The sequence below is a fragment of the Streptomyces sp. NPDC037100 genome, assembly GCF_055606225.1.
Window position 1 is genome coordinate 56,326 of the sequence record NZ_JBVJSX010000014.1, and the last position, 110,850, is coordinate 167,175.

103 protein-coding genes and 6 pseudogenes (2 of these 109 cut by a window edge) are annotated in these 110,850 nt (G+C 71.8%); 46 read left to right on the forward strand and 63 right to left on the reverse strand.

Annotated elements, in window-relative coordinates; genetic code table 11:
• Window positions 1–428: the 5' end (the start) of a serine hydrolase domain-containing protein gene (locus ACZ7EG_RS34640; RefSeq protein WP_471087952.1), read on the reverse strand. Its footprint begins 1,024 nt before the window's first position; 428 of the gene's 1,452 nt are visible here — the first part of the coding sequence; it begins with the start codon at window positions 426–428; its stop codon lies off the left edge, out of view.
• A gap of 72 nt (window positions 429–500) precedes the next feature.
• Here ACZ7EG_RS34640 and ACZ7EG_RS34645 point away from each other — a divergent pair, with 72 nt between their 5' ends.
• Window positions 501–1,472: an LLM class F420-dependent oxidoreductase gene (locus ACZ7EG_RS34645; protein WP_471087954.1), complete on the forward strand. Its 972-nt coding sequence runs from the start codon at window positions 501–503 to the stop codon at window positions 1,470–1,472.
• Here the strand turns inward: ACZ7EG_RS34645 and ACZ7EG_RS34650 are convergent.
• The gene (locus tag ACZ7EG_RS34650; RefSeq protein WP_471087956.1) at window positions 1,369–2,064 is read right to left on the reverse strand and encodes a hypothetical protein; all 696 of its coding nucleotides are present in this window, start codon (window positions 2,062–2,064) and stop codon (window positions 1,369–1,371) included. The two genes, ACZ7EG_RS34645 and ACZ7EG_RS34650, sit on opposite strands and share 104 nt — an antisense overlap.
• 159 nt (window positions 2,065–2,223) lie before the next feature.
• Between ACZ7EG_RS34650 and ACZ7EG_RS34655 the strand changes: the two genes are divergently transcribed.
• From ACZ7EG_RS34655 to ACZ7EG_RS34665, 3 genes and pseudogenes are all read left to right on the forward strand, one after another.
• Complete coding sequence (locus tag ACZ7EG_RS34655; protein ID WP_471088164.1) at window positions 2,224–3,252, forward strand: hypothetical protein; 1,029 nt, start codon at window positions 2,224–2,226, stop codon at window positions 3,250–3,252.
• Between the two features lie 62 nt (window positions 3,253–3,314).
• Complete coding sequence (locus ACZ7EG_RS34660) at window positions 3,315–3,740, forward strand: SsgA family sporulation/cell division regulator (protein ID WP_471087958.1); 426 nt, start codon at window positions 3,315–3,317, stop codon at window positions 3,738–3,740.
• Between the two features lie 82 nt (window positions 3,741–3,822).
• Window positions 3,823–4,377: pseudogene (locus ACZ7EG_RS34665) on the forward strand (DUF2238 domain-containing protein); the annotation flags it as partial.
• A 78-nt stretch (window positions 4,378–4,455) separates the two neighbouring features.
• Here the strand turns inward: ACZ7EG_RS34665 and ACZ7EG_RS34670 are convergent.
• A complete protein-coding gene (locus tag ACZ7EG_RS34670; RefSeq protein WP_471087960.1) occupies window positions 4,456–4,953 on the reverse strand; it encodes a DUF6328 family protein in 498 nt (165 codons plus the stop codon).
• Window positions 4,954–5,101: 148 nt separating this feature from the next.
• Here ACZ7EG_RS34670 and ACZ7EG_RS34675 point away from each other — a divergent pair, with 148 nt between their 5' ends.
• The gene (locus ACZ7EG_RS34675) at window positions 5,102–5,449 is read left to right on the forward strand and encodes a hypothetical protein (RefSeq protein ID WP_471087962.1); all 348 of its coding nucleotides are present in this window, start codon (window positions 5,102–5,104) and stop codon (window positions 5,447–5,449) included.
• A 9-nt stretch (window positions 5,450–5,458) separates the two neighbouring features.
• Here the strand turns inward: ACZ7EG_RS34675 and ACZ7EG_RS34680 are convergent, their stop codons facing one another.
• Complete coding sequence (locus tag ACZ7EG_RS34680) at window positions 5,459–6,442, reverse strand: aldo/keto reductase (protein ID WP_471087964.1); 984 nt, start codon at window positions 6,440–6,442, stop codon at window positions 5,459–5,461.
• A gap of 139 nt (window positions 6,443–6,581) precedes the next feature.
• Between ACZ7EG_RS34680 and ACZ7EG_RS34685 the strand changes: the two genes are divergently transcribed.
• The gene (locus ACZ7EG_RS34685) at window positions 6,582–8,306 is read left to right on the forward strand and encodes a cholesterol oxidase substrate-binding domain-containing protein (protein ID WP_471087966.1); all 1,725 of its coding nucleotides are present in this window, start codon (window positions 6,582–6,584) and stop codon (window positions 8,304–8,306) included.
• Here ACZ7EG_RS34685 and ACZ7EG_RS34690 read toward each other — a convergent pair.
• Both ACZ7EG_RS34690 and ACZ7EG_RS34695 read right to left on the reverse strand, forming a co-directional pair.
• The gene (locus ACZ7EG_RS34690) at window positions 8,303–8,428 is read right to left on the reverse strand and encodes a TetR/AcrR family transcriptional regulator (RefSeq protein WP_471087968.1); all 126 of its coding nucleotides are present in this window, start codon (window positions 8,426–8,428) and stop codon (window positions 8,303–8,305) included. The two genes, ACZ7EG_RS34685 and ACZ7EG_RS34690, sit on opposite strands and share 4 nt — an antisense overlap.
• Before the next feature lie 2 nt (window positions 8,429–8,430).
• Window positions 8,431–8,634: pseudogene (locus tag ACZ7EG_RS34695) on the reverse strand (MFS transporter); the annotation flags it as partial.
• Between the two features lie 478 nt (window positions 8,635–9,112).
• Here ACZ7EG_RS34695 and melC1 point away from each other — a divergent pair.
• On the forward strand, window positions 9,113–9,481 hold the full coding sequence (melC1, locus tag ACZ7EG_RS34700; protein ID WP_471087970.1) for an apotyrosinase chaperone MelC1: 369 nt from the start codon (window positions 9,113–9,115) through the stop codon (window positions 9,479–9,481).
• Between the two features lie 32 nt (window positions 9,482–9,513).
• Complete coding sequence (gene melC2 / locus ACZ7EG_RS34705; RefSeq protein ID WP_471087972.1) at window positions 9,514–10,335, forward strand: tyrosinase MelC2; 822 nt, start codon at window positions 9,514–9,516, stop codon at window positions 10,333–10,335.
• Here melC2 and ACZ7EG_RS34710 read toward each other — a convergent pair whose 3' ends face one another.
• Both ACZ7EG_RS34710 and ACZ7EG_RS34715 read right to left on the reverse strand, forming a co-directional pair.
• On the reverse strand, window positions 10,336–11,049 hold the full coding sequence (locus tag ACZ7EG_RS34710; RefSeq protein ID WP_471087974.1) for a ribonuclease H family protein: 714 nt from the start codon (window positions 11,047–11,049) through the stop codon (window positions 10,336–10,338).
• A 70-nt stretch (window positions 11,050–11,119) separates the two neighbouring features.
• A complete protein-coding gene (locus tag ACZ7EG_RS34715) occupies window positions 11,120–11,917 on the reverse strand; it encodes a VOC family protein (protein ID WP_471087976.1) in 798 nt (265 codons plus the stop codon).
• Window positions 11,918–12,082: 165 nt separating this feature from the next.
• Here ACZ7EG_RS34715 and ACZ7EG_RS34720 point away from each other — a divergent pair, with 165 nt between their 5' ends.
• Both ACZ7EG_RS34720 and ACZ7EG_RS34725 read left to right on the forward strand, forming a co-directional pair.
• Entirely contained in the window at window positions 12,083–12,982 is a 900-nt protein-coding gene (locus ACZ7EG_RS34720; RefSeq protein ID WP_471087978.1) for an SGNH/GDSL hydrolase family protein, read from the forward strand.
• A gap of 17 nt (window positions 12,983–12,999) precedes the next feature.
• Complete coding sequence (locus ACZ7EG_RS34725; protein ID WP_471087980.1) at window positions 13,000–13,890, forward strand: aminoglycoside phosphotransferase family protein; 891 nt, start codon at window positions 13,000–13,002, stop codon at window positions 13,888–13,890.
• A 48-nt stretch (window positions 13,891–13,938) separates the two neighbouring features.
• Here ACZ7EG_RS34725 and ACZ7EG_RS34730 read toward each other — a convergent pair whose 3' ends face one another.
• Window positions 13,939–14,421 (reverse strand): VOC family protein, encoded by a 483-nt coding sequence (locus ACZ7EG_RS34730; protein WP_471087982.1) that lies wholly within the window; start codon window positions 14,419–14,421, stop codon window positions 13,939–13,941.
• Between the two features lie 434 nt (window positions 14,422–14,855).
• Here ACZ7EG_RS34730 and ACZ7EG_RS34735 point away from each other — a divergent pair, with 434 nt between their 5' ends.
• Window positions 14,856–15,497 carry an ATP-dependent Clp protease proteolytic subunit gene (locus ACZ7EG_RS34735; protein WP_471087984.1) on the forward strand — a complete coding sequence of 214 codons (642 nt, stop codon included), beginning with the start codon at window positions 14,856–14,858 and terminating at the stop codon, window positions 15,495–15,497.
• Window positions 15,497–16,099, forward strand: coding sequence for a ClpP family protease (locus ACZ7EG_RS34740; protein WP_471087986.1), 603 nt, complete (start codon window positions 15,497–15,499; stop codon window positions 16,097–16,099). Before ACZ7EG_RS34735 ends, ACZ7EG_RS34740 begins: the two co-directional genes overlap by 1 nt.
• A 22-nt stretch (window positions 16,100–16,121) precedes the next feature.
• Here ACZ7EG_RS34740 and ACZ7EG_RS34745 read toward each other — a convergent pair whose 3' ends face one another.
• Window positions 16,122–16,535 (reverse strand): helix-turn-helix domain-containing protein, encoded by a 414-nt coding sequence (locus ACZ7EG_RS34745; protein ID WP_471087988.1) that lies wholly within the window; start codon window positions 16,533–16,535, stop codon window positions 16,122–16,124.
• A gap of 215 nt (window positions 16,536–16,750) precedes the next feature.
• On the opposite strand from ACZ7EG_RS34745, the gene ACZ7EG_RS34750 reads away from it, so the two are divergent.
• On the forward strand, window positions 16,751–17,638 hold the full coding sequence (locus ACZ7EG_RS34750; protein WP_471088166.1) for an RNA polymerase sigma factor SigF: 888 nt from the start codon (window positions 16,751–16,753) through the stop codon (window positions 17,636–17,638).
• A gap of 156 nt (window positions 17,639–17,794) precedes the next feature.
• Here the strand turns inward: ACZ7EG_RS34750 and ACZ7EG_RS34755 are convergent, their stop codons facing one another.
• The gene (locus ACZ7EG_RS34755; protein ID WP_471087990.1) at window positions 17,795–18,259 is read right to left on the reverse strand and encodes an ATP-binding protein; all 465 of its coding nucleotides are present in this window, start codon (window positions 18,257–18,259) and stop codon (window positions 17,795–17,797) included.
• 187 nt (window positions 18,260–18,446) lie between these two features.
• Here ACZ7EG_RS34755 and ACZ7EG_RS34760 point away from each other — a divergent pair, with 187 nt between their 5' ends.
• From ACZ7EG_RS34760 to ACZ7EG_RS34770, 3 genes are read left to right on the forward strand one after another with little or no spacing between them, the layout of a single operon-like run.
• Entirely contained in the window at window positions 18,447–18,587 is a 141-nt protein-coding gene (locus tag ACZ7EG_RS34760) for a hypothetical protein (RefSeq protein WP_362244019.1), read from the forward strand.
• On the forward strand, window positions 18,584–19,168 hold the full coding sequence (locus ACZ7EG_RS34765) for a PRC-barrel domain-containing protein (RefSeq protein ID WP_471087992.1): 585 nt from the start codon (window positions 18,584–18,586) through the stop codon (window positions 19,166–19,168). The genes ACZ7EG_RS34760 and ACZ7EG_RS34765 overlap by 4 nt, the downstream gene beginning before the upstream one ends.
• Entirely contained in the window at window positions 19,165–19,581 is a 417-nt protein-coding gene (locus tag ACZ7EG_RS34770; RefSeq protein WP_471087994.1) for a PRC-barrel domain-containing protein, read from the forward strand. The genes ACZ7EG_RS34765 and ACZ7EG_RS34770 overlap by 4 nt, the downstream gene beginning before the upstream one ends.
• Window positions 19,582–19,591: 10 nt before the next feature.
• On the opposite strand, the gene ACZ7EG_RS34775 is transcribed toward ACZ7EG_RS34770, so the two are convergent.
• A complete protein-coding gene (locus ACZ7EG_RS34775) occupies window positions 19,592–20,800 on the reverse strand; it encodes a DUF6777 domain-containing protein (RefSeq protein WP_471087996.1) in 1,209 nt (402 codons plus the stop codon).
• A gap of 179 nt (window positions 20,801–20,979) precedes the next feature.
• Between ACZ7EG_RS34775 and ACZ7EG_RS34780 the strand changes: the two genes are divergently transcribed.
• Window positions 20,980–22,278 carry a streptophobe family protein gene (locus ACZ7EG_RS34780; protein WP_471087998.1) on the forward strand — a complete coding sequence of 433 codons (1,299 nt, stop codon included), beginning with the start codon at window positions 20,980–20,982 and terminating at the stop codon, window positions 22,276–22,278.
• A 9-nt stretch (window positions 22,279–22,287) separates the two neighbouring features.
• Here the strand turns inward: ACZ7EG_RS34780 and ACZ7EG_RS34785 are convergent, their stop codons facing one another.
• From ACZ7EG_RS34785 to ACZ7EG_RS34800, 4 genes are read right to left on the reverse strand one after another with little or no spacing between them, the layout of a single operon-like run.
• Window positions 22,288–23,283 carry a serine/threonine-protein kinase gene (locus tag ACZ7EG_RS34785; protein WP_471088000.1) on the reverse strand — a complete coding sequence of 332 codons (996 nt, stop codon included), beginning with the start codon at window positions 23,281–23,283 and terminating at the stop codon, window positions 22,288–22,290.
• Complete coding sequence (locus ACZ7EG_RS34790; protein ID WP_471088002.1) at window positions 23,280–24,320, reverse strand: hypothetical protein; 1,041 nt, start codon at window positions 24,318–24,320, stop codon at window positions 23,280–23,282. Before ACZ7EG_RS34790 ends, ACZ7EG_RS34785 begins: the two co-directional genes overlap by 4 nt.
• 9 nt (window positions 24,321–24,329) lie before the next feature.
• On the reverse strand, window positions 24,330–26,669 hold the full coding sequence (locus ACZ7EG_RS34795) for an FHA domain-containing protein (RefSeq protein ID WP_471088004.1): 2,340 nt from the start codon (window positions 26,667–26,669) through the stop codon (window positions 24,330–24,332).
• A 55-nt stretch (window positions 26,670–26,724) separates the two neighbouring features.
• Complete coding sequence (locus tag ACZ7EG_RS34800) at window positions 26,725–27,135, reverse strand: hypothetical protein (protein ID WP_471088006.1); 411 nt, start codon at window positions 27,133–27,135, stop codon at window positions 26,725–26,727.
• A 335-nt stretch (window positions 27,136–27,470) separates the two neighbouring features.
• Between ACZ7EG_RS34800 and ACZ7EG_RS34805 the strand changes: the two genes are divergently transcribed.
• Both ACZ7EG_RS34805 and ACZ7EG_RS34810 read left to right on the forward strand, forming a co-directional pair.
• Window positions 27,471–27,854: a nuclear transport factor 2 family protein gene (locus ACZ7EG_RS34805; protein WP_471088008.1), complete on the forward strand. Its 384-nt coding sequence runs from the start codon at window positions 27,471–27,473 to the stop codon at window positions 27,852–27,854.
• Between the two features lie 76 nt (window positions 27,855–27,930).
• A complete protein-coding gene (locus ACZ7EG_RS34810; RefSeq protein ID WP_471088010.1) occupies window positions 27,931–28,218 on the forward strand; it encodes a DUF1905 domain-containing protein in 288 nt (95 codons plus the stop codon).
• Window positions 28,219–28,262: 44 nt separating this feature from the next.
• Here the strand turns inward: ACZ7EG_RS34810 and mgrA are convergent, their stop codons facing one another.
• On the reverse strand, window positions 28,263–29,255 hold the full coding sequence (gene mgrA, locus ACZ7EG_RS34815; RefSeq protein ID WP_471088012.1) for an L-glyceraldehyde 3-phosphate reductase: 993 nt from the start codon (window positions 29,253–29,255) through the stop codon (window positions 28,263–28,265).
• Between the two features lie 117 nt (window positions 29,256–29,372).
• On the opposite strand from mgrA, the gene ACZ7EG_RS34820 reads away from it, so the two are divergent.
• Both ACZ7EG_RS34820 and ACZ7EG_RS34825 read left to right on the forward strand, forming a co-directional pair.
• The gene (locus ACZ7EG_RS34820) at window positions 29,373–30,290 is read left to right on the forward strand and encodes a LysR family transcriptional regulator (protein ID WP_471088014.1); all 918 of its coding nucleotides are present in this window, start codon (window positions 29,373–29,375) and stop codon (window positions 30,288–30,290) included.
• Between the two features lie 41 nt (window positions 30,291–30,331).
• Window positions 30,332–30,847, forward strand: a complete 516-nt coding sequence (locus tag ACZ7EG_RS34825; RefSeq protein WP_471088016.1) for a mycothiol transferase — start codon at window positions 30,332–30,334, stop codon at window positions 30,845–30,847.
• Here ACZ7EG_RS34825 and ACZ7EG_RS34830 read toward each other — a convergent pair.
• The gene (locus tag ACZ7EG_RS34830; RefSeq protein WP_471088018.1) at window positions 30,829–31,908 is read right to left on the reverse strand and encodes an adenosine deaminase; all 1,080 of its coding nucleotides are present in this window, start codon (window positions 31,906–31,908) and stop codon (window positions 30,829–30,831) included. The two genes, ACZ7EG_RS34825 and ACZ7EG_RS34830, sit on opposite strands and share 19 nt — an antisense overlap.
• A 43-nt stretch (window positions 31,909–31,951) precedes the next feature.
• Window positions 31,952–32,344, reverse strand: coding sequence for a VOC family protein (locus ACZ7EG_RS34835; protein WP_471088020.1), 393 nt, complete (start codon window positions 32,342–32,344; stop codon window positions 31,952–31,954).
• Between the two features lie 138 nt (window positions 32,345–32,482).
• Between ACZ7EG_RS34835 and ACZ7EG_RS34840 the strand changes: the two genes are divergently transcribed.
• Together ACZ7EG_RS34840 and ACZ7EG_RS34845 are read left to right on the forward strand one after the other, a co-directional pair.
• Window positions 32,483–32,890, forward strand: coding sequence for a tautomerase family protein (locus tag ACZ7EG_RS34840; RefSeq protein WP_471088022.1), 408 nt, complete (start codon window positions 32,483–32,485; stop codon window positions 32,888–32,890).
• A 162-nt stretch (window positions 32,891–33,052) separates the two neighbouring features.
• On the forward strand, window positions 33,053–33,919 hold the full coding sequence (locus tag ACZ7EG_RS34845; RefSeq protein ID WP_471088024.1) for a GNAT family N-acetyltransferase: 867 nt from the start codon (window positions 33,053–33,055) through the stop codon (window positions 33,917–33,919).
• Between the two features lie 103 nt (window positions 33,920–34,022).
• Here the strand turns inward: ACZ7EG_RS34845 and ACZ7EG_RS34850 are convergent, their stop codons facing one another.
• The 4 genes from ACZ7EG_RS34850 to ACZ7EG_RS34865 form a co-directional block, all read right to left on the reverse strand.
• On the reverse strand, window positions 34,023–34,931 hold the full coding sequence (locus tag ACZ7EG_RS34850) for an oxidoreductase (RefSeq protein WP_471088026.1): 909 nt from the start codon (window positions 34,929–34,931) through the stop codon (window positions 34,023–34,025).
• Between the two features lie 41 nt (window positions 34,932–34,972).
• Window positions 34,973–36,337, reverse strand: coding sequence for a phospholipase (locus ACZ7EG_RS34855; protein ID WP_471088028.1), 1,365 nt, complete (start codon window positions 36,335–36,337; stop codon window positions 34,973–34,975).
• A gap of 71 nt (window positions 36,338–36,408) precedes the next feature.
• Window positions 36,409–37,299 carry a glycoside hydrolase family 19 protein gene (locus ACZ7EG_RS34860; RefSeq protein ID WP_471088030.1) on the reverse strand — a complete coding sequence of 297 codons (891 nt, stop codon included), beginning with the start codon at window positions 37,297–37,299 and terminating at the stop codon, window positions 36,409–36,411.
• A 256-nt stretch (window positions 37,300–37,555) separates the two neighbouring features.
• A complete protein-coding gene (locus ACZ7EG_RS34865) occupies window positions 37,556–37,993 on the reverse strand; it encodes a MarR family winged helix-turn-helix transcriptional regulator (protein ID WP_471088032.1) in 438 nt (145 codons plus the stop codon).
• 140 nt (window positions 37,994–38,133) lie between these two features.
• Between ACZ7EG_RS34865 and ACZ7EG_RS34870 the strand changes: the two genes are divergently transcribed.
• On the forward strand, window positions 38,134–39,183 hold the full coding sequence (locus ACZ7EG_RS34870; RefSeq protein WP_471088034.1) for an acyl-CoA dehydrogenase family protein: 1,050 nt from the start codon (window positions 38,134–38,136) through the stop codon (window positions 39,181–39,183).
• Here ACZ7EG_RS34870 and ACZ7EG_RS34875 read toward each other — a convergent pair.
• The 3 genes and pseudogenes from ACZ7EG_RS34875 to ACZ7EG_RS34885 all read right to left on the reverse strand — a co-directional run bounded on the left by ACZ7EG_RS34875 (window position 39,180) and on the right by ACZ7EG_RS34885 (window position 41,325).
• On the reverse strand, window positions 39,180–40,382 hold the full coding sequence (locus ACZ7EG_RS34875; RefSeq protein ID WP_471088036.1) for a serine hydrolase domain-containing protein: 1,203 nt from the start codon (window positions 40,380–40,382) through the stop codon (window positions 39,180–39,182). The genes ACZ7EG_RS34870 and ACZ7EG_RS34875 overlap by 4 nt on opposite strands.
• A gap of 117 nt (window positions 40,383–40,499) precedes the next feature.
• Window positions 40,500–41,147, reverse strand: a pseudogene (locus ACZ7EG_RS34880) (LLM class flavin-dependent oxidoreductase); the annotation flags it as partial.
• Window position 41,148: 1 nt separating this feature from the next.
• Window positions 41,149–41,325 (reverse strand): hypothetical protein, encoded by a 177-nt coding sequence (locus ACZ7EG_RS34885; protein ID WP_179878739.1) that lies wholly within the window; start codon window positions 41,323–41,325, stop codon window positions 41,149–41,151.
• A 228-nt stretch (window positions 41,326–41,553) separates the two neighbouring features.
• Here ACZ7EG_RS34885 and ACZ7EG_RS34890 point away from each other — a divergent pair, with 228 nt between their 5' ends.
• Window positions 41,554–41,994 (forward strand): SPW repeat protein, encoded by a 441-nt coding sequence (locus ACZ7EG_RS34890; RefSeq protein ID WP_344459872.1) that lies wholly within the window; start codon window positions 41,554–41,556, stop codon window positions 41,992–41,994.
• 90 nt (window positions 41,995–42,084) lie between these two features.
• Here the strand turns inward: ACZ7EG_RS34890 and ACZ7EG_RS34895 are convergent, their stop codons facing one another.
• Window positions 42,085–43,011 (reverse strand): NAD-dependent epimerase/dehydratase family protein, encoded by a 927-nt coding sequence (locus ACZ7EG_RS34895; RefSeq protein ID WP_471088038.1) that lies wholly within the window; start codon window positions 43,009–43,011, stop codon window positions 42,085–42,087.
• A 74-nt stretch (window positions 43,012–43,085) separates the two neighbouring features.
• A complete protein-coding gene (locus tag ACZ7EG_RS34900; protein WP_471088040.1) occupies window positions 43,086–43,862 on the reverse strand; it encodes a GNAT family N-acetyltransferase in 777 nt (258 codons plus the stop codon).
• 512 nt (window positions 43,863–44,374) lie between these two features.
• Between ACZ7EG_RS34900 and ACZ7EG_RS34905 the strand changes: the two genes are divergently transcribed.
• On the forward strand, window positions 44,375–44,503 hold the full coding sequence (locus tag ACZ7EG_RS34905) for a hypothetical protein (protein WP_471088042.1): 129 nt from the start codon (window positions 44,375–44,377) through the stop codon (window positions 44,501–44,503).
• Between the two features lie 14 nt (window positions 44,504–44,517).
• Window positions 44,518–45,252 carry a class I SAM-dependent methyltransferase gene (locus tag ACZ7EG_RS34910; protein WP_471088044.1) on the forward strand — a complete coding sequence of 245 codons (735 nt, stop codon included), beginning with the start codon at window positions 44,518–44,520 and terminating at the stop codon, window positions 45,250–45,252.
• Between the two features lie 9 nt (window positions 45,253–45,261).
• On the opposite strand, the gene ACZ7EG_RS34915 is transcribed toward ACZ7EG_RS34910, so the two are convergent.
• Window positions 45,262–45,939: a chaplin gene (locus tag ACZ7EG_RS34915; protein WP_471088046.1), complete on the reverse strand. Its 678-nt coding sequence runs from the start codon at window positions 45,937–45,939 to the stop codon at window positions 45,262–45,264.
• Between the two features lie 296 nt (window positions 45,940–46,235).
• Between ACZ7EG_RS34915 and ACZ7EG_RS34920 the strand changes: the two genes are divergently transcribed.
• From ACZ7EG_RS34920 to ACZ7EG_RS34930, 3 genes are all read left to right on the forward strand, one after another.
• Window positions 46,236–47,807, forward strand: coding sequence for an alpha/beta hydrolase (locus ACZ7EG_RS34920; RefSeq protein WP_471088048.1), 1,572 nt, complete (start codon window positions 46,236–46,238; stop codon window positions 47,805–47,807).
• A gap of 50 nt (window positions 47,808–47,857) precedes the next feature.
• On the forward strand, window positions 47,858–48,952 hold the full coding sequence (locus ACZ7EG_RS34925; protein WP_471088050.1) for a baeRF3 domain-containing protein: 1,095 nt from the start codon (window positions 47,858–47,860) through the stop codon (window positions 48,950–48,952).
• Between the two features lie 287 nt (window positions 48,953–49,239).
• Window positions 49,240–50,649: a PP2C family protein-serine/threonine phosphatase gene (locus ACZ7EG_RS34930; RefSeq protein ID WP_471088052.1), complete on the forward strand. Its 1,410-nt coding sequence runs from the start codon at window positions 49,240–49,242 to the stop codon at window positions 50,647–50,649.
• A 16-nt stretch (window positions 50,650–50,665) separates the two neighbouring features.
• Here ACZ7EG_RS34930 and ACZ7EG_RS34935 read toward each other — a convergent pair whose 3' ends face one another.
• Entirely contained in the window at window positions 50,666–52,159 is a 1,494-nt protein-coding gene (locus ACZ7EG_RS34935) for a DNA-binding protein NsdB (RefSeq protein WP_471088054.1), read from the reverse strand.
• Between the two features lie 232 nt (window positions 52,160–52,391).
• Between ACZ7EG_RS34935 and ACZ7EG_RS34940 the strand changes: the two genes are divergently transcribed.
• Window positions 52,392–53,531: an aminoglycoside phosphotransferase family protein gene (locus tag ACZ7EG_RS34940; RefSeq protein WP_471088056.1), complete on the forward strand. Its 1,140-nt coding sequence runs from the start codon at window positions 52,392–52,394 to the stop codon at window positions 53,529–53,531.
• 68 nt (window positions 53,532–53,599) lie between these two features.
• Here the strand turns inward: ACZ7EG_RS34940 and ACZ7EG_RS34945 are convergent, their stop codons facing one another.
• From ACZ7EG_RS34945 to ACZ7EG_RS34980, 8 genes and pseudogenes are all read right to left on the reverse strand, one after another.
• Window positions 53,600–54,097: a glycosyltransferase family protein gene (locus ACZ7EG_RS34945; protein WP_062931252.1), complete on the reverse strand. Its 498-nt coding sequence runs from the start codon at window positions 54,095–54,097 to the stop codon at window positions 53,600–53,602.
• 117 nt (window positions 54,098–54,214) lie between these two features.
• Window positions 54,215–54,877, reverse strand: a complete 663-nt coding sequence (locus ACZ7EG_RS34950; protein WP_471088058.1) for a CGNR zinc finger domain-containing protein — start codon at window positions 54,875–54,877, stop codon at window positions 54,215–54,217.
• Between the two features lie 40 nt (window positions 54,878–54,917).
• Window positions 54,918–55,229: pseudogene (locus ACZ7EG_RS34955) on the reverse strand (universal stress protein); the annotation flags it as partial.
• A gap of 208 nt (window positions 55,230–55,437) precedes the next feature.
• On the reverse strand, window positions 55,438–55,680 hold the full coding sequence (locus ACZ7EG_RS34960; RefSeq protein ID WP_104786506.1) for a DUF397 domain-containing protein: 243 nt from the start codon (window positions 55,678–55,680) through the stop codon (window positions 55,438–55,440).
• An 82-nt stretch (window positions 55,681–55,762) separates the two neighbouring features.
• On the reverse strand, window positions 55,763–56,929 hold the full coding sequence (locus tag ACZ7EG_RS34965; protein WP_471088060.1) for a thiolase domain-containing protein: 1,167 nt from the start codon (window positions 56,927–56,929) through the stop codon (window positions 55,763–55,765).
• Window positions 56,926–57,990 carry a thiolase domain-containing protein gene (locus tag ACZ7EG_RS34970; protein WP_471088062.1) on the reverse strand — a complete coding sequence of 355 codons (1,065 nt, stop codon included), beginning with the start codon at window positions 57,988–57,990 and terminating at the stop codon, window positions 56,926–56,928. Before ACZ7EG_RS34970 ends, ACZ7EG_RS34965 begins: the two co-directional genes overlap by 4 nt.
• Window positions 57,987–58,928 (reverse strand): Zn-ribbon domain-containing OB-fold protein, encoded by a 942-nt coding sequence (locus tag ACZ7EG_RS34975; protein ID WP_471088064.1) that lies wholly within the window; start codon window positions 58,926–58,928, stop codon window positions 57,987–57,989. The genes ACZ7EG_RS34970 and ACZ7EG_RS34975 overlap by 4 nt, the downstream gene beginning before the upstream one ends.
• Before the next feature lie 118 nt (window positions 58,929–59,046).
• Window positions 59,047–59,847 carry a crotonase/enoyl-CoA hydratase family protein gene (locus ACZ7EG_RS34980; RefSeq protein WP_471088066.1) on the reverse strand — a complete coding sequence of 267 codons (801 nt, stop codon included), beginning with the start codon at window positions 59,845–59,847 and terminating at the stop codon, window positions 59,047–59,049.
• Window positions 59,848–60,021: 174 nt separating this feature from the next.
• Here ACZ7EG_RS34980 and ACZ7EG_RS34985 point away from each other — a divergent pair, with 174 nt between their 5' ends.
• A complete protein-coding gene (locus ACZ7EG_RS34985; protein ID WP_471088068.1) occupies window positions 60,022–61,641 on the forward strand; it encodes an acyl-CoA synthetase in 1,620 nt (539 codons plus the stop codon).
• 116 nt (window positions 61,642–61,757) lie between these two features.
• Entirely contained in the window at window positions 61,758–63,797 is a 2,040-nt protein-coding gene (locus ACZ7EG_RS34990) for an alkaline phosphatase family protein (protein WP_471088070.1), read from the forward strand.
• Window positions 63,798–63,917: 120 nt separating this feature from the next.
• Here the strand turns inward: ACZ7EG_RS34990 and ACZ7EG_RS34995 are convergent, their stop codons facing one another.
• Entirely contained in the window at window positions 63,918–65,420 is a 1,503-nt protein-coding gene (locus ACZ7EG_RS34995) for an acyl-CoA synthetase (protein WP_471088072.1), read from the reverse strand.
• 188 nt (window positions 65,421–65,608) lie between these two features.
• Here ACZ7EG_RS34995 and ACZ7EG_RS35000 point away from each other — a divergent pair, with 188 nt between their 5' ends.
• The gene (locus tag ACZ7EG_RS35000) at window positions 65,609–68,047 is read left to right on the forward strand and encodes a penicillin acylase family protein (RefSeq protein ID WP_471088074.1); all 2,439 of its coding nucleotides are present in this window, start codon (window positions 65,609–65,611) and stop codon (window positions 68,045–68,047) included.
• 177 nt (window positions 68,048–68,224) lie between these two features.
• Here the strand turns inward: ACZ7EG_RS35000 and ACZ7EG_RS35005 are convergent, their stop codons facing one another.
• Both ACZ7EG_RS35005 and ACZ7EG_RS35010 read right to left on the reverse strand, forming a co-directional pair.
• Window positions 68,225–69,775, reverse strand: a complete 1,551-nt coding sequence (locus tag ACZ7EG_RS35005) for an acyl-CoA synthetase (protein WP_471088076.1) — start codon at window positions 69,773–69,775, stop codon at window positions 68,225–68,227.
• The gene (locus tag ACZ7EG_RS35010) at window positions 69,772–70,884 is read right to left on the reverse strand and encodes an NAD(P)H-dependent flavin oxidoreductase (protein ID WP_471088078.1); all 1,113 of its coding nucleotides are present in this window, start codon (window positions 70,882–70,884) and stop codon (window positions 69,772–69,774) included. The genes ACZ7EG_RS35005 and ACZ7EG_RS35010 overlap by 4 nt, the downstream gene beginning before the upstream one ends.
• 147 nt (window positions 70,885–71,031) lie before the next feature.
• On the opposite strand from ACZ7EG_RS35010, the gene ACZ7EG_RS35015 reads away from it, so the two are divergent.
• Window positions 71,032–72,813 (forward strand): serine hydrolase domain-containing protein, encoded by a 1,782-nt coding sequence (locus tag ACZ7EG_RS35015; protein WP_471088080.1) that lies wholly within the window; start codon window positions 71,032–71,034, stop codon window positions 72,811–72,813.
• Window positions 72,814–72,817: 4 nt separating this feature from the next.
• On the opposite strand, the gene ACZ7EG_RS35020 is transcribed toward ACZ7EG_RS35015, so the two are convergent.
• From ACZ7EG_RS35020 to ACZ7EG_RS35030, 3 genes are all read right to left on the reverse strand, one after another.
• Window positions 72,818–74,395: a phytoene desaturase family protein gene (locus ACZ7EG_RS35020; protein WP_471088082.1), complete on the reverse strand. Its 1,578-nt coding sequence runs from the start codon at window positions 74,393–74,395 to the stop codon at window positions 72,818–72,820.
• A gap of 61 nt (window positions 74,396–74,456) precedes the next feature.
• Entirely contained in the window at window positions 74,457–76,688 is a 2,232-nt protein-coding gene (locus tag ACZ7EG_RS35025; RefSeq protein WP_471088084.1) for a serine/threonine-protein kinase, read from the reverse strand.
• A 62-nt stretch (window positions 76,689–76,750) separates the two neighbouring features.
• Complete coding sequence (locus ACZ7EG_RS35030) at window positions 76,751–77,599, reverse strand: oxygenase MpaB family protein (RefSeq protein ID WP_471088086.1); 849 nt, start codon at window positions 77,597–77,599, stop codon at window positions 76,751–76,753.
• Between the two features lie 195 nt (window positions 77,600–77,794).
• Between ACZ7EG_RS35030 and ACZ7EG_RS35035 the strand changes: the two genes are divergently transcribed.
• Together ACZ7EG_RS35035 and ACZ7EG_RS35040 are read left to right on the forward strand one after the other, a co-directional pair.
• Window positions 77,795–79,312 carry an ABC transporter substrate-binding protein gene (locus tag ACZ7EG_RS35035; protein WP_471088088.1) on the forward strand — a complete coding sequence of 506 codons (1,518 nt, stop codon included), beginning with the start codon at window positions 77,795–77,797 and terminating at the stop codon, window positions 79,310–79,312.
• 4 nt (window positions 79,313–79,316) lie between these two features.
• Complete coding sequence (locus tag ACZ7EG_RS35040) at window positions 79,317–81,071, forward strand: ABC transporter permease subunit (protein ID WP_471088090.1); 1,755 nt, start codon at window positions 79,317–79,319, stop codon at window positions 81,069–81,071.
• A gap of 167 nt (window positions 81,072–81,238) precedes the next feature.
• Here the strand turns inward: ACZ7EG_RS35040 and ACZ7EG_RS35045 are convergent, their stop codons facing one another.
• From ACZ7EG_RS35045 to solA, 9 genes are all read right to left on the reverse strand, one after another.
• Window positions 81,239–82,222 carry a D-2-hydroxyacid dehydrogenase gene (locus ACZ7EG_RS35045; RefSeq protein WP_471088092.1) on the reverse strand — a complete coding sequence of 328 codons (984 nt, stop codon included), beginning with the start codon at window positions 82,220–82,222 and terminating at the stop codon, window positions 81,239–81,241.
• A 1-nt stretch (window position 82,223) separates the two neighbouring features.
• Window positions 82,224–83,675: an NAD-dependent succinate-semialdehyde dehydrogenase gene (locus ACZ7EG_RS35050; RefSeq protein ID WP_471088094.1), complete on the reverse strand. Its 1,452-nt coding sequence runs from the start codon at window positions 83,673–83,675 to the stop codon at window positions 82,224–82,226.
• Window positions 83,676–83,714: 39 nt separating this feature from the next.
• Window positions 83,715–84,995, reverse strand: a complete 1,281-nt coding sequence (locus tag ACZ7EG_RS35055) for an NAD(P)/FAD-dependent oxidoreductase (protein ID WP_471088096.1) — start codon at window positions 84,993–84,995, stop codon at window positions 83,715–83,717.
• A gap of 181 nt (window positions 84,996–85,176) precedes the next feature.
• Window positions 85,177–86,043, reverse strand: coding sequence for an ABC transporter permease (locus ACZ7EG_RS35060; RefSeq protein ID WP_471088098.1), 867 nt, complete (start codon window positions 86,041–86,043; stop codon window positions 85,177–85,179).
• Window positions 86,040–86,921, reverse strand: a complete 882-nt coding sequence (locus ACZ7EG_RS35065) for an ABC transporter permease (protein WP_471088100.1) — start codon at window positions 86,919–86,921, stop codon at window positions 86,040–86,042. Before ACZ7EG_RS35065 ends, ACZ7EG_RS35060 begins: the two co-directional genes overlap by 4 nt.
• A gap of 3 nt (window positions 86,922–86,924) precedes the next feature.
• Window positions 86,925–88,064 (reverse strand): ABC transporter ATP-binding protein, encoded by a 1,140-nt coding sequence (locus ACZ7EG_RS35070; protein WP_471088102.1) that lies wholly within the window; start codon window positions 88,062–88,064, stop codon window positions 86,925–86,927.
• Complete coding sequence (locus ACZ7EG_RS35075; protein ID WP_471088104.1) at window positions 88,057–89,166, reverse strand: ABC transporter substrate-binding protein; 1,110 nt, start codon at window positions 89,164–89,166, stop codon at window positions 88,057–88,059. Before ACZ7EG_RS35075 ends, ACZ7EG_RS35070 begins: the two co-directional genes overlap by 8 nt.
• A gap of 248 nt (window positions 89,167–89,414) precedes the next feature.
• Entirely contained in the window at window positions 89,415–90,095 is a 681-nt protein-coding gene (locus tag ACZ7EG_RS35080) for a haloacid dehalogenase type II (protein WP_471088106.1), read from the reverse strand.
• A 112-nt stretch (window positions 90,096–90,207) separates the two neighbouring features.
• The gene (gene solA / locus ACZ7EG_RS35085; RefSeq protein WP_471088108.1) at window positions 90,208–91,344 is read right to left on the reverse strand and encodes an N-methyl-L-tryptophan oxidase; all 1,137 of its coding nucleotides are present in this window, start codon (window positions 91,342–91,344) and stop codon (window positions 90,208–90,210) included.
• Between the two features lie 336 nt (window positions 91,345–91,680).
• Between solA and ACZ7EG_RS35090 the strand changes: the two genes are divergently transcribed.
• Window positions 91,681–93,246, forward strand: coding sequence for a PucR family transcriptional regulator (locus tag ACZ7EG_RS35090; RefSeq protein WP_471088110.1), 1,566 nt, complete (start codon window positions 91,681–91,683; stop codon window positions 93,244–93,246).
• Window positions 93,247–93,561: 315 nt separating this feature from the next.
• Entirely contained in the window at window positions 93,562–93,705 is a 144-nt protein-coding gene (locus ACZ7EG_RS35095) for a hypothetical protein (RefSeq protein WP_471088170.1), read from the forward strand.
• A gap of 21 nt (window positions 93,706–93,726) precedes the next feature.
• Here ACZ7EG_RS35095 and ACZ7EG_RS35100 read toward each other — a convergent pair whose 3' ends face one another.
• The 3 genes and pseudogenes from ACZ7EG_RS35100 to ACZ7EG_RS35110 form a co-directional block, all read right to left on the reverse strand.
• Window positions 93,727–94,404, reverse strand: a complete 678-nt coding sequence (locus ACZ7EG_RS35100; protein WP_471088112.1) for a helix-turn-helix domain-containing protein — start codon at window positions 94,402–94,404, stop codon at window positions 93,727–93,729.
• Between the two features lie 22 nt (window positions 94,405–94,426).
• Window positions 94,427–94,627 carry a hypothetical protein gene (locus tag ACZ7EG_RS35105; protein WP_471088172.1) on the reverse strand — a complete coding sequence of 67 codons (201 nt, stop codon included), beginning with the start codon at window positions 94,625–94,627 and terminating at the stop codon, window positions 94,427–94,429.
• 16 nt (window positions 94,628–94,643) lie between these two features.
• Window positions 94,644–94,826, reverse strand: a pseudogene (locus tag ACZ7EG_RS35110) (alcohol dehydrogenase catalytic domain-containing protein); the annotation flags it as partial.
• 228 nt (window positions 94,827–95,054) lie between these two features.
• Between ACZ7EG_RS35110 and ACZ7EG_RS35115 the strand changes: the two are divergent.
• Window positions 95,055–95,438 (forward strand): STAS domain-containing protein, encoded by a 384-nt coding sequence (locus tag ACZ7EG_RS35115; RefSeq protein ID WP_471088114.1) that lies wholly within the window; start codon window positions 95,055–95,057, stop codon window positions 95,436–95,438.
• A 119-nt stretch (window positions 95,439–95,557) separates the two neighbouring features.
• Here ACZ7EG_RS35115 and ACZ7EG_RS35120 read toward each other — a convergent pair whose 3' ends face one another.
• Window positions 95,558–96,439: a universal stress protein gene (locus tag ACZ7EG_RS35120; protein WP_471088116.1), complete on the reverse strand. Its 882-nt coding sequence runs from the start codon at window positions 96,437–96,439 to the stop codon at window positions 95,558–95,560.
• Window positions 96,440–96,444: 5 nt separating this feature from the next.
• On the reverse strand, window positions 96,445–96,717 hold the full coding sequence (locus tag ACZ7EG_RS35125; protein WP_471088118.1) for a universal stress protein: 273 nt from the start codon (window positions 96,715–96,717) through the stop codon (window positions 96,445–96,447).
• Between the two features lie 771 nt (window positions 96,718–97,488).
• Here ACZ7EG_RS35125 and ACZ7EG_RS35130 point away from each other — a divergent pair.
• The 4 genes and pseudogenes from ACZ7EG_RS35130 to ACZ7EG_RS35145 form a co-directional block, all read left to right on the forward strand.
• Window positions 97,489–97,660 (forward strand): annotated as a pseudogene (locus ACZ7EG_RS35130) (HypC/HybG/HupF family hydrogenase formation chaperone); the annotation flags it as partial.
• Window positions 97,661–97,768: 108 nt separating this feature from the next.
• The gene (locus ACZ7EG_RS35135; RefSeq protein WP_471088120.1) at window positions 97,769–100,465 is read left to right on the forward strand and encodes a bifunctional acetate--CoA ligase family protein/GNAT family N-acetyltransferase; all 2,697 of its coding nucleotides are present in this window, start codon (window positions 97,769–97,771) and stop codon (window positions 100,463–100,465) included.
• Between the two features lie 32 nt (window positions 100,466–100,497).
• Window positions 100,498–101,229: a CBS domain-containing protein gene (locus ACZ7EG_RS35140; RefSeq protein ID WP_471088122.1), complete on the forward strand. Its 732-nt coding sequence runs from the start codon at window positions 100,498–100,500 to the stop codon at window positions 101,227–101,229.
• 15 nt (window positions 101,230–101,244) lie between these two features.
• Window positions 101,245–101,748 carry a flavodoxin domain-containing protein gene (locus tag ACZ7EG_RS35145; protein ID WP_471088124.1) on the forward strand — a complete coding sequence of 168 codons (504 nt, stop codon included), beginning with the start codon at window positions 101,245–101,247 and terminating at the stop codon, window positions 101,746–101,748.
• 329 nt (window positions 101,749–102,077) lie between these two features.
• Here the strand turns inward: ACZ7EG_RS35145 and ACZ7EG_RS35150 are convergent, their stop codons facing one another.
• The 4 genes from ACZ7EG_RS35150 to ACZ7EG_RS35165 form a co-directional block, all read right to left on the reverse strand.
• Window positions 102,078–102,983, reverse strand: coding sequence for a universal stress protein (locus ACZ7EG_RS35150; RefSeq protein ID WP_471088126.1), 906 nt, complete (start codon window positions 102,981–102,983; stop codon window positions 102,078–102,080).
• A 346-nt stretch (window positions 102,984–103,329) separates the two neighbouring features.
• A complete protein-coding gene (locus ACZ7EG_RS35155; RefSeq protein ID WP_471088128.1) occupies window positions 103,330–105,039 on the reverse strand; it encodes a sensor histidine kinase in 1,710 nt (569 codons plus the stop codon).
• A 265-nt stretch (window positions 105,040–105,304) separates the two neighbouring features.
• Window positions 105,305–105,997, reverse strand: a complete 693-nt coding sequence (locus tag ACZ7EG_RS35160) for a response regulator (RefSeq protein ID WP_471088130.1) — start codon at window positions 105,995–105,997, stop codon at window positions 105,305–105,307.
• A gap of 237 nt (window positions 105,998–106,234) precedes the next feature.
• Window positions 106,235–107,305, reverse strand: coding sequence for a zinc-dependent alcohol dehydrogenase family protein (locus tag ACZ7EG_RS35165; RefSeq protein WP_471088132.1), 1,071 nt, complete (start codon window positions 107,303–107,305; stop codon window positions 106,235–106,237).
• Between the two features lie 218 nt (window positions 107,306–107,523).
• On the opposite strand from ACZ7EG_RS35165, the gene ACZ7EG_RS35170 reads away from it, so the two are divergent.
• Both ACZ7EG_RS35170 and ACZ7EG_RS35175 read left to right on the forward strand, forming a co-directional pair.
• Window positions 107,524–109,845: a heavy metal translocating P-type ATPase gene (locus ACZ7EG_RS35170; protein ID WP_471088134.1), complete on the forward strand. Its 2,322-nt coding sequence runs from the start codon at window positions 107,524–107,526 to the stop codon at window positions 109,843–109,845.
• Between the two features lie 91 nt (window positions 109,846–109,936).
• Window positions 109,937–110,194, forward strand: a complete 258-nt coding sequence (locus tag ACZ7EG_RS35175) for a DUF1876 domain-containing protein (protein WP_471088168.1) — start codon at window positions 109,937–109,939, stop codon at window positions 110,192–110,194.
• Window positions 110,195–110,328: 134 nt separating this feature from the next.
• On the opposite strand, the gene ACZ7EG_RS35180 is transcribed toward ACZ7EG_RS35175, so the two are convergent.
• Window positions 110,329–110,850: the 3' end of a glycoside hydrolase family 65 protein gene (locus tag ACZ7EG_RS35180; RefSeq protein WP_471088136.1), read on the reverse strand. The gene runs 1,848 nt beyond the window's last position; the window shows 522 of its 2,370 coding nt (coding positions 1,849–2,370); its start codon lies off the right edge, out of view; its stop codon occupies window positions 110,329–110,331.

Genomic DNA, 110,850 nt, shown 5'->3' on the forward strand with positions numbered 1-110,850 from the left:
AGGAATTGCCGGACGGGCTCGGAGACGTTCCGCCCGAAGGCCTCGTCGACGGTGTCGCGCCGGTGGCCGCTCGCCATGGACGCCACGTGCCGTACGAGCATGGCACGGCTGCGCGGGTCGGTGATGTCGGCCTCGAACTCCGGGAAGTACGAGGTCACGGGCGCTTCGAAGTCGAGCAGCCCCTCGGCCTCGGCCAGGGCTGCGGCGGTCGCGGTGAAGCTCTTGCTGAGCGAGTACAGCAGCTGGCGGCGTTCGGCGGTGAACGGTGCCCACCAGCCGGCGGCGACCAGCTGCCCGTGCCGCATGATCATCAGGCTGTGCGGCTCGATGTCGGGCGCCGCTTCGAGGGCGTCGAGGAAGGCGTGCACGCCGGAGACGTCGACGCCTTGTGCGGCGGGGCCGGAGGAGAGCAGGGCGGAGGCGCTCATGCATGAATCCTGCACCCGTCGGCGACCTTGATCGAGCCGTTTTCAAGTCCTCCGACAGGGGACTCGCCGGTTATGGTGCAAATCGGATACACGATGATGACCGAACAGGCCGGCCCCCGAGAGCTCGTCGACCACGTGGTGCGGGCCGAGGAGGCGGGTTTCGACTTCTCGGTGACCTCCGACCACTACTTCCCGTGGCTGCGCTCGCAGGGTCATTCGCCGTACGCGTGGGCCGTGCTCGGCGCCGCCGCCCAGGCCACGTCACGCATCCCGCTGATGACGTATGTGACGTGCCCGACGTTCCGCTACCACCCGGCGGTCGTGGCGCAGAAGGCGGCGACCCTCCAACTGCTGTCCGAGGGCCGCTTCCGGCTCGGGCTGGGCTCGGGCGAGAACCTCAACGAGCACGTGGTGGGCGGCGGCTGGCCGTCCGTCGATGTGCGGCACGAGATGTTCGAGGAGGCCGTGGAGATCATCCGCGCCCTCTTCGAAGGCGGCCACGTCAACCGTCGCGGCACGCACTTCGACGTGGAATCGGCCCGGCTGTGGGACCTGCCGGACCAGGCGCCGCCCATCGGTATCGCCGTCTCCGGCGAGCGGTCCTGTGAACTCGCGGGCCGGCTGGGCGACCTGGTGATCGCCACGGAGCCCAAGGCCGGGCTGCTGGAGGCGTTCGACCGGCATGGCGGTCAGGGCAAGCCCCGCGTCGGCCAGCTGCCCGTCTGCTACGACCCGGACCGGGACACGGCCGTCAAGCGGGCCCACTCCCAGTTCCGCTGGTTCGGCAGCGGCTGGAAGGTCAACTCGGAGCTTCCGCACCCGGATTCCTTCGAGGCGGCGACCCAGTTCGTCACGGAGGACGACGTGGCCGAGTCCATCCCGTGCGGTGACGACCCGGACGCCTTCGTCGAGGCCGTCCGCCCGTACGCCGAGGCCGGGTTCACCGAGGTCGCCCTGGTCCAGATCGGCGGTGAGTCGCAGCCGGCGTATCTGGACTGGTCGGAGAAGACCCTGCTGCCCGCGCTGCGGAACGCGTTCGGCTGAAGCCCTCGGCCAGCGCCTCCACCACCTGCTCGACCAGTTGAGCCCTCCGCCCCGGGGGGCTCTTCTTCACGAGCGCGCTGATCCGCTGGGCCTCCCCGGTCGTGGGCAGGAACCCCGCCAGCAGCAGGGGCAGCAGCAGGCGCCGGACGAGCACTTCGCTGTCCGAGCTGCCCTGCGGTCTGCGCACCACCGAGACGTTGACCCGGATCGCGTGTTCGTTCCCGGGCGGGACGCCCGGCCGGTCCGTCTCGATCGCGGCGTAGCGGTAGCCGTGCGCCCGGTCGCAGGCCGGGCAGCCGGCCGGGCCGCGGGTCAGCCGGTCGCCGCAGTCGGGGCACCGGAGCCGGTCGAGAGCGGCGTCCACCAACCGCCAGTCGTGCCGGTCGGGTCCGGCGGCGACCATCTCGGCCAGGGTCCGCTCCTGGTCGCCGCCCGCCATGGTGTCCCACTGCCGCAGGAACGCGGCCCACTCCCCCTCGACGATGCCGTCCACCAGGTCACGGCAGACGGCACAGGCGGGGGCGCCGCCGTAGGCGTACCCGCCGCACTCCGCACAGCGGCGCAGCGCCTCGTCCTGGCCTGTTCGCACCATGCCGGGCATCCTCGTGCACCCGCGCCCGGGGGCGACAACGGTTTTCGGACGGGCCGTGCGGGCGGTGAACGGCGAGGTCGGAGGGTGCCGCTAGGCTTCCGTCCGCACCTTGCGCCATCCGATCCGCCTTGCTCAGGAGAGTCGTCCGTGACCGTAGCCATGACCCCGCCCGAGACGTCCCCCGCCGCCCCGGCGCCCGTGTCCGACCTGGTCACGCGGGACGCGCGGGAGTTCGGGGCGTACGCCCGGACCGGAGGGTGGGCCTTCGGGCTGAAGGTGGCGCGCAGCGTGCGGCCCGGCGGGCAGGGCGCGGACGAGACGCCGAAGGTGTCCGCGAAGGAGTTCGCGGAGCTCGCCGGCTGCTCCGCGGAGCGGGTCATGCGCTACTACAAGGCGTGGGACCGGGCGGCGGACGACGGGATGGTCCCGCAGTTCGAGGCGCTGACGCCGGGTCAGGAGGTGGACCTGCCGGACGCCGACGTGTGGCTGAGCTACTACGTCTCCCGCAACAGCGCCACGTCCGAGCGCGGCACCGCCATCTCCGAGGCCGCCGAGGCGGAGGGCATCCGGCCCACGAAGGCCCTGGAGGTCGCGGAGAACCCCACCGCCCTGCGGGCCGCGATCCTCGCCGACCCCTCCACCGCCCGCGCGGCCCGCCAGGCCCTGCTGGACCGGGTTCGTGAGGACCCCGATCTCCAGTCGGAGCTGGCTCGCGACGTCGTGCGCACCGACGAGCTGAAGAAGGCCGTCGCCGGGGAGAGCAGGGCGGCCGACCGGATCGGATACGTGCGTCAGATCGCCGAGTCGGGGCAGATCAAGACGCCCGCCGGGCAGACCGTCGACGCGCCCTCCGTCCTTCGTCAGGAGGCCGAGCGCCACCTGTCGCTCATCGACGAGCTGGACGAGGGCGAGGACGCCGGCGAGTGGGCCGCCGAGGCGTACGACACCATGAAGTCCCTCGTGGTCGAGGCCGTGGAAGCGGACCCGGGGCTGCGGGTGCAGGAGCGGCGCACGAAGTTCTACAGCAGCCTGCAGAAGGCCACGAAGGTGTTCGAGGAGCTGACCTTCGACGACGCCGGGGAGTTCTACGAGGACGACATGGTGCAGCGCCTGGAGGAGCTGCAGCGGGCGGTCGCCGTCTGCATCGAGTCGCTGCGCGGTGCCCGCGGGAATCACCCGGTCGGCTGAGCATTTCAGCGGAATCCGGGGTACTAGAGGGCTCTACGTCGGTTCTTCCCGGAGGCCCCCTCGTGAACTCGTTCGTCCACAAGACCCTGGTGGTGCAGCTCCAGGCGGGTGACACGGAACGTTTCTCCGTGCTCGCCCACCTGAGCTACGACGCTGCGGACCCGTTCGCCGTCACCCTGGTCTTCAGTCATGACGGCCGTGTCCTCGCCCGGTGGCAGCTGGACCGGGAGATGCTCGGCGACGCGCTGCGGCGTCCGGTCGGGGTGGGCGACGTGCGGATGCGCCCGCAGTCGCGGGGGATGTGGCAGGAACTGCGCATGGAGTTCTTCGGTGATGCCCGCCCCGACGGCGGCCGGCATCACGCGGTGGTGTTCGGGTGGGCGCCGGGGTTCGCCGCGTTCCTGCGTGAGACCCACGAGGTGGTTCCCCCGGGCCGCGAGGAGGTCCATGTCGACGACTTCCTGGAGGGAGTCCTCGCCGGGGGCTGATCGCGGCCGGTATGAGTAGGCGTACTCATGCCGAGGGCCCGCCCCTGCCACGACGATGGGCTCCCCCGAAGAGGAGCCCGCCATGTCCGCTGTGTCCGACGTACGCCCGGGTCCCCGGCCTTCGCTGCCCGCCGCCCTCGCCTGCGGCGTGCTCGTGGGGCTTGTCCTGTCCGGATGGCACCCGCACGACCGCATGACCTGGTTCCTGGAGGTCGTCTGGGTCGTCGTGGGCCTGCCGCTGCTGGTACTGACCCGGCGGCGTTTCCCGCTCACCGGCCTGCTGTGCTGTCTGCTGGCCGCCCACGCCGTGGTGCTGATGGTGGGCGGCCACTACACGTACGCCGAGGTGCCGCTCGGCGACCGGCTCCGGGACGCCGTCGGCCTGGACCGCAATCCCTACGACCGGTTCGGCCACCTGATGCAGGGCTTCGTCCCGGCCGTGCTGGTGCGCGAGCTGCTGGTGCGCACCTCGCCGCTGCGCGGCAGTCGCTGGCTCGCGCCGTTGACCGTGTGTGCGTGCCTGGCCTTCAGCGCCGTCTTCGAGATGCTCGAGTGGGCCGCCGCCGTGGCCGGCGGGCACGCGGCGGACGCCTTCCTGGCCACCCAGGGCGATGTCTGGGACACGCAGTGGGACATGTTCTGCGCGCTGATCGGGGCGAGCGCGTCGCTGCTGCTGCTCAGCCGGGTGCACGACCGGCAACTGGCCGCGGTGCCGTCACTGCGAGGTGTAGCGGCGGCGGGTCCACAGCGGCAGGACGAACCAGCACAGCAGGTACCAGCCGACCACGCCGGCGACGAGGTAGGGCACGAAGCCGTTGTGCGTCGCCACGCGCAGGATCAGCAGCAGTGAGGCGGTCGTCGTGGCGAGCAGCAGCACGAGGCCGAGCAGGGTGAGCCGGGAGGCGATCTGTACCGCCTGGGGTTTGACGCGCCTCCCGGAGACGAGGCGGTGCAGGGACACCGGTCCTATGAGCGCCCCGGTCGCGCAGGCGCCCAGGACGACCGTCACGAGGTAGATCGTCTGGTCGGTGCCGGAGAGATCCGCGTACTTCTCGGTGAACACCACGGTGAGCAGGAAGCCGAAGAGGATCTGGACGCCCATCTGCGCCACGCGGACCTCCTGGATGAGCTCCTGCCACATCCGGTCCGCTCTCTCGTCCTCCGTCTCGTTGCGCCCCCGGCGCATGGCCCCGCCCTCAACCGCGTCCGCCACTGTTCCTCCCGATGTGAGATCCGAGCTCTCCTCTTTCCCGGGTTCCCCGGAACGACTCCTCGTCCCGGGACCGGCGGCGGTTTGAGCGATCAGGGGACGGTTACACGGACGGCGCGAATGACGCAGAGACCGAGGAGGTCGTGGACGTATGTCCGGTACGCAGCTCACCGTGACGCTCAGCGGCGGGGGCACCGACGACGCGCGAGCGGTCGTCCGGGCCCTGGAAGGCACGTTCGGGGCGCCGGACGAGCTCCCCGCCGACGGGGACGCGACGGTCCACACGGCGACCTTCGGCGGGGAGAGCGGCGTGAGTTCCGCCGGTGGTGGCGGAAAGGCCTCCGGGCGGCTGTCCGCACCGGTGACCGTCACCGTGCAGGGCAGCCCGGAGGCCGTACGGCGGGCGAGCGACACGCTCACCCGGGCCTTCACAGCGCGCGACGACGGTGCCGCCTCGGGCGACCAGGAACAGGAGAGGCAGCTGCTCCTGGAGCCGTGAAAGCCGGCCTCACCAGCGGGATGCGACCTGGTCCTTGATACGCCGGTCGTACAGGTCGCGGATCGCCGCCAGGGTCTGCTCGGGCAGCTCCGGGAGGCGGGCGGCGGCCGCGTTGGCCCGGGCCTGCTCGGGGGAGCGCGCGCCGGGGATCACGGTGGTGACGCCGGGCTGCTCGACGATCCAGCGCAGGGCCAGCTGGGCCGGGGTGAAGCCCTGGGGGGCGAGTGCCGCGAACTCGGCGGCCGCCTCCACACCGGTGGCGTAGTCGACGCCGGAGAAGGTCTCGCCCTGGTCGAAGGCCTCGCCGTGCCGGTTGTAGGTGCGGTGGTCGTTCTCCGGGAAGACGGTGTCCCGGGTGTACTTGCCCGAGAGCAGGCCGGAGGCCAGCGGCACTCGGGCGATGATGCCGACGCCCGCCGCACGGGCGGCCGGGAGCACCTCGTGCAGGGGCTTCATGCGGAACGGGTTGAGGATGATCTGCACGCTCGCCACGTTCGGCCGGGCGATCGCGGTCAACGCCTCCTCACAGGTCTCGACGCTGACGCCGTAGGCGGCGACACGCTCCTCCTCGACCAGGGTGTCGAGGGCGTCGAACACCTCGTCCGTGGAGTAGACGGGTGTGGGCGGGCAGTGCAGCTGCACCAGGTCGATCCGGTCGACGCCGAGGTTGCGCCGGCTGCGGTCGTTCCAGGCGCGGAAGTTGTCGAGGACGTAGTTCGCGGGGATCTGTTCGGCCCTGCGGCCCATCTTCGTGGCGACCATGACGTGCAGGTCAGGGCGCCCGCTGAGGAACGTGGCGATGGTCTGCTCGCTGCGGCCGTCGCCGTACACGTCGGCGGTGTCGAAGAAGGTCACCCCGGCCTCGGCCGCCGCCTCCAGCACCGTGAGGGCTTCCTTGTCGTCGACGTCTCCCCAGTCGGCTCCCAGCTGCCAGGTGCCCAGACCGATGACGGAGGCGTGCTGACCCGACCTGTCGAATGTGCGCTCGTCCATGGGCGTCAGTCTGTCACCACTCACGGCACCGCACGGAACGTATCCCTCCGGCCCGTCGAGCCCGCGCAATTCACTCACACGAGTGAACCGGTGCGACAGGAACACGTCACGTGTCAACGGGCCCCTAGCGTGATCTCACGTGACCACCGGTTCAGCGAGCAACCACCCGTCGGACGCCGCGTCCTGGACGCGCCGGCGCCTCCTTCTCACCGCCGTCGCGCTTGCCGCCGTACCCGGTCTGCCGGCGGATCCGGCGGCCGCCGCCGCGGAGCTGCCCGACTTCCCCGCGGACGTCGCGCTGTACCGCTCGGCGTACCGGAACTGGGTCGGTGAGATCACCGCCGACGGCCTGTGGGCCTGTGCGCCGGACAGCCCGGACCAGCTGGTCGCCGTCGTCAACTGGGCGTGGCGGCACGGGTGGCGGGTGCGCGCCCGGGGCGCCGCGCACGGCTGGTCACCCCTGACGGTCACCGAGGGGACGCCGTCCGGTGCGCCGGTCCTCCTCGTCGACACCACACCCCACCTCACCGGCCTGGCCCTGGACTCCCCCACCGCCGTGCGCGCCGGAACCGGCGTGACCATGGAGGCCCTGCTGACCTTCCTGGAGGAGCACGGCCTCGGTGTCACGGCCGCCCCCGCTCCCGGCGTGCTGACGCTGGGCGGTGCGCTCGCCGTCGACGCGCACGGCACCGCCGTACCCGCACGGGACGAGCGACGGCGGTCCGGGCACACGTACGGCTCGCTCAGCAATCTGATCCTGTCCCTGACAGCGGTCGTATGGGACTCCGGGGCCGGCGCGTACGGGCTGCGCACGTTCCATCGCGACGAGGCGGACTGCGCCGCGCTGCTGACCCACCTCGGGCGGTCCCTGGTGACCGAGGCGGTGCTGCGCGTGGGCGCGAACACCGACCTCAGGTGCGTGAGCCGTACGGACATCCCGGCCGGGGAGCTGTTCGCCGCGCCCGGCTCGGGCGCTGGGCGGACCCTCGCGCGTTTCCTGGACGAGGCCGGGCGGGTCGAGGCGATCTGGTTCGCCTTCACCGAGCACCCGTGGCTGAAGGTGTGGAGCGTCTCCCCCACCCGGCCACTGACCTCGCGGAAGGTGACGCGGCCGTACAACTACCCGTTCTCGGACAACGTCCCGCGGCCGGTGGCGGAACTGGTCGGCCGGATGACGTCGGACGCGGCCTGGTACCTGGCGCCGGTGCTCGGCACCGCCCAGTACGAGGCCGCGGCGCTGGGGCTGGTGACGACGCTGTCCGCCGACCTGTGGGGGCCGTCCAAGAACACGCTGCTGTATCTGAAGCCGAGCACGCTGCGGGTGCACGCCGACGGCTACGCGGTCCTCACGGCGCGGGACCGGGTGCAGGAGGTCGTCTCCGAGTTCGCCGCCTTCTACCGCGAGCGGCTGGCGGCGTACGCCGCCCGGGGCAGCTTCCCGGTCAACGGCTCGGTGGAGATCCGGGTGACCGGCCTGGACGACCCGGGCGACGTGGGGGTCCCGGGGGCCCGCCCGCCGCTGCTGTCGGCTCTCCGGCCGCCCGAGGACCACCCCGAGTGGGACACGGCCGTGTGGCTGGACGTCCTCACGCTGCCGGGCACCCCGGACGCGGAGGCCTTCCTGCGCGAGATCGAGCGGTTCCTCCTGCGCACGTTCGACGGCGGCTCCGCGCTCACCCGCGTGGAGTGGTCCAAGGGGTGGGCGTACACGGACGACGGGGTGTGGAGCGATACGGAGGTGCTGGACCGCGTCGTTCCCGCGGCGGTCGGCTCCGCCGAGTGGGCGGAGGCGCACAGGGCGCTGGACCGGCTCGACCCGCACCGCGTGTACGGCAACGCCTTCCTGGACCGGCTGTTCGGCTAGGGCGTGAGAAGTGCCTGGACGGTCGGGGCGTACCGGTCCGTCAGGGCGTCGACGGTGCTCGCCCTCAGCTCGGTGCCGCGGGCGATGCCGTACATCACGCCGAGGCCGAGCAGGGCGGCCACGGGCCGGAGAGCAGGGTGGCCGTCACCATCCAGGAGACCGTGCCCGCCGAGGCGCCGGTGAGCCGGGGCAGGTCGGGCAGCAGGGGCACGACCACGGTCTGCATGACGGCCGTGAGGATGCCGCCGGACGCGAGGACCGGGACGGTGAGCCGTTCCCGCAGGGTGTTCGCACCGGGCGGCGTGCGTATCGCGGGTGTCCGGTCCATGGGCGCTCCTGCGGGCAGCGCGCCGGGCAGGGCGCGGGTGAAAATCGCTCTTCACTCTGGCTGGTGAATAGCAATTCACCACATCCTCTGCGAGCTGTTCCCGGCGGCCCGCCGTCGGCACAGGCGGCCCTGACGCACCTTTGATGATCACCGAGAGCTTGCCGCTGACGAACCCGGAGCAGCGGCACGGGGTCGCCGACGTCCCGACCGCCGGATCGCGCCAGTTTCGCGGCGTGACGCGCACCACGGGCAACGGGCTGCTCGGGCAGAAACATCCGCCACAGCACCCTTCATGGGCGGAATTTCCCCTTCCGCACCCACGCCCGGCCCCCGCGCAGCAAGATCATCTTGGTTCAACCTTGCATGACATAGGGGGAATTGCCCGGATCGCAGCCAACCGGCTCGCGTCGATTTCTCCCGGTAGCGGGCAGGCCGGTAGGCATGCGGGGTCACCAGCCGACCCACCCAGGAGGTCCGAATGCCGGAACTCAGCCGTCGCAGCGCACTCACCGCCGCGGCCGTACTCGCCACGACCGCGGGGACGCTGTCAGCCGCCACCCCGGCCTCGGCCGCCGGGCACCACGACTCCCCCGGGACCTTCGACGAGGTCTACAAGGGCCGCCGGATACAGGGCCGGCCGGCCACCGGGTCCGGTCACCACGGCCATCACGGCGCGGGATACGCCGTGTTCGTCGACGGGGTGGAGCTGCATGTGATGCGCAACGCCGACGGCAGCTGGATCAGCGTCGTCAGCCACTACGACCCGGTCGCCACCCCGCGCGCCGCCGCGCGCGCCGCGGTGGACGAGCTGCAGGGCGCGCCCCTGCTGCCCTTCCCCGCCAACTGACCCCCCTCGCACGGCATCTGGAGCACCCGCACATGGCAGTCCGCAAGAACCAGTCCACCCTGACCGCCGACGAGAAGCGGCGTTTCGTCGCCGCGCTGCTGGAACTGAAGCGCAGCGGCCGCTACGACGAGTTCGTCACGACGCACAACTCGTTCATCGTCTCCGACACCGACAACGGCGAGCGGACCGGGCACCGCTCACCGTCCTTCCTGCCCTGGCACCGAAGATTCCTCCTGGAGTTCGAGCGGGCCCTGCAGTCGGTGGACGCGTCGGTGACGCTGCCCTACTGGGACTGGACGGTCGACCGTACGCCGCGCGCCTCGCTGTGGGCGCCCGACTTCCTCGGGGGCACCGGGCGGGAGCGGGACGGCCGGGTGACGGACGGGCCCTTCTCCGCGTCCGGCGGAAACTGGCCGGTCAACGTGCGGGTCGACGGCCGTACGTTCCTGCGGCGCTCCCTGGGATCCGGTACGCGCGAGCTGCCGACGCGGGCCGAGGTCGAGTCGGTGCTGGCGATGCCCACGTACGACATGGCGCCCTGGAACAGCGGCTCGGACGGCTTCCGCAACCACCTCGAAGGGTGGCGGGGTGTCAATCTGCACAACCGCGTCCACGTCTGGGTCGGCGGGCAGATGGCCACCGGGGTCTCCCCCAACGACCCGGTGTTCTGGCTGCACCACGCGTACATAGACAAGCTGTGGGCGGAGTGGCAGCGCCGCCACCCCGGCTCGGGCTATCTGCCCGCCGCGGGGACGCCGAACGTCATCGACCTGAACGAGACGATGCGGCCCTGGCACGACATGAGCCCGGCGGACCTGCTGGACCACACCCCGCACTACACCTTCGACGTCTGATCAGACGGTCGCGCCCGAACGGCACTCCGGGTGGCCCCAGCCGCTGTCGTTCTTGGCGATGGGCTCGCCGGCCGCGTAGGAGCGACCGCACTGGCAGCGGCCGGGGAACTTCGCCTTGATGGTGCGCGCGGAGCCCTTCCCGCCCGCGGCCTTGGCCGTGCGGGCCGCGCCGCCGCGCGGGCGGGAGCGGGGGGCCTTGACCGGGGTGTCCGGGGAGGGCGGCGGTTCGGGAGAGCCGAGGCCGCTGCCCGCGGGCTCCTGGACGACGGCGGCCTGGCTGGCGGCGCGGTCGGCGAAGTCGTTGAGCCGGTCGCCGTCGACCTGGTGGGCGGGGACGTAGCGGAACTCGACGGAGCGGCCGGCCAGGAGCTCGTCGATGCGCACGACGAGGTCCTGGTTGGCGACCGGCTTGCCGGCGGAGGTCTTCCAGCCGTTGCGCTTCCAGCCCGGCAGCCAGGTGGTGACGGCCTTCATCGCGTACTGCGAGTCCATCCGGACCTCGAGCGGCACGTCCGGGTCGGTCGCCGCCAGCAGGCGCTCCAGCGCGGTGAGTTCGGCGACGTTGTTGGTGGCCTTGCCGAGCGGCCCCGCCTCCCACCGCTGCGGCGTCTCGGAAGCGTCGGCGACGACCCAGGCCCAGCCCGCGGGCCCGGGATTTCCCTTCGAAGCCCCGTCACACGCGGCCACAACACGTTCACGCATGCGCTCGATCATGCCATGGCCGCGGGGGCCTCCGGCCGGGAGGTCCTGGTGGCGGGAGGTCCGGGTGGCCGGTGCCGCGGCACTAGGCCACGTCGGTCAGCCTCGGCATCTCTCCTTCGGTCTTCGTGGTGTCGATCACCGAGAAGCTCGCGCCCTGCGGGTCGCTGATGGCCGCGAACCGGCCGAACGGGGTGGTCATGGGACCGAACCGCAGCACGCCGCCCAGCTCGGTGGCCTTCGCCACGGCCTCGTCGCAGTCCTCGACGGTGAAGTAGACGTTGATGTACGGCTGCACCTCGGGCGGGAACTCCGTACCCATCTTCATCCGGCCCAGCACGGTGCGCTCGCCCAGGTCGTACACCCGGAAGTCCATCTCGCCGTCCTCCATGTCCCGCTGCCGGTAGGAGAACACGGCGGGGAAGAACGCGTCGGACTTCTCCGGCTCGCGGGTGAAGACTTCCGCCCAGGTGTAGGCGCCGGGTTCGGCCATGGCCTGGAAGCCCTCGTGGGTTCCGGCCTGCCAGACGCCGAAGACGACACCGCCGGGATCGCGGGCCAGGCACATGGTCCCGAAGTCGGCGACCCGCATCGGCTCCATCAGCACCTCACCGCCGTGCTCACGGATCCGGGCGGCGGTGGCGGCGGCATCCTGTGAGGCGAAGTAGAGGCACCACTGCGACAGGCCCTCCTGGCCCGGCATCGGCGGAACGACGGCGGCGACCGCCTTGCCGTTCACGGAGGCCTCCGTGTAGTTGCCGAACTCCGCCGCCGCCTCGGCGAAGGTCCAGCCCAGGACGTCCCCGTAGAAGCTCTTGGCCCCTTCGAGATCACCGAACATCGCGTCGGCCCAGCAAGGGGCTCCTTCAGGTTGCACGGCCATGGCCACGGCCCTTCCCGCATGAGTGGAATCATCCGTTTCCTCACGCTAGCCACCCGGGCGCGGACGCGCGCGCCGAGAGGGCCTTCCCGCGGCGCACGTCTTCCCCCCGGCGCCCGGTTGTGCTTGCCTGAGTGCCGTTTCGGTGGCCGGGGCGGGAGTTGCCGTATGCGCAAGCGGTGGGTCGTGGGGGTACTGCTGGCCGGGGTGCTCCTCGGCGGGTGCGGGGATCCCGCGTCCGCACCCGAGGAGCCGGCGCCGGCCGCACCGCGCGCGTCGGCCACCACCCACCAGCGCGCCCCCGCCTCCCCCGGTCCGGAGCCGAAACGGTCGCCCACCGTGCTGTACCTCGGCGACTCGCTGGCGATGGAGGGCCAGAAGGTCCTGGGCGAGGAGTTACGCCGGGACCTGAAGGCGAAGTACACCGGAGCCCCGTACTCCGGCACCACCCTGTGCGACTACCTGGAGGGGACGGCCGACCGCTCCCTGGTACCGGCCGCCGACAAGGCCGCCGCGCTGGTGCGCAGGCTGCGGCCCGACTTCGTGGTCCTGCAGTTCTGGGGGAACTCCTGGGGCTACACGCCGTGCATGGACGGCATCACCTACGGCAAGTCCCCGGCCCGGTACTTCACCCGTTACGACGCCGACGCGCGCCGGCTCGCGGAGCAGATCGCCGCGGCCGGGGGCGACGGCCGCCCGCGGATCGTCTGGGTGTCGCAGGGGCCGGACCCGATCACCCCCGAGCGGGTCCGGCGCGTCAACGCGCTGTACGAGAAGCGTGCCGCCGCCTCGGGCGGCCTCGTGGCGGACGCCGGGAAGACGGTGAGCCCGGCCACCGGCCGCTACACCTGGACGCAGTACCTGCCGTGCACCGCCCACGAGCGCGCCCACCCCGAGTTCTGCACACAGCCCGGCCGGGACCGCACGGCCCTGCACCGCGACGACGACTACCTGCACTTCTGCCTGGCCCCCACGACGTCCAAGCCGAAGCCCTGCCCGGTCCGCTCCCCCGGGATCCTGCGCATCGCCCGCGAGATCACCAAAACCATTCGACAGGCCGCGCGTTGACCGCTCGAATGGGCGGCATGTGTGCGGTGCGAATGCATGACGACGAGCTGGACATCGACGTCTCGGTCGTCGACCGGCTGATCGCCGGACAGTTCCCGCAGTGGGCCGGGCTGCCGTTGCGGCGGCTGGAGTCCTCCGGGACGGAGAACGCCATGTTCCGCCTCGGCGCGGACAAGGTCGTACGGCTCCCCCGGCACCCCCGGGCCGTGGAGGCCATCGCGCACGAGCTGCGCTCGCTGCCCCGGCTGGGCCGGGCGCTGCCCGTCGCCGCGCCCGAAGCCCTCGGGCGGGGCGAGCCCGGGGACGGCTTCCCCTGGCCCTGGTCGGTGTACGGCTGGCTGGACGGCCGCAACCCGGTGCCCGGAGCGCTCGAGGAACCCGCGCTGCTCGCCGAGGACCTGGCGGCGTATGTCACGGCCCTGCGCCGTGTCGACGCCTCGGAGGGCCCTCCGGGTTCCCGGGGGGTGCCGCTGGCGACCCGGGAACCCTTCATGCGTGAGGCCCTCGCGCAGCTCACGGGCCGGGTCGACACGGCCGTGGTGACGAAGGTGTGGGAAGAGGCCCTGAGCGCTCCGGAGCACACCGGTCCTCCCGTCTGGGCCCACGGCGACCTGATGGCCGGGAACCTGCTGGTCACAGGCGGACGGCTCAGCGCCGTGATCGACTACGGGACGGTGGGGGTCGGTGATCCCGCCGTCGACCTCATCGGTGCCTGGTGCCTGCTGCCGGCGACGGCCCGCGGGGTGTTCCGCGAGGCCGTGGGCGCCGGCGAGGCCGAGTGGGCCCGGGCCCGGGGCTGGGCCCTGTCGATCGCGGTCATCGCGCTGCCGTACTACTGGGACACGAACCCGCCGGTCGCGGCGAACTCCCGGTATGTGATCGGGGAGATCGCGGCCGAGACGGTGTAGGGCCGAGCCGGCCGGGGTGCGGGACGGCTCCGCCCCCGTGGGGACACGTCACCCGCCCGCGTACGCCTTGTCCAGGGCGGCGATGTCGAACTTGCCCATCGCCATGAACGCCTGGGTGACGCGGGCGGCCTTCGCCGGATCCGGGTCGGTGATCATCTCGTCGAGCCGCTCCGGGACGACCTGCCAGGACACGCCGAACCGGTCCTTGAGCCAGCCACAGGGGCCGGGCTCGCCGCCGCTCTCGGTGAGCCTGGTCCAGTAGTGGTCGATCTCCTCCTGGTTCTCGCAGAAGATCATGAAGGAGACCGCCTCGCTGAACGTGAACTGCGGCCCGCCGTTGAGGCCCAGGAACCGGTGTCCGTTGGCCGTGAACTCGACGGTCATCACGCTTCCGGCGGGCTGCGGCGCCCCCTCGGGGTAGCGGGCGATCTTGCCGATGCCGGAGTTCTCGAAGACCGAGACGTAGAAGTGGGCAGCCTCCTCGGCCTGGCCGTCGAACCAGAGGCAGGTGGTGAATCCGTCGGTGGTCATGAGTCCTCCCGGGGGCGTGGAACGCTGTCACCACTGTCGACCGGCGCTCGCCCAGGAACTCATCGGCCGGACGGCCGGCAAATTCAGGTGGCGGTCACACCGTTCGGAGCGGGCATCACGGCCATGACCTCCACGCCCGCCGGCAGCGTCGTCCGTCCCTTCCGTGTCGACATGCCGCGAAGCGACGTCGACGACCGCCTCGACCGCATCCGGTGACCCGGCGAGCTGCCGGGAGCAGCCGTACCCGCTGGTCGGTGATGTGCGGGCGTTCTTTGGGCAGTTGCGCGAGAAGGGCTGGGGGTGCGGGCTCTGCCGGTAGCGGATCTGCCGAGGGCAGAGAAACCGTTCGCGGGCATCGACCGAGGTCAAGAGTGGAGTCGACGGCACATCCCCGACACGTCAGCGGCACCTGTCGCCGCGCACGAGGAGAATTGATGACTCCACTGACGACGCTCGCCCCGCGGGCGGAGGAGGGCGACACCCCTCCGACCCGTTTCGACGACCATCTGGCCGCCCAGCTGCTCGCGCAGCGCATCGTGCTGCTGGGCACCCAGGTCGACGAGGTCTCCGCCAACCGGGTCTGCTCCCAGTTGCTCATCCTGTCCGCTGAGGACGCCCACACCGACATCAGCCTGTACATCAACAGCCCGGGCGGGGCGGTGCACGCGGGCCTCGCCATCTACGACACGATGCGGCTCATCCCGAACGACGTCTCCACGCTGGCCATGGGCTTCGCGGCCAGCATGGGCCAGTTCCTGCTGAGCGTCGGCGCGCCGGGCAAGCGCTACGCCCTGCCGAACGCGCGAATCATGATGCACCAGCCGTCGGCGGGCATCGGCGGCACCACCGCCGACATCGAGATCCAGGCGGAGAACCTGGAGTTCACCAAGCGGACCATCGAGCGGATCACCGCCGAGCACACCGGCCAGAGCCCGGAGATCATCTCCCGGGACGGCGACCGGGACCGCTGGTTCACGGCGGAGGAGGCCAGGGAGTACGGCATGGTGGACCGGGTCGTGGAGTCCCTCGCGGACGTCCGCCCGGCGGCCACCCGGCGCAGGATGGGGCTGCAGTGATGGGTAGCTACACGATCCCGAACGTCGTCGAGCGCACTCCCCAGGGCGAGCGGTCCTACGACGTGTTCAGCCGGCTGCTGTCCGAGCGGATCATCTTCCTCGGCACGGAGATCGACGACGGCGTCGCCAACGTCGTCATCGCCCAGCTCCTCCATCTGGAGTCGTCGTCGCCGGAGAGCGAGATCGCGATCTACCTCAACTCGCCGGGTGGCTCGTTCACTTCGCTCATGGCCATCTACGACACGATGACGTTCGTGCAGGCACCGATCTCCACGTTCTGCGTCGGGCAGGCGGCCTCCACGGCTGCCGTGCTGCTGGCCGGCGGGGATCCGGGCCGGCGGTTCGTGCTGGAGCACTCACGGGTGCTGCTCGGCCAGCCGGCTGCCGGGGGGCAGCGCGGCATGGTGTCCGATCTGGCGCTCCAGGCCAAGGAGATGGTGCGGATCCGCTCCCAGGTCGAGGAGGTGCTGGCGCGGCACACCCACCACGACGTGGCGACCCTGCGGACCGACATGGACCGCGACAAGGTGTTCACCGCCCAGGAGGCGGTGGGCTACGGGCTGGCCGACGAGGTGCTCAGCCGGCGCCTCGCGAAGATCTGAGGCGCCGGCCGGCCGATGCGGCTCAGGCCGCCAGGCACATCCCGTCGTGCGAGGAGGTGGACGCGCCGCGGCGACCACCGTCCGCGTAGCGCGAGGTGAGACGCGTCAGCTCGCCCTGCGCCCTGGTCAGCAGGTCGCCGAGGTTCAGCCCGAGGGCGTGGGCCGCGGCCGCTAGGACCTCCGAGGAGGCCTCCTTGCGGCCCCGCTCCACTTCCGAGAGATAGGGCATGGAGATCCGCGCCTGGTCGGCGACGTCCTTCAGCGTGCGCTCCTGCGCGAGGCGTTCGCGGCGCAGGACGTCGCCCACCAGGTCCCGCCACAGCGGCTCCTTCGCGGCGGGGGCCGGTGGCGCCTGGCGCGGCGGCGCGCCGGCGGTACGCGCGCCGTGCGGGCGCAGGGGGATGACTCGGGCTTCGTTGGGCGGGTGGTTGCTCACTTCTCCAGCCTAGGAATCCCGGCCGCCGGGGGAAGGGCCCGGCGTTCCGCCCTGGGTGGAATCACCGCACGCAGGACGCGGACGGGGGCGGATAGTTACATTCCATCCTATTTCGCCCATGGAAAAATTCGGAGGGCATGGTGCGCGTCGACCCGGGTACCCGCAACTCGGGAGTACCTATGCAGAAGTCCGCCGTGACGTTCGTGGGAGAGGTAATGGAGACCGCCGTGATCCGGTCGAAGGCACAGGTCGTCGAAGAGAACACCGAAGCCGGCGCGGGTGACGGAGCACTGCCGGGCGTCGTGGACCCGCGGTCCGTGGCCCCGCGGGACGCGAGGCAGCTGTCCCGCCAGTTCTTCCAGCGCCTGACGGAGCTCGAAGAGGGAACGCACGAGTACCAGTACGCACGCAACACCCTCATCGAGATGAACATGTCACTCGTGCGCTTCGCCGCCGGCCGGTTCCGCGGCCGCGGCGACGACATGGAGGACATCGTCCAGACCGGCATGATCGGCCTGATCAAGGCCATCGACCGGTTCGAGCTCTCGCGCGAGGTCGAGTTCACCTCCTTCGCGCTGCCGTACATCGTCGGCGAGATCAAGCGGTTCTTCCGGGACACGACGTGGGCGGTGCACGTGCCCCGGCGGCTGCAGGAGCTGCGCGTCGAGCTGGCCAAGGCCCGTGAGGAGCTCGCCAGCCGACTGGACCGAGAGCCGACGGTCGCCGAGCTGGCCACGCTGATGAACATCTCCGAGCGTGAGGTCATGGAGGGGCAGATCGCGGCGAACGGGTACAACTCGTCGTCGCTGGACGCCGCGCTGACCGGGGACGGACCGGAGGGCGGCGAAGCGGTCCTGGCCGACTTCATCGGTGTGGAGGAGGACGGACTGCGGCTCGTCGAGGACTTCCACTCGCTCGCCCCGCTCATGGCGGAGCTGAGCGAGCGCGACCGGCAGATCATCCACATGCGGTTCGTGGAGGAGGCCACCCAGGCGGAGATCGGTGAGCAGCTCGGCTGCTCGCAGATGCACGTCTCCCGTCTGATCAAGCGGATCATCACACGGCTGCGCGAGGGCATGCTGGGCGAGCTGGGCTGCGCCTGACCGGTGGCCGTACGACCAGCGGGTGCCGTCCCCCATGCGGGAGTGGGGCGGCACCCGCGAACGTCGTCCGGCTCGCGCAGGTGCCCCGACGACGTTTCTCGCATTTCTCGTGGGAACGCTTGATTCCGTCCGGGTGACCCACTCCACCCGGACGGCTCACCCGCCGGTTTTGCCGGAGAGCGGCAGAACGGCGCGTACCCGCTTGCCCACCGGCACCCGTTCCACGCTGACCTGCTCCGCGAGCGCGTGGACGATCTCCAGGCCGTGCCGGCCGATGCGCTCGGGGTTGCGGGGGAAGATGCGGGGCAGTGCGGAGCTGCTGTCGTAGACCGACACCGTCACCGCGGCATCGGTGCCGACCAGCTCCAGGATGTACGGCCCGTTGCTGTGCCGGTCGGCGTTGGTGATCAGCTCGCTCACCACCAGCAGTACGGCGCCGTCGACCCTCTCGTCGATACGCGCGCACCACTCGGTCCTGAGCTGGTCGAGAAAGAGCGCGGCGAAGGACCGCGCCTCGGCGATGCATCCCCGCTCGCCGGTGTAGTGTGCCGCCCGCCTCAGCGGTTCCACGGGCACGTCGAAACCAGTCGGTATCACTGCCCCGTCCAGGTGGTCGATCATTCTTTTCTCTCTGGGAAGCCGGACTGGCCGGACGCTCTGCACCAGTGCTCGTACCCCGAGCCGGGCTCCGCAGTCCTCACGGATGCGGGTCCGGTCGGCGCCCCGGGCATTGTCCCCCCTTCGCGGGGCACCCGGAAAGAATCAGGACCGGCCGAGGGCGGCCGGGCCGGATCGCCGGAGGTGCGCTGTGGCCTGGTGGACATGGCTGGTCGTGGTGATCGCGGCGCTCGCCGCCGTCGCGGCGGTGACGCTCGCCGTGCAGGCGGGGCGGCGGTCGGGGACCGTCATCGCGGTCCGCCGCCGGCCCGGCGGGAAGGGCCTGCGATGAACGAATTGCTGGCTGCGCGCACTTTGACGACCCTCCCGGTGGTCACTTTGGGCGGCGACGCCGTCGCGCAGGTCAAGGACACCGTCTTCGACGCCGCCGCCGGCAGGATCACCGGTTTCACGCTGAGCGGGCGCGGCCTGCTGAGCGGGCCGCTGAAGCAGAGCCTGCCCTGGCCGGCGGTGCACGCGCTGGGCCCGCACGCGGTCATGATCCGCGACGCCCTCGCGCTGCAGGACACCTCCGTCGTGGTGGCCCGCCGCGAGGCCCAGCAGGGCCGGGTGCTGCACGCGAAGGTACTGACCGACGAGGGTGCCGAGGTGGGCACGGTGCTCGACGTGATCGTCGAGGGCGGCACCAGCGGCCGGGTCGTCGGCTTCCGGATCGCCGCGGCCAAGGCACTTGTGCGGGGCTCCAGACGCCGCCGGCACCGGGTCTACGTGCCGCGCGGCGAAACGCTCGCCGTCTCGGGCCGTGCCCTGGTCATCCCGGCGGACGCCACCCGCTACGTCGCCGACGACCTGCCGGCGTTCGTCGCCCGGGTCGGGGCCTTCCAGGCCGGGCGGAAAGGGTCGGCGCCATGATGCTGTTCTCCGAGGCGCGGGGCCTGCCGGTGCTGACGCTGACCGAGGCGGAGGACATCGGCGCGCTGAGGTCGCTGACGGTCGACCCCGTGTCCGGTGTGGTCACGCACGTCCGGGTGCGGGGCCGGCACTCCCGCAAGGAGACCGTGCTCGCCTGGGGCGCCCTGCACGCCATCGGTCCGGACGCCGTACTGGTCCGCACGACCGCCGAACCGGCCGAGGTGCCGCCGCACCACGAGCTGCCGGGCCTCAGGATCCTCACCGAGACGGGCGACACGCTCGGTACGGTCCAGGACGTCGCGTTCGAACCGGAGACGGGCCGCGTCGAGGCGGTCGTCACGGCCCATGGCGATCTGCCGGGCGACCGGCTGCTCGGACTCGGTGACTACGCCCTGGTGGTCCGCGCCGCTTGAGCCTGCCGGGTCAGGAGGCCGGGGCCTGGTCCGTCGTGCCACCGCCGGTGTCGCTTCCGGTATCGCTCCCGGTGTTGCTGTCGAGCGGCGGCGGCTGAGTGCCGGACGACGGCGGCTCGTCCGTCGTCGGCCCGGACGTGTCCGTGTTCGAGGTCGGCGGTTCACCCGTGGGCGGCTTTGACGACGTCGGGTCGGTCGGTGCCGTCGGCGTGGTGACGCTCGCCGACGGGGACGGCCTGTCGGGCTTCTTCGTCTTGTGGTCCTTCTTGCCCGTGTCGCCCGCTTGGCGCTCGAACCACTCGCCGTCGGGTTCGCACATCACGAAGACGTCGACCGGCTCCGGTGCGGGCGCCACCGCGACGACGTTCGACGGCTTGTACCCCGGCCACGCGTCGCCGGTCGTCTTCGGCGCGCTCTGCTGGGCGACCGGCGGGGACAACGGGTTGCCGCACGCGCAGCGCACCCGGGGCACACCACGGTCGTCGACGAGGACGGCCGTGCCGGCTTGGAGGACGGCCTGATAGCTGGTGGGAGCGCCGTTCTTGTAGCCGTGGTTGGTGACGCGGGTGTCCATGCGCAGCTGCACGGGAGTGAGCGACCGCAGGTAGGAGGGGACGTCGGACGGCTGGATCCCGGCGACCGAGGCGAAGGCGCGCTGCTTGTCCGGGGCGTCGGCGAAGTATGTGATCTGCTTCTCCACGTCGCAGCTGGCGACGTTGCGCGTGCCGCCGTACAACCCGGGCGCGTCGCCCTCCACACCACGGACGGCGTTCTGCGGCGCCGACTCGCCGGCTCCCGAGGGCGTGACCGGCGAGGCGGAGCTCTTCTCCTCGGCCGTCGACTCGGTGAACTCGTCCGGGCCCGTGTCGGCCGCGGGCTGGAGGAAGACCTCACCGGTTGACGTGCTGGTGCCACCGTCGGACGCGCCGGTACCGCCGTTGTCGGGCCGGGAGAGCACCACGGCCAGGACCACGGCGGCCACCACGACGGTGGCGATGATCGCGACCCGGGGCACGGACCCCCACCACGGGCGACGAGGCTCCGGCTCCTTGCCGCCTCCGCTCGGCGGCTCCGGCTCCTTGCCGCCTCCGCTCGGCGGCTCCGAAGGCGGGCCGCCGCCCGGAGGCGGGCCGCCGGCCGAGGGCGGCTGGGAGGGACCCGACAGCGGGCCCGAGGGGGGTCCTGTGGGGCGGCCGGACGACGGTGGATCGACGCTCACGAGCTCTTCTCCCGCGTGGGTTCGCTGCGGCCTTCACATACCCCAGGCGATCAGCCCCGGTATATGTAGCTCTTTCCGCTACGAGTTCATTGTGTGCCCCGGTCCCGTGCGCCCCGCAAGCCGACGCGGACGGACCTCTCCGGCGGGCGCCCTGCACGGGGGCTGCTTAGCGTGGCAGCGTGAGTTCGCGCACCCCCTCCGGCCAGGCACGTACCTCCGGCGAGCGGGCCGTCGCCCGCCACGGCTGGGCACATGCCCTCCTCACGGTGCTCGCCGGGCTGCTCGCCATGGCGGTGGTGGCGGCCCTGGGCCTGTGGGCGGCCGGGGCCGGTGACCTCCCGGACGGGTCCTTCGGCCCTGTCGTCGCGGCCACCATGGTCACCGCGGTCGGCGGCACGGTGAAGCTCACCGGAAGCGCCGGCGACCTCGCCTCGACACAGGCGGGTCTGACGGTGATTCCGCTGTCCGTCACGCTCACCGGGGCGCTGGTGCTCGCCTGGGGCTTCCTGCGGCCGCTGCGGCATCGCGCGGTCGCCGGCGCGGCGGAGCTGGCCGGATGGGCCGGCCGGGTGGCGGCCCTGTGGCTGATCGCGCTGATCGGCCTGACGCTCGCGGCCCGCCACACCTTCGACATCCCCCTCGGGGACGACACGCTCGGTGAACTCGGCGACCTGTTCGGCGCATCGCCCGAGGTCGGCTTCACCACCGACGTTCCGCTGTCCGTGTTCGTCGGCGTGGTGTGGCTGGCCGGCGTGCTGGTGCTGGCGCTGCTGGTGTCACGCGGGGCGCCGTTGCCCGCGGGACTGCTGCGCTTTCAGGCGTCGGTGCGGCCGGCCGCTTACGCGATGGTCGCGTTGCTGCTGGCCTGCGTCGTCATCGGCGTGATCGTCGGCCTGGTCGTCGCGGCGACCAAGGGGCACGCGCGGGAGACGTTCGCGGTGATCCTGCTGGGCATCCCCAACCTGGTGTGGCTGGCGCTGACGATCGGGCTCGGCGCCACCTGGAACGGCAGGGTGGAGGGACCTTTCGGGCTGCCCATGCCCCATGTGCTCGACGAGGTGCTGCGCACCCCGGAGGTCTCCGAGCTGAACCTGCGGACCCTCGCCGAGCACGACGGCCGGGTGTGGTGGCTGCTGGTCGTCGACGTCGTGCTGCTGCTGGCCGCCGGGTTCGTGATGGCGGCCCGGTCACCGGCCCGGGTGCGGGCCTGGCAGCACGCGGTGCACATGGCACTCGCCCTCGGGCTGACGGTGTTCGTGATCTGCCTCGTGGGGCGGATCTCCGCGCACTTCGGCCTGTCCGTGCTGGGCATCGGTGACCTGGGCGGCGGTCTGGGGGGCGAGCTGTTCCTGAGGCCCAAGCTGTGGGGTGCCGTGGGTCTGGCCGTCCCGTGGGGGCTGGTGGCCGGGTTCGCCGGGGCACTGCTGGCGCGTCGCGTACAGCGGCGGGGCGAGGTGCGCACCGGCGGTGAGAGCTGACGCCGCGCCCTAGCTTCGCTGCACGAAGACCGGTTCGGCCCAGCGAGGCGGCTGCTTGGGCCGCTCCTCCCCCGCGCCCGGCAGCCGCCGGTCCACGCGCGTGGGCGTTCGGGGGGCGCCGGTTTCGCCGCCGGTCGTCGCGGCACGCAGTGCGGCCACGAACGCGAGGCAGGACGGGTACCGGTCGTCGGGGCTCTTGGCGAGGGCCTGGGCGAAGACGGGGTCCACCCGCGGGTCGAGGTCGGGCCGGTCCTCGGTCAGCGGCGGCGGTTCGTCGTACTGGTGGGCCCAGAGCAGGGCCATGTCGTCGTCGCGGAGGAAGGGCGGATGGCCGGCCAGGGTCTCGAAGACGACGCAGGCGAAACCGTACACGTCGCAGCGGGCGTCGACCGGCTTGCCCGAGATCTGCTCGGGGGCGACGTAGTCGAGCGTGCCGACGAACTGGCCGACCGTGGTGAAGCCGGTCAGCGACAGCGACTTCTTCGTCAGCCCGAAGTCGGTGAGGTAGACGTGCTCGGGGTGGTCGCTGTCGGTGCCGCGGGCCACCAGGATGTTGCCCGGCTTGACGTCCCGGTGGACCAGGCCGTGATCGTGGGCCGCGTCGAGTGCGGAGGCGACCTGGGCGGCGACGCGCAGGGCGGTGACGGCCGGCATCGGACCCTCGCGGTCGAGGACGTGCCGCAGGTCGCTGCCGGGAACGTACCGCATGGCGATGTACAGGACGCCGTCGGTCTCGCCGGCCTCGAACACCGGCACGATGTGCGGGTGGTCGATCGCCGCGGCGGCCCGCGACTCGTGGGTGAAGCGGCGGCGGAAGGTGTCGTTGCGGGCGAGTTCGGGGGCGAGCAGCTTCAGGGCGACGGTGCGTTCCAGGCGCAGGTCGCGGGCCCGGTACACGACGGCCATGCCGCCGCGCCCGATCTCCTGCTCGATCCGGTACCCGGCGATCTGCTGCCCGACCAGCTCGGAGGGCCGCCCGGCGAACAGGCTCGTCTCGCGGGTCAACGCCCGTCACCCTCGGGCGAGACGACCCGGGTGGGCTCATGCCCCACGACCCGCGTGGGCGGCGCGGCCGGACGATCCGCCTCCCCCTCGCCTTCGCCGTCGCCCTCGCCCTTCCGGCCCTCGGGGGACACGACGCGCGTGGGCTCTTGAGCATCGCGGGCCACCACCCGGGTGGGCTCGGGAGCATCAGGGGCCACCACCCGGGTGGGCTCGGGAGCCTCGGGCGGGGACACTCCCGAGGGCAGGGGCGCCTCGGGCGGGGCCACCCCTGACGGTGACGGTGTCTCGGGCGGGGACACTCCCGAAGGCAGGGGCGCCTCGGGCGGGGCCACCCCTGACGGTGACGGTGCCTCGGGCGGGGCCACCCCTGACGGTGACGGTGTCTCGGGTGGGACCACCCGCGTGCGCCCGGCGGGTGCACTCCGCGCCGGTGGCGGCGACTCGGCCGGGCCGGCGGCCTGCCGTGCGCGGGACGGCTCGACGGGACTCTCGGGCGGTACCACGCGTGTCGGGTGATGCACGGGCGCCGCGGCCGGGCGGGAGGCCGGTCCCGATTCGGGCGTCTCGTCCGTCGCGTACGTGGTCATCCGGGTACCGTCGGCGTACACCCAGTGCCCGTGGGCGGAGTCGTAGAGCCACACGGACTCACCGTCGACGACGACGCCGATCCGCATGCCGTGCGTGCGGGTGCGGAACGACTCGCGGTCGAGGCCGGCCGCGAGGTCCTCCACCGCGGAGCGGTAGCGCGCCAGGGCCTCCTGCGCCCGGCCCAGCAGCGGCCGCGGATCGGCGGCGCGGGTGAGCGGCCCGTCCGCGGCGGGCGGATCCTGCGGTACGGCGACCAGACGACGGCCGTCCACCCAGGCCGACCAGCCGTTGAAGCACAGCACGTGCCCCCAGTCGCCCTGGCGCTCCAGCAGCTGCACCGGCAGCAGAGGGTCGAGGTCCACGGTGGGCCGGGACGGGTCGGGTGCCTCCCAGGCGGGCATCCCGTGCTGCGGGACGATGTGCGTGGGCCGGAAGCCGGGGGTCGTCATCGGCACTCCCTACTTCCGCATGACGGCCGGTTCGTGCCGGCGCAGCAGCCGGGACACGAGGAACCCGAAGAGCACCGACAGCACGACCAGCATCCCCACGTCCAGCAGCCAGGTGCCCGCCGAGTGCTCGAAGAGCGGGTCCTTGGTCAGGTCGTCGGGCACGATCCGGGCCAGCCCCACGGTCCCGGCCATCGCCGCCAGCGCCCAGCGTGCCGGAACCAGCCAGCCCAGCTGCTCCAGTCCGGGGGTGTCGGCCAGCTTCAGCAGGGCTCCGCAGAAGACGACCTGGACGATGGCGATGAGCACCAGCAGCGGCATCGTCACCTCTTCCTTGCGCACCAGCGAGGAGATGAGCAGGCCGAGCATCATCGCCGTGAACGCGAGCAGGGCGACGGCGACCGTGATCTCCACCAGGGGCGGCATCAGCACGCCTTCACCGCCCGGCGCGTTGAGGTCCACGCCGAGCAGGGCGACCAGGGTCAGCACCACCGCCTGGAGCACGGTGATGACACCCAGGACGATGACCTTGGACATCAGGTACGCCGATCTGGACAGACCCACCGCCCGTTCCCGCTGGTAGATCACGCGTTCCTTGACGAGTTCGCGCACGGCGTTGGCCGCCCCGGTGAGCACCGCGCCGACGCACAGGATGAGCAGCGCGTTCATCGCCGTGTCGAGCGTCAGCTTGCCGCCCGCGAGAGCGCGGGCCATCGCGCCCATGACGAAGGGCAGGGCGATCATGATGATCAGAAAGGTGCGGTCGGCGCTCAGCGCGGCCGCGTACCGGCGTACCAGCGTGCCGAGTTGGGCGCCGCGGCTGCGCGGCCGGGGCGGGGCGGTGATGACGACGGGCTGGGACCTGGGCTGCTGGGGCTGGGCGGAGGCGTCGGTCACGTACCGTCCGTGGAAGGGAGAGGCGAGGTACTGCCCCGCCCAGTCCCGGTCCGTGTCCCGTTCGAAGGCCTCGAAGGCTTCCGGCCACTCCTCGAAGCCGAAGAAGGACAGAGCGTCCTCGGGCGGCCCGTAGTAGGCGATCTTCCCGCCGGGCGCGAGGACCAGAAGCCTGTCGCACACGTCCAGGCTGAGCACGCTGTGGGTGACGACGATGACGGTCCGGCCGTCGTCGGCGAGGCCGCGCAGCATGTGCATCACCGAGCGGTCCATGCCGGGGTCGAGGCCGGAGGTCGGCTCGTCGAGGAACAGCAGTGACGGCTTCGTCAGGAGTTCCAGAGCCACGCTGACGCGCTTGCGCTGGCCGCCGGACAGGCTGTGCACGGGCTGGTCGGCGCGTTGTTCCAGGCCCAGTTCGCGGATGACCTCGTCGACCCGTGCGCGCCGCTCGGCCTTGGCGGTGTCCTGCGGGAAGCGCAGTTCGGCGGCGTAGGAGAGGGCTTTGCGGACGGTCAGCTGCGCGTGCAGGATGTCGTCCTGCGGGACCAGGCCGATGCGCTGGCGCAGCTCGGCGTAGTCGCGGTAGAGGTCGCGGCCGTCGTACAGGACGGTGCCGTGGCCTGCGGGCCGCTGGCCGGTGAGGGCGTTGAGGAGCGTGGACTTGCCGGCGCCGCTCGGACCGACGACGGCGAGCAGGCACTTCTCCCCCACCGGGAAGGACACGTGGTCCAGCAGCGTCTTGCGGCCGCGGTCCACGCTGACGGCGAGGTCCTGTACGTCGAGGGAGACCTCGCCGGTGTCGACGTACTCCTGGAGTTGGTCGCCGACGAGGCAGAAGGCCGAGTGGCCGATGCCGACGATGTCGCCCGGGCCGACCGGGGCGCTGGTGACGCGGCTGCCGTTGAGGTACGTGCCGTTGTGGCTGCCCAGGTCGGTGATCTCGTACGTTCCGTCGGCCAGGGCGCGCAGTTCGGCGTGCCGACGGGAGACCACGAGGTCGTCGATGACCAGGTCATTGTCGGTGGCGCGGCCGATGCGGACGGTGCGGGAGGACAGCGGCCGTACGGTCGTGGGCTGCCGGTAGGTGCCGGTGTGGGCCGGCATGGAGACGGCGGAGGGGCGTTCCCGCGAGGGTGCGGCGGGGGCGGGGCGTCCCGTCAGGGTCATGCGCGGTCCGTCGGCCGGGTTGCCGAAGCGGATGACACTGCCGGGTCCGACGTCGCGTTCATGGATGCGGCGGCCGTCGGCGTAGGTGCCGTTGGTGCTGTCCTCGTCCTCGATGGTCCAGTGACCGTCCTCGGGCTTCAGCACCGCGTGGTGCCAGGAGACCCGGTCGTCGTCGATGACGATGTCGCACAGCGGGTCGCGCCCTACGTGGTAGTCGCGGCCCGGGATCATCACGGTCGTGCCCGTCTCCGTCTCCAGGACGAGCTCTGGTGCTACCGAGGGTTGCGCCATGGTCAAGATTCTACCGATTTGCCCTGGTGTACGCCTGGGCGCAGGGAGGCAGAGGTCAGCCGACGGTGATGCCGACGAAGGGAGCGTTGCGCTGCATCCGCAGGGCGTCCACGGACTCGGCGAGCAGTTCGTACTCGGTGGTGTCGTCGCTGGTGGCGATGCGCACCAGCCGTCCGGCCGCCAACTCCTCGGCGACCCGCTCCTGCTGGGCGGGATCGGCGCACCAGGCGCGCAGCAGCATGGGCACGTCGGGCACGGTGGGGGCGACCGGCACGAGCGAGCCCGGCGGTAAGTGCTCGGCGTCCGGCCGGGGGTCGAGGCGCTGGGCGATCCAGGAGGCGCGGTCGCGCAGCCACCACAGGGCGAGTGCGAGGGTGGGCGCCCGGTAGGTGCCGAGGGGGACTCCGATCCGGCGGCCGTCGCAGACTCCGTACGCCGTGACGTGGCACAGAAACTCGTCGTGCACGTGACCCTCCCCCGTTGCCCTGCCCGTCTGCCGGCCGGCCTCGCCCCTTCTGCGGTTCGCGTGCTGTGCGTGAGGGCGCCGTCGCTCGATGTGAAAAGCGCTCTAGCAGGTCAGTATGTTCACTACTGAATCACTGTCACCACGACTTTCCGGCCACTCTCCTGGCATATTCACCCCCCGAGTTGGCCGAAATCCGGCGAGCGGTGGCGACGGCCCATGACTCCGGAGGTAATCGACGCTCCCGGCGGCTGCGGGCAAGGTGGTCGTACCGGGTCGGCCGAGCGCGGAACCCGGTCTCGACCATCAACGACGACCTTTCCGGAGGCTGATCGCCCATGTCCGCAACCGCCCACCGTTACGAGGACGCCGTCGCCCGCTACTTCGAGGCATGGAACGCCGACGACGCGGCGGCACGTGCCAAGGCGGTCGCCGCCGCCTGGACCGAGGACGGCCGGTACACCGATCCCCTGGCCGACGTCGGCGGCCACGAGGGGATCGCCGCGGTGATCGCGGCGGCCCGGGAGCAGTTCCCGGGGTTCGAGTTCCGGCTCTCCGGCGTCGTCGACGGGCATCACGACACCGCGCGCTTCTCCTGGGAACTGGTGAGCGCGGCCGACGGCTCGGCGCCGGTCGCCGGTTCGGATGTGATCACGCTGGACGGACAGGACCGGATCAGGGTCGTGCTCGGGTTCCTGGACCGGGTGCCAGCCGGGGCGTGACGCCGGCGCCCCCGATGAGTTCTCCGGTGTCCGGCGGTCTCCATGAGGGAGAGTCCGTCGACCATCGGAGGAGACCATGGCCGTCACGGGAGAACTGGACGCGGAGTTCACCGCGGTCCTGCGCAAAAGCCCCGCCGAGGGCGGCTGGACCTATCTGGTCTGGCCCCGGTCCGTCGAGTTCTTCGGCACCCGCGGCCTGGTCAAGGTCCGCGGGACGATCGACGGCCACCCGTTCCGCAGCTCCTTCATGGCCCTGGGGGACGGCACGCACAAACTGCCCGTGAAGGCCGGCATCCGCAAGGCCATCGGCAAGGAGGAGGGCGACACGGTGACCGTGCGCCTCGAGGAGCGGATCAGCTCGTGAGCCGATCCGCTCCCGGCCCGGACGCCCCCGGGCACACCGGTCCCCTACTGCTTGACGATGGCGTCGATCCTGGCCAGCTCGTCGGCGTCGAAATCCAGGTTGCGGATGGCGCCGACGCTGTCCTCGATCTGCCGGGCGCTGCTCGCGCCGACCAGCGCGGAGGTGACCCGGCCACCGCGCAGGACCCAGGCCAGGGCCATCTGGGCCAGGGTCTGACCGCGGGACTTCGCGACGTCGTTCAGGTCGCGCAGCCGGCCCACCAGGTCCTCGGTGAGGGCGTCGGAGTTCAGGAAGGGACTGTCGCTCGCGGCCCGGGAGCCCTCGGGGATGCCGTCCAGGTAGCGGGCGGACAGCACCCCCTGCTCCAGCGGGGAGAAGACGATGGAGCCGACCTGGAGCTCGTCGAGGGTGTCGAGCAGGCCCTCGTCCTCGGGACGGCGGTCCAGCATCGAGTAGCGCGGCTGGTGGATGAGGAGCGGGGTGCCCAGCTCGCCCAGGATGCGGGCGGCGTCGCGGGTCTGCTCCGCGGAGTAGTTGGAGACACCGACGTACAGCGCCTTGCCCTGCTGCACCGCCGAGTGCAGGGCGCCCATCGTCTCCTCGAGCGGGGTCTCGGGGTCGGGGCGGTGCGAGTAGAAGATGTCGACGTAGTCCAGGCCCATCCGCTTCAGGCTCTGGTCCAGCGAGGACAGCACGTACTTGCGGGAGCCCCACTCGCCGTACGGGCCGGGCCACATGAGGTAGCCGGCCTTGGTGGAGATGACCAGCTCGTCGCGGTACGGCGCGAAGTCCGTCTTCAGGAACTCGCCCAGCGCGGACTCGGCGGCGCCGGGCGGCGGTCCGTAGTTGTTGGCGAGGTCGAAGTGGGTGACGCCGAGATCGAAGGCGCGGCGCAGGATGGCGCGCTGCGTCTCGACGGACCGGTCCGGGCCGAAGTTGTGCCACAGGCCGAGCGACAGCGCGGGGAGCTTCAGACCGCTGCGTCCGGTGCGCCGGTAGGGCATGTCCGCGTAGCGATCGGGGTGTGCGGTGTACAACGCGACTCCAGAGGGGTTGGCACGGTCGGGAGGAAACCGGTGTCCACTCTGGCGTGACCTGCGCCCATGCGTCCAACAGAAGAATCCGATGGAATTCAGCGGCTACGCTTCTCAGTCATGGAACTGCGCCACCTGCAGCACTTCGTCGCGGTCGCCGAGGACCAGCACTTCACCCGCGCGGCGGAGCGCCTCCTGGTGTCCCAGTCGGGCCTGTCGGCGTCCATCCGGGCCCTGGAGCGGGAGCTGCAGACGCCGCTGTTCGTCCGCACCACCCGCCGGGTGACGCTCACCCCGGCCGGACGGGCGCTGCTCGGGGAGGCGGAGCGGATCCTCGCCCAGGTCCGCTCGGCCCACGAGGCGGTGGCCGCGGTGCAGGGCGTGCTGCGCGGGATGCTCGCACTCGGCTCCGAGCAGTGCATCGCCGGGGTGCATGTGGCGGGGCTGCTGGCGGCCTTCCGGCGGCGCCACCCGGACGTGGAGATCTGTCTGCGGCAGGCGGGCTCGGGAGCCCTCGCGGAGGAGGTCGCGGCCGGGCGCCTGGATCTGGCGTTCGCGGTGCGTACCGCCCAGGAGGACACCGACCAGCTGCGGACCGTGCCGCTGACCTGCGAGCCGATGACCGTCCTGTGCCATCCGAACCACCGGCTCGCGGCGGCCGGGGCCGCGGTGACGCCCGAGGATCTCGGCGGTGAGGTCTTCGTCGACTTCCACCCGGACTGGGGGCCGCGGCGCACCACCGACGCCGCGTTCGCCGCGGCGGGCGTCCGCCGGAGCGTCGCCCTGGAGGTCAACGACGTGCACAGCCTCCTCGACCTGGTGGACGAGGGTCTCGGCGTCGCCGTCGTGCCGCGTCACTTCCGGCACAAGCGCGCCTCGCTGACCGCCCTGCCCGTGAAGGGTGCTGAAGACGCCGTGTACGAGACGGTGGCCCTGCTGCCGCCCGAGCAGGCGACCAGTCCGGCGGCCCGGGCGCTGATGGGCCTGCTGAAAACAGGGGGTCTGGCACCACCCCAGGAGGGTGCCCCCGGCGTGTGATCCCCGACGCGTGATCCCCGGCGATGCGCGATGGTGGAGCTATGCATGCGAAGGACATCCTCATCGACGGTTTCAGCCGCATCCGCGAAGAAGTCCATGCCACCGTCGAGGGGCTCGGGCCCGACGAGCTGAGCGCCCGCCCCACCCCCGACACCAACTCGATCGCCTGGCTGGTCTGGCACCTCACCCGCGTCCAGGACGACCACATGGCCGACGCCTTCGGCCACGAACAGGTGTGGCTGTCCCAGGACTGGGAGAAGCGCTTCGGACTGGACCTCCCCCGCCGCGACACGGGCTACGGCCACAGCCCAGCCAAGGTCGCCCGGGTCCGGGTCGACTCGGCCGAGCTGCTGACCGGCTATCACGACGCCGTGCACGAGCAGAGCCTGGACGCCCTGCAGGGCCTCGCCGCCAAGGACCTGGAACGCGTCATCGACGAGCGCTGGGACCCGCCGGTCACCCTGGGCGTCCGGCTGGTCAGCGTCCTGTCCGACGATCTCCAGCACGTCGGACAGGCCGCGTACCTGCGGGGGCTGCTTCAGAGCTCGGCGGCGTAACCGGGCAGCACCACGTCCCGGATGAGTGCGTTGCGCTCGTCGAACGGGATGAACGCGCTCTTCAGGGCGTTGACGGTGACCGTGCGCAGATCCTCGACGGTCCAGCCCGCCTGCTCGACCAGCAGGGACATCTCGCGGGTCATCGTGGTGCCCGACACCAGGCGGTTGTCGGTGTTGAGGGTGACGCGGAACCCGAGGTCCTTGAGCGCGGTGATCGGGTGCTCGGCGATCGAGGTGGCGGCGCCCGTCTGGAGATTGGACGTCGGGCACATCTCCAGCGCGACGCGCCGGTCGCGCACCCAGCCCGCGAGCCGGCCGAGCTTGCCCGCCGCCAGGTCGGGGATGTCGTCGGTGATCCGTACGCCGTGCCCGATGCGCTGGGCGCCACACACCTGCAGGGCCTGGTGGATGCTGGGCAGGCCGTGCGCCTCACCGGCGTGGATGGTGAACGGCACGTTCTCGCGGCGCAGGTGCTCGAAGGCCGCGAGGTGGTCGGCGGGCGGGAAGCCGTCCTCGGCTCCGGCGATGTCGAAGCCGACGACCCCGGCGTCTCGGAACGCCACGGCCAGCTCGGCGGCCTCGCGCACCCGGTCGAACATCCGCATCCCGCACAGCAGGGTGCCGACCCGCACCGGCGTGCCCGCGGCGGCCGCCTTGGCCATGCCGGCCGCCAGGCCCTCCTGGACGGTCTCCACGACCTCGGCCATGGTCAGCTCGCCGTTGGTATTCAGCTCGGGGGCGTAGCGGACCTCGCCGTACACGACGCCGTCGGCGGCCAGGTCGAGCACGTACTCCTCGGCCGTGCGCAGCAGGCCCTCGCGGGTCTGCATCACGGCGAGGGTGTGCTCGAAGGTGGCTATGTAGCGCACCAGGTCGCCGGAGTTGGCGGCCTCGTAGTACCAGGCGGCGAGCTCGTCCGGGTCGGTGGTGGGCAGGGTGTGGCCGACCGCCTCGGCCAGCTCCACCACGGTGGCGGGCCGCAGACCGCCGTCGAGGTGGTCGTGCAGCACGGCCTTGGGGAGGCGGCGGATCAGGTCGGAGTCTACGCGCGTAGCAGTCATGGCGGTCTTTCCTCGGGCAGGTGGTTCGTAAGGAGCGGGCGGGTCAGCCGGCGGGCTGGAGCAGGTCCCAGCGGTTGCCGTAGAGGTCCTGGAAGACGGCTACGGTCCCGTACGACTCGCGCCGCGGGTCCTCCAGGAAGGTCACGCCCGCCGCAGCCATGCGGGCGTGGTCGCGGGCGAAGTCGTCGGTGTGCAGGAAGAAGCCGACCCGCCCGCCGGACTGGTCGCCGACCCTGGCGGCCTGGGCCTCCCCCTTGGCGCGGGCCAGCAGCAGGCCGGTGCCGGTTCCCGGGACACCGGGTTCGACGACGACCCAGCGGGACCCGTCGGGCCGGGGCACGTCCTCGGCCAGCCGGAAGCCGAGGGCGTCGGTGTAGAAGCGGATCGCCTCGTCGTAGTCGTCGACAACGAGGGTGACCAGGGCGATACGTCTCATCGAGGCCTCTCGGAGCGGGCGGTTGACCGGAGAGGTTATACGTAAAACTCCACGGTTGCCAACTACTCGGCCGACTTCCACGGTCAGCTCTGTAACTACTAGTATGTACAGCTCCGATCAGCCCCATCCGGAGGTCCCATGCCTTTCGTCCGCATCGACACGCTCCGCGCCGGGCCCGAGCGCCTGGCCGCACTCGGCCGTGCCGTGCACGACGCCCTGACCGAGACGATCGGCATCCCGCCCGACGACCGGTTCCAGGTCCTCGTGGACCACGACGGCACGGGCGGCACCCTGCGCTGCGACGACTACCTCGGCGTACACCGCGACGAGGGCATCGCCTACATCGCGATCACCCTGCGCTCCGGTCGTACGTCCGCGCAGAAGCAGGCGCTGTACCGCCGGACCGCCGAACTCGCCCACGCGTACGCGGGCACCGAGCCGCGGAACGTGTTCGTCGTGCTGACCGAGAACGAGTCGGCCGACTGGTCACTGGGCGAGGGCGTGGCGCAGTATCTGGTCAGTCCGGAGTCTCAGGCTGCCTGGTAGGTGTGCTGTTCCGGGAGGTTGGTGACGGCGACACACTCGCGGGGCAGGCGGGAGCTTGCGGACACGGCCCAGGGATGCCGCCGTGCCGGATGCGCCCCGGCCGGGAGGCGCACAGGATGGAAGCGAGGCGTGCGTCGCCGCGCGGGGTGTGCCGAGAAGGGGATGGCGATCGTGGATCTCATACTGCGCCCGGGCACTGCGGACGATGCCGCAGAGTGCGGAAGAATCTGCTACGAGGCCTTCGCCGGCATCGCCGGGGAGCACGCGTTCCCGCCCGACATCCCGAGCCCCGACGTGGGTGTCGCGCTGATCGAAGGAGCCCTGACGCACCCGGGTTTCTACAGTGTCGTCGCCGAGCTCGACGGGCGGATCGTGGGCAGCAACTTCCTCGACGAACGCTCGATCGTCACGGGGGTCGGGCCCGTCACCGTCGACCCCGCCGTGCAGAACGCGGGCGTGGGCCGCAGCCTGATGCTGGACGTGATGGAGCGGGCCGACCAGCGGGGGGCGCCGGGCATCCGGCTGTTGCAGAGCGGTTACCACAACAGGTCGTTCTCTCTGTACGTGAGCCTGGGCTTCGCCCACCGGGCCACGGTGGCCTGCGTGCAGGGCCCGCCGATCCGGCGTGCGATGCCCGGGTACGAGGTGCGGGAGGCAACGGACGCGGACCTCGGCGCCTGCAACGACGTGTGCCGACAGGTCCACGGCGTCGACCGTGGCGGCGAGGTCGCCGACGCGCTCGAACAGGGCACCGCCCGGGTCGTCGAGCGTGAAGGACGGGTCACGGGATACGCCACCGACCTGGCCTTCTTCGCGCACGCCGTGGGCGAGACCGCCCCGGACCTCCAGGCCCTGATCGCGGCGGCCCCGCAGTTCGGCGGTCCCGGCATCCTCGTACCCGCGGGCGACAACGCGCTGCTCAGGTGGTGCCTGTCCAACGGCCTCAAGGTCGTGCAGCTGATGAGCCTGATGACCATCGGTCTGTACCACCGGCCCGACGGGGCCTACCTGCCCTCGATCCTCTACTAGGACTTGCGGCCCGAGGCGCCGGGCGCCGCCGCTCGCGCCGGCCGGCCCCAGCTGCCCCGCAGGCACCTCACGCGGGAGGGCATCCGCGCCGTGCGGAGGTCGCTCAACCGGCCTCGTGGCGCCGCGAGTCGAGCCGTTTCAGTTCCTCGTCGGTGAGGCCGATCGCGCCCGCTGCCACGTTCTCCGTGAGGTGGTCGGGGTTGCCGGTGCCGGGTATGGCGAGGACGTGGGGGCCCTGGTGCAGGGTCCAGGCGATGCGGATCTGGGCCGGGCTCGCACCATGGGCCCGGGCCACGGCACGGACGTCTTCGTCGTGGGCGGTGGTGACGCCCAGCTCACCGGCCTCGCCGGCGACGGCGTAGAACGGCACGAAGGCGATGCCCTCCTCACCGCAGACGCGGAGCACTTCGTCGGCGTCGGGGTCGGGGCGGTCGAGGGCGTACTGGTTCTGGACGCACACCACCGGCGCGATGGCACGGGCTTCCGCGAGATGGCGGGACGTGACGTTGGAGACGCCGAGGTGCCGGATCAGGCCCGCGTCACGCAGTTCGGCGAGTGCCCCGAAGTGCTCGGCGATCGAATCGAGCCGCGGCATCCTGCGCAGGTTGACCACGTCCAGGTGGTCGCGGCCGAGTTGGCGCAGGTTCTCCTCCACGTGGCCGCGCAGGTCCTCGGGGCGGGCCGAGGTGCCCCACTCCCCGTCGTAGGCCCGGTACGGGCCGACCTTGGTGACGATGACGAGGTCGTCGGGGTAGGGCGCGAGCGCGCTGTTGATGAGTTCGTTGGCGGAGCGCAGGGACGAGAAGTAGAAGGCGGCCGTGTCGATGTGGTTCACGCCGAGGTCGATGGCCTTGCGCAGGACGGTGATCGACCGCTCACGGGCGCTCGGTGTGCCGTGGTGGAAGGCGGCGCTGCCCGTCAGCCGCATCGCGCCGAAGCCGATGCGGTGGACGGGCAGGTCGCCGAGTTTCCAGCTGCCTGCGGCGGCCGCGGTGATCGTCTGTGAGTCCATCGGCGGAGTCTCACACACGGCGCCCGGGCGGCGTGGCGGATTTACGGATACGTGTACGAGTTGAGCGTGGTGACGGCGGAGGCCGGGTCGCCTCGGTCGTAGTGGTCCACGGCGAGGAAGTTGGGCTTCTTCCGGGCGGCGGGCCGGCAGAACCTCTCGGCGCGGTCGGCGAGTTTGGTGTTGTCCGTGCCCGCGGTACCGGCGAGCGGGACGTCACGGAAGTGGTTCATGACGAACAGCGGGCGGAACCCGGGTTCGGTGCGGGTCAGCGGGATGTTGGTGTCGGCGCCGTACCAGCGGCTGTAGCAGGACCAGTCGGAGGTGCCGACGCCCGCGCCCATCGACCAGTGGTTCTCGACTGTCCATTCCCGCTGGTACATGACGCCGAAGCTGTCCCGGGTCAGACCCGAGGCCTGGTCGGCGGAGCGGCTGTGGTCGGTGAAGATCAGCAGCCGGTCGCCGGCGGCGGCCAGGTCCGTCATCGTCGGCCAGCCGCTGTGCCGTACGCCGGTCAGGTCGGGTCGGTAGAGCACGTCCGACAGGCCGTTGACGCGGGCGAGTTCGGCGCGCAGGACGGCCGGGTCGACGTAGTCCTCCAGGAAGACGGTGACGAACTGGTCGGGGTGGGCCTTCAGGAAGTCGACCATGCGCTGGAGGTCGACCCACAGGGCGACGGGCCTGCTGACGAGGGTGCAGCTGTTGTGGCAGAGGATCGCGCCGTCCGGGGTCTGGTGAATGTCCAGCATGAATCCGCGGACGCCGTCGGCGAGTTGCTGCTGGATGCCGCGGGTCTGGTTGGGCACGAGGTTGACGAAGGGCGGGGCGAAGCCGCCGTCGACGCCGTTGGCGTATGCGTTGTGCGTGGTGAGAAACGTGACCTGGTCCAGGGTGCGACGGTCCTGGGGCGGCATGGGACCGGTGACGGGAGCGACCGGGGTGAGGTACCAGGCGGCGAGGTCGCCCGCCCCTGCGAGGGCCAGGCGCGCGGGGTAGTTTGCTCCGGGGGGCTTGGGCGCCACGGTGAGGTGGCGGGCTGTTCCCGGAACCCTGAGCGTGTAGCGGTCGGCGTCGAGCGGGGTGATCTCCCAGGGGGCGTCGGCGCTCGCACAGGCGACGGTCGCGGCCTGATCGGCGCTGCGGCCCAGGCAGGTGCCGGGCGCGTCGGTGCTCTCCAGGAGATACGTGGAGCCGTTCGGCTTCAGCTGCCACTGCTGCCGGTCCTCGTTGCCCCGGGGTCTGTGCTGCTCTACCGCGCCGCCGCTGTCGGCCGCGTTGAGCCCGGTCGTGACGCTCTGCACGTAGTAGGCACCCGCAGCAGGAGCGGCGGCAGCGGGCTGGGGGGCCACGACCGCGGCGGCGAGCGCCGCGGTCGTGGCGAGCAGGGCGTGGGGGGTGCGTAGGCGCATGAGGGATGCCCTTCCGTCAAACCAGTCAGGTGCATGACATCCCGCATGACACCACGCCGGCCGGTCCGGCGTCAGCAGTACAGGTTGCCGCCGGGTGACGTCCCGAGGATCTGCGTGAAGCGCTGGTAGTTGTTCACCCGGCTCTGCACCTGCGCCGGGTTCTTGCCGTCGCACTCCAGGGAGCCGTTGATGCTGCGGATCGTCTGGCCGAAACCGGCGCCGTTCACCATGGCGTTGTGCGGGGTCATGCTGCCGGGGCCGGTCTGGGTGTTCCAGTACCACAGGGCCGTCTTCCAGGCGACGGCCGAGTCGTTCTGCACCAGCCAGGGGTTGTTCAGCAGGTCGATGCCGAGTGCGTCGCCCGCCGCCTTGTAGTTGAAGTTCCAACTCAGCTGGATCGGGCCGCGCCCGTAGTAGGCGGCCTGCCCGGCCGGACAGCCGTAGGGCCGGCTCCAGTCGCAGTAGTGCGGGTAGTTGGCGGTGTTCTGCTCCACCACGTGCACCAGACCACCGGTCTCGTGGCTGACGTTGGCGAGGAAGGCCGCGGCCTCCTGCTTCTTCACCGTGTCGCTGCCGGTGCCGGCGAAGCCGGGGTAGGCGCTCAGGGCCGCGGTGAGGCCGCTGTAGCTGTAGAACGAATTCCGGTTCGGGAACATCTGGTTGAACTGCGCCTCGCTCACCACGAAGCGGGCGTCGGGCGCGCCGGGGCCGTTGTCGCAGGCGTACGGCTCCCAGTACCAGGTGCTGATGACCGGGTCGTAGCCCGGGTTGGCGTGCTCGGCGATGTATGCCTTTCCGTCGGTGTAGCGGACGATGTCGCCGGCGGCGTACGACTTCCCGGCCGTCCAGTTCGGATAACTGGAGCAGGCGGCGGCCGAGGCGTTCGCGGCGGGCAGGAGCACCGGCGCGGTGCCGGCGAGGGCGAGGGTGGCCAGGACTGCGGAGATGCGGCGTCTCGACACGGGTTCAACTCCTTCGCGGAGCACGGCCGCACCCTGACGAGGGCAGGGTGAGGCAGACCCCGGCCCGCACGCGCCGGTGGTCCGGCACGGCGTGGGGGCGGCCGTGGTGGGGGGCTGGGAGGCACACTCAACCGCTTTGGTCTGTACCAGTCAAGGGTGTAGACCAGTCAGGCGCGGACCTGTCGGGTACGGACCTGTCGGGTACGGACCTGTCGGGTACGCGCCGGATGACGGCCCGCCGTGCCTCGCTCGGGGCTCACACGCGCGCCGAGCCCTCCAGCGTCGCCGCCGGCCGGTCCAGCAGGGACCGCAGCAGGGCGTCGTCGCCGTCGCCGAGCGGCGGCCGGCCGGCGCGGACGGCGCGTTCGACGCGCTGCCAGTACTCCTGGCCACGCGGGGTGAGACGGGCGAGGACACGGCGCCGGTCGAACGGATCGACCCTGCGGTGCACGAGGTTCTGGTCGACGAGCTGGTCGACCGGCTTGGTCAGCGTCGGAGGCGGCAGGAAAGCGGCCTCGGCGAGCCCCGTCATGTGGTGCCCCTCACCGTCGGACAGCGCGGCCAGCACCCGCCACGCGTCCAGCGAGCAGCCCTCCGCCTCCAGAACGCCCTGCAAACGCCGCACCGCCAGCCGTTCGGCCCGCGTCAGCAACTGCACGAGGTCGTCGGGACGACGCGGGATCGGGCTGGACATCCCTGCTCCTTCTGGCGCGGGCCGATGGGCTGGACTTCGACGTGCTCGAGGAGCTGGACACACGTCCGTGACGGGACGGTCGGTGGCCGACACGCCCCCGGATCGACGCCCCGCGCCGCCGGAGCGCGAGAATCCTCTCCATGGCCACCACACCCCATCCCCTCGTCACCCGCGCCCGGCGACTGGCGCGTGATCTCCTCGTCCCGCAGGCCGAACGCGTCGATCAGGAGGGTGTGCCCACGAGCCATGTCGAGGAGGTGAAGCGGGCCGGGCTGCTCGGGGTGGTCGGGCCACAGGAGTACGGCGGCGCGGACGCGCCCGTGGCCGTGGCGCGGGAGACCGCGGAGATCCTCGCCGGGGCGTGCTGCTCCACCTGGTTCGTGCAGACCCAGCACCACACGCCGGTGAAGCTGCTCGCCACCTACGACTCGCCCGTCCGGGAGAAGCTCCTGCGTCCGCTGGCGACGGGCGAGCTGATGGCCGGGATCGCCTTCGCCCATGTCCGCGCCTTCCCCCGGGTGCCGGTGCGGGCCGTACGGCAGGAGGGCGGCTGGCGGTTCGAGGGGAGGGTGCCCTGGTACACGGGGTGGGGTCTGAACGACGTGATGCTGCTGGCCGGGGTGACGGACAGCGCCGAGGTGGTGTTCGGGTTCGCCGAGGCCCGCGAGCAACCGGGGCTGACGCCGTCGGCGCCCATGCGGCTCGCGGCCCTGACCGCCGCCCGTACGGTCTCCCTGGAGCTGGACGGCCTGTGGCTGCCGGAGGAGGCCGTCGTGCTGCGCACCTCGCGGGAGGAGTTCGCCCAGGTGGACCTGCCCCGGGCCGCGAACGCCAGTCCGGCCGTGTTCGGGGTGGCCTACGCGGCCCTGGACCTGGTGGAGCAGACCCCGGACGGCCGGGACACGGCCCGGTCGCTGCGCTCCCGGCTCGACGAGGTCCGCACGCAGGCCTACACCCTGGCCGACCGGCCCGCCCCGCACGAGTCCGTCCCGGAACGCCTGGTCGTGAAGACCCGCGCGTACGACCTCCTGCGCGCGGCGACGACCGCGGCGATCGTGGCCGGGGGCGGCCGGTCCATGGACCTGGGCAGCCGGGCGCAACGGCTGGCACGCGAGGGGATGTTCCTGCTGGTGCAGGGCCAGACGGCCGAGGCGCGCAGGACGCACCTCGGCTCACTGGCGTCCCGCTAGCCGAGGCGGGGCACGGCCGGCGCCCGGTCCGTCCGGGACGGGATCCTCCCGCAGAACTCCGCTTCGACCACGTCGACGTAGAGGGAGGAGTCCGGGAGCCAGTCGCCGTTGATGTTGAACGTGAGCTGGTGTTCGCCGTCCAGGGTGCCGACCATCGCGGACAGGGAGCCGTTGGTACGGCCGCTCTTGCCCACCACCTTCACCCCGCAGGACAACTGCGCGAACTCGACCCCGAGTCCGTACCCGGTGCCGTGCCCGGCCGGGACCTCTTCGAACATCTCCTTCATCTGCCGCTGGGGCAGCAAGTGGCCCTTGACCAGAGCACGTTGGAACCGGTTGAGGTCGCCGGTGGTGGAGATGACGTCGCCGGCCGCGCCCAGCCAGGTCATGTTCTGTTCGGTGGCGTCGTGGATCTCGGCGTCGGGGGCGTCCTGGTGGAGGCGGGAGTAGCCGACGGGGTGGGGCTTCGGCATGTGGGGTGACGTGCCGGGGAACGACGTCCCGCGCAGCTTCAGCGGGCGGAGGATGCGGCGGGTGATCTCCTGGGCGTAACTGTGGCCCGTGGCCTTCTCGATGACCATGCCCGCGATCACGAAGTTGGTGTTCGAGTACGACGGCTCGCTCTGCGGGCCGGACTGCGGCGGGCGCCGCAGAGCGATCGCCACGAGCTCCTCGGGCGTGTGGGTGTCGTACCGGTGCTCCGGGAAGCCGGGACCCGCGCTGTCGTGGAGGAAGGAGGGATCGTCGGTGTAGTTGGCGATGCCGCTGGTGTGGTCGAGGAGCCGGCGCAGGGTGACCGTGGAGCCGTCGTAGCCGTTGCCGCGCAGCAGTCCGGGCAGCCATCGCTCGACCGTGTCGTCCAGGTTCAGTCTGCCTTCAGCCTCCAGCTGCAGCAGGACGGTCGCGACGAACGTCTTGGTGATGCTGGCCCCGCGGAAGTGCTCGCCGGCCGACCGCTTGCGGCCGGTTCCGGTGTCCGCGTAGCCCGACTCACCGAACCAAGTCCCCTTGCTGTCACGGGCCTTGGCCGCCGCTCCGGGGAGTCCGCCGTTCTCGACCAGCGCGCGTAAGGCGGTCCGGGTGGCCTCGTGGCCGTGCCGCCGGTCCGCCGCCTGCGCTGCCGGGGCCAGTGCCGCCGTTCCGGCGGACAGCGCCACGGCCAGGGCGATCGAGACGGTGCGTGCGGCGCGCTGATTCATGTGTGTGCCTCCTGGTCACCGAGGGGCGGTCGCGCCCACTCGGTGACCAGGACGCCCGGGCCCGGCTTCAGGGTTGTTCTCCGGTCTCCGGTCTCCGGTGGCGGAGCGGGCGGGGTGTCAGCTCGCGACCGGCACGAAGGGGGCCGCGGCGGCGGGCGTGTCCTGACTGCCCGCGGGATGCCGCCACAGCCCCTGAGCGGCGAGGCGCGGCAGGACTCCCTCGCCGAACCAGTACGCCTCCTCCAGGTGCGGACAGCCGGAGAGGATGAACTCGTCGATGCCCAGGGCGTGGTCCTCCCTGATCCGCTCGGCCACCTCGTCGTGGCTGCCGACCAGGGCGGTGCCCGCCCCGCCGCGCACCAGGCCGATGCCGGCCCACAGGTTGGGGTGGATCTCCAGGCGGTCGCGGCGGCCGCCGTGCAGGGCGAGCATGCGCTGCTGCCCTTCGGACTCGCTGCGGGAGAGACCGGCCTGCACCGACGCCACCGTCTCCGGATTCGAAGCCGTCGAGCAGCCGGTCCGCCTCGGCCCAGGCCTGCTCGGCGGTGTCCACCCGGACGTGCTCGCCCTGCAGGTCGACGGTGCCGCCCTGCCACAATTCCCTTACGGCGTGCAGGAACTCACCGGTGCGGCGGTACCGGCCTCCTTGTCGAGGAAGTCGCCGAAAGCGCGCTGCTCCTTGTTCTCGCCGCCGGTGACGACGTTGAGCAGCAGCCGCCCACCGGTCTGCCGCTGGAAGGTGGCCGCCATCTGCGCGGCGCCGGTCTCAGTCGCCGTCCGCCGGAACGACCACGAGGAAGGCGTCCGACTCCAGGTCCATCACGACGGTGGCCGGCTCTCCCTCGGCACGGCGGCGTGCCGCGTACTCCTCCGCGGGCCACGATCCGCGCGGAGACCCCGCCGGGAACCGTTCCAACACCTTCGCGCTGATGGCCGCAGTCACGTCCGCTGCCCTCCCCTGTCCCGCGTCGCCCGCCGGGCGACGTCGATCGGTCGCTGTCGTACACATCCGGATGCCCCCGATCCGCCCGGACATGTACCGCCGGGTAGAGGGCGCGCTCCCCTCCGAGCTCTACACATAAAGGGGAAATAAGAGCAGAATGACGCTTACGCGGCGTTTACCGCACACCCCTCCAGACGCGGTCGCCCTGCACCATGAAGGAGACGAGTCATGGCCAACGTCTCGCCCACCAGGGGTGACATCACCACCCACCCCGACGCCTCCGAGATGCGGGACCGTTACGCCCGCGTGCTCGGCGGCCGCGATGTGGCGCTCGTGGACGGACCGGTGTTCCTGCTCGGTCTGTACTGCGCCGCCTCCCCGTGGATAGTCCACTACACGACCAGCCAGCCGGCACTCGTGACCCACAACCTGATCATGGGTATCGCGATCGGCCTGCTTGCGCTCGGGTTCACTCGCGCTCCGGAGCGCATGTACGGCCTGAGCTGGGCCATGTGCGCCCTCGGGGTGTGGATGATCATCTCGCCGTGGATCGTCGGCGAAAGCCCGGACGCCGGTGTCGTCTGGAACAACATCATCATCGGTGCGCTGGCCGTGATCCTGGGGCTGGTGTGCGCCGGCACGGCGGCGAAGGCCTCGCCCAGGCCGTAGCACCCGCCGGAAGGGAACCGAAGGCCGGTCCGCGTCCCGGACCGGCCCGTTCATGCCTCCCGGCTGCCGCCCGACCGGGGCCGGGGAGCCTCAGCCGTGACCGGCCGCCCGCATCGCGGCGAGCCCCTCACCGCTCGACGTGTGGAGCGGCTTCCAGCCGAGTTCGCGTTCCGCCTTGGCACAGGACAGGCGGAGCCGGGACGACATCATGGTGTGCGCGTACGACATGGGTCTCATCAGCCACAGCGGTACGGTCATCGGCTTCGGCAGTCCGAAGGCCCGGGCCACGGCCTCGATGTGCGTGCGGAAACCCATCGGGGTGAGGTCCGCGATGTTGTAGGCCTGCCCCGGCCGACCGCGTTCCACGGCGGCGACCACCGCACGAGCGGCGTCGGTGAGCTCCACCCACGGCAGCACGCGGCCCCGGTCGCGGGGCACGGGCAGCTGCCGTCGGCGCAGCAGGGGCAGCAGGGTATCGGTGCCGCCGGGGCCGTAGAAGAGACCGAAACGGAGTGCCACGCCCTCCAGGGCCTGCGCCTCGAAGGCGAGTCGCTCCTTGGTCCGCATGGCCGCGAGGTGCCGTTCGAGGCGCGGCGTGCTGCCGGGCGGGCCGAAGGGGTCGTCCTCGGTGAGCGGGCGGTCGCCGTGGTCGCCGTAGCCGTACCCGAAGGCCATCGACTCCACGACGAACCGGCGGGCTCCGGTGGCCCGGGCGGCCTCGATCAAGTGGGCTGTGCCCTGGGTGCGCAGCGCGTCGGTGGCGTACATGTCGCGGTCACGCACGGGGGGCTTGCGCAGGGCGGTCGCGGCGTGGATCACGGTGTCGAAGTGGTGTCCGTCGACGGCGTGCAGCAGCGCGTCGCGGTCCAGGAGGTCGGCGCGGATGCCGTTCTCCGCGCCGCGACCGAGACCGGTGACCTTGTGGCCCGCCTCGGTCAGGGCATGGGTGATGTGCCGGCCGAGAACGCCGCTCGCGCCGGCGAGGAGGATGCTCTGGCTCTTGTCGTTCGTCGTCATGACAGTGCGACGAACCGGACGGACGTGGCTGTGACATCCGCTTCCGCGCTCGGCCAGGATCTGTTCGCGTGCGGCTAGGTCGTGTACACGTACGGCGTCGTGGTCGTCAGCGCCGCGAAGCCGAGCCGTTCCAGGATCGGCCGGCTCTCATTGGAGGCGTCGACCTGCAGGTAGCGGTAGCCGCGGGCCGCGGCGGCCCGGGCGCGGTGGGCGACCAGGGAGCGGTAGATACCCCGGCCGCGCCACCCCGGGGCGGTGCCGCCGCCCCACAGGCCGGCGAAGGGGGTGCCGGGCACGAGTTCCATGCGGGCCGCGCTCACCGGCCGGTCGCCGGCCATGGCCACGACGGCCACGACGGTGTCCGGGTCGGCCGAAAGCCGGGCGAGGAGCTGGTGTCGCAGCCAGGAGCTGTCCGCGCCGAACGCCATCTCGTGGACGTCGGCCACGTGATCGACGCCCGCCGGGTCGGTCACCGGCACGACGCGCACGCCCTCCGGCAGTTCGGCGTCGAGGGCGAGAGCGCCGACCTCGCCGATCATCAGCGTCTCCTCGGCCCCGGGCGTGAACCCGGCCGCGCGCAGCCGCCGCCCGAGGTCGGCCGGCCGGTCGTGCCCGTACAGCTTCCACTCGAAGTCAAGGCCGAGCCCGGTGTAGTGGCCGATCTGCCCGGAGATCGCCGCGTCCGCCCCGGCCTCGTCGAGGGCCGACCACACGATGCCGTTCCAGCCCCCCGCGGAGGCGACCTGACGGACGACACCGCCGGTCCGCTCGACACGGGCGCCGGGGCCGTCCGGCCGGGCTTCCGCACGCAGGTCGCGGTCGAAGAGGGCGAGCAGCTCCGTGTGATCCATGAGCAGACCTCACCAGGCACCGGACGGGACGGCAACGGGTTTTCCCGCGCGGCCGCTCCGGGCCAGGCACTGCGAACGATGCGCACGGCCGCGCACGTGGCACCGGACGGGACGGCAACGGGTTTTCCCGCGCGGCCGCTCCGGGCCAGGCACTGCGAACGATGCGCACGGCCGCGCACGTGGCACCGGACGGGACGGCAACGGGTTTTCCCGCGCGGCCGCTCCGGGCCAGGCACTGCGAACGATGCGCGCGGCCGCGCACGTCCGGGCCGACCTCGGCCGGATCGTCCGCGTCCTCGCGTCGGAGCGACTCGGCTCCTGGGCGGGCGGGTCGCACGGCGAGATCGGTCCGGGCACGCCCCGTGCACGAGGTCGCACGCGATGCGGCCATGGGCGGCCCGGTACCGGAATTCATGGCTCGAGTAAGGGGCTGCACCTCCGTGGCGCGCCGGCCGCCCGCGGGCCGGGCCCGCGGGCGGCCACCCGAGATGCAGGGTCACTCGGGCGAACCTATGATCGATTTCAATCGGACCCAGGCGTACGACCAGGCGTACGCCCCGGTCTCCCCGACAGGGGGAGGCACGATGGAGGACATCTACGTCACGCCGACCGCCTGCGTCCACACTTCCCCCAGCGGCTGAAGGACTGGCCGGCCATGACGACGCACAACGACGACGTGGACTGGGACCGCTGGCCGGTTGCCGACTACCTCGCGGAGAACTACCGCGAGGTGCATCCCTGGGACGCGGCGGTCATCGCGCACCACAGCGCCTACTACCGGCGCCTTCCGCGCGGCGGCATCGCCCGCTCGGTGGAGTTCGGGGCGGGCCCCAACCTCTACCCCCTGATGCTCGCGTCCGCCGCGAGCCGCGGGATCGACGCGGTCGAGGCGGGAGCGAGCAACGTCGCCTACCTCACGGACCAGATCTGCCACCGTCCTGACGCGAGCTGGCTCCCCTTCCACGCGCTGTGCCGGGAACTCAACCCCGAGGTGCCGGCGACCCTGGCCGGGGCACTGGCACCGGTCAACGTCGTCCACGCCGACGTCCGCTCCCTGCCACCCGGTACGTACGAGCTCGCCTCCATGCACTTCGTCGCCGAGGGCGCGACGGAGGACTTCGCCGAGTTCGCCGACTTCTGCCGCACCTTCGTCCGAACGGCCCGGCCGGGCGGCCGCCTGATCGCCGCCTTCATGGAGAACATGCCGACGTACCGCATCGGGCCGGCCTCCCGCTGGCCGGGCTGTCCGGTGAACCCGGCCACGGTCACGGATGTCTTCGCGCCCCTGACCCGGGAGCTTGACGTGACCCACATCGACATGGACCCGACCCTGCCGGGCCACGGCGACTCGGGGATGGTACTGCTCACGGCGGTGGCGGAGGCGGTGTAGCCCGCACGGTCAGCCGTCCGCCCCCGGACGGAACCGCCGGCGCAGCACCACTCCCCCGGCGACCAGTGCCGCGCTCGCCGCGACGGCCTGGAGGGCGTGGTCCGTGCCCGTATGGGCCAAGGCGCCCCTGGCGTGCGGGACGGTGCGCGGGGCCGGTTCGGGGGCCGGTTCGGGGGCCGGGTTCGGCCGGGGCGGCGGGGTCGGCTTCGGGACCGGCTTCGGCGGATGCTGGGGACGGACCGGGCGGTGGTCGCCGGGGGTGTTCGACGACTGGTTGCCGGTCGCCGCGTTGCCGATGCCGACCACGTCGACCGAGTTGCCCGTGACGTTGACGGGGAGGTCGACCGGCAGCTGCACGGCGTTGCCGGAGACCACTCCCGGTGAACCCTTTCCGCCGCCCTCGGCGACCGCGCCGCCGGACCGGCCCGGCCGGCCGCCCCGCCCCTCGTCCCGGTTCGCGCAGCTGTTGCCGACGGCGGGGTTCAGCAACCCCACCACGTTCACGGTGTTCCCGCACACGTTCACCGGGACGTGCACCGGCAGCTGGACGGTGTTGCCGGAGACCACCCCCGGGGCGCCCGCCGCCGAGCCGTCCGCACCGGAACCGGCGTACGCGGGGACGGTCACGGCCATCGCGCCCGAGGCGGCGGCGACGGCGATCACTCCGTTTCGGGTAATCCTTCGCATGAACCCCTGCCTTCCAGACATCGTCGCGGGCGCTCACCCGCACCGGAGAGAACGCCGGGCACCCGGTCCGAGTTATGGCTTATCGGCCTTTCACTCCATCGAGCGGGCCGGTTGTCGAACGAGCGGTAAAGCCCTTCGTATACCGGCTCCGATCGGGGCCCGCACGGGGGCGAGCCCCGCAGGACACGGTTCGCCGAGTGGCCCCGCCCGCCCGGAGGCGAGGCCTTCGGGGCGCGCATATGGTGAGCGAGGGTGTCCCGGTCCGCTGCGGTCGCCCCGCGTCCCTGGAGGCATCGATGCTGGCCAAGCTGTCCACGCGCCCCTCGATACGGCGCTGCGCGGTCACCGGCACGGCCGGGCTGGCCCTGCTGGGCACGGCACTGCCGGCCGCCGACGGCCCTCCGCCTGGTCTGTCGCGCTTCTACGACCAGAAGGTCACGTGGTCGAGGTGCGAGGGCACGGACATGCCGAAGGACCTCCAGTGCGGCAAGGTCACCGTCCCGCTCGACTACGCCAGGCCCGGCAAGGGCACCCTCGACCTCGCCGTCGCCCGCTACCGGGCCACGGGCCGGTCCCGGGGCTCGGTCCTGCTGAACTTCGGCGGCCCCGGCGGTCAGGGCGTGGCCCAACTCGCCATGGGCGGCAAGGACTTCATGGGCCTGACGAACGGCTACGACGTCGTCTCCTTCGATCCTCGCGGCGTCGGCCGCTCCTCGCCGGTCAGCTGCGGAAACGCCTCGGACAACGCCCTGGACGCGACGGACGGCAACGCCGACGTGGCCGACCCCGGTGCCGTGCTCGCAGAGCTGCGCGCGGCGGCGGCCGAGTGCACCGAGCACTCCGGCCCGGTCCTGCCCCACATCGGCACGGTCAACGCCGCCCGAGACCTGGACGTCATGCGCGAGGCGCTCGGCGACGACAAGCTCAACTACCTGGGCTTTTCCTACGGGAGCCGGCTGGGCGCGGTGTACGCGGCCCAGTACCCCGAGAAGGTCGGCAGGATGGTGCTGGACGGCGTCGACACACTGACCGAACCGCTGGCCGACCAGGGCGTGGCGAACGCCCAGGGGCAGCAGACAGCGCTGGAGAGTTTCCTGACCTGGTGCACCGAGGACATCGCCTGTCCGTTCGGACGGAATCCCCGAGAAGCCCGGGAACACGTCGTACAGGTGGTCGAGTCGCTCGACAAGGACCCGCTGCCGACCGATTTCGGTGAGGCGTTCACCGGTCAGGACTTCGCGGGCGCCCTCGGGCAGGGCCTGTACAGCAGGGAGCTGTGGCCGTCGCTGCAGCGGGCCATCGGCCAGCTGCTCGAGGACGGCGACACCCGCGGCCTGGAGGCGTTCCTGTCCGGCGGCTTCACCCTGCCGCCGCGACGCACCCCGCACGCCGGACTCACCGACCCGGCGGACATCCCCCTCGACAACCTGCCGGCGGCACTGATGGCGGTCAACTGCGCCGACGATCCCGACCGCCCCTCCGCGGCGCAGGTCACCGAGGACCTGGGCCGGCTGCGCGCCCGCTACGAACAGGCATCACCGGTGTTCGGACGGTACCGGCTCACCCAGGTACTGATGTGCTACGGCCGCCCCAAGGGCACCGACTACATCCGCGACGACGTCAAGGACGTCGAGACGCCGAGGATGCTGCTCGTCGGGACCCGGGGCGACCCGGCCACGCCGTACCGCTGGACGATGGAGACGGCGAGGCGGCTCGGATCGTCGGCCGTGGTGCTCGACAACCGGGGCGAGGGCCACACCGGCTACGGCTCGTCCAAGTGCGTGCACAGCAAGGTCGACGCCTTCCTGCTCTACGGAACGCTCCCGCCGGACGGCAGCTCCTGCGGCTCCGACCGCGACGACGAATGAGATCGACTGCCCCAAATGCCCTCATCGTGAATTCGCTCTATCGTTCTGTCATGGAGAGCGTTCTGAGTCCCGCGACCCTTGCCGAGCTGCGGCGCCCGCGCCCCTACCCCGCGGTCTCCGTGCTGACGCCGACCCACCGGCGCGATCCCTACAGCACCCAGGACCAGGTCCGGCTGCGCAACGTGGTCGCCGAGGCCAAGAGGCAGCTGGAGGCCGATCCGGCCGTCACCCGCGAGCGACGCACCGAGGTCGCCGGGCACCTCGACCGGGCCCTGACCGAGGTCGACCTGACACATGCCGAGGAGGGCCTGGCGATCTTCGCCGCTCCGGGCGAGCACCAGGTGTGGTCGCTGGCCAGACCCGTACCCGAACGCGTGGTGCTCTCGGACACCTTCCTCACCCGTAACCTCGTCTCCGCACAGACGGCCGGGCGGCCCTTCTGGGTCCTGTCGCTCGCCGCGGACCGCGTCACGCTGTGGAACGGCGGCGTCGACCGGGTCGCCGCGGCCCGCGTCGGCGGCTTCCCGCTGACCCGGCGCGTGGAGAACTTCGACCCGGAGCGGCAGCAGCGGATCGGCGACACCCCGAGCGCCTTCCGGGAGGAACGCACGCGCCAGTTCCTCCGCGAGGCCGACACCGCGATGAGCGCCGTGCTGCGCGACCACCCGAGGCAGCTGTACGTCACCGGCGAGCCGGCCGCCCTCTCCCTGCTGGACGAGGTCGGTGGCACCGCCCGGCGTGCGGTGCACATCCCGCACGGCGGGCTCGCCCACGGGACCCCCGAGGTCGTGTGGCAGGCCGTGCGGCCGGTGGTCGAGGCGGAGGCCCGCAGGAGCACGGACGCCGTGACCCGCGCCCTCGAAACGGCCCGCGGACGACGGGAGTTCGCCGCCGGTGTCGACGAGCTGTGGCAGAGCGCCCGGGACGGCCGCGTCCGGCTGCTGGCCGTCGAGGAGAACTACCGGGTGACGGTCCGCGACGCCGGGGACCATCTGATCCTGGCCGATACCGGCGACCTCGACTCCCGCGAGGACATCGTGGACGAGATCGTCGAACAGTGCCTGGAGACCGGGGCCGACGTCCGCTTCGTACCGGACGGCACACTCGGTGAGGCGGACGGCATGGCCGGGGTGCTGCGGTACTGACGGAGCACCCGCTCGCCACGCTCGAACACAGGACCGTCGAACACGCGAAGCAGCCTCGCACCGACGTCCCGACGGACCGTCAAATGCCGTGTGTACTCTACGACTTGGACCTCCGGGTGGGGCACTCCACGCCTACCTCGGAGTAACTCCGTGAGACTGTGGCATATGCCAGAAGCACCACCGTATCGTGTGTCGTCGAATCCCTTACAGGGCGTCGCGGGCTGTGCAACAGTCGTAACGGTCCCTCCGTCCGCCTTGGTCGTACCGTCCCCGCATCGGAGTGCGTCATGCCGTCCCACCTCTCCGCGGACCGCCCAGCCGCCCAGCCGCCCAGCCGCGGCTCGGTCGACGCGCTCATATCGCAGACGCGGCGGCTCAAGGGCGACGTGGACGCGGTGCGCCGCGACGCCGAGGGGGAAGAAGCGGATCACCCGCGCGAGCGCTGGCAACGCGCCCTGTACGACCTGGCCCTGCACCAGCTCAACGACCTCGACGAGCACCTGGCCCAGTTACGGGACGGCCCCCTGCCCACGACCGCGAACCCGGAACCCGCCGCATCCGCACCGGGCTCACTGCTCAGCCGGGTCGGCAGCGCCGAGTGGAACCTCCTGACGGACGAGGCCAGTTGGTCCGGGGAGCTCTACCGGATCCTCGGCCGCGACCCGGCCGCTCCCCCCCTCACCCTCGACGAGCTGCCGTCGCTGGTGGTGGACGAGGACCGGCCGAAGCTGACGGCGATGGTGACCGACTGCCTCGTCGACGCGAGGCCCATCGACGGCGAGTTCCGCATCACCCGCCGGGGCGGCGACGTACGGACCGTCCACATGATGGGCGAACCGGTGCTCGACACTGACGGCAGCACCGCCTCGATGTGGGCAGTGCTGCGCGACGTCAGCGAACTGCGCAGCAGCCAGCGGGCGGTGAGCGAGACCCGTGACTCGCTCCACCACCGGCAGGAGGCCGCGCGGAGCGAGCGGCGGCTCGCGGTCGAGCTGCAGGAGGCCGTGCTGCCGCAGCGGCGCGGCTCCCTGCGGCTCCCGCACCGGGGCCCGAGGACCCTCGACATCGCCTCCCAGCACCTGCCGGCCTCCACGAACACACTCATCGGCGGCGACTGGTACGACGCACTCGAACTGACCGACGGCGAAACGCTCCTCAGCGTCGGCGATCTCACCGGCCAGGGTGTCGGCGTCACGTCGAACATGACCATGCTGCTCGGTGCCGTACGCGGCATGGCGATGGCCGGTGCGCAACCGGGGCAGTTGATGGCCTGGCTGAACCAGTTGCTCGACGCCACCGTGCAACCCGCCCTGGGCAGCGCCGTCTGCTGCCGTTACCGGCCCGCTACGCGGACCCTGGTATGGGCGCAGGCCGGGCACCCCGCCCCGCTGCTGTTCCGCGACGGGACGGGACGCGTACTGAACGCACCCGACGGTGTCCTGCTCGGCGCCACCTCGGGCGCCGTCTACGGGCAGGCCGAAGAGACGCTCGAGGTGGGCGACCTGCTGCTCCTGCACACCGACGGGCTGGTGCCCGGGCACACGGGATCGGCGGCCGCGCAGCTGCTCCTCGGTCTGGCACCCCGCCTGGCCCTGAACCGTACCGCGGAGGACTGCGTACGGACCGTGGTCCGGGAGTTCGGCGAGGGCGCGCGCGAGGACAACGCCTGCGTGCTCATGGCCAAGGTGACGTCTTGAGGAAACCCGGCCCGACTCAGGCCCGAGCGTGGTCGGCACCCCTGCCCTTCGGCCGCGGCAGCGCGAGCTTGATCTCCTCCCGCAGCTCCTGGATCTTCGGGTAGCCGGAGTACTCGGCCGTGAGCCGGTACATCTGACGCAGCCGGTCCCAGGTGCGATGGGAGGAGTTGGACCCCATCGACACCAGGGCCAGGCGCGCGTACCGGTCGGCCTGTTCGGGGTCGTCCGCGATGAAGCAGGCCGACGCCATCGACAGGTAGTCGAAGATCTTCGACCGCTGCCGGCCGTCGACCCGCAGGGCGAGAGCCTTCTCCGCGTAGTGCTGGGCATGCGCCGCCGCGGCCGGCTCGAACTCGGCGAGCGTGCGGTAGGCCAGTGCCTGCATGCCGTACAGGTCCTCCTCCTTGAAGGTCTGCATCCAGTCCGGCGGCGGGACATCGGCCTTGTCGGAGACGAACAGGTCCTCCGCCCGTCCGAGCGTGCGGCGCATCGCCTGGCCCTTGCCCATCGAGGCCTGGGCCCACGCCTCGACGGTGTAGAGCATCGCCCGGGTGCGGGGCAGCACCTCGTCACCTGAACCGCTCGTGGCGAGCTTCATCAGGTGCAGGGCGTCGTCCGGCCTGCCCAGGTGCACCATCTGGCGGGCCGCGCGGGACAGTGCCTCGCCCGCGCGGGGCCGGTCCCCGCCCTCTCTGGCCGCGTGTGCGGCGATGACGAAGTACTTCTGGGCCGTGGGCTCCAGGCCGACGTCGTGCGACATCCAGCCCGCGAGGACGGCGAGGTTGGCGGCAACGCCCCAAAGGCGCCGCTGGAGGTGGGACGGGTGACGGTAGGCGAGCATGCCGCCCACCTCGTTGAGCTGACCCACCACGGCCTTGCGCTGGAGCCCGCCGCCGCGGGCCGCGTCCCAGGCGCGGAACACCTCGACCGAGCGCTCCAGTTCCTCGATCTCCTGCGACCCGATGGGGGCGGCCTCGTAGCGGTCGAACCCAGCGGGGTCGGCGTGCAGGGGATGGTCGAGGTCGGGGGCGTCGGCAGCCAGGGAAGGGTCGGTGTGCAGCCAGTCGTACATGGCGCTGCTGAGTGCGGATCCCGCGGCGAGCGCGGCGCCCGCGCCCACCAAGCCGCGTCGGTTGAGCATGAGGTCCATTCCCGTGAATTCGGTGAGGACCGCAGCCGTCCGCTCGGGCGCCCACGGCACGCCGTCGGGAGCATCCGCGCCCCCGCCGCCCTGCCGTTTCCCCGCACGCCCGTGCCGGACCAGACCGAGGTCCTCGATGGTCACGACACGGCCGAGACGCTCGGTGAACAGAGCCGCCAGCACCCGCGGCACCGGATCGCGCGGGATCTCTCCCGTGTCGATCCACCGCCGCACCCGGGAGGTGTCGGTCGACAGCTGGGGATGGCCCATGGCCGCCGCCTGCCGGTTGACCAGCCTCGCGAGTTCGCCCTTGGACCAGCCGGCCAGGCCGAACAGGTCCGCGAGCCGGGTGTTGGGTTGTCCGCTCACGTCAAGCCCCCAGGTTCTCGGCTGAGTTGACAGTAGCCCGGGGAGACTTGCCGGGCGACTATTCGCCAGGGTTCGCCAGGGTTCGCCAGATGGTGTGCCACCGGCCATCCGGTGTCAGGTAGGAACGCGCCACCCCGACCCGGTCGCCAGGGACACTCCCCAGGGTTCTCCCGGGCATCCGGGCCGGGTGGTGCGCTGTCGTCGCAGGCACACGAAGGGATCTGTTTCGCCCATGTACACAGCATCGTCCTCCGTGTCCGCACCGCCCCGGTCGCTGCACCCGCGTCCCACGGACAGCGGCCCCTACCTCGCCCCCGCGCGGTCGGCGGCCCCCGTGCCCGGTGCGGGCCGGGCTCGGCGCGGCGCGGTCCTCGGCACCCAACCGCTCAGCGGGAGACTCGACTTGTCCGGCCCCCAGGGCGCGCAGCTGCGCACGGCGATCGCCTCCGTGCACCGCATCTGCCCGGAGTTCGCCCCGGTGCAGGTGCTGCGCCGCAACGGACGGTCCGTGCTCCTGGTCGGCACGACCGGTCGCAGCACGGCTGTCGCCAAGTGTTTACTGGACCACTCGCCCGCCTGGTCGGAGCGGATCCGCCACGAGATAGCGGCATACCGCTCGTTCGTCCGGCACCGCCCACCCGTGCGGGCGCCGAGACTGATCGCGGCGGATCCGGACAACTGCACGCTGGTGATCGAGCGGATGCCGGGCCGGGTGGCGGCGCTCCAGCGGCACCCGGCGGAGGCACCGCCCCGGGCCGACATCAGAGCGGCACTCGGCGCGATCTGCCGGCTGAACGCCTGGCGGCCGCCCGCGGGTACGTTCGACGCCCCGCTCGACTACGCGGCCCGGATCTCCCGGTACCACGAGCTGGGCCTGCTCACCGACCGGGACCTGGGTGACCTGCAGAAACTTCTGCACGGGATCGCGCAGGCCTCGGGGCGGCAGGGCATGGGCCAGTTCTGCCACGGCGACGCACTGCTGTCGAACATTCTCCTGTCACCGGCCGGTCCAGTGCTGGTGGATTGGGAGCACGCGGGCTGGTACCTGCCGGGATACGACCTGGCGACCCTGTGGTCGGTGCTCGGGGACGCACCGGTCGCTCGTCGTCAGATCAGCCAGATCGCGCAGTCGGGGGGACCCGCGTCCAGGGATGCCTTCCTGGTGAACCTGATGCTGGTGCTGACCCGTGAGATCCGGACCTACGAGACGGCCGTGCAACGTTCGATGCACGATCCGGCCCCGGCGGCACCGGGCACGGCCCACCCGGGTGCTGCGCCGACCGGCGAGGAGCAGAGGCTGCTGCTGCGGCGGCTGCACGACGACTGCCAGTTGGCCCGGCGCGCCGTGCGCGCGGCGGTCGGCACTCGCTGACGGGGACGAAGGGGCCGCTGTACACCTGACCCGGTGTACAGCGGCCCCTTCGTGTGCGGAAGTTCGGCTCAGCCCTGCTGGAAGAGTTCCGCGGGCAGCGGTTTGAGGAGGGCGTAGAGGTCGTCCGTGATGGGGCGGTCCCAGGCGGCGATGGTCACGAGGACGTTGTCGCTGCGGTCGAACTGCACGCAGGAGATCCGGCTCTCGGACAGCTTGACGCGGCGCACGATCAGAAGGTTGTCGCCCTGCATCACCGGTACGTCCTCGGTGCTGACGACGGTGACCTCCTCGTCGTTCTCCAGGGCCAGCAGCAGCTGGGCCACCTCGAAGGGGACCTCCCCCTCGGGGACCTCACGGGCCGGGGAGCCCTCCGGCAGATTGCCGATGATCATCGCGGGGCCGCGGCCGCCGAACAGGTCGTAGCGCAGGAAGACGCCCTGGCAGGTGCCGTCCGGCGCGGGCAGCAGTCCCGCACCGAGGTTGCCGGGCCAGTCGCCCGGGTCCATGGCCAGTACGTCGAAGTCGGGCCCGGCGGGAGTGGCGCTGCGGCGGCGGAGGAACGACATGTCGCCCATGGTACGTGCCCCGGCCTGCGACGTGCGGGGCGGGCGGCGGACCGGGTGGCCTGGTTGTCGCCCTGCGCCGGGAGCGGTGTCGGACCACTCGGGCGGATCCCGGCCGGTCTAGGCCGTCGTCTTGTGCCGCTGGTGGTGGCGGGCCACGCGGGCCCGGTTGCCGCAGGAGGGCTTGCACCACTCCTGGCGCGGGTGCTCCTTGAGGAAGTACCGCACGCAGCGCGGCGCGTGGCAGGCCCGCAGCCGGTCGCGGTCGGGGCTCGCGAGGAACGCGATCACGGCGTGCGCGAGGGAGGCGGTCAGGTCGTCACCGGCACCGACGGACCTTCGGTGGACGACCGGGACGGCACCCTCGGGCCAGTCGAGGGCCGGCACGGTGGGGGTGCGGGCGGCCGTCTCGTTCAGGTGCCGCACCGCTTCCGGCAGGGGCATGAGGCGGGCCGCGTCCGCGGGGCTCGGCTCGCCGGGGCGCACGGCGCGGGCGAACAGCGCACGGGCGGCGGCCCGCAGCTCGCGGACGGCGGTGAGCTGCGCGGCGTCGGCGGTGAATCCGGCAGCGTGACGGTCGCCGTCGTCGGGCTGCGGCGCCGCGCCCTGGTCGTCGGCTCGGCTGCGGGCACCGGCCGGCAGGGCTTCGGGGTGGGCCCGGACCCACTCGGTCAGGCCTGCCGGGTCGGTCAGGTCGTCGGCGACGCCGCCGTTGCCGTCGTGGCGGATGGTGAGGGCCAGGTCGAGGGCGAGCCGTGCGTCCCTGCTGATCGGTTCCCGCATGCGGCTAATGATAGGCCCGATCGTATCCATTACGGCGGGGTCAGTCCTCCGAGGGTGACGGCGGCACCACGGCGACCGGGCTCACGGCGTGCAGCAGGAGGGCGTGGGTGACCGAGCCCATCATGCGGACGGGTGAGAGCAGAAGCCGTCGGTGGCGGCCCACGACGACGGGGTCGGCGTCCCGGGAGGCGACGACGAGGTGACCCGCGGCGTTCCTCCTGGGCTCCGTCTTCGACCAGGCCGAGGAGCCGCGCCCGCCGCCGGGACCACCTCGAGCGCGACTCCCGGGTGCCGCTCGCGGTACGGGGCGAGGACGCGGGTCTCGTTCTCGGACGTCCTGGTCGACGATCGGGCCGTCGCCCGAACTGCCGACCGCCGCGACGACGCACAGGGTGCTCACGGGTTCCTCACCTCCGGGACCCGGCCGTCCCCTCCCGGGCCGGCCTGACTCAGGCGGTGGCTCCGGGAAGACGCCTCCGGTCGCGTGTCCGGAAATGCGGACGTAAACACCCCCGGATCGGCCGTCGGGTCCCGGTCCTCCGGAACGCCGCACCCCGTCCTCAGGTGAGGTCGAACTCCCCCTCCCGCGCTCCCGACACGAACGCGCCCCACTCGGCGGGCGTGAAGATCAGCGAGGGGCTCTCCGGGCGGGCACTGTTGCGCATGGCGATGAAGCCCTCCACGAAGGCGATCTGGACATCCCCCCGCCCTCGGCTGCTGGACTGCCACTGTGCGTCTGTGAGGTCAAGCTCCGGCTTGTCCCAGCCTGTGAGCGGGCGCTGCTGGGTGGTGGTCTCGGCCACGTCCGTGCTCCTCCCGGTTCGTCGTCCGCGGCCAGCCTAGCGATCGTGTCCCACCGCCGACAGGGCACGTGAGGACGACCTTTCAGGAGTCCGGGGGACGGTCGCCCACGAGCCACATCGAGAAGAACTGCGATCCGCCGCCGTAGGCGTGTCCGAGGACCCTGCGAGCCCCGTCCACCTGGTGTTCCCCGGCCTGCCCCCGCACCTGGAGCGCCGCTTCCGCGAAGCGGATCATGCCGGAGGCGCCGATGGGATTGGCGGACAGCACACCGCCCGACATGTTGACGGGCAGGTCCCCGTCCAGTTCGGTCACGCCCGCCTCGGTGAGCTTCCAGCCCTCGCCCTCGCCGGCGAAGCCGAGGTTCTCCAGCCACATGGGCTCGTACCAGGAGAACGGCACGTAGATCTCGGCGCCGTCGATCTCGCGGCGGGGGTCGGTGATCCCGGCCTGCCGGTAGACGTCGGCGGCGCAGTCCCGCCCGGCCCGCGGGGAGACGAAGTCCTTGCCGGCGAAGAGGGTCGGTTCGCTGCGCATCGCGCCGCCGAGCATCCAGGCGGGCGGCAGCGGCGCCCGGGCGGCTCCGGCGCGGTCGGTGAGGATCATGGCGCAGGCACCGTCGGAGGAGGGGCAGGTCTCCGAGTAGCGGACCGGGTCCCACAGCATGGGCGAGGCCATGACCCTGTCGAGGGTGATGTCGTGCTCGTGCAGGTGGGCGTAGGGGTTCTTCAGCGCGTTGCGGCGGTCCTTGTAGGCGACCAGGGCCCCGATCGTCTCGGGGGCGCCGCTGCGGCGCATGTAGGCACGGATGTGCGGCGCGAAGAAGCCGCCGGCCCCGGCCAGCAGGGGCTGCTGGAAGGGGATGGGCAGGGACAGGCCCCACATGGCGTTCGACTCGGACTGCTTCTCGAAGGCGAGGGTGAGGACCGTGCCGTGGACGCGGGCGGCGACGAGGTTCGCCGCGACGAGCGCGGTGGAGCCGCCCACGGAGCCGGCGGTGTGCACGCGGAGCATGGGCTTGCCGACGGCGCCGAGGGCGTCGGCGAGGTAGAGCTCCGGCATCATGACGCCCTCGAAGAAGTCGGGCGCCTTGCCGATGACGACGGCGTCGATGTCGGCCCAGGTCAACTCGGCGTCCTGGAGGGCGCGTTGCGCCGCCTCCCGGACCAGTCCCGCGAGGGACACGTCCCGGCGTGCCGCGACGTGCCTGGTCTGGCCGATGCCGACGACGGCCACGGGCTCCTTGCTCATCGGGGTTCCCCTTCGAGTACGGCGACCAGGTTCTGCTGGAGGCAGGGGCCGGAGGTGGCGTGGGCGAGCGCGCGGTCGGACGCGCCGCGGTGGATGCGGGCGGCGGCCTCGCCGATGCGGATGAGGCCGGCGGCCATGATCGGGTGGGCGGCGAGCGCCCCGCCGGAGGGGTTCACGTCCACGTCGTCGCCCAGCCGGAGGGCCTTGCGCAGGACGATCTCCTGCGCGGTGAAGGGCGCGTGCAGTTCGGCGGTGTCGACGGGCCGCTCGAAGGCTCCGGCCCGCTCGGCGGCCAGGCGGGTCGAGGGCGAGTCGGTCAGGTCGCGCACGCCCAGGGCGTGGGCCTCGATGCGGTGGTCGATGCCGCGGATCCAGGCGGGGCGCGCACACAGGTCCCTGGCCCGGTCGCCCGCCGCGAGGATCACGGCGGCGGCGCCGTCGCCGATGGGCGGACAGTCGCCGGTGCGCAGGGGCTGTACGAGGTAGTCCCCCTGCGGCGCGGGGCCGCGCAGCTGTGCGTACGGGTTGGCGCGCGCCGCCTCACGGTTGCGCGAGGCGACGGCGGCGAGGGCGGGCTCGTCGGCGTCACCGGTGTCGATGAGGGCCTGCGCCTGGAGGGCGGCGAGGGCCACGGAGTCGGGCCACAGAGGGGCCACGTAGTACGGATCGAGCTGGCGGGTCAGGACGTCGCGGACCGGGCCGGGCGAGGACTTGCCGTACGAGTAGACCAAAGCGGTGTCGGCGTCGCCGGTGAGGAGTTTCGTCCAGGCCTCGTACAGGGCCCAGGCGCCGTCCATCTCGACGTGCGACTCGGAGATCGGCGGCCAGGCTCCGACGCCGTCGAGGGCGAGGGTGAAGGAGAAGGCGCGGCCTGCGAGGTAGTCACTGGAGCCGGAACAGGTGAAGTCGATGTCGGCGGTCTTCAGACCGGTCCGGTCGAGCACCTCGTGCAGCACCGGCATCAGCATCTCCACCTCGGAGAGCTCGTCGCTGGTACGCCGGTGGCCGGTCTGGGCGAAGGCGACGACGGCGATCTCGCGGTCCCGGGGTGCGCTCGTCACAGCAGCTCCTTGTAGGTGTCGTAGTCCGCGTCGGGTTCGCCGGTGGGCCGGTAGTGGTCGGGGTAGCGGGCGCCCTCGCTCCACACGGGTTCGACGCGCAGGCCCATGCGGACCTCGTCGTAGGGGATGCCGCCGATCCGGCCGTGCAGCGCGAGGTCGGCGCCGTCGAGGGCGATGTGGGCGTAGACGTACGGCACCTCGATGTCGAGGTTCCTCGCTTTGATGTTGACGATGCAGAACGTGGTCACGGTGCCGCGGGGACCCACCTCGACCTGCTCGGATGTGGAGACCCCACAGGTGGGGCACGCCCCCCTCGGTGGGACGTACACCTTGCGGCAGGACGGGCAGCGCTCGCCGACGGTCCGCCGGCCGGAGAGGGCGTTGATGTAGGCGGTCTGGGCGCGGCCGGGCGAGTAGGTGTAGTCGAGGCGGGCCTCGGCGACGATGCCGGTGACGGGGTCCTCGAACTCGCCCGCGTGGGCCGTGACGGTGGAGACCTCTCCGTCGTACGGCTCGAAGCAGGCGATGTCCGTGATGGCACCGGCGCGTTCCTCGGCCCAGCGGACTCGGACGCGCATGCCGGTGTGGACGACGTCGGGGCCGGGGGCGTCGAGGGCGTGCAGGAGGGCGGTGTCGGCGCCGTCGAGTTGGACCAGGACCCAGGCGAAGGGCGTGTCCAGGGGTTGGCCACGGCGGGGTTGGTGGTTCCAGGCCCAGGTGGTGACGGTGCCCGTGAGACCGACGTGGACGAGGTCGCGGATCTCCTCGGCGGTGACGGGGTCGTACTCGACGGGCGGGACCAGGGTACGGCCGTCGCGGGTCTTCACCCCGAGGATCACCCGCTCCCGCAGACCGGTCAGGAAGGCACTCTGAACGGGCCCCAGGGAGCGGGTGAAGGGAAATTCGACGACAAGCGGCGCCTTGAGAACTGCGGACATCGAGGGCCTGCCTCCTTCGAAATCGGCGTGCACGGGGCGCGCCCCTCAGGGGCGCGGGGAACTGCGCGCTCAGCCACCGACGGCCCGCGGCTCTGAACCGGCCAGAGCCGGCGCAGCGCTAGGCGCGCTTGTAGACGGGCGGTCGCTTCTCCGCGAAGGCGCGGGCGCCCTCCTTGGCGTCGGCGGTGTCGAAGACGGGCCAGCCGCGAGTGAGTTCGGCGGCGAGGCCGTCGGTCTCGGTCATCTCGGCGGTCTCGTAGACGGATGCCTTGACGGCCTCGACGGCCAGTGGGCCGCAGGCATTGATCTGTCCGGCGATCTCCAGCGCCCTGCTCAGCGCCGTGCCGTCGGGGACGACATGGCCGACCAGGCCGATGCCGGCGGCCTCCCGGGCGCTGTACGGGCGGCCGGTGAGGAGCATCTCCAGGGCGTGGGTGCGCGGGATCTGGCGTTGCAGCCGGACGGTGGAGCCGCCGATGGGGAACAGGCCGCGCTTCACCTCGAACAGGCCGAAGGTGGCGGACTCGGCGGCGACGCGGATGTCGGTGCCCTGAAGCATCTCGGTACCGCCGGCGACGCAGTACCCCTCGACGGCGGCGATCACCGGCTTGCGCGGACGGTGATGGCGCAGCATCGCCTTCCAGTGCAGGTCGGGGTCGGCCTTGAGCCGGTCCCGGTACTCCTCTCCGGCCATACCGTTCCCGGCGAGGGCCTTGAGGTCCATGCCGGAGCAGAACGAGCCGCCCGCGCCGGTGAGGACGATCGAGCGGACCGAGTCGTCCGCGTCGGCCTCCAGCCACCCGTCGTGGAGGCCGACGAGCATCGGCAGTGAGAGCGCGTTCCTGGCTTGCGGCCGGTTGAGCGTGAGCACCAGTGTGGCGCCTTCGCGCTGCACGGTGAGGTGTTCCGTCCCACCCATGGCGAACTCCCCTCTCGTGGAACGAGAACAGGTTGCAGTAGGGCGGGAAGCACTTCAAGGGTTTTCTGACAGACAGTCAGATTCTTTCGCGCGGACCCTTCACACTTGGACCGCCCTTTGCTCTGATGACCGCGAACCGTCCGATGCCAGGCACGCCCGGGGTCAGGAGGAGCGGTGGAGTACAACCTTGCCGACCTGTTCGAGTCGGTCGTCGACGTCGTCCCCGGCCGTGAGGCGCTGGTGTACGCCGACCATCCCGGCACGGGCGCGGAGCGCCGCCTGACGTACGCCGAGCTGGACGCCGCGGCCAACCGTGTCGGCCACCATCTGCTCGACAGCGGGATACGCCCCGGTGAACACCTCGGGCTCCACCTCTACAACGGCGTGGAGTACCTGCAGACGGTACTGGGGTGCCTGAAGGCACGGATCGTGCCGGTCAACGTCAACTACCGCTATGTGGAAGAGGAGTTGGTCTACCTCTATCGCGACGCGGACCTGGTGGCGCTGGTCTTCGACGCCGAGTTCACGGACCGGGTGGCGGCGGCACGGCCGCGGGCGGAGAAGCTGCGGCATCTGATCCGGGTGGGCGCTCCGGCGCCGGGGGCGGCAGTGGTGCCCTGTGTGGAGTTCGCACAGGTGGAGGCCACCGGGTCGCCCGAGCGCGGTTTCCCGGCCCGTTCGGCCGACGACCAGTTCATCATCTACACCGGGGGCACGACCGGGATGCCCAAGGGCGTGATGTGGCGGCAGGAGGATCTGTTCTTCGCGGGTCTCGGCGGGGGCGCCCCGACCGGGGAGCCGGTGAAGAAACCGGAGGAACTCGCCGAGCGGGTCGCGGCCGGCGGTGCGGGGATCACGTTCTTCCCGACGCCTCCGCTGATGCACGGCACCTCCACCCTCACGGCGTTCATCGGCTTCAACTTCGGGCAACGGGTGGTGATCCACCGCAAGTTCGTGCCCGAGGAGGTGCTGCGGACCGTGGAGAAGGAGAAGGTCAGCAGCATCTCGCTGGTGGGGGACGCCATGCTGCGGCCGCTGATCGACGCACTGAGCGGCCCGCTGCGGGACATCGACCGCTCGTCGCTGTTCAGCGTGTCGTCGTCCGGAGCGATCATGTCGGACACGGTGCGGCGGCAGTTCCGGGAGCTGGTGCCGAACGCCATGCTGCTGAACAACTTCGGTTCGTCGGAGTCGGGCTTCAACGGGACGGCGACCGAGGACTCCGGCCCGGAGCGGGGCTTCCGGGTGCGGGTCAACGCCCGTACCCAGGTGGTCGACCCTGGCACGTACGCCCCGGTGGCGCCCGGCGAAGTGGGCAGGATCGCCCAGTGCGGACATGTGCCGCTCGGCTACTACAACGACCCGGTCAAGACCGCAGCGACCTTCTTCGTCAGGGACGGCGAGCGGTGGGTGCTGCTCGGCGACATGGCCACCGTCGACGAGGAGGGCGTGGTCACCGTCCTGGGCCGCGGCTCGCAGTGCATCAACACCGGCGGCGAGAAGGTGTACCCGGAGGAGGTCGAGCAGGCCCTCAAGTCCCATCCGGACGTCTACGACGCACTGGTGGCCGGGGTGCCGGACCCTCAGTGGGGCCACCATGTCGCGGCGGTGGTGCAACTGCGCGCGGGCGCGGCGCGGCCGTCACTGGAGGACATCCGGGCCCATTGCCGCGACCGGCTCGCCGGTTACAAGATCCCTCGCCAGCTGGTGATCACCGAGTCGATCCGGCGGTCGCCGAGCGGCAAGGCGGACTACCGGTGGGCGCGGGAGGTGGCGGTCTCGGGGGACGGGTGATTCTGCGGCCCGGACATTGAACCTAAGGTGACGTGCGGACGTACTGGTGGTGGCAGGCAGGCCCACCCGGGCTCTGTTCGGCATGCCATCGCAAGACCGCACGGAAGGACCACCGGGTGTCGCTCTTCACTCGCTCCCGTCAGCTTTCGGACGACACGGCCGAGGGCGGGACGAAACCCGATGAAGAGACCGGCACGGCGGACCCTGCGGAGGCCGACGGCGGGGCGGAACCCGATGACGACAGCGGCACGTCGGATGCAGCGGAGGCCGACGGCGGGACGAAACCCGATGAAGAGACCGGCACGGCGGACCCTGCGGAGGCCGACGGCGGGGCGGAACCCGATGACGACAGCGGCACGTCGGGTGCAGCGGAGGCCGACGGCGGGACGAAACCCGATGTAGACAGCGGCACGGCGGATCCGGCGGACGGCACCGCGGCCGACGACGCCCCCGAGAACGCCACCCCGGCACAGGAGCCCCCTTCCGGGCGGCCCCCGACGACGAAGCCCGGCTGGTTCGGCTGGCGGCACCGCCACCCCGGTGCGGCACGAGGCGTCTCCATCGGTACGACGGTGCTGGCCGGCGCCCTGGTGCTGTTCGCACTGCTGGTGCCGAACCGCGTCGAGCGCATCGAGTTCGCGTCGTTCGTCCGCATTCCCGCCGAGGGCGTACTGCTCGCGGGCCTGCTGCTCGCTCTGCCGCCGAAGCCCCGCCGGATCACGTCGGTGGTCGCGGGAGCGTTCCTCGGGCTGCTCACGGTCCTGAAGTTCGTCGACATGGGCTTCTACCAGATCCTGGCCCGGCCGTTCGACCTGGTCCTGGACTGGATCCTGATCGAGAACGGCACGGACTTCCTGAGGGAGACGTTCGGGCGCACCGGCCAGGTGCTGGCCGTGGCCGGGGTGATCGTCCTGCTCGTCGCGCTGCTCGTCCTCACGACCCTCGCGGTGGTGCGGCTGACGAACCTGATGGTCCGGCACCGGCCCGCGGCCGGCCGCACGGTCCTGATCCTCGGCACGGCGTGGATCACCTGCATGACCCTGGGTGTGCAGATCGGCACCGTGCCGGTCGCCACCAAGGGCAACGCCGAGTTCGTGGGCAACCGGGTGGACCAGGTGCGCGCGGGGCTGCGGGACGCCCGGGTCTTCGACAAGCAGGCCTCGGTGGACGCCTTCGCGAAGACGCCGCCCGACCAGTTGCTCACGGGGCTGCGCGGCAAGGACGTCCTGTTCACGTTCATCGAGAGTTACGGCAGGGTCGCGATCGACGACCCGGCGATGGCGCAGCAGACCGACGCCGTGCTCAAAGAGGGAACCGGCAGGCTGAAGGCGGCCGGTTTCGAGTCGCGCAGCGGCTGGCTGCAGTCGCCGGTGACGGGCGCGGGCAGCTGGCTCGCCCACTCGACGTTCCTGTCCGGACTGTGGATCAAGAACCAGCAGCGGTACCGCAGTCTGACCACGAGCGATCGCATGACACTGACGAAGTACTTCGGGAAGACGGGTGCCTGGCGGACCGTCGGCATCGTGCCAGGTGTGCGCCGGGCCTGGCCGGAGGGGAAGTTCTTCGGCCTGGACCACATCTACGACTCCGAGCACCTCGGCTACCACGGCCCGTACTTCAGCTGGACGCCCGTGCCCGACCAGTTCAGCATGGAGGCCTTCCAGCGGCTGGAGCACGGCAAGAAGGACCGCGAGCCGATCATGGCGGAGATCATTCTGGCCTCCAGCCACAACCCCTGGTCCCCCATCGCCCACATGATCGACTGGGAGGACCTCGGCGACGGCTCGGTCTTCCACCGGATCAAGAAGGAGGGCACCGACCCCACGGAGGTCTGGAAGGACCCGGAGAAGGTACGCGCCGAGTACCGCAAGGCCATCGAGTACTCGATCCGCAGCCTGACCGAGTGGGTCGAGCGCTACGGTGACGACGACACGGTGCTGGTCTTCCTCGGCGACCACCAGCCGGTGCCGACGGTCCTCGCCGGGGACACCGGCAAGGACGTGCCGGTGACGATCGTCGCCCACGACAAGAAGGTTCTGGACCGGGTCGCCGACTGGGGCTGGACGGACGGCCTCAAGCCGGCCGCGAACGCGCCCCGGTGGGGCATGGACGCGTTCCGCGACCGCTTCATGACGGCGTACGGCCCGCAGGGCTGAGGACCAGGGCAGCGCAGGCGCGCTGCCGGCAGCAGGGTGCGGCGCGGGTCAGGAGAGGAAAGTGGCCACGCGCCGCGTGAACCGGTCCGGCACAACCGGGTTCTCCCGTCTGCGGGCGCGCTATCCGCTCCCGAGGTCGTTCCTCAGCTCCCGTTTGAGGATCTTCCCGCTGGCGTTGCGCGGGAGTTCGGCCACGAACACCACCCGTTTCGGCGCCTTGAAGGGGGCGATTCTCTCGCGGACGTGGTCGATCAGTTCCGCCTCCGAGACCTCGCCGCGCGGGACGACGACGGCCGTCACCGCCTCGATCCAGCGCTCGTCCGGCAGGCCCACGACCGCCGCCTCGGCGACGCCGGGGTGGGTGTACAGCGCGTCCTCGACCTGCCGCGAGGCGATGACGACACCACCGGAGTTGATGACGTCCTTCACCCGGTCGACGATCGTGTAGTAGCCGTGCGCGTCGCGCACCACGAGGTCGCCGGAGCGGAACCAGCCGTCGCGGAAGGCCGCGGCGGTCTCCTCGGGCTTGTCCCAGTAGCCCTCGCACAGTTGGGGGGAACGGTAGACGATCTCGCCGGGGGTGCCGTCGGGTACGTCCTCGCCGTCCTCGTCGACCACACGCGCGTCGACGAACAGGACGGGCCTGCCACAGGAGTCCATACGGCCCTTGTGCTCGTCGGGCGCGAGGACCATGGCCAGCGGGCCGATCTCGCTCTGGCCGAAGCAGTTGTAGAAGGCCAGGCCCGGCAGGCGCTCCCGGAGCCGTTCCAGTACCGGGACCGGCATGATCGACGCACCGTAGTACGCCTTGTGCAGGCCGCTCAGATCGCGGGTGGCGAAGTCGGGGCGGCCGGACAGGGCGATCCAGACGGTGGGCGGTGCGAACAGGCTGTCCACGCGGCCCGCCTCGATCAGGTCGAAGAGCCGGTCGCCGTCGGGTGCGTCGAGGATGATGTTCGTCGCGCCGACGGCGAGGTAGGGCAACAGGAAGACGTGCATCTGCGCCGAGTGGTACAGCGGCAGGGAGTGCCCGGGGCGGTCACCCGCACTGAGGTCGAGAGCGGTGATCGCGCTCAAGTACTCGTGCACCAGGGCCCGGTGCGTCATCATCGCGCCCTTGGGCAGGGCGGTCGTCCCCGAGGTGTAGAGCAGTTGCACGAGGTCCTCGGCGCGCGGCTCGGGGCCGTCGTGGACGGGTGCCTCGGGCAGCCGTGCGAGCAGCGAGTCGTCGGCGTCGCGCAGCGGCAAGGTCCGTACCCCGCTCGGCAGTCGCTCCGCCAGGTCCGGGTCGGTGAGGACCAGGGCGCTGCCGGACTGGCCGACGATGTAGGCGAGGTCGTCGCCGGTCAGGTTCTGGTTGACGGGTACGTGCACCAGACCCGCCCGGGCGCAGGCCAGGAAGGCGATCAGATAGGCGTCGGAGTTGTGGCCGTAGGCGCCGACCCGGTCCCCGGGGGCCAGGCCTTGGCCGATCAGGACGCTTGCCGCGCGGGAGACGGCTGTGTCGAGCTCGTCGTACGTCCAGGTCCGTTCGCCGTACTCCACCGCGACGCGCGCCGGTGTGCGCCGGGCGCTGCGCCGCAGGACTCCGTCGACCGTGCTGCTTTGTCCGGGCGTCGTCATGACACATGATCCTCGGTCGACCGCCCGAGGAGGTCAAGGACCCCGGGCAGGCCGGGAGCCGGGGGCGGTGATCGGCCACGAGCAACCCGGCCGCCGTCGACGGCGTCCGGTGTCATGAAAACCGACGGACGTTCGAACCAGGTTCGTACACACGACACTCCTTTCCCTCGACGATGTTGGAGGGCACGATGCGCAGCCGTCTGAGACGACTCGTTCTGGGGGCCACGGCCCTGTTCACCGCCGCGTCCGCGTTACCCGCGGCGGCCGCCACGACCCAGCAGCGGGCAGAGCAACACCCCTCCCGCGACGGCCACTCCGCCGTCATCCGCTACACCGAGCACGGCATTGCGCACATCCTCGCGAAGAACTACACCGACCTGGGTTTCGGTACGGGCTGGGCGCAGGCCGCCGACGAGGTGTGCACACTGGCCGACGGGTTCGTGACGCTGCGGGGCGAGCGGTCCCGGTACTTCGGCTCCGACGCGCCCGCCGGCGGCGACCTCTCGGCGGCAAGGACGAACCTGGCCAGCGACCTGTACTTCGGCGGGGTGCGGGAGAGCCGCACCGTGGAGAAGCTGCTCGCCGAGCCGGCGCCGGTGGGTCCCGGCCGGCAGGTCCGGGACATGATGCGCGGCTGGGCCGCCGGTTACAACGCCTGGCTGAAGCAGCAGAAGATCACGGACCCTTCCTGCGCGGGCGCGTCCTGGGTCCGGCCGGTCTCCGAACGGGACGTGGCGGCCCGGGGCCTGGCGATCGCCTCGATCTCCGGCGAGGGGAGGTTCGTGGAGACGATCACGACCTCGCAGCCGCCGGCCGGAGCAACCGCCGCCCCCGGCGCTCCGTCCGCCCGCACGCCGGGCGGGAAGGCAGCGGCGAAGGCCGGGGCGGACGCGGCGGCCGAGCTGTGGGGCGACCCCGGCATGGGCTCCAACGCGGTCGCCTTCCGCGGTGACGCCACGGCGAACGGCCGTGGCCTGCTGCTGGGCAACCCGCACTACCCGTGGGACGGCGGGCGACGGTTCTGGCAGTCGCAGCAGACGATCCCGGGAGAGCTGAACGTGTCCGGCGGTTCCCTGCTCGGCACCCCGGCGATCTCCATCGGGTTCAACGCACACGTGGCGTGGAGCCACACCGTCTCCACCGGCATTCCGGCCAACTTCCACCAGCTGACGCTCGATCCGGCCGATCCCACGACCTACCTGGTGGACGGCAGGCCGGAGCGCATGAAGAAGCGGACCGTGACGGTCGCGGTGAAGGACGGCGCGCCGGTCACCCGCACCCAGTGGTGGACCCGTTACGGCCCCGTGGTCACCTCCCTCAGCTCCCAGCTCCCGCTGCCGTGGACCGCCCGGACGGCGTACGCCCTGAACGATCCGAACGCGGCGAACCTCCGCTTCTTCGACACCTCGCTCGGCTTCGCCAAGGCGCGGAGCACGGCCGGCGTCCTCGCCTCCCTCGACCGGCACCAGGGCATCCCCTGGGTGAACACGCTCGCCGCCGACCGCGCGGGGCACTCCCTGTTCACCCAGTCCCAGGTACTCCCCCGCATCACCGACGAGTTGGCGCAGCGCTGCTCCACGGATCTCGGCAGGACCACGTACCCGGCGTCCGGGATCGCGATCCTCGACGGCTCGCGCGGCGACTGCGCGCTCGGCAGCGACCCCGGTGCGGTCGTGCCGGGGATCTTCGGCCCGTCGAGGATGCCGACGCTGAAGGACGCCCCGTACGCGGAGAACTCCAACGGCACCGCGTGGATGACCAACGCCGAGCGGCCGCTCACCGGGTACGAGCGGATCTTCGGCACGGTGGGCACACAGCTCGGCCTGCGTACCCGTGGCGCGGTCGAGGACGTCGCGGCGATGGCTGACCGCGGCGGACTGACCGTACGCGACCTGCAGAAGCAGCAGTTCGCCAACCGGGTGCCCGCGGGCGACCTCGCCGCCGAGGACGTGGCACGGGCGTGCGCCGCGCTGCCCGGTGGTACGGCTACGGGCAGCGACGGCAAGGCCGTCGATGTGTCGGCGGCCTGCGGGGTGCTGCAGGCGTGGGACCGCACCATGGACACCGGCAGCCGGGGAGCGCTGCTCTTCGACCGGTTCTGGCGCAGACTCGAACAGGCGGTTCCCGCGGACCGGTTGTGGAAGGTGCCGTTCTCGGCGGCGGACCCGCTCCGCACGCCGAACACCCTGAACACGGAGGCGGCCGGCTTCCCGACCGCCCTGGCCGACGCGGTGGCCGAGCTGCGGAGCGCGGGCATCGCGCTCGACGCGCCGCTCGGCGCGCACCAGTTCGTCGTCCGCGACGGCGAGCGTCTGCCCGTGCCGGGCGGCGCGGGGCGGCTCGGCGTGTGGAACGTGATCGAGCCGACGTGGGACGCGGCCGGCGGCGGCTACACGGAGGTGCCGTTCGGGTCCAGTCATCTGCAGGCGGTCGGCTGGGACGGCAGCCACTGCCCGGTGGCCCGCACACTGCTGACGTACTCCCAGTCGTCGAACCCGAAGTCGCCGCACTTCGCCGACCAGACCCGGCTGTTCTCCGGCGAGAAGTGGGTCGCCTCGCGCTTCTGCGAGAAGGACATCCTGTCCTCGCCGAAGCTGAAGGTCGTGCGGGTGCACGAGCGCCGCTGACCCGTGCGCGGGGTGCCGCTCCCGTGGGCGGCACCCCGTGGCCTGCAGGCCCCGTGGCCTGCAGGCCCCGTGGCGGCAGACCGGGCGGCACCCGCGTGGCGCGTGCCGAAGGCGGAGCGGGACGCAGGGCAGTACCCCGCGATCGGCCAGAACGGTGGCGTTGGGCCGCCGGGCGGCTTACACCGGCCGCGTCCGGCCCTCCCAGTACGGCTCCCGTAGCCGGCGCTTGTACAGCTTGCCGTTGGGGTCACGGGGCATCTCGGTGATGAAGTCGACGCTCCTGGGCCGTTTGTATCCGGCGAGCCGGTGGGCGCAGTGGTCGAGGAGGCCGGCCGCGAGGGCGGGCCCGGGCCGGTGCCCGGGAGCCGGTTCGACGACCGCCTTGACCTCCTCGCCCCAGTCGTCGTGCGGAATGCCGAAGACGGCGGCGTCCGCGACGGCCGGGTGGGCGAGCAGGGCCGACTCGATCTCGGCCGGGTAGATGTTGACGCCTCCGGAGATGATCAGGTCGATCTTGCGGTCGCGCAGGAAGAGGTAACCGTCCTCGTCGAGGTACCCCAGGTCGCCGACGGTGAAGAAGTCGCCGATGCGGTTCTTGCGGGTCTTGGCCTCGTCCTTGTGGTACGAGAAGCCGCCGGTGGTCATCTTCATGTAGACGGTGCCGAGTTCACCGGGCGGCAGCCGGTTGCCGTCGTCGTCGAAGACCGCGAGCTCGCTGATGGGCCAGGCCTTGCCGACCGTGCCGGGCTTCTTCAGCCAGTCCTCGGCGGTGGCGAAGGCACCACCGCCCTCGCTGGCCGCGTAGTACTCCTCCACGCAGGGGCCCCACCAGTCGAGCATGGCCCGCTTCACGTGGTCGGGGCAGGGCGCGGCACCGTGGATGGCGTGCCGCATGGAGGAGACGTCGTAGCGGTCCTTCACGTCGTCGGGCAGGGCCAGCAGGCGGTGGAACTGGGTGGGGACCATATGGGTGTGGGTGCAGCGGTGGGCGTCGATGAGCCGGACCATCTCCTGGGGTGTCCACTTGTCCATGAGGACCAGCCGGTGGCCGATGTGCAGGGACGCGCCGGCGAACTGCAGGACGGCCGTGTGGTAGAGCGGTGAGCACACGAGGTGCACGTTGTCGTCGAACGGCCGGATGCCGAAGATGCCGAGGAAACCGCCGAGGTAGGCCTCCTCCGGGGGTTTGCCGGGCAGCGGGCGGCGGATGCCGCGGGGGCGGCCGGTGGTGCCCGAGGTGTAGTTCATGACCCAGCCGAGCGTGCGGCCGGCGGGCGCCGACTCGGGTCGGCCGTCCAGGAGTTCGGCGTACGGGCGGAAGCCCTCGACCGTGCCCGCGGCGTACCGGTGGGTGGCCGGCAGGCCCGCCTCGTCGGCGGCGTGGCGGGCCGCTTCGGCGAAGCGCTCGTGGGCGAGGAGCACCTTGGCGCCGGAGTCGGAGACGATCCAGGCGATCTCCGGTCCGACGAGGTGGTGGTTGACGGGGACGAGGTAGAACCCGGCCTGGCTCGCGGCGAGATAGGCGGTGAGGAACTCCACGCCGTTGGGCAGGACCACCGCGAAGGTGTCGCCGCGTTCCAGTCCGGCCGCGCGCAGGCCGTGCACGAGCCGGTTGGCCGCGCCGTGCAGGCGTCCGGCGGTCCACACCTCGCCGTCGGGCGCGACGAGTACCGTGCGGCCGGGATCCTCGGTGGCCTGGGCCCAGAATCCCACGGGGGGTGTGCTCACGACTGTCCGCTCCTTCCGGCGATGCGGTTGACGCGGTCCACGGCCTGCTCGAAGCCGCGGGTGAGGTCGTCGAAGACGGCCCGGACGCTGCGTTCGCTGTTCATCCGGCCGACGATCTGGCCGACCGGGGTGCCGAGCAGCGGGTCGACCTCGTATTTCTGGATGCGCGAGACGGCCTCGGCGACCAGCAGTCCTTGCAGTGGCATGGGCAGGGTGCCGGGCCCGGCCGGGTCGTCCCAGGCGTCGGTCCACTCGGTGCGCAGCTGGCGGGCGGGCTTGCCGGTCAGCGCTCGGGAGCGGACGGTGTCGCCGGAGCCGGCCGCGAGGAGCTTGCGGGTCAGGGCGGGCGAGTGCAGGTCCGCTTCGGTGGTGGTCAGCCATAGGGAGCCCAGCCACACACCCTGGGCCCCCAGGGTGAGGGCGGCAGCCACCTGCTGTCCGCTGCCGATGCCCCCGGCGGCCAGGACGGGCAGCGGGGCGACGGCGTCGACGACCTCCGGGGTGAGCACCATGGAGGCGATCTCGCCGGTGTGGCCGCCCGCCTCGTAGCCCTGCGCCACGACGATGTCGATCCCGGCGTCCCGGTGCTTGCGGGCGTGCCGGGCGCTGCCCGCGAGTGCGGCGACGAGCACGTCCTGGTCGTGGGCGCGGGCGATGACGTCGGGGGGCGGGGAGCCGAGGGCGTTGGCGAGGAGCCGGATCGGGTAGTCGAAGGCGACGTCCAGCTGGCTGCGGGCGACCTGTTCCATCCAGCCGGTGATGCGCCAGCCGGACGCCTCGCCCTCGGCGAGTTCGGGCACGCCGTGCTTGGCGAGGGTGTCCCGGACGAACTGCCGGTGGCCCTCGGGGATCATCGCCTCGACGTCGGCCTCGGTGACGCCTTCGACCTTCTTCGCGGGCATCACGACGTCCAGCCCGTACGGCCTGCCGTCGACGTGTGCCTCGATCCAGTCCAGGTCGCGTTTGAGTTCGTCGGGGGCGGTGTAGCGGACCGCGCCGAGCACGCCGAAGCCGCCGGCCCGGCTGATGGCCGCGGCGACGGCGGGGAACGGCGTGAAGCCGAAGACGGCGTGCTCGATTCCCAGTGTCTGGCTCAGCTCCGTCTGCATGGGCGCAGGATGCCGGAGTCCTCCGGAGGACGGAAGAGGTTTTCTGATGCTCCGTCAGATCGGTTGGGCTCTCCGCCGGATTCACGGCGACGCCCGGGGGACATACTCTCCGGGACATGCGAGGCGGTTGAGGCGAAGGGGTGCGCGGTGACCGGCAGAGCGGCGAACGGCGAACCGACCCGGCGTCAACTGGGCAGAGCGGGCCTGGCCCTGGGCGGTGCGCTCGCCCTCGCCCCGCTGCCCGCGGGACCCGCCGAGGCCGCCCCGGCGGGCACCGGCCGCCGCCCCACCCTGCGGCACGGCTCCGCCGCACGCGCCGGGCTGCTCCCCACCCATCTGCGCCGGCTCGTCTCCGACGCGGAGGCGTTCCTCGGCCCCTCCCCCGAGCACCCCTGGTACGCGGGCGCCGTCCTGCTCGCCGGACGCGGCGGCACCGTCGCGCTGCACCGGCCCATCGGCATGGCGGTCCGCTACCGCGCCTACGACGAGAAGACCGACACGGGCGTCGAGTTCCCGCCCGGCGAACAGATCCCCATGGCCGAGGACACCGTCTTCGACCTGGCGTCGGTGTCGAAGCTGTTCACCTCGATCCTCGCCGTGCAGCAGATCGAGCGGGGCGCACTGGACCTGGAGGCGAAGGTCGCCTCGTACCTGCCGGACTTCGCGCGGGCGGGCAAGCAGGACATCACGATCCGTCAGCTCCTCACGCACACCTCGGGGTTCCGCGCCTGGATCCCGCTGTACAGCGCGCCCACGCACGAGGAGAAGCTCCAGCTCATCTGGAACGAGAAGCCGGTCAGCGCGCCGGGCACGGCGTACCTGTACTCGGACCTGAACCTCATCTCGCTGCAGCTCGTGCTGGAGCGGGTCACGGGCCGCACCCTGGACGTCCTCCTGCGCGACGAGATCACCGCACCGCTCGGCATGCGCCGCACCCGCTACAACCCGCCGGCGTCCTGGCGGCCCAAGATCGCGGCCACGGAGGACGCGCGCGCACCGTGGTCCGGCCTCGACCGGGGCCTGGTGTGGGGCGAGGTGCACGACGAGAACGCTTTCGGTCTCGGCGGCGTCGCGGGCCACGCGGGCGTGTTCTCCGACGCCTGGGACCTCGCGGTCCTCGGCCGTACCCTGCTCAACGGCGGTGTCTACGGACGGACCCGGATCCTGAGACCGGAGTCGGTGGAGCTGATGTTCACCGACTTCAACACCGCGTTCCCCGGGGACGAGCACGGTCTGGGCTTCGAGCTCTACCAGCACTGGTACATGGGTGCGATGGCCACGCCGCGCACCGCCGGGCACACCGGTTTCACGGGCACCTCGCTGGTCCTCGACCCGACGACCGACTCGTTCCTGATCGTCCTCGGCAACTCGGTCCATCCGGTGCGCAGTTGGCGATCCGGATCCGCGCCCAGGGCCGCCGCGGCGAACCACCTGGCGCGGGCCGTGCCGGTCCGGCCGGCGCGGGGACGCACGGCCTGGTTCTCAGGGATGGCCCTCTCCACGACGGCGACGCTCACGCTCCCGGCGCTCGACACGTCGGCCGGCCGGGCGCGGGTGCGCTGTGCGCTGTGGTGGGACACCGAGCCGGCCGCCGACGTGCTGGTGCTGGAGGCCTCGACCGACGGCGGCACCGGCTGGCAGCCGGTCCCCTTCACCACGTCCCGCCGCGGTCAGGACCCCGAGCGGCACCCGTCGGGCTCGGTCACCGGCTGGTCCGGCCGCGTCTGGCACGGGCTGACCGCGGACGTCCCCGCCGCGCGGGAGCTCGCCCTGCGCTGGCGGTACGCGACGGACCGGCTGTACGTGGGGCGCGGCTGTTACGTGGACGGGCTGCGTGTGGAGGCCGCCGGGGACGTCCTGTTCGATGTCAGGCGTCCGGCGGACGCGGCGCGCCTGACGGCGGTGGGGTGGACGCGCGAGGCCGACTGAGGGGTCACTCGGGGGTGGTCTCCAGCACCGCCATGGCGGCGTTGTGTCCCGGCACCCCGCTGACCCCGCCCCCGCGCACCGCGCCCGCCCCGCACAGCAGCACGTTCGCGTGGCCGGTCTCCACGCCCCAGCGGCCGGTGCCGTCCTGGGCGTAGGGCCAGCTCAGCTCGCGGTGGAAGATGTTGCCGCCGGGCAGGCCGAGGTCCCGCTCCAGGTCGAGCGGGGTCCTGGCCTCGATGCAGGGGCGCCCGTCCGCGTCGGTGGCCAGGCAGTCGGCGAGGGGTTCGGCCAGGTGGGCGTCGAGCTGGGCGAGGGTGGACTTCAGCAGGTCCTCGCGTACGGCGTCGTTGTCCCGCTCGAACAGGCGGGCCGGGGTGTGCAGGCCGAAGAGGGTGAGCGTCTGGTAGCCCTGCTCGGCCAGGTCGGGGCCGAGGATGGTCGGGTCGGTGAGCGAGTGGCAGTAGATCTCGGAGGGCGGCGCGGCGGGCAGGGTCCCGGCGGCGGCCTGGGCGTGGGCGGTGGCCAGTTGTTCGTAGCCCTCGGCGATGTGGAAGGTACCGGCGAAGGCCTCGCGCGGGTCGACGGCGCTGTCGCGCAGCCGCGGCAGCCGCTTCAGCAGCATGTTCACCTTCAGCTGCGCGCCTTCGGCGGGAGCCGGGGGCGTGTCGCCGGTCAGTTCCGCGAGGGCCCGCGGTGAGGCGTTCACCAGGACGTGCCGGGCTGCGACGGTGCCTTCGCCGTCGGCCGTGCGATACGTGACCTCGGCGGTTCGGCCGTCCGTGGCGATGCGCAGCGCCTCGTGGCCGGTGGCGAGGACCGCTCCCGCATCGCGCGCCGCGTCGGCGAGGGCGTCGGTGAGCGCCCCCATGCCGCCGACCGGTACGTCCCAGTCGCCGGTGCCGCCGCCGATCACGTGGTAGAGGAAGCAGCGGTTCTGCTTCAGGGAGGGGTCGTGGGCGCCGGCGAAGGTGCCGATGAGGGCGTCGGTGAGGACCACACCGCGCACCAGGTCGTCCTGGAAGTGCTCCTCCACGGCGGCACCGATCGGTTCCTCGAACAGCATCCGCCAGGTCTCCTCGTCGTCGAGGCGGCGGCGCAGCTCGTCACGTGCGGGCAGCGGCTCCGTGAGGGTCGGGAAGATCCGCTGGGCGGCGCGGCCGGTCCTGCCGTAGAACTCCTGCCAGGCCCGGTACTCGTGGTCGGAACCGGTGAGCCGGGTGAACGCCTCCCTTGTGCGCCGTTCCCCGCCGCCGACGAGGAGACCGGTGGGCCTGCCGTCCCGTTCGGCCGGCGTGTACGAGGAGACGGTGCGCGTGCGGACCCGGAAGTCCAGGCCCAGGTCCCGGACGATCTTCTTGGGCAGCAGGCTGACCAGGTACGAGTAGCGGGACAGCCGGGCGTCGACCCCGGCGAAGGGCCGGGTGGACACCGCCGCGCCACCCGTGTGGTCCAGCCGCTCCAGGACCAGCACGGAGCGCCCGGCGCGGGCCAGATAGGCGGCGGCGACCAGGCCGTTGTGGCCGCCGCCGACGATGACGGCGTCGTAGGTCCGGTGTGCGCGGGGTCCCTCGGGTGCGGTCATGGTTCTTGGTAACACGGGGTGATCCGGGTCGGCCAGACGGCGCCTGCCTGCCCTGCCGGTGTCAGCGTCCGGCCGCGGCCCGCTGCTCGCGCAGGGCCGCCACTCTTCGGTACAGGGCCATGGCCTCGGCGCTGCGGCCGAGCTGTTCGAGGCAGTGGGCCTCGTCGTTGCGGCTGGCGAGGGTGTCGGGGTGGTCGGTGCCGAGGACGCGCTCGCGGGCGCCTGCCACGCGCCGGTACTCGGTGAGCGCGTCGGCCCAGCGGCCCAGCCAGCCGAGGCCGACGGCGACCTCGCGGCGGCTGACCAGGGTGTCCGGGTGGTCGGGGCCGAGGACCTGCTCGCGGAGCGCGGCCACGTCACGGGATTCGGTGAGGGCCTCCTCCCAGCGGCCGAGCCGGCCGAGGTTGACGCAGCGGCCGTGACGGGCGCGCAACGTCTCGGGGTGGGTGGGGCCCTGGCTGCGGGTGCGGTCCGCGACCAGGCCGCGGTAGACATCCAGGGCTTCCGCGCTGCGGCCGAGGCGGCCCAGGCTGATGCCGGTCTCGTGCCGGGCGGCGAGCGTGTCCGGATGGTCGGGACCGAGGGCCCGGCCACGGGCTTCGGCGACGTCGCGGTAGGTCTCCAGGGCTTCGGCCCAACGGCCCAACTGACCCAGGGTGTAGGCGACTTCGTAGCGGGTGACGAGCGTGTCGGGATGGTCCGGGCCGAGCACGCGGGCGCGGGCGGCGGCCACCTCGCGGGCCATGCGGTACGAGTCCTCCAGGCGGCCGAGACGGCTGAGGTTGAAGGCGAGGTTGTGGCGGCAGCGCAGGGTGTCGGGGTGGTCGGGGCCCATGAGCTGCTCGCGGGCGGTGAGCACCGACGTGTAGACGCGGTGGGCGTCGAAGGGGCGGCCCAGCTGGCCGAGGACGTAGGCCATCTCCTGGCGGGCGGCCAGGGTGTCGGGGTGATCGGCGCCGAGGGTGCGGATCCTGGCCCCGGCGACGTGCTTGTACTCGCGCAGGGCGTCCGCGGCTCGGCCGGTGCGGCTGAGGGTGAAGGCGACCTCGTAGCGGCTGGAGAGGGTGTCGGGGTGGTCGGGGCCGAGGAGGTGCTCGCGTTCGGCGGCGACGGCCCGGTGCACCTCGCCCGCTTCCGTCCAGCGGCCGAGCCGGCCGAGGCTCAGGCCCGCGTTGTGCCGGCCGGCCAGGGCGGTCAGGACCTCCGTGGGCGGGGCGGCCCGCTGCGCGGGGACGGGTTCGGCGACGACGGGTCCGGTGGCGGGCCGTGCGATCCACTCACCGGACAGTCCCGCCGCCGGGTCCGGTGAGGTGGTGCGCAGTCCCGTGCCGGTCGCCTTGTGGCCGGTGGTCATGCCGCGCGTCCAGGACGGCAGCCGGGCCGCGCCCGTCGGCTCGCCGGGAGCCGGGCGGGCCGCCGCGCCGGCGGGCACGTACGCCGGCGCGGCCCGGTGGGCGCTGATCCGGCGGGCCAGCTCGCGGGCGTCGTCGGGGCGCTGAGCGGGTTCCTTGGCGAGCAGGCCGAGGATGATCTGCTCCAGGTACTCGGGCAGGTCGGGCCGGTGCTCGCTGGGCGGGCGGGGCGGGGTGTCGCGGTGGCCGACGAGGATCGCCCAGGCGTCGCCGAGGTCGAACGGCGGTACGCCGGTGGCGATCTCGTACAGCACGCAGCCGAACGAGTACAGGTCGCTGCGCTGGTCGACCTCGGTGCCGCCGATCTGCTCCGGGGACATGTAGTGCGGGGTGCCCATGGCGATGCCGGTGCCGGTCAGCCGGGAGGTGAAGCCGATGTCGTGGCCGAGGCGGGCTATGCCGAAGTCGCAGATCTTCACGGTGCCGTCGCCGAGCCGCACGATGTTCGCGGGCTTCAGGTCCCGGTGGACGATGCCCTGTTCATGGCAGTAGGCGAGGGCGGCGGCGACCTGCTCGGCGATCTCCTCGACGTCCGCGACGGGCAGTGGGTGCTGCTTGTTGTCCTCCAGGAGCTGGCTGAGGTTGCGGCCGTCCAGCAGCTCCATGACGAGATGGAGGACGCCGTCGGACTCGCCGAAGTCGTGCACGACGGTGATGCCCCGGTGCTGCAGCGCGGCGGCCACCCGGGCCTCACGGCGGAACCGCTCCCGCAGCACGCGGGTGAACGCGTGGTCGTGGTTCGGGCCCAGCGGTTTGAGGCACTTGACGGCGACATGCCGGCCCAGGGACTCGTCCCGGGCCCGCCACACCTCGCCCATGCCGCCACGCCCGATCAGATCGAGCAGCCGGTACCGGCCCTGGATGAGCCTGTTGTCCCCCATCTCGCGCGACGCTCCCCCCGGTAGCTGTCCGCCCGCCCCTCGACCCCACCCAGTATGGCGGCCTATCGTCCGAGTTTGTACGGTGCCGGACGCGCGTCGGGGCCGAGCCTCGCCATGGCCCGCAGAATGTGTTTGGGCGGGAGTTGCCACCGCACACGTGCGGGAACGCGGCGCAGCAGGAGGCCGACGAGGCGCAGTCGACGGGTGACGGTGGCTGGGGCGGAGCCCGGTCTGCCGTACAACTCGTGGGCGTACGGCGGCAGGGAGGCGTACGCCAGGTGTGCCATGCGCCGCCACAGCAGCTCGCGCGCCGGTACGAGCAGCGGGTGCGTCGGCGGGCGGAGCAGGAAGTCGTCCACCTCGCGTGCCTCGGGTCCCGCGGCCAGATCCGGGCGCACCTCCTCGAAGTACGCGGTCATCTCCGCCCGGCTCCCCGGCACGGCGTCGGGGTCGAGGCCCACCAGGCGTGCGCTCTGCCGGTGTTCGGCGATGTAACGGTCGGCCTCGGCGTCGGTGAGCCGGAATCCGGACCGGCGCGCGACATGCAGATACGAGTCGATCTCGGCGCAGTGCACCCACATCAGCAGGGCGGGTTCGTCGACGGCGTAGCGCTCACCGGTGTCCGGATCGGTGGCGGTCAGCATGCGGTGGATCTTCCGGACCCGGGCACCGGCGCGCTCGGCGGCCTCGGTGGTGCCGTAGGTCGTCGTTCCCACGAAGCCGGCGGTGCGCATCAGGCGGCCCCAGGCGTCCCGACGGAAGTCGGAGTTCTGCACGACCCCGCGGACCGCGCGTGGATGCAGGGCCTGGAGGTAGAGCGCCCGGACGCCCGCGATCCACATCACGGGGTCGCTGTGGAGCTGCCAGGTCACCGATTCCGGACCGAACAGCCCCGGGTCCGCGCCGGTCATGTGCCTCACCTCCGCCCCGGCGCACACGATGGCACATGCCGAACAGCCGGTCGATACCGCAAACCGTCCGGCTGTTGAGATTTCACCTACCCGGTGCCGGGTTTGGTAAGGCTGGCCTTATATATTGCGCTTGCCGATCAAGGCCTGTAGCGGGCCGCGACGGCATGCCCGGCTCCGCACACGACAGGACCCCCCATGCGCACCACCTCCCGCGGCCTCATCACGGCGTTCGCCCTCGTCCCGTTGCTGGCCGGGTGCTTCGCACCGAGCGACGACGGCGCGGGCGGTGGGGCCGGCTCGGACGGGCGGCTGCGCATCGCCCTGGCCGTTCCTCCCGTGCAGGCCCTGTCCCCCTACAGCAACGACGCCACGGTGCTGAGCAAGCTGTCCGTCGCCGAAGGACTGACCGTCCTCGACAAGAACGGCGCCGCCGCGCCCGCGCTGGCGAAGTCCTGGAAGCAGGACAACGCCACCACCTGGACCTTCGAGCTGCGCAAGGCCGAGTTCCAGGACGGCACCCAGCTCACCGCCAAGGCCGTCGTCAACGCGCTCGACCACGCGGGCGCGGCCAAGCCGAAGCCGCGCGTGCTGAGCGACGTGACGCTCACCGCCAAGGCCGACGACGCCGACACCGTCACGCTCACCACGAAGTCACCCGACCCGGTACTGCCGCTGCGACTGGCCAGTCCCGCGCTGGCGATCCTGTCGGCCGAGGCGTACGCCAAGGACGGCAAGGTCAGTCCGGTCGGCACCGGCACCGGCCCCTTCGAGATCACGAAGCTGACCGGCAAGACCGGGGCGGCACTCGACCGGTTCGACCGCCACTGGGGCGGCAAGGCGAAGGCACCGGGCCTCGACGTGACGTGGATCCCGGACGGCACCGCACGCGCCAACGCCCTGCGCGGCGGCGAGGCCGACATCGCCGAGTGGATCCCGACCTCGCAGGCGAAGCTCCTCAAGGCAGATACGCGGCACGTGGTCTCCTCGGTGCGCACCGACAGCCTGATCCTCAACACCGGCAAGGGCGTGTTCACCGACCCCGGCCTGCGGGCGGCCGCCCGTGAGGCGGTCGACGGCTCCGACCTCGTCGACTCCGTCTTCGGGGGGTACGCCGACCCCGCGCAGGGCCTCTTCGGGCCCGCCGTCCCCTGGGCCGCCGACCTGCGCGTCCCGGTGACCGGGCGGGCCCGGGCGGCGAGCGTCGAACAGGTCAGGTCAGAGACCAAGGGCAAGACGGTGCGTCTGGCCGCCATCACGAACCGCGCGGAACTGCCCGAGGCGGCGACCGTCCTCCAGCAGCGGCTGGAGAAGGCCGGGTTCACGGTCAAGCTGGACGTCCGCGAGTACACACAGATGGAGGGCGACCTTCTCGCCGGCCGGTACGACGCCCTGGTCTTCTCCCGCGTGACGCTCCTCGACACCGGTGACGCGGTCGCCTATCTGGCGAGCGACTACACGAGCGACGGCGTCTACAACATCGCCCGGCTGAAGGACGCCGGGGTGGACAAGGCGATCCAGGCCGCGGCCGCGGAGGGTGACACGAAGCGGCGCCAGGAGAAGATCATGAAGGCGGAGGCGGAGATCCTCCGCACGGACGCGGTCGTGCCGCTGGTCCACGAGAGGGTCGTCCAGGGTATCGCCGACGACGTCGAGGGCGTCGTGCTCGACCCGCGCGAGCGGTCCCTGGTCGACCTCGACACGCATCTGAAGTAGCGGTATGGCTCTCGCTCACCTCCCCGCCGGCCGCCCGTACATCGGACGGCCGGCGGCCGGCCGGGTCCTCGCCGGGGCCGCCCTGCTGGCCGCGGTGGCCGCACTGCCGTGGCTGTCCGGCAGCGACCCCGCACGCACCGTGCTGCGGGCCCGCTCCGCGGACCAGGACCCGACCCCCGCGCAGCTGGCCGTCGTGCGCGAGCAGTTGGGCCTGGACCAAGGCCCCTGGGTCCACCTCGCGCACTGGCTGGGCGGACTGCCCCGCGGGGACGCGGGCGTCTCGTGGGTCTCCGGCGCACCGGTCATGCCGCAGGTGGGGACGGCTCTGTCGGTCTCCCTGACGCTGATGCTGGGCGCGTTCGCGGTCACGTTGCTGATCGCCGCACTGGTGTGCGCCCGCACGGTCCTCCTCGGTTCCCGGCGCCGACTGCGGCAGGACCGGGCCGGCACCACGGCCGCCGTCCTGGCGTCGCTGCCGAAGTTCCTGCTCGCCTCGGTGCTGGCCACCGTGTGCGGGGTGTGGTGGGGGTGGTTCCCGTCCAGCGGGTGGGACGGGCCGCGGTCGATGGTGCTGCCCTCGCTCGCGCTCGGCATCCCCTCGGGTGCCATGCTCGGCGGGATGCTCGACCAGGCACTGCCCGCCGCCTTCCACGAACCCTGGGCGCGCACGGCCTACGCCGTCGGGCTCCCTCCCCGTCACATCGGCCGCGACGCGCTGCGCCGCAGCCTGCCCGGCATACTGCCGCAGCTGCTGCCCACCGTGGTCGCTCTGGTCGGCGGCGCGGTCGCCGTGGAGAAGATCTTCAACATCCCCGGGCTCGGCCGGCTCGCCCTGGACTCGGCCGTCGCGCAGGACCTCCCGGTGCTGCAGACGGCGACTCTGGCGCTGGTCCTGCTCGGCGTCACTGCGGGCGTCCTGATCCGGGCCCTGCGCCACGCACTGCTCGGGCGGCCCCTGCGTGACGGCGCCCTGCCGGCCCTGCACCGGCCCCCGCTCACCGTGCCGCGCTCCCTGCGCTGGGTCACCGCGGCCTGCGCACTGCTCCTGCTCGCCCTGGTGACAGCGGGCCTCCTGCGCGACCCGCTCCAGGTCGACACGGCGGCACGGCTGCTGTCACCGTCTCTCGAACACCCTCTGGGCACGGACGCGCTGGGCCGTGACCTCCTGGCCCGGCTGGGCCACGGGGCGCTGCGCACGGCCTGGGTCGCCCTCGTCGTGACGACGGTCAGCGCCGTCACCGGGCTGCTGCTTGGCGTGGCGCCGAGGGCGAGCGCGGGCCCCACCGAAGTCGCGTCCACCCTGCCCGCCGTTCTCGCGGGTCTGCTGATCGTGGGCGTGACCGGGCCGTCGGTGTGGGGCGCCGCCGGCGCGGTGTGCGCGGTCGGCTGGAGCCCGTACGCCGCCCAGACCTCTGCGCTGCTGGAACAGGAACGCGCGAGCGGGCACATCGCCGCGTCCGTCGCACTCGGCGCGGGACGGCTGCACCTGCTGCGCCGCCACCTGCTCCCGGCGGTGATCCCGGCCCTCCTGCGCAACGCGCTGCTCCGGCTGCCCACGACCGTCCTGGTCCTCGCGTCCCTCGGCTTCCTGGGCCTGGGCGAACAGCCGCCCGACCCCGAGTGGGGCCGCCTCCTCTCGGAGAACCAGCCGTACGCCGAACTCGCCCCCTGGACCGTCCTGGGACCGGCCGCCGCGCTGGTGGTGCTGTCCGTGCCGGCGGTGACCGGCAGCGTGCTGGGACGCCGGAAGGGCGAATAGCACACGCCCCGGCCGGTGGAGGCTACCGGCCGGGGCGCCTGCTCCTCGCCCGTCGGGCGGGGCGTGTCTCGTCGAGTGTCGGACGGGGCGGGTACGGGGCGGGTTTCGTCGATGTTCGGGCGAGGTGCGTCTCCTCCGTCTTCGGGTGGGGTGCGGCTCGTGGGTCCTCAGCCGGGGTGCGGCTCGTCGGTCACGTATCCACGCCGCTTGTCCACGACGTTGCGCAGAGGGCGGCCCTCGATGCGCCGGGTGAGGTTGTCGAGGAACACCTCGACGAGCGCTTCCCTCTCACCCGTGGTCTCGCCCGCCGTGTGAGGGGAGATCATCACGCCGGGCATGTCCCACAGGGGTGACTCGGCGGGCAGCGGTTCCTGGGCGAAGACGTCCAGGGCGGCTCCGGCGAGCCGTCCGGCGGCGAGGTGGCCGACGAGCGCCTCCTCGTCGACGAGTCCGCCCCGGCCCACGTTGACCAGTCGCGCCCCCGGCTTCATCGCGGCGAGCACGGGGGCGTCGACCATGTGCCGGGTGTCCCGGGTGAGGGGTGCGGCCAGGACGACGTAGTCGGCCTCGGCGAGCGCCGCGTGCAGAGTGGCCGGGCCGTGGACGGTCCCGAAGTCGGGGTCGTCCTGGCGGGCCGTGCGGCCGGCGCCGCAGACCCGCATGCCGACGGCCGTCAGCAGCCGGGCGGTGGCCCGGCCGATGGGGCCCGTTCCCCACACCAGCACCGTGCGTCCGGTGATGCCGTCACTTGGACGCGGACGCCACTCGCGGCGCTGCTGGTGCTCCCAGGTGCCGGGGAAGTCCTTGGCGAGGGAGAGGATCAGACCAAGGACATACTCGGCGGTCGGCTGGTCGTAGACACCGCGGGCGTTGGTCAGGACAACACCCGGATCGTCCACCAGGGCCGGGAAGAGGAAGGAGTCGACGCCCGCGGAGGACGCGTGGACCCAGCGGGGTGCCTTCTCGGGGTTGTCGGGCCAGGCTTCGCGGATGGCGGGGGTGATGGTGACCCAGGCCAGGAGGGCGTCGGCGCCGGGGAGGAGATAGGGCAGTTCCTCCTCGGTGGCGTAGACGGTGTCCGCGAGCCGTTCGATGAGCGCGGTGGCCGGTGGTCGGTTGCCGCGGTGGAGGACGACGAGTCGGTCGGGCATGTCAGGCTCCGACGGGGACGGCGATGTACTTGTACTCGAGGAACTCGTCGATGCCGACGCGGCCGCCTTCGCGGCCGAGGCCGGACTGCTTGATGCCGCCGAAGGGGGCTGCGGGGTTGGAGACGAGTCCGGTGTTGAGGCCGATCATGCCGCTCTCGAGGCGTTCGGCGACCCGCAGGGCGCGGTCGAGGTTCTGGGTGAACAGGTAGGAGGCCAGGCCGAATTCGGTGTCGTTGGCGGCGGTGACGGCCTCGTCCTCGGTGTCGAAGGTGCGGAGGGCGGCGACGGGTCCGAAGATCTCGGTGTCGATGATCGCGGAGTCCGGGGCGATGCCGGTCAGGACGGTGGGCGGGTAGAAGCAGCCCGGTCCGGCGGGCAGTTCGCCGCCGGTCAGGACGGTGGCGCCGCGTTTGACGGCGTCCTGGACGAGGTCGTGGGCCTTGCTGCGGCCGACGATGTCGATGAGGGGGCCGACGTCGGTGCCGGGTTCGGTGCCGTCACCGACGGTCAGGGCGGCCATGCGGGCGGTGAGGCGGGAGGCGAACTCCTCGGCTACGGAGGTGTGGACGAAGATGCGGTTGGCGGCGCAGCAGGACTCGCCCATGTTGCGCATCTTGGCGACCATGGTGCCTTCGACGGCGACGTCGAGGTCGGCGTCGTCGAAGACGATCAAGGGGGCGTTGCCGCCGAGTTCCATGGACGTGCGGATGACGGTGTCGGCGCACTGGGCCAGCAGGATCCGGCCGACGCCGGTGGAGCCGGTGAAGGAGAGCTTGCGGATCTTCCCGCCGCGCAGGAGCGGTTCGACGACGCCGGCGGCGTCGGTGGTGGTCACGATGTTCAACACGCCGTCGGGCAGGCCGGCCTCGGTGAGGATCGCGGCCAGGGCCAGACTGGTCAGGGGGGTCTGGGGGGCGGGCTTGAGGACGACGGTGCAGCCGGCGGCCAGGGCCGGGCCGATCTTGCGGGTGCCCATCGCCAGGGGGAAGTTCCAGGGGGTGATGAGCAGGCAGGGGCCGACCGGCTGGCGGGTGACCAGCAGACGGTTCCTGCCGTCGGGCGCGGTCGTCATGCCGCCGTCGATCCGCACGGCCTCCTCGGAGAACCAGCGGAAGAACTCAGCACCGTAGGCCACTTCGGCACGCGCCTCCGCCAGGGGCTTGCCCATCTCCAGGGTCATCAGCAGCGCGAGGTCCTCGGTGCGCGCGATGATCAGGTCGTAGGCGCGGCGCAGGATCTCACTGCGCACTCGCGGCGGGGTCGCGGCCCAGGCGGCCTGCGCGGCGACCGCGGCCTCGACGGCACGCTGACCGTCGGCCGGGGAGGCGTCGGCGACCCGGCACAGCTCCTCGCCGGTGGCCGGATTGTCGACGGACAGGGTCCGGCCGGACTCCGCGTCCTGCCAGCCACCACCGATGAACAGCTGCTTGGGAACATCACGGACGACAGTCATCTTGGGTATCTCCTTGGAGCGATAGGTGCTGCCGACCGGTCAGCGGATGCGGTCCAGCGTCTTGTAGTAGGCGCCCGCGAAGGGCAGGAACCAGGCGGTGCCGTTGTAGAGGGGAATGCGGGGCGGGGCGATGTCGCGGACGGGGCTGACCTCGGGATGGCCGTCCATCACCTCGGCCATGACCTGACCCATGTGCGTGGCCATCTGCACACCGTGACCCGCGTACCCCATGGAGTAGTAGACGCCGTCCTCGGTCTGCCCGGCGTGCACGATGCGGTCCATGGCGAAGCCGACGGAGCCACCCCACACGTACTCGACCTTCGTCCGGGAGAGTTGGGGGAAGATCTCACACATCTCACGGAACAGGATCTGTCCGCTCTTCTTGTCCGAGGTGGGGTCGGACGGCGCGAAGCGGGCGCGGCCACCGAACAGCAGCCGGTTGTCGGGGGTGAGCCGGAAGTAGTGGCAGACCTTGTTGGAGTCGACGATGAGGCGCGCCTTGGGGATGATGTCCCGGGCGAGTGCCTCGCCGAGCGGCTCGGTCACGATGATGAAGCTTCCCAGGCAGACCTGCTGGCGGCGCAGCCACGGGAAGTTCTTGTCGGTGTAGGCGTCGGTGGCCATCATGACCTGCCCGGCGCGGATCACACCGCGCTCGGTGCTGACCTCGAATCGGCCGGCGGCGGTGCGCCGCACGCCGATGGCCGCGTTGCGCTCGTGGATCTCGACACCGGTGCGTTCGCACGCCTCGGCCATGCCGCGTACGAAGCGGCCCACGTGCAGTGCGGCACTGAACGGGTCGAGCAGACCGCCGTGATAGGCGCCGGAACCGATCTCGGAACGCAGCTCGGACTTGCCGATCAGCGTGGTCTCGTGTCCGAAGTAGTTGGCCAGGTCGCGCTGCTGGGCCTTCTTGCCCTCGAAGTGCGCGGGGCGGGACGCGACGCCCAGGCGTCCGACGCGACGGAACTGGCAGTCGATGGACTCCTCGTTCACGAGCCGCTCGACGGTGTCCACGGCCTCGCCGTAGGAGTTGTAGATCTCACGGGCCCGTTCGAGTCCGTAGCGGCGGATGGCCTGACGGACGCCGATGGTGAAGCCCAGGTTCGCCATGCCGCCATTACGCGCGGAGGCACCGGAGCCGATCTGGCCCTTCTCGACGAGGGTGACACGGGCACCCTTGCGGGCGGAGTGGAGAGCGGTGGACAGACCGGTCAGACCGGCGCCGACGACCACCAGGTCGGTGTCCTCGGTCAGCGGCTTGCCGGAGCGGTCGGGAAACGCCCCAGCGGTTTCTATCCAGTAGGGAATCGTCTTCATTGCGGGTCCTCTGCGGGGAGTTTCGAACTGGGGCGCGGCCGGGCACCATCAGGGGCCCGCCCGAAACGGGCTGCGGTCGCTGATCAGCGGGGGCTCGATCTGGATCAGCGGCGGGGAACGGTTGCAGAAGCGGGCGAGGAAGCCGGCCTCGCGCAGTCGGCACGTTGAGCGGTGGCGACGGTCATACGGTCTCGCCCGCGGGGTTGGCGACGCCTGCGGTGTTCTCGACCGAGAGCAGAGAGCCCTGTCGTCCGGAGCCGATCCAGCGGACCAGGGCGACGATGCCGAGGGCGAGGATGGCGAAGGCGGTGAGGAGCGCGCTGACGGCGGTCACGCTGGGGTCGATCTCGAAGGTGAGGGAGTTGTAGACCTGCACGGGCAGGGTGACGGTGTCGACGGAGGAGAGGAACTGCGAGATGTAGAACTCGTCGAAGCTGGTGATGAAGGAGAAGATCGCGGCCGCGATCATGCCGGGGGCGGCGAGAGGGAAGGTGATGCGCCGGGCGATCGTGAGGCGTCCTGCGCCCATGCTGGCCGCGGCGTCCTCCAGGCGTTCGTCGATGCCGCGCAGGGTGGCGATCAGGATCAGCACCGCGATCGGTGAGGCCAGCACGGTGTGGCCGAGTGCGATGGCGATGGGGCTGCCGAGCATGGCGGCGGGCTCGAAGAGCAGGAACAGCCCGAGTGCGGTGACGATCTGCGGGATGACCAGCGGTCCGAGGACCAGGGCGTAGACCGCGGAGCGCAGGGGGAGTTCGCTGCGGGTCAGGGCGGTGGCCGCGGTCACGCCGATGATCAGGGAGAACACGGTGCTCAGGGCGGCGACCAGGGCGCTCAGGGAGAGTGCGGCCGGCCATTTGCTGCCGTCGGCGAACAGGGCCTTGTACCAGTTCAGCGTCCACGCCTCGGGCGGGAAGGCCGCGAAGGCGTTGTTGCTGAAGGAGGTGACGAGGATGACGACGATCGGCAGTGCCAGGAACAGCAGGATCACGGTGGCCACCGCGGTCAGGACGATGCGTCCGGCGAGGCTGCTGCGCAGTTCCATCATGACGCACTCCTCTTCTTACGGCTGGCGCCGAGCGAGGTGACGGCCTTGACCAGCAGCAGTCCGGCGAAGGTGAGCAGCAGCAGGATGACGCCCTGGGCGGCGGCCCCGTTCCACTGGTTTTCCTTGGTCACCTGCTGGTTGATGAGGGTGGCGATCATCGTCTGGTTGGGTCCGCCCATCAGGGCCGGGGTGATGTAGTAGCCCAGCGACAGGATGAAGCTGAGCAGTCCGGCACTGGCCAGGCCGGGGGCGACCAGCGGCAGGTAGACCTTCCGGAAGATCGTCACGCGTCCCGCGCCCATGCTCGCCGCGGCGGCCATCAGCCGCCGGTCCACACCGCGCATCACGCCGTACAGCAGCAGCACGGTGTAGGGCAGCATCATGGAGGTGGTGCCGATGACCACGCCGAGTTCGTTGTAGAGCAGTTGGAACGGCCCGCCGGGTATCGCCTCGTTCACCAGGCCCTTGTCACCGAGCATGATGATCCAGCCGTAGGTGCGCACCAGGGCGCTGATGAAGTGCGGCACGACCACGACCAGCATGGCGAGGCCTGCCAGGATGGGCTTGAGCCGGGTGATCGCCTGGGCCAGCAGGAAGCCGAAGACCAGGCTCAGTACGGCTGTCTCGGCGGAGATCCGCAGCGTGGTGATCAGAACCGACAGGTTCACGCCGGTCAGCGCGTCGGCGTACCAGTGCAGCGTGAACGCGCCGTTGGCGTCCTGCAGGCTGAGCAACAGGGTGCTGAAGATCGGGTAGATGAACAGCACCAGCAGGTAGACCACGACCGGCAGCGCGTAGAGGATCCCGACCCGGGTGCGGCGCGAGGCCAGGAGCCTACGCGGCGGCGCGGGTGCTTTGGCGGTGAGGGTGGCAGCCATCACTCACCCCGCCTGTTCGACAGGGAAGAGGTTGACGTCGTCGGGGTCGGCGGTGACTCCGACCCGCTCGCCCGCCACCGGGCCGCGGCCCGCCGGGACCTCGAGCCGCACCAACGGTGCTTCCTTGCCGTCGATGCGCACGCCGGCGCGGACCAGGGTGCCGACGTAGGTGGCGGTCTCGACCGTGCCGGTACAGAAGCCGTCGTCGGTGGCGCAGGCCCGCAGCCGGCCCGGCTGCACGGCGACCTTGACCTGCGTGCCGGAGGCCAGTTGGTGGCGGCGTGCCTTGAGCAGGCCTCCGCTGTTGTCGAGGCGTACCAGGGTGTGCGCGTCGGTGTGCTGCTCGATGCGGCCGGGAAGGAAGTTGGCCGCGCCGAGGAAGTCCGCCACGAACGGGGTCTTCGGACGCTCGAACAGTTCTCTCGGGCTGTCGAACTGCTCGATGAGGCCGTTGCGCATGACCGCGATGCGGTCGGACATGACCAGCGCTTCTTCCTGGTCGTGCGTCACGTAGATGACGGTCAGGCCCAGTTCCTTCTGGATGGTCTTGATCTCGACCTGGAGCTGGTCGCGCAGCTTCTTGTCCAGGGCACCCAGCGGTTCGTCCATGAGGATGACCGGCGGACGGTAGACCAGCGCCCGGCACAGGGCGACACGCTGCTGCTGACCACCGGACAGCTCACGCGGCTTACGCCCGGCGAAGCGGGACAGGCCGGCGATCTCCAGGGTCTCCCCCACCCTGCGGCGGATCTCGTCCTTGCCCACCCCACGCAGAGTGAGCGGGAAGGCGACGTTCTCCTGCACGGTCATGTGCGGGAAGAGCAGGTACTGCTGGAAGACGAAACCGAGGTTGCGCTTCTGCGGCGCCAGGCGTGTGACGTCACGGCCGCCGACGGTGATGGTGCCGGAGTCCGGCTCACAGAACCCGGCGATCATCATCAGCGTCGTGGTCTTGCCCGATCCGGAGGAGCCGAGGAAGGTGACGAACTCCCCCGCCGCGATCTCCATCGAGGCCTCGTCCACAGCGACGACGTCCCCGTAGGTCTTGCGCAGGCCCACCACCGACAGCGCCTTGCCGGTCGCGGTGGTCCGAGTGCCTCCGGCCGGTGTGACGGACGGTGCGGCGATACCGAATTCAGCCACGAGCCCACTCCAACCAGCGCTTGGTGATGGCCGCTTCGTTCTTCAGCCACCAGTCGACGTCCGCGTCGAAACCCTTGTCGTAGTACTTCGGCGCACCCGCGGACGCGTCGCGCTGCTCCTCGGTGAGCTTGGCGTAGGCCACCGGGGACGACGGATTCGACGGGAAGAACTTGACCAGGTTGGCCTGGCTCTCGGCACGCAGGGAGAAGTCCATCAGCTGGTAGGCGGCATCCAGGTTGGCCGCGCCCTTGGCGATGGCGTAGCCCGAGAACTGACGGCGCATCCCATTGAGCTGACGCTCCACCGGCACACCCTGCTTCTGAAGATCAGCCAGCCGGCCGTCCCAGACGGTGGACATCGTCACTTCCTGGCGGCTCAGCAGCACGCCGGGCAGCGGGCCGCTGTCCCAGAACTTCTTGATGTCGCCCCGCAGCCGGGTCAGCACCTTGAAGGCACGGTCCACATCAAGGGGGTAGAGCTTGTCCATCGGCACGCCGTCGGCCAGCAGCGCGAACTCCAGCTCCGGCAAGTCACCGTCCGGGTGGACCATCGCCCGGGAACCCTGGAACTCCTTGGTGTCCCAGAAGTCCGCCCACGACTCCGGCTTCTTACCGTCGAAGGCATCCGTGCGGTACCCGATGCACTGCCCGTAGAAGCTGTGGCCGACGGAATGATCGGTGATCTGCGCCTTAGGGATCTTCGCGCTCTTCAGGCTCTTGAGCCGGTCGAGGTCCAGCGCCTCCAGCGCGTCCTGCTTGACGTACTTGGTGTGCGACATCATCGAGTTGTTGATCAGGTCGCACTGCGGCCGGCCCTGCTTGATCTGCGCCAGCAGCGGAGCATCGTCCAGGTTCAGCACCTTGACCTGGATACCGGTCTCCTGCGTGAACGGCGTGTAGATCGCCTTCTGCAGCGCAGCACCGTAAGAACCACCGCTGTCGCGGACGACCACTGTCTTGCCGCCCTTCCCACCGGTGCTGGTGGAAGCGCTGCGGCTGGTGCCGGTACCGCAGGCGCTGAGGGCGGTCGCGGCGGCGAGACCCGCCGTGGCTCCGCCGACGCCGCGCAGGAAGAGCCTGCGGTCTATACGGGCGTCTCTCATCGTGTGCCTCCTGGGGTGTTGCTAAGGGGAAAGAGGGACGGCTGGGGATGGGGCTCCAGGGCCGTGCATGCCGTGGAAGAGCCATTCGCCGGCCAAGGCGTGGACCGTGTGCTCCCCGCCGCCGGCCGGGTCGATGGTGCGGCCGAGGACGGCGCCCTCGGTCCGGTACTCAGAGTTCTGGGCGGGCGTCGCCGACGAGTTCGGCGGGGGTTCTCGGGCTGTCCGTGCGGGACGGTGTGCGTCGCGTGTCAGATGCCGAGCATGATGTTGAGGTCGTTCAGGGACTTCACCCTCACGTAGTCGTAGCCGTGGGTCACCGGGTCGTAGCCGCGGTCCAGGAGGATCAGGTTGCGGAAGCCCATGTCGTGCATCGGCATCAGGTCGTAGCGGGTGTGCGAGGAGACGTGCACGAAGTCCTCGGGCGACGCGTCGAGCTGGTCGAGCATGTACTCGAAGGCGGCGTAGCGGGGCTTGTAGTAGCCGGCCTGCTCCGCGGTGAACACCGCGTGGAAGTCCGCCCCGAGCCTGGGCACGCTCTCCTTCAGGAAGGAGTCGTCGGCGTTGGACAGGATCACCAGCTTGTAGTTCTCACCCATCTTCTTCAGTGGCTCGGGGATGTCCGCGTGCGGGCCCCAGCTGCGCACGCCGTCCGCGAACCGCTTGCCCGCGTCCGGGGCGGCCTTGATGCCCCACTTGCGGCAGACCCGCTCGAACGAGTCGTGCAGCACCTGCTCGTAGGCGTAGTACTCGCCGCGGACCTGGTCATAGCGGTAGCCGCGGAACTCCCGCACGAACTGGTCCCACTGCTCCGCGGGAATCTGGTCGCCGACGAGTTCACGCGTGATGGGGGTGATCGGGTATTCGATCAGCGTCCCGTAGCAGTCGAAGGAGACGTACTTCGGCCGGAACTGCATCGAGGGAATGAGCATGGGAGTGCTCCCTGGAGCCGGGGAACTGAGTAGCTTTCAGTTCAGTATTTGTCAGATTTTTTCGGGCGCGCCCGGGGCGGACTCGCCGGAGCGGAGGTGAAGTTGCCGTGGATCAGGGGGCGCCGACGCCGGCCGGTGCGAGGAAGCCGACGGGGTGCTCGGTGGTGCCGTCGAGTGCGAGGTCGGCGGCGATCTCGCCCATGGCGGGCGAGAGTTTGAAGCCGCTGCCGGAGAAGCCGGCCATGACGATGATGTCGTCCTCGCCGGGGAGGTGGCCGACGAGCGGGTTCCCGGAGGTGGTGTAGCCCTCCATGTAGACGGACAGCCTGATGGGGTCGGGGTTCAGATCGGGCATCAGTTCGGCGATGAGCTCGCGGAAGGTGGCGAGTTCCTCCGGGCGCACCGTGCGGTCGAGCCGTTCGGGGTCGGGTACCGGCAGATAGCGGGCGAAGGAGAGGCCCAGCTTGACGGAGATGCCGTCGGGGGACGGGAGGCCGTAGCAGTCGTGGGGGGCGCTGCGCACGAAGGCGGGGGCGCCGCCCGCGAACCAGTCGTGGCGGGTGGGGAGGTGCCAGGAGCTGATCAGCCGGCGGACGTCGACCGTTCGCGGCAGGTCCGGCAGCAGGGTGTTGATCCACGGACCCACTGTCACGACCGCGGCGTCCACGTGGTCCGTGCCGTGATCGGTGACGATGTGCACCCCGCCGCCCGCCGCGGGGGTGACCTCCCGCACCGGGGTGTAGCGGTGCAGCCGGGCGCCGAGTTGCTCGGCGCGAGTGGCCGCGGCCTGGATGGACGCCTCGGGCCTGATGACGGCGCCCAGCCGGTCGAGGACGGCGGTGTGCCCGTCCGGAAGGCGGTGCTGCGGGTAGCGGCGGGCGAGTGCCTCCTCGTCCAGTACCTCGTGATCCAGCCCGTGGGCGGCGCTGGCCGAGACGAGGAGGCGCATGGACGGCGAGTCGGCCTCACCCATCACGAGGCAGCCGCTGCGGCGCCGCAGCGGGAAGCCCGTCTCGCGCTGGAGCCGGTCCCACATCCGGTCCGCGAGGTTCAGCAGCGGGATGTACCCGGGTTCGCCGAGGTGCACGGCACGGAAGATGCGGCTCTCGCCCCCGGCCGCGCCTCGGTCGTGTCCCGGCGCGTACCGGTCGTAGCCGATGACCTCGGCTCCGCGGGCGGCCAGACGCCACATGACCTGGCTGCCCATGGTGCCGGCACCGATCACGGCGACGCGCTTCGGGATGCGCATGAGGTCGTCCTTTCGCCGGGTGTGGTCCGGGTGGCGGTGGTGCCCCAGCACGGTGCGGAAACCGGGTGGACCTTTCCGATTCAGGTCCCGCTGGGGATGGCGTTCACTTTCGGCCCGGGAGAACACGCAGGTCAACCCACACTCTGTTCCGGCTTCGGACCTTCTCGAGACGTTCTGTCACGGCGAACGGTCACGCTTCGGAAAGTGTCCGTCCCCCTCTTGTCACGGTGAGTGGCCGATGCGAAGGTGACCCCGACCCCTCGCACGAAAGCATCCCCTATGCCGCCGAGACATCCCGCAGCCGGGCACTTCCCCAGCATTACGGAGGTACTGCGCTTGCCCGTGCTCGCCGAGGGGATGCCGCGCGTCCTGGCCGGCGAGTCACAGCTGGACCGTGCGGTGCGCTGGGTGCACGTCACGGAACTGCTCAACCCCGCCGACTTCCTCGAGGGCGGCGAGCTGGTGCTGACGACCGGCATGCCCTACCCGGAGGACGCCTCCGAGCTGCGTGGCTACGTCGACCAGCTCGCCGACGTCCGTGCGGCCGGCCTGATCGTGGAGCTCGGGCACCGGTACCGGAAGGTTCCCGACGAGCTGGTGGCGGCCTGCCGTGCCCGGCAGCTGCCCCTGATCGAGCTGGCCCGGGGCGTCCGGTTCATCGACGTCACGCAGACGGTGCACGCGCTCATCCTCGACGCCCAGGGGGCACTGCTGCGCCGCGGGAGGGACGTCCAGGACATCTTCACCGCCCTGACGCTGCGGGGCGCCGACCCGGAGGAACTGGTGCACACCACCGCGGAGCTCACCGGAGCCCCGGTGGTGCTGGAGGACCTCAACCACCGGGTCCTGATGTGCGAACTGCTCGGCCGGCCGTACGAGCCGGTGGTGTCGGCCTGGTCGCGGCGTTCCCGGGCCGCGCCGACCCCGGAGAAGATCACGCCGAGCGGCCCGGAGGGCTGGCTGATCGCGCCCGTGCAGGACGCCCACGGGCCGTGGGGGCGGCTGGTCCTGCTGGAGGGCCGACTGAACGCCGAGCCAGACCCGGAGCACGTCCTGGTCCTGGAGCGCGCGGCGGTCGCCCTGACCATGGCGCGGCTGGCCGGACCGGCCTGGTGGGAGCGCCGGGCCCACCGCTGCGTGCTGCGAGACCTGTACGAACGGCGCTTCCGCTCCCCCGCGGACGCCCGTGCCCGCGCCGAGGCCCTGGGGCTGCCGGCCTTCGGGCACCGCCTCTTCGCCGTCGTCATCCGCCATGCCCATCGCGGCGGCGAGGCCGAACAGCTCGACGAACGGATCGCCAAGGCACTGACGCAGACCGGCATCCGCGCCCTGGTCGGTGAGACGGCCCCGGGCCGGATCGGCATACTCCTCGCACTGGCGCAGGCCAGCGCCTGGCAGCCGGTCGCCGAGCGAATCGGCCGTCTCGCACGCGAGGAACTCGGCGAGGGAGCCGTCGTCGCCGTCGGCCCAGGGGTGACCGACCTCTCCGGGATCGCCCGGTCGTGGCAGGAAGCCGAGCAGACGGCCGAGGCCGTCACTCCGGCGTCCTCACAACGGTGGTTCCACGTACCCGCCGATGTGGGGCTGCCGGAACTCCTCGGCGTCATGCGCGAGGACACTCGCCTCCAGCGGTACGCGGAACGGCAGCTGACCCGTCTCATCGAGCACGACGACCGCAACGGCGGCGACCTGCTGCCCGCGCTGCGCGCCTATCTGACGGCCGCCGGGAACAAGTCGGTCGCGGCGAAGCTGGCCGGCATGTCGCGGCAGGCCTACTACCAGCGCCTCCACACCATCGAACGGCTCCTGGGCTGCGACCTGGAATCAGGTGTGCAGCGCACGTCCCTGCACGTCGCGGTGCTGGTTCTGGACGCGGGCGGAAGCGCTGTACCGGGCAGCTGACGGGCACGCCGGCTGCCGTGCGGGTGGCACCCGTGAGACGCCCTGCGTGCGGTGGGCCTCACCGTCGCATCCGGGGCAGCCGGACGCGAGACCGGGGCAACCGGACACGAGACCGGGGCAACCGGACACGAGACCGGGGCAACCGGACACGAGACCGGGGCAACCGGACACGAGACCGGAGCAACCGGACGCGAGACCGGGGCAACCGGACGCGGGACCGGGGCAACCGGACGCGAGACCGGGGCAACCGGACGCGAGGGGCGATCGGTCCCCGTCCCCTGCCCAGGCCGTTCGGCCCGTGGTGCGCCGCGGGCGATGTGCGCCCGCGACTCCGAGTCCGGCCGTGCGATCGCGGACCGGGTCGGACGGGTGGTCGCCCACCGGCTGCACGCGTCGCGGGTCCGGCTGCTCGATCTGTACGCCCCCCCCCACGGCAGCGGCAGCGGCAGGACGCTGTGAGCGGCCAGGGCGTGTACACGCTCAGACCACGGTGATGCGGCGCCCGGTGACGGTGACGGGTTCGATGCGCAGCCACAGGTCGCGCCGGCCTCCCGCCCAGGGGGTGCTGTACGCCTGCTCTTCGAGGCGGGCGACCTCGTCCGGGTCCGTCACGGTCGTCGCGGGTCCCCGTACCAGCACGCTCCATCCCTCGCTGAACGCCTCGTCGATGCGGTCGGCCTCGAAGGCGACCCGGTGGCCGTCCGCCTGTGCCGGGGTCGTTCCGGGCGCGGTGCGGAAGACGATGCCGCCGTCGACGACGCTGTAGTTGACCGGTACGACGACAGGCCCGGAGTCCGCGGACACGGCGAGGCGTCCCACCCCGTGCGTGGAGAGCAGGGAGCGGCACTCCGCTTCGGTCAGTTCCGTGAAGCGGGGTGTGCGGGCGGCCCGGCCGAGGCCGGGAGGCAGCTCGGTGTCGCCACCGGTCAGATGCCACACGGTGGTCTTGAGCGCCCCTGCCAGCCGCAGGAGGGTGCCCGCGCCCGGGTCGGCCGGCGGTCGCTCCTCCAGGTACTGCAGGTAGGCCGACGACATGCCCGCCCGTGCGGCCGTCTCCTGCCGGCTCAGGCCGAGTTCGGTACGCCGCTGGGTGATCCGCCGCCCGAGGTCGCCCATCGGGCGTCCTTCCACGGCATGTGACGAGGCCCGTTCGGTCATGGCGCGTCACCTCTCTCCTTCGTCAGGCCGCCCGGTAGGGGACGACTTCCTCGTGCGGCTCCTCGCCCAGCACGACCTTGAGCGCTCCGGTGTCGGCGGCCCGGGCGAAGACGTCGTACGCCTCCTCCATGTGGGTCAGCGGGAAGGTGTGCGTAACCAGTTGCCCGGTGGGCAGGTGGCCCGCCGCCATCCGGAGCAGGGTGGGGGTGGAGTACGTGTCCACCAGCCCGGTGGTGATGTTCTTGCCCCAGCACGGTGCCCGGCCGGACCTCGGGGACGTCGCCTTTGAGGATGTGCAGGTCCGTTCCGCAGACGGTGACGGCGTCGACGCGCACGATGGCGTCGGTCGCCTCCTGGACACCCGGGTCCGGGACGTCCTCCCAGGCGGACTGTCCGGGGCCGTGGAAGACGTAGCCCTTCATGGCGGTACCCCCTGACTGGCGCGGGCAACATGTCTGGTTTGCTCCGTAGTTCCAGCTTGGCGCGGATCGGTGGGACGCGCTTGGGCCGGTCGGCCCCGGCCACCGGCTCGTCGGGGCACTGCGGGGGCGTCCGGACGGGATTTCGCACCTTGTGAGTCCGTCCGGTCCGGGTGGACAGGGGCCGATCGGCCCTACCACAGGGACCGCCCAGCGGGCTTGGCTCGGACCATGCCCGACAACCCCGGCAGGTCCACGCCGCCGCCACCGGAGCAGACGACACACGTCGTGACCCTGCACGGCGAGCTCGACCTGCTCGCCGCACCGGCCCTGAGGGCGCGCCTCGACAGGGTGACGGCCGGCCCCTGTCCCGACCTGATACTGGACCTGCGTCCGGTGTCGTTCATCGACTGCGCCGGGCTGGGAGTCCTGTGCCGGGTGCGGAACCGCGTTCGCGCACGGCACGGCCGGCTGCGTCTGGTCACCGGCGGCACTGTCCTCCCGCGCGTCCTGTGGCACACCGGTCTGGCCGGGGTCTTCGAGGTGCTGTCCGGCCTGCCGGTGGAAGTGGCCGACACGCCCGCCACGGGTGCCGTCGACGGTGCGGCGCTCTGATCGGGTCACACGAGGGCCGGCACGTCACACCAGAGCCGGCTCGCGGCCGATCTTCGCCGCCCATGCCTCGATCCACTCGAAGTGGGTTCGGCCGGGGGCCCGATCGGCCCGGGCCGGAATCACGCCCTCTCGGGGACGACGGCGACGGGACAGGCCGCGTGGTGCAGCACGGCATGCGTGACGCGGCCGATGTGGAGGCCGAAGCGTCCGGCGGGCTGCCGGGCGCCGACCACGAGCAGGGCGGCATCGGCCGAGGCGTCGCGCAGCACGGCGCGGGCCTGTCCTTGGACGATCCGTCGGCGTACCTCGACGTCCGGGTGTTCCTCGGCCGACGCGCGCAGCCCGGTCTCCAGGGCTTCGACGGCCCGCTGCCGGTGCACCCGGGCCGGTTCGCCGTTGGGTCGGGGGTGCTCGGCGGCCTCGTACGCGGGGCGGTGCCAGGCCCGTACGGCCTCGACCCTGGCCCCGCGCCGGGCCGCCTCGCGGAAGGCGAACCGCACCGCCTCGGAGTCCGCCGGCTTGTCGGGGACCCCGACGACGACGGGGCGGCCCCTTCCGCTCCCGGGCCGGTTGTCCTGGTCGCCGCGCACCACGATCACCGGGCCGTCGGCCCGCCCGGCGACGGCGAGGCCGACCGAACCCAGCAGTGCCTCGGCGGCGCTGCCGCGGCCACGCGAGCCGAGGACCAGCGCCGCGGCCCTGCCCGCCGCCCGACGGAGTACGGGTATCGGGCCCTCGGGCACGACCTCGGTGGTGACCTCCAGGCCGGGCACCCGTGCCCGGGCCCGCTTGGCCGCGGCCGCCGCGAGGACGCCGGTGAGCAGCCGTTCCGACGCAGGCGCCCGTCCGGCGGGGAAGACAGCGTGCTCGTAGAGCTCCCACAGCGACGCGTGCACCACATGCAGCGGGACCCGGCGCAGCGCGGCCTCGTCGGCCGCCCAGTCCACGGCCCGCAGGCTCGCCTCGGAACCGTCCACGCCGACGACCAGCGGGTGGTCCATCGTCCTCATCCCTTCTCGGCGTCCGGCACGAGCCTCGCCTCCGCCGGGCCGTACGGCCCGGCGTGCCGCGTCAGGTGTGCGACCACGGCGACGGGCGCGGCGGCACGGTGCGGCACGGCGTTCGTGACGTGGCCGATGTGCGCCCCCGACGGGTGGCGGCGGTTCCGTCGCCCCACGACGACCGGGGAGGCCTCCCACGAGGCGGTGATCAGGTGCTCCGCCGGGCTGCCCGAGGTCTCGGGCGAACCGGCGAGGCCGACGGTGATCGTGCGGGACATACCCTCCACCTCCGGGGGTGGGCCTGAGAGTACGAGTGTCGCTTCGACAGGCCGGGGCGGTGCAGGGGCCACAGGTCCCGGACCGAGTCCGACCGGCCCACCACTCCGGCCGGAGCGCGGCCCGTCATGGCCGGAGAGCACTGCCCGGTCGGCATGACGGGGGCCGATCGGCCCTGGTGAGCAGGCAGTCGGTCGTTTTGGAACCAAGAGCGAGCTGGTTCCGCCCGCATGCACGGTGGCGGGCACAGGGGTGATCCTCGAAGAGAGAGCCCACGACGTCGGCACGCCGTGAGGTCCGGACCGTTCGCCCTGCGGCTCTGCGACCGCCCGCCGCAAGTGTCCAGCCTCTTCCGGAACGGAGGCCGCCGCCATGCAACCCACCGTGGGGCTGGACGGCTCACCGGAAGTCTCACCGCTTCGGCCCGCTCGGTATGCGAGGACCCCCAGAACCGCACCTCGCGAGTGCCGAGGCGGGCGTGGCGGCCCCCGCGGGAGCCGGGCTACTGATGTTCGGCCGACGCAGGCACCGCCCTGGCCCGGCGTCCCACCTGGGTGTCGTCTCGGAAAGGGAGACCGTCATGAGCGAACAGGAGCCGCTCGCCCCTGCTGAGGCCTGGCGAGCTGTGGCCGCATGCTTCCTCTCCTGCTGGGTGCTGCTAGCCGGCGCCGGATCCACTTGCCGCGAGAACGGGTGGTAACGCGCATCAGCTTCGCCGACGGCACCTCGGCCCGGGTGTACCGGGAGACCCGCCTCGGCAGCAGGCCGGCGAGCGCGAGGTCTGCCTCGACTGCACAACCGGTGCGGGGTGCCGGAGCGTACGTCATCGTGCACGTCGGTTTCGCGATCACCGAGGTCGACGAAGCCGGGGCGCGGCGCACGCTCGACGCCCTGCGGGCGATGGCGGACGCCGTGGAGACAGAGCTCGGCGAACCACTGCCGTGAGGGCCGGCCCGGGACCGTCGGGCCCACCGCCGTGCCCGTTCGGCCCATCGGCCCACCGCTTCGCGAGGACGAGGCTGAAAGTGCAGACCTGCCGACGAGAGGCACACCATGACCGCCGTCCCGGCATCCGGCGAACGGGTGCACGCCCTGCTCACCGACGGTACGACGGTGTGCGTACGGCCCGCGGGACCGGACGATCAGGAGGCCGTCCTGCGGCTCTACACGGAGATGTCGGACGCGAACCTGCGGCTGCGCTTCTTCTCGGTGAGCCGGCGCTCCGCCGAGCAGGCGGCCGCCCGGGTAGCCCGGCCGGCCGGCTCCGGCTACCGGGCGCTCGTCGCCGAGCACGGCGGCCGGATCTTCGGAATCGCCGAGTACGAGATCGACGACGCCAAGACGCCCGACCGCGCCGAGATCTCGCTCGCCGTCAGCGACGGTCGCCACCACCGTGGAGTGGGCACCCTGCTGCTGGAGCACCTGATCTCCGCGGCCCGCGCGCACGGCATCACGACATTCACTGCGGACGCGCTCGCCGAGAACCACGAGGTGCTCAAGGTCTTCGCCGACCTGGGGCTGCGCGCCGAACGGCATTTCGAGGGGCCGGAGGTGCGCTGCCTGATCCCGCTGGACGACACGGAGACCTACCGCACGAGCGTCGAGCACCGCGGGCAGGCCGCGGATGTGGCCAGTCTGACGCCGCTGCTGCGGCCCCGGTGCGTGGCCGTCGTCGGCGCCGGCCGCAGGCCAGGATCGGTGGGCCGGGCCCTGCTGCACAACGTGGCCACGGGCCGGTTCACAGGCCATCTGTACGCGGTCAACCCGGCAGCGCAGGCGATTCTCGGTATGCGCGCCCATCCGGCCGTGAACGCCCTGCCACGGATCCCCGACATTGCGGTGATCGCCGTACCGGCTGAGGGTGTCGCGCACGTCGCGGAGGAATGCGGGCGGTTCGGTGTCCGTGCCCTGCTGGTCGTCTCCGCCGGGCTCGACGCCGAGCAGTCCAAGGCTCTGCTGGCAGCCTGCCGTGACCACGACATGCGCCTCGTCGGCCCCAACTGCCTGGGCCTGGCCAACACCGAGGACCGGATCCGTCTCGACGCCACCTTCGCCGCCGCCCACCCCGCGCCGGGCAGCGCCGGGGTCGCCGTGCAGTCCGGCGGGGTCGGTATCGCCCTGCTCGGTGGTCTGGAGCGGCTCGGCATCGGCGTGTCCAGCTTCGTCTCACTCGGCGACAAGTACGACGTCAGCGGCAACGACATGCTCCAGTGGTGGGAGTCCGACGGGCGCACCGACCTGGCGCTGCTGCACCTGGAGTCCTTCGGCAATCCGCGCGCCTTCTCCCGCACCGCACGCCGTGTCACCCGCCGCATGCCCATCCTGACCGTCGACGCGGGCCGCACCGAGGCGGGCCGCCGTGCCGCCGCTTCGCACACCGCCGCGGCCGCCACGACGACCATGACCCGGCGCGCGCTCTTCGCCCAGGCCGGGATCACCGCCACCCGCACGATCCCCGAACTGCTGGAGACGGCCGCCCTGTTGCACTCCCAGCCGTTGCCCGCAGCAAGCCGGGTCGTCGTGGTGACCAACGCGGGTGGCGCCGGCGTGCTGGCAGCGGACGCCTGCGCGGAGGCAGGACTGGCCCTGCCCGCGCTGCCACCCGGCCTGGCCGAGGATCTGCTGGCCGTGCTGCCGCGGGGCGCGAGCACCGCCAACCCCGTCGACGCGACGGCGGCGGTCTCCGAGGAGCAGTTGCGTGCCTGTCTGGACCGGCTCGCAGCCCACGACGGCATCGACGCGGTACTCGTCGCACTGGTGCCCACCGCCGTCGCGGCCGCGACCGGCGACGTCCTGGTCACGGCCCTGACCCACGCCCCGGAACGCCGCTCCCGCACCATCGCCGCCGTCCTCCTGGACCAGGACGTCCCGGTGCGGCTGCTGCCCTCGGACACCGGCCGGGTGCCGGCGTACGCCGACCCGCAGGCCGCGGCCCGCGCACTCGCCCATGGCGCCGAGCGCGCCCGTTGGCTGGCCCGGCCGCCCGGCACCGTCACTACTCCGGACGGCGTCGACACCGCGCGGGGCCGGGCCGTGGCCGACCGGTTCCTCACCCGGCATCCCGACGGAGCCTGGCTCGATCCACGCACCTGCGCCGAGCTTCTCGACTGCTACGGCATACCCCAGTCGCCGTGGGCGTGGGCGGAGACCGAGGACGAGGCGGTGTGGGCCGCCGACCGGCTCAAGGGGCCGGACGGGCATGTGGTCCTCAAGGCCCACTGGCCGGGCCTCGTGCACAAGACCGCCCGGCACGCGATCCACCTGGACCTGCGCGGCGACGCTCAGGTGCGCGCGGCCTTCCGGGACTTCGATGTCCGCTTCGGTCACCTCATGACGGGGGCCGTGGTCCAGCCGCTCGCCCCGCGCGGCATCGAGTTGTTCGCCGGTGTGGTCCAGGACGAGGTGTTCGGGCCGCTGATCCTGTTCGGGCTCGGCGGTACGTCGACCGAGGTGCTGGCCGACCATGCGGCCCGCTTGGCCCCGCTCACCGACCAGGACGTGCACGACCTGATCACCGCGCCGCGCTGCGCGCCCCTCCTTCTGGGGGGTGACGGCTCCGGCCCGGTCGATCTCGCGGGGCTGGAGCAGTTCCTGCTGCGGCTGTCGCGGATGGCGAGTGACCTGCCGCAGTTGGCGGAGGCGGATTTCAATCCGGTGCTCGCCCTGCCCGAGCGCGTCACCGCCCTCGACGCCCGGATCCGGCTGCTGCCACGCCGCACACACGATCCCTATCTGCGCCGCCTCCGATGAACGCGCGCAGCACGGAAGGAAGGCGGGACGCCATGAAACACAGCAAGGTCGGTGCCCTGATGACGTCCGACGTCGTCCGCGCCGAGTACGGCACGCCGTTCAAGGAGGTGGCCCGGCTGCTCGCCGAGCACCGGATCAGCGGCCTGCCGGTGGTGGACGACGACGAGAAGGTCCTCGGTGTGATCTCCGAGACGGATCTGATGACGAGGCAGGCCGACGCTCCCGGCCCACCCGAGCCGCACCATCGGTTCCACCGGCTCGGGTGGACGCCGGGATCGCGCGCTCGTCGTGCCAGAGCACGGGCGCGTACGGCCGGACAGCTCATGTCCAGCCCGGCCATCACGGTCCACAGCGATGCGACCGTCGCCGAGGCGGCCCGCGTCATGGCACGCCACCGCGTCGAACGACTCCCGGTCGTCGACGGCGAGGAGCGGCTCGTCGGCATTGTCACCCGCCGCGATCTCCTCCAGGTCTTTCTGCGCCCCGACCCGGAGATCCGCTCGAGCGTTCGCAACGACGTCCTGGCCCGAGCCCTGTGGCTGACGCCCTACTCCGTCGATGTGGACGTCCACGAGGGCGTGGTCACGCTCACCGGGCAACTGGAGCGGCGCAGCGAGTGCGCCATGGCGGTGGAGATGTGCCGCCAGACGGACGGTGTGGTCGCGGTCGTCGACCACCTCACCCACCGCTTCGACGACTCCTGGCGCCAGCCCGACGAGCCGGCCCCGGAGGCGATCACCGGCAACTGGCTGCGCAGGTTGTGAGGAGGTGCAACAGTCATGAAGGGAAAGGTGCTGGTGGCCTACGGGTCCACCAACGGATCGACGGCCGAGATCGCCGAACGCATCCGGGAGGTTCTGGAGAAAGAAGGGCTGGCCGTGGACGTGCTGTCCGCGGCCGATGCCACCGACCTCGCGCCCTACGGCGCCGTCGTCCTCGGCGGCGGCCTGTACGCGGGCCACTGGCAGCGCGACGCCCGCCGCTTCGCACGACGACACCGCAAGGCCCTGACACAGCGGCCGGTGTGGCTGTTCAGCAGCGGGCCGCTGGACCCCTCGGCGTCCGAGCGGGACATCCCACCCGCGCCCGGGGTGCGACGGGTGGCGAACCGTGTCGACGCCCGGGGGCACATCACCTTCGGCGGACGTCTGGAGGGCGAGGTCAAAGGGCGCATCGCCCGGATGATCGTCAACTCGGGAAAGGGCGGAGACTACCGCGACTTCCAGCAGATCAGCCGCTGGGCGGCCATGGTGGCCCGGGACCTCACAGGCCCGGGGATCTGACCGGGGCGGCCGGAGCTGAGGGCGACCCTGCCGTGGCACAGGAAGACGTCGGCCGGGTCGTCGCCGGCCTCCGCCGAACGTAAGCCGCTCCGGGTCTCGGCCACGGTCCGGCCGACGTACTTGGTGCCTTCGTCGGACAGCTGCCTGTACAGCATGTGCAGGAAGGGCAGCATCTGGAGGAGGACGGCGGTCCGCAGATCCTGCTTGGTCCAGAGCTACGTCCCCGACCACGCGGCGCGCCTGCAGCACGGCGCCGCGGTCGGGGACTTCCTCCTTCGCCGCCGCGCCTGCAGCAGGGCGCCGAGGTCGGGGACTTCCTTCCTCGCCGGTCACTCGTGTGCCACGACCACGACGGGCGCCGTGGCGTGGTGCAGCACCGCATGCGTGACGGAACCTATGTGCGCGCCGAACGGGCTGCGCCGGATCCGCCGTCCCACGACGACGAGGGAGGCCTCGCGGGAGGCGTTGGCGAGTTCGCTCGCGGCGCTGCCGGCACGTGCCTCCTCGGACACCTCGACAGCCGGGTACTTGTGCCGCCAGGGACGCAGTACGTCGGTGAGCTCCTCCGCGTGCTTCCGGATCAGTTCGTCGTAGAAGCTGACGCCGTCGGAAAGACCGTAGACGTTGTACGGCGGCGGGTTCCAGCCGTGCACGACACGCAGGGCCGTGTCGCGACGGGCCGCCTCCTCGAACGCGAACACGATGACCGTGTTGTCGGGACTGCGGGTGTCGAGGCCCAGCAGGACCGGGCGGAACGGAGTCGCCGCCGACGGTATGCCGGCCGAGTCCATGCCGTGCTCGTCGGTGGCCTGTTCCCCGGCCCGCACCAGCACCACGGGCACGTCCGTACGGGCGACGACGGCCTGGCCCACGGATCCGACCATGAACCCACCGACCCCACTCATGCCGCGGGAGCCGAGGACCAGCAGATCGGCGTCCTCGGTCGCGCCGACCAGGGCGTCGGCGGGGCGGCCTTCCACGTGCACCGTGGTCACGTCCACCCCTGGGTGACGCGACCGGAGCCCCTCCGCGGTCTCGCGGGGGATCTGTTCGCTCCAGTGCTGCATGGTCTCGGGCCCGAGCAGCGGAGCCTGAGCCAGTGGATCGGGGACAGGCTCCCAGACATGAACCAAGCGCACGGGGAGACCACGCAGCTTGGCCTCACGAGCCGCCCACTCGGCAGCGGCCCGGCTTTCGGACGAACCGTCGAGGCCGACCATGATGGTGCGGGACATGCTGTCCACCTCCTGATCCGGGTTCCCGACTTCAGTGTCCTGCCGGGGAGCGCTCGCCGCGCGGGGCCTCTGGTCCCCGCCGGTGCCCGGTCGGCCCCATCGCCACGCTGCCGACCGTGCACCGCACACAGCCAGTTCCACGAGGAGCACGGTGGGCGCGGTCCCGAGGCAGACATCCCATTGACCGGCGCTCAGCGGGACCGTGCCGAAGACGGAGCGGGCCCAGGGCAGGTGGACGGTGATCGCCTGGACCGTGAGGACGCCGGCCTGCTCTTTCGTACTCCGGCCCGGACTGACGACACCCAGGGCAGGAGGCCGGCGGGCCCCGAGAATGCACCGACCGGCCCTATCGGACCGGCTCGGCCAAGGGCTGCTTCAGAGGCACGCACCACACCAGGGACACTCCTCCGCCGGCCGGGCTGGTCACCTCCAGCGTCCCGTTCAGCTGCTCCGCCCGTTCCGCCATGTTGCGCAAGCCGCTGCGGCGCCCACCGGGCGGGATGCCCACACCGTCGTCGGTGACTGAAAGCCTGATCTCACGGCCGTCGGTCTCCAGGACCACCTCGGCACGTCCGGCATGGGCGTGTCGCGCGACATTGGTCAGTGCTTCCGAAAGGACGGCGATCACGTGGTCGGAGATCTCCTTCGGCACCTGAGTGTCCAGGAGCCCCTCCATCCGCAGGCTGGGCGCGTAACCCAGCACGGGTGCCTTCTCCCCGACCACGCGCACAACGCGCGAGCGCAGGCCGGACTCGTCGGCTTGCTCGCGTGACCGCAGACCGAAGATCGTCGACCTGATGATCTTGATGGTCTCGTCGAGGTCGTCCACTGCGCGTGCGACGCGTTCCGACGCCTCGGGGTGCTCGATGAAACGGCCTGCGCTCTGCAGGGTCATACCGGTGGCGAAGAGTCTCTGGATGGCGAGGTCGTGCAGGTCGCGTGCGATGCGGTCGCGGTCCTGGAGCATGGCGATCTGCTCGACGTCCCGGCGGCGCTCGGCGAGCTCCATGGCGACCGCGGCCTGGGCGGCGAAAGCCTGGAGCGGCTTGATCTCCTTTTCCGTGAACACGGGATGTCCAGCTGCGCGCACCAGCAGGACGACACCTCGTACGCCCTCGCCGGTTCCTATCGGGACGGCGACCGCCGGCCCGAGGCCGGTGACCCGCGCGTGGTCGGCCGAGACCCGTGTGTCGCTCGCAAGGTCGGCGCTGGTGACAGGACTCCCGCCGGAGAAGGCCAGGCCGATCAGGCTCCCCTCCACCGGCAGCACCTGCCCGCGATGCGCGTCGGCTCCCTCGCCGATGGCGAGCTCCACGGTGAGGGCGTCGGCGTAATCCACCGGTACGGTGACCACCGCGAGAGCAGCTGACGTGATCTCCCGAGCCCGTTCGGCGATCAGCGCGAGAACCTCGCCACGCTCACTGCCGGACATCAGACTGTGCGTGATCTCCGCAATGACCTGAAGCCAGCGCTCGCGCAGCCGCGACTCCTCGTACAGGCGGGCGTTGTCGATCGCGACGCCTGCCGCGACCGCCAGCGTCGCGAGGACTGCCTCGTCCTCATCGTCGAAGCCCGCCCCGCCCCGCTTCTCGGTCAGGTACAGGTTGCCGAAGATCTGGTCGCGCACCCGGATCGGGACGCCCAGAAAGGTGTTCATCGGCGGGTGGTGAGCCGGGAAGCCGTAGGACGCCGGGTGCTCGGAGATCTTCGTCAGCCGCAGCGGTTCGGGGTGGCGGATGAGCTCGCCCAGGATGCCGTGGCCCTCCGGATAGTGGCCGATCTCAGCGATCTGCTCGTCGGTGACGCCCTCGGTGAGGAACTCCGACAGCCGCTCGCCGTCCGGCGTGATCACCCCCAGGGCGGCGTACTCGGCGTCGACGAGCAGCGCAGCGGCCTGCACGATGCTGCGCAGGGCCTGCTCAAGGTCGAGCTCCCTACCGACAGAGAGCACCGCCTCGAGGAGGCTGTGCACACTGTCGCGGGTGCCACGCGCCGCGTCCAAGCGAGCCTGCAGCTCCTCCAGCAGCTCGTCCAACCTCAGATGCGGTAGCCGCACGCGGGGTTGCTGGGACTCGCCGAAGCTTGCCACTGGTGAACCTCCAGGTCCCGACCGTCGTCCTGCGGCCCCGGCCGCCCGGGCCCGCCTCGGCCGTCACCAAGGCCATGGAGGCTGGCGGCGACCTGCTCGGCCGTGGGCGGCGGACGGTGGATGTGACTCATTCATTGTCGTACCGGCCGAAGACCTTGACCACCTTCGCCGGGCGCGAGTCAGTGCCCCTCCAGCCTGTCCCGGGCCTGAGTCTCTATGACGGCGGCCTGGGTCAGTGCCCCTCCAGCCTGTCCCGGGCCTGAGTCTCTATGACGGCGGCCTGGATGCGCCGTTCCACGCCGAGCTTGGCCAGGAGCCGGGAGATGTGGTTCTTCACCGTCTTCTCGGCGAGGTGGAGCCGCTCGCCGATCTGGCGGTTGGTGAGGCCTTCACCGATCAGCGTCAGGATCTCCCGCTCGCGCGCGGTGAGACCGTGCAACGCTTCGGGCTCCTCCTCGTGCTGCTCACCGCCCCCACGCAACCGGGCCATCAGTCGGGTGGTGGCGGACGGGTCGAGCAGCGACTGGCCGCGGGCCACCGTGCGTACCGCTGAGACCAGATCTGAGCCCTGGATCTGCTTCAGGACGTACCCGGACGCCCCGGCCATGATCGAGTCGAGCAGTGCCTCCTCGTCGTCGAAGGAGGTCAGCATGAGGCAGGTCAGCTCCGGCATGCGGGAGCGCAGCTCCCGGCACACGCTCACGCCGTCGCCGTCCGGGAGGCGCACATCGAGCACCGCCACCCGGGGGCGCAGAGCCGGGACGCGTACCAGAGCCTGCTCGGCGGTGGCGGCCTCGCCGACCACGGTGATGTCCGGCTCGTCGTCCAGCAGGTCGTGCACTCCGCGTCGTACGACCTCGTGGTCGTCCAGCAGGAACACCCGGACCGGGTCGTCCGGGCCGGGCCGCAGTTCGCTGTCCGCCATCGGAGGGCTCCTTACGCGTTCCTCGCCGGTGGCGCCCGTGAGCGCACCGGCGTCTCCATCGGATCCTTTTCGCTGCTGGGCCGAAAGAGCGGGGCCGATCGGCCCTCGGGCGCCTCCTCCGTGGTAGCGCTGTCCTGCTCACAGCCGCGGCAGAGGCGGAGGGAGCCGTTAATGGCGTGCGCCCCTGCCGGACGACGGCTGCTGGTGCTGCACCCGCCGCCCCACACAACCCCACGGTCAGGCCGCCGGAACGGCCAACTCGTCGTGGGGCGGCTCGCCGAGCACGATCTTGAGCGCCCCGGTGTCCGAGGCGTGCGCGAAGACCTCGTACGCCTCCTCCATCTGGTCCAGGGAGAAGGTGTGGGTCACCAGCGCCGCGGTCGGCACGCGGCCGGAGGCCGCCATCCTCAGCAGTGTGGGCGTCGAGGATGTGTCGACCAGTCCGGTCGTGATGGTCACGTTCTTGATCCACAGATCTTCGAGGTGCAGGGTCGCGGGCTTGCCATGGACACCGACGTTGGCCACGTGTCCGCCGGGCCGCACCATGCGCGTGCACATCTCGAAACTCTCCGGCACTCCCACGGCCTCGATGACCACGTCGGCGCCCAGGCCGTCAGTGAGGTCAAAGACCAGTTGCTCCGGGTCGTCGCGGACGGGGGCGACGGCGTCGGCGCCGAGCCGCCTGGCGGCCTCGAGCCGGGAGTCGGCGAGGTCCACGGCGATGATCCGCTCGGGTGAGTAGAGCTTGGCGGTGAGGATCGCGGCGAGTCCGATCGGCCCGGCCCCGACGACCGCGACCGTGTCACCGGGCCGTACGGCACCGTTCATCACGCCCACCTCGTAGGCGGTCGGGAAGATGTCGGCGAACAGGACGGCGTCCTGGCTCGTCAGGCCGCCCGGCAGCGGATGCACGGAGAGGTCGGCGTAGGGCACACGGACGTACTCCGCCTGCGTGCCGTCGATCAGATGACCGAGGATCCAGCCTCCGCCGCCCTGGCACTGGCCGTATGCGGCTTCCCGGCAGAAGCGGCAGCGGCCGCAGGCGGTGATGCAGGAGACGAGGACCCGGTCCCCCGGTCGTACGGTGCGCACGTCGCTGCCGGTCTCGACGATCTCGCCCACCGCTTCGTGACCCAGCACTGTGCCGGAAGGCACCTCCGGCACGTCGCCCTTGAGGATGTGCAGATCCGTGCCGCAGATGGTGACGGCGTCGACTCGGACGATGGCGTCGGTGGGGTCCTTGATGCCCGGGTCCGGGACCTCATCCCAGGCGGACTTTCCGGTGCCGTGGAAAACGAAGCCCTTCATGACCGTTCCTCCTTGGCGATGCCCCGCGAGTTCGTCTTCTTCATCTTCGGCCAGGAGGGTGGAGTCCGCTTGGGCCGGTCGGCCCCTCGTCGTGCCGCCGAACGGCCGGGCGGCTCTCGGGTAGGGCCGTTCGCCCCCTGCCGCCGGCACCATGAGCCGCGATGTCATGGTGGGGGAGCTGCGCGACGATCGCCGCTTCGGACGGACCGAGGTGATCCATGAACCCCTCCATCCGCAAAGCCCGGCTCGGCCGCCTGGCATCGGCGGCCTCGCTGGAACCCGCCCTTCTGGTCGTCACGACGACGGCGGTGACCGCCGGCGGCATCGCATGGCTCGTCGGTGCCGGCGGTCTCGCCGACCTTCTGTGGGGCCTGGGCACCGTGTCCGCGGTCGTGCCCGCGGTGGGGTGGGTGTGGTCGGCGCTGCGCCGCGGGCATGCCGGCGTGGACGTGATCGCCGTTCTGGCTCTCGGGGGCACCCTGGCCGTCGGCGAGTACCTGGCCGGTGCCCTGATCGGGCTGATGCTCGCCACCGGCCGCACCCTGGAAACAGCCGCCCGGAGGCGCGCCTCCCACGACTTGCGTGCCCTGCTGGAACATGCCCCGCGCTCGGCACGTCGCCGCACGGAGGACGGGGTGCGCTCAGTGCCGCTTTCCGAGATCGCCATCGGCGACCTGCTTGTGGTCGGCCCCGGCGAGGTGGTCCCCGTGGACGGCACCGTGGAGAGCTCTGCCGCCGTCCTCGACGAGTCCGTGCTCACCGGTGAGCCCCTGCACGTCGAGCGGCCCCGAGGCGCCGGAGTGCGCAGCGGCGTCGTGAACGCCGGGGGTGCCTTCGAACTGCGAGCGACCGCGGCCGAGCAGGACAGCACGTACGCCGGGATCGTGCGGCTGGCCCAGCAGGCGGGCGCGGAGAACGCGCCCGTGGTGCGGCTGGCCGACCGCTACGCGGCCTGGTTCCTGCCGCTGTCCCTCGCCGTCGCGGGACTGGCCTGGCTGATCAGTGGCTCCGCGGTCCGGGCGGTCGCGGTCCTGGTCGTCGCCACTCCCTGTCCGCTGCTGCTCGCCGCGCCGGTCGCCATCGTCTCCGGCCTCTCCCGTGCCTCACGCCTGGGAGTGGTCATCAGGGACGGTGGAGCGCTGGAGAATCTCGGCCGGGCCCGCACCCTGCTGCTGGACAAGACCGGCACCCTCACCCGCGGCCGTCCCCGCGTCGTCGACGTCACCGCCGCACCCGGCTGGACACCCTCGGAAGTGCTCCGCCTGGCCGCATCGGTCGACCAGTACTCGCCCCACGTGCTCGCCCGGGCGATCGCAGCCACCGCACGGGAACGCACGCTGGATCTGTCGGTTCCCGCCGACGTCACCGAGGAACCCGGCCGGGGCGCCACCGGAACGGTGGACGGACACCGCGTCGCCATCGGTCGCACCGATTCCGGCGAGGCCCGATCGGCCTGGGCCGGGGCGGTCGACAACCGTGCCCTTCTCGACGGTGCGGCCGTCGCCTGGCTCACCGTCGACGGGAAGCCGGCCGGCGCCGTCCTGCTGCGCGACCCGTTGCGCCATGACGCCCCACGTACCCTGCGCCACCTGCGCTCGGCGGGTATCGACCGGGTGCTGATGCTCACCGGGGACCGTGCCGAGCCCGCCCGCGAGGTCGCCGCCGTCCTGGGCCTGGACGACGTACGCGCCGAGCTCGGCCCGGCGGAGAAGGTCGCCGCTGTGCGTGCCGAGCGGGAGCGTGCGGTCACCGTGATGGTCGGCGACGGCGTGAACGACGCCCCTGCCCTCGCCGCCGCCGATGTCGGCGTGGCCATGGGTGCCCGGGGTTCCACCGCCACCTCCGAAGCGGCCGACATCGTCCTCACCACCGACCGCGTCGACCGTCTGGCCGACGCGGTCTCCATCGCGGTACGCGCCCGGCGCATCGCTGTGCAGAGCGCCCTCGGCGGCATGCTGCTGTCCCTCGCCGCGATGGCCGCAGCGGCGGCCGGGCTGCTCCCGCCGGCCGTCGGCGCGCTTCTCCAGGAGGGCATCGACGCCGCCGTCATCCTCAACGCGCTGCGCGCCCTGCGCATGGACCGGGCCATGCGTCCCGCCCTCACCCCGGACACCGAGGCGCTGATCCACCGCTTCGCCGCCGAACACGACGACCTGCAGGACGTCCTCGAAGCCGTGCGCGCCGCCGCCGACCGGCTGTCCGACGCCCCGGGCCCCCAGGCCCTCGCAACGGTCGAGGAAGCACACCGGCTGCTCACCGAGCGGCTGCTGCCGCACGAGGACGCCGAGGAACACCGGCTCTACCCTGCCCTGGCTCCCGCCCTCGGCGGCCCCGAGGCCACCGCCACCATGAGCCGTGCCCACACGGAGATCGAGCGTCTCTCCCGTCGTGTCGCCACCCATCTGCACCTGGCTCGCGCCGCCGGTGGCCTGGCCCCCGAGCAGCTCGACGACCTCCGCTCCTGCCTCTACGGCCTGAACACCGTGCTGCGCCTGCACTTCACGCAGGAAGAGGAGAGTTACTTCTCCTTGGCGCCGTGAGTGCCGCGGAAGGGCCGTTCGGCACTGGTGCGGCCGTACGCCGGCGCGCAGGGTGGGACCAAGGAGCGGCTCCGATACGGAAGTGATCACCATGGAAGCCAAGCAGTGGACCGTGCAGATCTATATCTCCGAGGAGGGCGACAGCACACATGCGCGTGCCGTACTCACCACACAGGACACGTCGACCGTGACGGGCAGGGGGACGGCCCGGCGCAATCCGATCGACAGGCCTGTGCCGGAGATCGGCGACGAACTCGCCGTCAGCCGAGCTCTGGAGGACCTCGCCATCCGGCTGCACGATGTGGCGGCCGACGACATCGTCATGCTGACGGGGCCGGTACAGGCCTGAGCGCCCGACGGGGCCGGTACAGGCCTGAGCGCCCGACGGGGCCGGTACAGGCCTGAGCGCCTGTACCGGCCCGCGAGTCCGCCGCGCGCGGCGGACTCGCCGACGTCCGCCCCTCAGCCCTCAGCCCTGAGCCCTCAGCCCGGAAGCAGTAGCCGGCTCGTCCCCCCTGGCTCGACCCCGACGGTCCGGTCGGGCAGACGCACGGTGATCGGCTGACGGTCGGAGTGCGGCACGGAGATCTCCAGCAGACCGCTCCGCAGCCACAGCCGCACACCCCAGTGCCCCTGGTACTGCAGCGAGAAGCCGTACGACGACAGCTCCGGCAGCGGCACCGGGTCCAGCCACAGCGCCCCCTCGCGAGTCTCCAGCCCGGTGAGACCCCGCTGGATCAGATCGAGGGTGCCGGCCATCGCACCGAGGTGGATGCCCTCACCCGTGGTGCCGCCCTGCAGGTCGGCCACATCGCCGCGGAGGGCCTCCTGGCAGAACAGCCACGCGTCGGTGCGCCGGGCGCGGGCCAGGATCCAGCCGTGGACGAGACCGCTGAGGGTGGAGCCGTGGCTCGTGCGGGCGAGGTAGTAGTCGACCGTGTGCCGCCAGGTCTCCTCGTCCAGCCGATGACCCAACCGACGGAAGAGGCCCTGCAGTTCGGCGGG

Bases quoted from the DNA above. Each gene is read 5' to 3' on its own strand.
- ACZ7EG_RS34645 (WP_471087954.1), top strand. From the start codon at position 501: ATGGTGCAAATCGGATACACGATGATGACCGAACAGGCCGGCCCCCGA.
- ACZ7EG_RS34650 (WP_471087956.1), bottom strand. From the start codon at position 2,064: ATGGTGCGAACAGGCCAGGACGAGGCGCTGCGCCGCTGTGCGGAGTGC.
- ACZ7EG_RS34655 (WP_471088164.1), top strand. From the start codon at position 2,224: ATGACCCCGCCCGAGACGTCCCCCGCCGCCCCGGCGCCCGTGTCCGAC.
- ACZ7EG_RS34675 (WP_471087962.1), top strand. From the start codon at position 5,102: ATGTCCGGTACGCAGCTCACCGTGACGCTCAGCGGCGGGGGCACCGAC.
- ACZ7EG_RS34680 (WP_471087964.1), bottom strand. From the start codon at position 6,442: ATGGACGAGCGCACATTCGACAGGTCGGGTCAGCACGCCTCCGTCATC.
- melC1 (WP_471087970.1), top strand. From the start codon at position 9,113: ATGCCGGAACTCAGCCGTCGCAGCGCACTCACCGCCGCGGCCGTACTC.
- melC2 (WP_471087972.1), top strand. From the start codon at position 9,514: ATGGCAGTCCGCAAGAACCAGTCCACCCTGACCGCCGACGAGAAGCGG.
- ACZ7EG_RS34710 (WP_471087974.1), bottom strand. From the start codon at position 11,049: ATGATCGAGCGCATGCGTGAACGTGTTGTGGCCGCGTGTGACGGGGCT.
- ACZ7EG_RS34715 (WP_471087976.1), bottom strand. From the start codon at position 11,917: ATGGCCGTGCAACCTGAAGGAGCCCCTTGCTGGGCCGACGCGATGTTC.
- ACZ7EG_RS34720 (WP_471087978.1), top strand. From the start codon at position 12,083: ATGCGCAAGCGGTGGGTCGTGGGGGTACTGCTGGCCGGGGTGCTCCTC.
- ACZ7EG_RS34725 (WP_471087980.1), top strand. From the start codon at position 13,000: ATGTGTGCGGTGCGAATGCATGACGACGAGCTGGACATCGACGTCTCG.
- ACZ7EG_RS34730 (WP_471087982.1), bottom strand. From the start codon at position 14,421: ATGACCACCGACGGATTCACCACCTGCCTCTGGTTCGACGGCCAGGCC.
- ACZ7EG_RS34735 (WP_471087984.1), top strand. From the start codon at position 14,856: ATGACTCCACTGACGACGCTCGCCCCGCGGGCGGAGGAGGGCGACACC.
- ACZ7EG_RS34740 (WP_471087986.1), top strand. From the start codon at position 15,497: ATGGGTAGCTACACGATCCCGAACGTCGTCGAGCGCACTCCCCAGGGC.
- ACZ7EG_RS34750 (WP_471088166.1), top strand. From the start codon at position 16,751: ATGGAGACCGCCGTGATCCGGTCGAAGGCACAGGTCGTCGAAGAGAAC.
- ACZ7EG_RS34755 (WP_471087990.1), bottom strand. From the start codon at position 18,259: ATGATCGACCACCTGGACGGGGCAGTGATACCGACTGGTTTCGACGTG.
- ACZ7EG_RS34765 (WP_471087992.1), top strand. From the start codon at position 18,584: ATGAACGAATTGCTGGCTGCGCGCACTTTGACGACCCTCCCGGTGGTC.
- ACZ7EG_RS34770 (WP_471087994.1), top strand. From the start codon at position 19,165: ATGATGCTGTTCTCCGAGGCGCGGGGCCTGCCGGTGCTGACGCTGACC.
- ACZ7EG_RS34790 (WP_471088002.1), bottom strand. From the start codon at position 24,320: ATGACGACCCCCGGCTTCCGGCCCACGCACATCGTCCCGCAGCACGGG.
- ACZ7EG_RS34795 (WP_471088004.1), bottom strand. From the start codon at position 26,669: ATGGCGCAACCCTCGGTAGCACCAGAGCTCGTCCTGGAGACGGAGACG.
- ACZ7EG_RS34805 (WP_471088008.1), top strand. From the start codon at position 27,471: ATGTCCGCAACCGCCCACCGTTACGAGGACGCCGTCGCCCGCTACTTC.
- ACZ7EG_RS34810 (WP_471088010.1), top strand. From the start codon at position 27,931: ATGGCCGTCACGGGAGAACTGGACGCGGAGTTCACCGCGGTCCTGCGC.
- ACZ7EG_RS34820 (WP_471088014.1), top strand. From the start codon at position 29,373: ATGGAACTGCGCCACCTGCAGCACTTCGTCGCGGTCGCCGAGGACCAG.
- ACZ7EG_RS34825 (WP_471088016.1), top strand. From the start codon at position 30,332: ATGCATGCGAAGGACATCCTCATCGACGGTTTCAGCCGCATCCGCGAA.
- ACZ7EG_RS34830 (WP_471088018.1), bottom strand. From the start codon at position 31,908: ATGACTGCTACGCGCGTAGACTCCGACCTGATCCGCCGCCTCCCCAAG.
- ACZ7EG_RS34835 (WP_471088020.1), bottom strand. From the start codon at position 32,344: ATGAGACGTATCGCCCTGGTCACCCTCGTTGTCGACGACTACGACGAG.
- ACZ7EG_RS34840 (WP_471088022.1), top strand. From the start codon at position 32,483: ATGCCTTTCGTCCGCATCGACACGCTCCGCGCCGGGCCCGAGCGCCTG.
- ACZ7EG_RS34845 (WP_471088024.1), top strand. From the start codon at position 33,053: ATGGCGATCGTGGATCTCATACTGCGCCCGGGCACTGCGGACGATGCC.
- ACZ7EG_RS34850 (WP_471088026.1), bottom strand. From the start codon at position 34,931: ATGGACTCACAGACGATCACCGCGGCCGCCGCAGGCAGCTGGAAACTC.
- ACZ7EG_RS34855 (WP_471088028.1), bottom strand. From the start codon at position 36,337: ATGCGCCTACGCACCCCCCACGCCCTGCTCGCCACGACCGCGGCGCTC.
- ACZ7EG_RS34865 (WP_471088032.1), bottom strand. From the start codon at position 37,993: ATGTCCAGCCCGATCCCGCGTCGTCCCGACGACCTCGTGCAGTTGCTG.
- ACZ7EG_RS34870 (WP_471088034.1), top strand. From the start codon at position 38,134: ATGGCCACCACACCCCATCCCCTCGTCACCCGCGCCCGGCGACTGGCG.
- ACZ7EG_RS34875 (WP_471088036.1), bottom strand. From the start codon at position 40,382: ATGAATCAGCGCGCCGCACGCACCGTCTCGATCGCCCTGGCCGTGGCG.
- ACZ7EG_RS34890 (WP_344459872.1), top strand. From the start codon at position 41,554: ATGGCCAACGTCTCGCCCACCAGGGGTGACATCACCACCCACCCCGAC.
- ACZ7EG_RS34895 (WP_471088038.1), bottom strand. From the start codon at position 43,011: ATGACGACGAACGACAAGAGCCAGAGCATCCTCCTCGCCGGCGCGAGC.
- ACZ7EG_RS34900 (WP_471088040.1), bottom strand. From the start codon at position 43,862: ATGGATCACACGGAGCTGCTCGCCCTCTTCGACCGCGACCTGCGTGCG.
- ACZ7EG_RS34905 (WP_471088042.1), top strand. From the start codon at position 44,375: ATGATCGATTTCAATCGGACCCAGGCGTACGACCAGGCGTACGCCCCG.
- ACZ7EG_RS34910 (WP_471088044.1), top strand. From the start codon at position 44,518: ATGACGACGCACAACGACGACGTGGACTGGGACCGCTGGCCGGTTGCC.
- ACZ7EG_RS34915 (WP_471088046.1), bottom strand. From the start codon at position 45,939: ATGCGAAGGATTACCCGAAACGGAGTGATCGCCGTCGCCGCCGCCTCG.
- ACZ7EG_RS34920 (WP_471088048.1), top strand. From the start codon at position 46,236: ATGCTGGCCAAGCTGTCCACGCGCCCCTCGATACGGCGCTGCGCGGTC.
- ACZ7EG_RS34925 (WP_471088050.1), top strand. From the start codon at position 47,858: ATGGAGAGCGTTCTGAGTCCCGCGACCCTTGCCGAGCTGCGGCGCCCG.
- ACZ7EG_RS34930 (WP_471088052.1), top strand. From the start codon at position 49,240: ATGCCGTCCCACCTCTCCGCGGACCGCCCAGCCGCCCAGCCGCCCAGC.
- ACZ7EG_RS34940 (WP_471088056.1), top strand. From the start codon at position 52,392: ATGTACACAGCATCGTCCTCCGTGTCCGCACCGCCCCGGTCGCTGCAC.
- ACZ7EG_RS34945 (WP_062931252.1), bottom strand. From the start codon at position 54,097: ATGTCGTTCCTCCGCCGCCGCAGCGCCACTCCCGCCGGGCCCGACTTC.
- ACZ7EG_RS34950 (WP_471088058.1), bottom strand. From the start codon at position 54,877: ATGCGGGAACCGATCAGCAGGGACGCACGGCTCGCCCTCGACCTGGCC.
- ACZ7EG_RS34965 (WP_471088060.1), bottom strand. From the start codon at position 56,929: ATGAGCAAGGAGCCCGTGGCCGTCGTCGGCATCGGCCAGACCAGGCAC.
- ACZ7EG_RS34975 (WP_471088064.1), bottom strand. From the start codon at position 58,928: ATGTCCGCAGTTCTCAAGGCGCCGCTTGTCGTCGAATTTCCCTTCACC.
- ACZ7EG_RS34980 (WP_471088066.1), bottom strand. From the start codon at position 59,847: ATGGGTGGGACGGAACACCTCACCGTGCAGCGCGAAGGCGCCACACTG.
- ACZ7EG_RS34995 (WP_471088072.1), bottom strand. From the start codon at position 65,420: ATGACGACGCCCGGACAAAGCAGCACGGTCGACGGAGTCCTGCGGCGC.
- ACZ7EG_RS35000 (WP_471088074.1), top strand. From the start codon at position 65,609: ATGCGCAGCCGTCTGAGACGACTCGTTCTGGGGGCCACGGCCCTGTTC.
- ACZ7EG_RS35010 (WP_471088078.1), bottom strand. From the start codon at position 70,884: ATGCAGACGGAGCTGAGCCAGACACTGGGAATCGAGCACGCCGTCTTC.
- ACZ7EG_RS35020 (WP_471088082.1), bottom strand. From the start codon at position 74,395: ATGACCGCACCCGAGGGACCCCGCGCACACCGGACCTACGACGCCGTC.
- ACZ7EG_RS35025 (WP_471088084.1), bottom strand. From the start codon at position 76,688: ATGGGGGACAACAGGCTCATCCAGGGCCGGTACCGGCTGCTCGATCTG.
- ACZ7EG_RS35030 (WP_471088086.1), bottom strand. From the start codon at position 77,599: ATGACCGGCGCGGACCCGGGGCTGTTCGGTCCGGAATCGGTGACCTGG.
- ACZ7EG_RS35035 (WP_471088088.1), top strand. From the start codon at position 77,795: ATGCGCACCACCTCCCGCGGCCTCATCACGGCGTTCGCCCTCGTCCCG.
- ACZ7EG_RS35040 (WP_471088090.1), top strand. From the start codon at position 79,317: ATGGCTCTCGCTCACCTCCCCGCCGGCCGCCCGTACATCGGACGGCCG.
- ACZ7EG_RS35045 (WP_471088092.1), bottom strand. From the start codon at position 82,222: ATGCCCGACCGACTCGTCGTCCTCCACCGCGGCAACCGACCACCGGCC.
- ACZ7EG_RS35050 (WP_471088094.1), bottom strand. From the start codon at position 83,675: ATGACTGTCGTCCGTGATGTTCCCAAGCAGCTGTTCATCGGTGGTGGC.
- ACZ7EG_RS35055 (WP_471088096.1), bottom strand. From the start codon at position 84,995: ATGAAGACGATTCCCTACTGGATAGAAACCGCTGGGGCGTTTCCCGAC.
- ACZ7EG_RS35060 (WP_471088098.1), bottom strand. From the start codon at position 86,043: ATGATGGAACTGCGCAGCAGCCTCGCCGGACGCATCGTCCTGACCGCG.
- ACZ7EG_RS35065 (WP_471088100.1), bottom strand. From the start codon at position 86,921: ATGGCTGCCACCCTCACCGCCAAAGCACCCGCGCCGCCGCGTAGGCTC.
- ACZ7EG_RS35075 (WP_471088104.1), bottom strand. From the start codon at position 89,166: ATGAGAGACGCCCGTATAGACCGCAGGCTCTTCCTGCGCGGCGTCGGC.
- ACZ7EG_RS35080 (WP_471088106.1), bottom strand. From the start codon at position 90,095: ATGCTCATTCCCTCGATGCAGTTCCGGCCGAAGTACGTCTCCTTCGAC.
- solA (WP_471088108.1), bottom strand. From the start codon at position 91,344: ATGCGCATCCCGAAGCGCGTCGCCGTGATCGGTGCCGGCACCATGGGC.
- ACZ7EG_RS35095 (WP_471088170.1), top strand. From the start codon at position 93,562: ATGTGCGCCCGCGACTCCGAGTCCGGCCGTGCGATCGCGGACCGGGTC.
- ACZ7EG_RS35100 (WP_471088112.1), bottom strand. From the start codon at position 94,404: ATGACCGAACGGGCCTCGTCACATGCCGTGGAAGGACGCCCGATGGGC.
- ACZ7EG_RS35115 (WP_471088114.1), top strand. From the start codon at position 95,055: ATGCCCGACAACCCCGGCAGGTCCACGCCGCCGCCACCGGAGCAGACG.
- ACZ7EG_RS35120 (WP_471088116.1), bottom strand. From the start codon at position 96,439: ATGGACCACCCGCTGGTCGTCGGCGTGGACGGTTCCGAGGCGAGCCTG.
- ACZ7EG_RS35125 (WP_471088118.1), bottom strand. From the start codon at position 96,717: ATGTCCCGCACGATCACCGTCGGCCTCGCCGGTTCGCCCGAGACCTCG.
- ACZ7EG_RS35135 (WP_471088120.1), top strand. From the start codon at position 97,769: ATGACCGCCGTCCCGGCATCCGGCGAACGGGTGCACGCCCTGCTCACC.
- ACZ7EG_RS35140 (WP_471088122.1), top strand. From the start codon at position 100,498: ATGAAACACAGCAAGGTCGGTGCCCTGATGACGTCCGACGTCGTCCGC.
- ACZ7EG_RS35145 (WP_471088124.1), top strand. From the start codon at position 101,245: ATGAAGGGAAAGGTGCTGGTGGCCTACGGGTCCACCAACGGATCGACG.
- ACZ7EG_RS35150 (WP_471088126.1), bottom strand. From the start codon at position 102,983: ATGTCCCGCACCATCATGGTCGGCCTCGACGGTTCGTCCGAAAGCCGG.
- ACZ7EG_RS35160 (WP_471088130.1), bottom strand. From the start codon at position 105,997: ATGGCGGACAGCGAACTGCGGCCCGGCCCGGACGACCCGGTCCGGGTG.
- ACZ7EG_RS35165 (WP_471088132.1), bottom strand. From the start codon at position 107,305: ATGAAGGGCTTCGTTTTCCACGGCACCGGAAAGTCCGCCTGGGATGAG.
- ACZ7EG_RS35170 (WP_471088134.1), top strand. From the start codon at position 107,524: ATGAACCCCTCCATCCGCAAAGCCCGGCTCGGCCGCCTGGCATCGGCG.
- ACZ7EG_RS35175 (WP_471088168.1), top strand. From the start codon at position 109,937: ATGGAAGCCAAGCAGTGGACCGTGCAGATCTATATCTCCGAGGAGGGC.